This is a genomic window from Nonomuraea sp. NPDC050153, from assembly GCF_044460125.1.
Taxonomy (GTDB): domain Bacteria; phylum Actinomycetota; class Actinomycetes; order Streptosporangiales; family Streptosporangiaceae; genus Nonomuraea.
This window is the reverse complement of record NZ_JBITJQ010000024.1, coordinates 1-114,745: the sequence shown is the minus strand read 5'-3', so window position 1 is coordinate 114,745 and position 114,745 is coordinate 1. Positions and strand designations below refer to the sequence as shown.

The following is a 114,745-nucleotide window of genomic DNA, read 5'->3' as shown; positions in this document are numbered from 1 at the left end:
GCTCAAGTCGGCCGGGATGACCGGCGTGATCCTCACCTGCAAGCACCACGACGGCTTCTGCCTGTGGCCGAGCGACGTCACCACGTACACGGTCGCGTCCTCCCCCTGGCGCGGCGGCCGGGGCGACGTGGTCGCGGAGGTCGCGGCGGCGGCGCGGCGGCACGGCCTGCGGTTCGGGATCTACCTGTCGCCGTGGGATCGCACCGAGGCGTCGTACGGCGCCGGGAGCGCGTACGACGACTTCTACGTCGCCCAGCTCACCGAGCTGCTCACCCGGTACGGCCCGGTGTTCTCGGTGTGGCTGGACGGCGCGAACGGCGAGGGCCCGAACGGCAGGCGCCAGGTCTACGACTGGGAGCGCTACTACGCGGTGGTCCGCGAGCTGCAGCCGGACGCGGTGATCAGCGTGTGCGGGCCCGACGTCCGCTGGTGCGGCAACGAGGCCGGGAGCACGCGCCCCGACGAGTGGAGCGTCGTCCCGCGCGCCCTGCTGGACGCCGAGCGCATCGCGGACCGCTCGCAGCAGGCCGACGACGGCACGTTCGCCCGGCTCGTCCGCAGCGACGACCGCGACCTCGGCAGCCGCGCCGCGCTGGCGGGGCACGAGGACGACCTGGTCTGGTATCCGGCCGAGGTGAACACCTCGATCCGGCCCGGATGGTTCCACCACCCGGCCGAGGACGCCCTTGTCCGCTCGGCGGACGAGCTGTTCCGCATCTACCTGCGTGCCGTCGGCGGCAACTCCTGTTTCCTGCTCAACGTCCCGCCGGCCCGCGACGGGCTGGTGCAGGACGCCGACGTGGCGGTGCTGGCGCGGCTCGGGCGGCGCGTCGAGGACTTCCGGGCGCGGCGCGTGGCGGCGGCCGCGACGGTGTCGTCCGGTACGGCGGGCGACGTCGCCACCGCGTGGCCCGCCCGGGGCCGTACGCCGTGGCGGCCGGACGACGCCGACCCCCAGCCCGGCGTGCGGCTCGTGTTCGCGCGGCCCAGCCCGGTCGAGGCGGTCGTGGTGGGCGAGGACATCACGCACGGGCAGCGCATCGAGCACGTCGTCGTCCGGGGCCGGCGGGACGGCCGGTGGATGACGCTCGCGCAGGCGAACGCGGTGGGTTACCAGCGCATCCTGAGGTTCGCGCCGGCCGAGGTGGACGCCGTGCTGGTCGAGGTGCCGCAGTCCCGGGCCACACCCGTCGTCGCCCACGTGACCGCGATCGGAGCGCCCTCATGAAGGCCGTACTCACGAAGGACACCGCCGAAAAGGGCGCAATCGTGAAGGGCGCCGCCAAGAAGGGCGCCGTCAGAAAGGGCGCCGCAGGGAAGGGCGCCCCTCGCGGACGGTCACCCCGCGCCGCCGTCCTCATCGCCGGCATGGTGGCCGCCCTCGTCGCGCTCACGATCGGCGGCGTGGCGCTCGCCCGGCGCACCGACGCGGTCGCCTCCCTCGACGGGCACACCGTCACCCGCGACGAGTTGCTCTTCCACATGCGTCGCCTCACTCCCCAGGTCGAGAACGAAATACGCAACGACAGCCGCCCCCAGGATGCGAAGGCCGGTGGCAAGAGCGCGATCCAGCGGCTCGCGGCCCGCGCGCTCGACGAGATCCGGCGGGACAAGACCGCCCTCGTGCTCGCGAAGGAGCAGCACCTGATCGGCTCCGTCGACCACGCGGACTTCCTCACCGAACTGGCCGCCGAGAACGAGCGGCGCGCCGACGCCGTCGCCAGGGGCCAGGTGGTCTACGGCCTGGCGGAGTTCGCTCCCGAGGAGTACTACTCGCACCGGCTCACCGAGCTCACGACGAGCCTGAAGCGGCGGCTCAGCGCGGACGCGGACGGCCCGCTCCGGGTCACCGACGCCGACGTCCGCCGGGCGTTCGACGCCGACCGGGACGCCTGGAGCGCCAACGCGACCACGTACACGTACGCGACGCTCGTGGTGCCGGTCCCCGACGGGGCCTCCACGGAGGGCCTCCAGCGGCGGGTGGCCGCCGCCGACCGGCTGGCGGAGCTCGCGGACCGCGAACCGGGCGCCAGGCTCACGACCGCCACGCAGCGCGGCGGCGGCTCGGCCGCCCACGACCAGGAGCTCATGGCCGTGCTGGGCAAGCTCGCGCCCGGCGAGATCTCCGGCCCGGTCCCGGGCACCGGCCAGATCACGTACTACCAGCTCAACGGCAAGACCGTCGACGAGGACGCGGCGTTCGCCGAGTACTCGCGGCGGATCCGGCAGTCGCTCATCGAGGAGAAATTCACCCAGTTCCTCCAGCGCCGGGTGGACAGCAGCGTCTTCAAGGTCGACACGGCGGCGGTGGACGCCATCAACGCAGAGGATGTTCAACAGTGAAACCTGTCGGTACCGCACCCCCCATCGGGCAGGCGCTCCGCATGGGCCTCGCCGTCCTGCTCGCCGCGCTTCTCGCGGGATCGCTCGCGCCCGCCGCGACCGCCGCCGCGACCCCGGACCGCTCCCCCGCCGCCGCCAAGAAGGCCGACTTTCCGGGCAACACGCCCAACCCGACGGGCGGCCAGGACTACTTCATCGACGCCACCAACGGCCGCGACAGCGTGGCCGGCACCACGCAGCAGACCGCCTGGCGCACCCTGGCCAAGGCGAACGCGACGACGTTCAGGCCCGGCGACCGCATCCTGCTCAAGGCCGGCCAGCAGTGGAACAACGAGCAGCTGTGGCCGAAGGGCTCGGGCAGCGCGGGCAGGCCGATCACCATCTCGGCCTACGGCGACCCGCGCGCCCGCCGGCCGTACATCGCCACGAACGGCAGGGTGCCGAGCCCGTTCCGGGCGGACGGCACGAAGAACCCCGACACGGTCGGCCGGACCGGCGCCATCGTGCTGCGCAACCAGCAGTACTTCGAGATCGACAACGTCGAGCTGTCCAACGACGACAACTTCGCCACCGACATCACCACGGGGACCTACGTCCGCGACGGGATCATGGTCTCCATCAACGCCGATCTCCTGGCGGCCGGCGCGGACAGCATCATGGACCACTTCCGCATCTCGAACGTGTACGTCCACGATCTCGACGGCCCGAGCACCTGGCAGAAGATCCACTACGGCGGCGTCAACTTCCAGGTCTTCGGCAGCCGCGGCTACAAGTCGTACGGGACCGGCGGCTACTACTTCAAGGACGTCCGGATCGAGAACAACACGTTCATGAAGGTTGAACTGCACGCCGTGCAGTTCTCGTTCAACTGGTTCGCCGCCGACGGCGCGGACGCCGGCCAGTACGACGAGAGCGGGAAGTTCCACGAGGGCTGGGAACAGCTGTGGGTGCGGACCCGCGACCTCTACAGCCGCGACGTCTACATCGGCCACAACTACGCGGAAAGCGTCGGCCAGGGCGCGTTCCAGTTCGCCAACGCCAAGAACATGACGGTCGAGTACAACGAGGTCAATGGCTTCCTCAAGCGGTACGACGCGGTGTCCTGCGGGCTCTACCTGTGGGCGGGCGCCGACTCGGTCATGCAGTTCAACGAGGTCTACGGCGGCCCGGACAACGAGTACGACGGCACGCCGTGGGACCTGGAGTACACGAACTTCAACGTCACCTACCAGTTCAACTACTCGCACGACAACGCGGCGGGCTGGATGGCGTACATGGGCAACAGCTCCAACTCGGTCGCCCGCTACAACCTGAGCGTCAACGACAACGGCGTGCTCGTGAAGAACATGCTGTCGACGAACTACTCGCCGACCTACTTCACGAACAACACCTTCGTGTACGACGGCGCGGACCTCGACTACGTGCACGACGAGACGTTCCTGAGCACCGTCTACTTCCTGAACAACATCTTCTACAACTCCTCCAGCACGACCCCGACGCCGTGGTACCGCCGCACCGGCGCCCTGCGCCAGGCGGTGTTCTCCAACAACGACTACTACGAGGCCGGCGGCACGCACTCCACCCAGGAGCCGGCGGACCGGGCGGGCCTGCGCGCCGACCCGAAGTTCGTGGGCGACCCGGCGAAGTACGTCACCGGAGCGGGCGTGGCCCAGATCCGGACGGCCGCCGCGCACTTCAAGCTCCGCGACGACTCGCCGCTCATCGACGCGGGCCGCTACAACCCCCACCTGGGCACCGAGGACTTCCTCGGCACCCACATCTACTACGGCGACGCGCCGGACATCGGCATGGCGGAGAGCCCGATCGGCGCGAAGGTCACCGATCCGGTGGACGACGACCCCATCGAGAACGACCCGGGTGACGGCCGGGTCAACCTCGCCCTCGGCAAACCGGTCACCGCGAGCTCGACGCACCCCGGCGCGAACGGCACGCTCGTCGCGAAGAACCTGACCGACGGCAACCCGGCGACCCGCTGGGCGGCGGCCGACGACGCGACCTACCCGATCACGCTCGACATCGACTTCGGCACGGCCACCACCTTCGACGAGGTCTATCTGGACGAGTACACCGACTCGGGCACCAACCCGCGGGTCCAGACGTTCGAGCTGCGGCGGTGGGACGCCGGGACCGGCGCGTGGGTGACGTTCGCCGGCCGTGCCAACGGCATCGGGCACGACCTGTCCGTGACCGGTTTCGGCAACGTCACGACCTCCCGTCTCCGGGTGGCGCTGACCGGGAAGGTGGCGAGCGAGGTCTACACCCCGACGATGACCGAGATCGCCGTGTACGACGCCGCCTGACGAACCGCGGGCGGGTGGTTGCCACGGCATCCGCCCGCCCGTCCGGCTTCACCGCCGGCCCGGCCACGGCTCGGGCGCGGCGAACCGGTCGCAGCGGAAGGCTTCCAGCCCTTCCGGGCGGTGTCCCGTGATGACGTAGCCGGCCATGGCCTCGCCGGTCGCGGGTGCGAGGGTGATGCCGAGCATGCCGTGCCCGGTGGAGACGTACGCGTTGGGGACCGACGGGAGGCGGTCGAGGACGGGCAGGCCGTCCGGCAGCATGGGCCGCCCGCCGACCCAGGGGTCGTGGATCAGCGCCATGAGGTCGTCGGGGCTGTCGTACCAGGGGCCCAGGTAGTCGCGGCTGGCGCGGGCGATGGCCACCACGCGCCGCCAGTCGAGCCGCCGGTTGTTGCCGCTGAGCTCCATCGTCCCGGCGATGCGCGTGGTCCCGCCGATGGGCGAGATCGCGATGTGCTTGTCACCCAGGTAGAGGGGATGGCTCGGCGGCGAGCCGAGGTCGACGGAGAAGCTGTAGCCCTTGCCGGCCTGCAGCGGGAGCCGCAGTCCCAGCGTCCGCAGCAGGTCGGCGGACCAGGCGCCGGCCGCCACGACCGCCGCCGAGCAGTCGATGTCGCCGTCGGCGGTGCGCACCGCGCTCACCCGGCCGCCCCGCACCCGGAAGCCGCGCACGGCCACGTGCTCGGTGATGCTCGCTCCGCCCTTACGCAGGTGGGCGGCGAGGGAGTCGATCAGGGCGGTCGGGTCGAGCACGCCCTCCCCCGGCACGAGGTAGCCCGCCGCGACCTTGCCGCCGAGGACGGGGTCGAGGGCCGCGGCGTCGTCGCCGGTCAGGATCCGCTCGGGGACCTCGTAGCCCGTCCGGGACATGGCGCGCTGCGTGCGGTGGACGCGCCGGGCCTCCTCCAGGGAGGTGTACGCGTGCACCAGGCCGGGCCTGGTCAGGGTGGTGTCGACGCCGTCCGCGGCCAGTTCGCCGAAGCGGTCGAAGGCGGTGCGGGCGAAGCGCGCGACGGCGGCGTACCCGTGCTCGAAAGCCTGCCGCCGGCAGCTGCGCCGGAACATCAGCAGCCAGCGCGCGAACGCGAGGGTGGGCTGGGGACGCAGGTAGAAGGGCGAGTCCGGCCTGCCGATGGAGCGGGCGGCGTGCGCGATGACGCCCGGGGCGGGCACCGGGGCGGAGTGGCTCAGGCAGACCCAGCCCGCGTTGCCCCGGGAGGAGCCGCCGCCGACGGGGCCGCGGTCCACCACGTGCACCGCCACGCCCTGGCGTCGCAGGTAGAAGGCGGTGGACAGGCCGATGGCGCCGGCCCCGACGATGACGACCGGGTTCTCGCCGGACACTGTGGTCACGTGGTCACCTTTGCCCGAAGGAACTGAGGAAGGCCCTGGTGCGCTCCTGCCGCGGGCGGTCGATGACCTCCTGCGGCGGCCCCTGCTCGATGATCCGGCCGCGGTCGAGGAAGACCACCTCGTCGGAGATCTCCCTGGCGAAGGCGACCTCGTGCGTGACGATCATCATGGTCATGCCGTCGTCGGCGAGCGCGCGCATGACGCGGAGCACCTCGCCGGTGGATTCGGGGTCGAGCGCGGAGGTGGGCTCGTCGAACAGCAGCACGGCCGGTTGGAGCGCGAGCGCCCGCGCGATGGCGACCCGCTGCTGCTCGCCGCCGGACATCTGGTCGGGAAAGGCGAGCGCGCGGTGCGCCAGGCCGACGCGGCGCAGCAGCCGTACGGCGGTGGCCACCGCCTCGTCCTCGGCGATGCGGGCGGCCTTCATCTGCGCCAGGACGATGTTCTCCACGGCCGTCAGGTGGGGGAACAGGTGGAAGCGCTGGAAGACCATGCCGACGCGCTGCCGCAGCCCGGCGAGGTCGGTGCGCACCGGCCGGTCGCCGTGGAAGATCGGCTCCCCGGCCAGCTCGATGGTTCCCCGGTCGGGCCGTTCCAGCAGGTTCACGCAGCGCAGCAGCGTGCTCTTGCCGCCGCCGCTCTGGCCGAGGATGCTCACGATCGCGGCGGGGCGTACGTCGAAGCTGACGTCGTCGAGCACCGGGCGGCCGTCGAACGCCTTGCGCAGGCCGCTGATCCGCACGACCGGCGCGGTCTCCAGGGCCGGTTGGGCGAGTTGCGGGTTCATGACGCCTCCAGGGCTTCCAGCAGGGCGCGGGCCTTGCGCAGGCGGCGGCGCCTGCCGGACAGCAGCGGCGTGCCCGCCTGGATGCGCCGCTCCAGCCACAGCAGCGCCTGCGACAGGGGATAGCACAGCGCGAAGTAGATCGCGGCGATGACGAGGTAGACCTCCAGGGCACGGAAGGTGTCGGAGGTGATGAGCTGGGCCTGGGTCATGAGCTCGGCCGCCGAGATGGTCACGAGCAGCGACGTGGACTTGAGCAGGTCCACCAGCATCGTGCTGGTGCCCGGCAGGGCCAGCCGGAGCGCCTGGGGCAGGATCACGTGGGCGAAGGCGCCGGTCGGGCTCATGCCCAGCGCCTGGGCGCTCTCCAACTGGCCGGCCTGCACGCCGGCCAGGGCGGCGCGGAAGATCTCCGACAGGTACGCGCCGTAGAAGATCACCAGGCTCAGCGCGCCCGCCTCGATCGTCCCGAGCCTGATCCCGATGGAGGTCAGGCCGAAGTAGGTGACGAAGATGATGGCCAGCAGGGGGATGTTCTTAAACACTTCGGTGTAGATCGTCGCGGGCAGCCGTACCAGGCGCAGGCGGCTCATGCGCAGCAGCGCGAGGAGCAGCCCCAGGACGACGGCTCCGGCGAAGCCGAGCGCGGCATACTCAAGGGTGCGCAGCAGGCCCTGGAGCAGCGCGCCGGTGTAGTCGGACCACGGCACCTCGAACACGTCGGATCTCCGTTACATGGTGGGGGGCTGCCAGTCGGCCGGCCGGTCGACGCCGCGGCGCTGCCCGGCCATCCACGGGGACGGCTTCAGGAACTGCGCGGAGTCGCCGCCGTACTTCTTCACCAGGGCGGCCATCTCCCCGTTGGCGTACATCTGCCGGATCTCCTTGGAGACGGCCTGCTCCAGCCCGGGCTCCTGCTTGGGGATGTAGAAGCTGGTCATGTACGGCCGCAGGTACTCGTACGACGCGTTCTCCTTGACCTCCGCGTCGGTGGGAGCGGCGAGGTAACGCGTGCTGAACTTCATGTCGGGACGTTTCTGCTGGGTGTAGATGATGAGCAGCGGGTCCAGGAAGCCCACCTTGATGCGGCCGGCCGACAGGTCGTTGAAGACGCCGTTGGCGTCCGGGTAGGCGTGCAGCTTGGCGCCGGGGATGGCCTGGATGGACTTCACCCAGACGTACCCCGTGACCGTGCCGAGCGGGAGCCCGGCGAGGTCCTTGACGGTCGAGTAGCTCTGGTCGCCGTGGACCGCCATCGCCGGCGGGGAGTAGTACGGCGGGTCGGTGAACAGGCCCTGGGCCTGCCGCTCCTTCGACCAGGCGATGCCGCCGATCGAGATGTCCACCCGGCGGGCCTGCACGTTGCCCAGCATGCCGCTGAAGTCGGTGACCTGGGGTTCGAGCCGCAGGCCCAGCTTCTTGGCGACCGTCTGGAGGATCTCGCTGTCGATGCCGACCAGGTCCTCGCCCCTGACCGCCGTGTACGGCATGTACGGCTGGACGGCTACCTTCAGCACCCCGGGTTCGAGGGTGCCGTACGTGTTCGCGACCGTCTGCTCCGCCGCGTCGTCGCCGCACGCCGTGAGCGGGGCGAGCGCGACCAGCGCGAGGGCCGCGCCGAGAACGTTCCTCCGGCGCCTTGTCCACCACATAGTCCCGACCTCCATTCCGGAATCGCCCCCGACCTGGCCTTTCTTCGAATAGGACCACGTTAAAGGGGGTTAACTCCGGCGTCATTGGATGATAAGTACGTAGATGTCGACCTTTGTGGTGTTGAATTCGTACGATTCGCATGAAGGCAGGTCTCATGGCGACGTCCGGTCACGCGTGGCCGCCGATCCTGACGCCCGCGCTCGCGCAGGGCATCGCCGGCGACACCAGCGACATCATCGGCTTCAACGTCCTGATCACCGACCGGCACGGCACGGTCATCGGCAGCGGCGACAGCAGCCGCCTCGGCTCGTTCCACGAGGCGTCCGTCGAGGTCATGCACACGCTGGAGCCGGCCGCCCACTCCGGCGACCAGGCCCGCAGGCTGCGGGGAGTGCGGCCCGGGATCACCCTGCCGATCGTCATCGACGGCCGCGCGGTCGGCACGGTCGGGATCACCGGCTCCCCCGCCCAGGTGAAGCGGTTCGGCCTGGTCGTCAAGCGCCAGACGGAGATCCTGCTGCAGGAGTCGATGCTGCTGCGCTCGCGGATGTTGCGCGAACGGACCATGGAGGACCTGCTCCGCGACATCATGCAGTTCGACCCGGACGTGGCCGACCCCGGCGAGCTCATGGCCAGGGCGCAGGAGCTCGGCTTCAACCTGGGCCAGCCGCACGCGGTCGTGCTCATCGAGATCAGCGAGGCCCCCGGGCACGGGGACGGCACGGACTCCCGGCCGGGCCTGCTGCGCGTCATCCGGGAGGTCTTCTGCGGCCCGCAGGATCTCGTCGCCTCCGTGGCGGGCGGCCGCTACGCCGCGCTACGCCGGACCTCCGCCCCCGCCGATCCGCGCCCGCTCGCCGACCGGCTGGCCGACCGCATCCGGCAGAGCGCCGGGCTGCAGGCCAGGATCGGCCTCGGCGGCAGCGCCTCCTCCGTCCCTGAACTGCACGCCTCCTTCGCCGACGCGGCGGCGGCGCTGCGCCTCGGCCCCCGCGTCCGCCCCGGCTCGCCGGTGCACGCCATCGACGAGCTACGCGTGCACCAGGTGCTGGCCGCCGCCCCCTCGACCGCCCGCCTGCGCCTGGGCGAGGTCTTCACCGCCGAGCTGCGCGAGCGCCCCGAGTGGCCCGCCCTGCGGCAGACGATCATCGCGTTCTGCGAGAACGGGTTCAACCTCGTCAAGGCCGCCTCGGCCCTGAACATCCACCGCAACACGCTGCTCTACCGCCTCGACAAGATCGCCGCGCTGTCCGGCCACAGCGGCGACGACCACGTGGCCCGGCTCGGCATGTACCTGGCCTGCGTCGCCGACCAGGTCGACCACCCGGCATAACCCCACAAACCCCGACACCTTTTCTGACCTGCAACAACATCCCGAACAACCACGGGCAACCAAGCATCAAACCCGGCAGACGACAACACCGGGAGCACCATGAAAACTGGTACGAAAGCCACCCTCGCCGTCCTCACTGGCGCCCTCACCACGACCGCCACGTTCCTCCTCACCGCCGCCCTCAGCCCCATCCCGGCCCCCACCCAGCCGGTCCTCCGCTGCTCGGGCGGCAGCGCCTCGCACCCCGGCGAGCGGATATGCCACCACGCCCCCGTCGACCGGCCTCGCGAGCTCAGCTCAGCCCGGCCATGACCCGCCGCGGGGCGTAGCGCGCGGCCGTCGGGCGAAAGTTTCACACCGGGTTGACTCGGCGAGTCGACAAGCGGAAAGTGTGTCTCGTTCGGTTGTTAATTTGGATGACAACCAAACTAAAGACAGGGCAGAGGCAGAAGGGACCAAGCAATGCGCAGGATCGTGCGTTCAGCCGTACCCGTTTGCGTACTGGCGATGATCATCGGCCTCTTCGCCCCGCCCGCGCTGGCCGCGACCTGGTCCTCCAGCGACCAGTGGGGCACCTGGTCCAACGGCGGCTACACGCTCTACAACAACATCTGGGGCGGCGGCGCCGGCCCGCAGACCATCTGGGCGAACTCCTACAGCAACTGGGGCGTGTGGGCCAACCACCCCAACACCGGCGGGGTGAAGTCGTACCCGAACGCCACCAGGTACGTCGGCAAGCGCATCAGCGCCCTCGCCCGCGCCACCAGCAGCTTCAACGTCACGGTGCCGAACGGCGGTTCGTACGCGACGGCGTACGACATCTGGGACTCGGCGAACGCGTACGAGATCATGCTCTGGATGAACAAGCACGGCGCCGTCGGCCCGCTCGGCTCCCGCCAGACCAGCGCCACGGTGGGCGGGCACAGCTGGGACGTCTACCGGGGCAGCAACGGCGCGAACCAGGTCTTCTCGTTCGTCAGGACCGGCAACACCAACTCCGGCACCGTGGACATCAGGGCGGTGCTCAACTGGCTGCGCACCAACGGCTGGATGGGTGACGTGACGCTGGGCAACGTGCAGTTCGGCTACGAGATCACCTCCTCCGGCGGCGGGATGGACTTCGTCACCAACAGCTTCTCGGTCACCGCGAGCTGAGCGCCCCGGGCTAGGCCGGGTCGTCTCCGCGATAGACGGCCATCAGCAGCGGGCGCGTCAGGGCGGCCATCTCGGCGGGTGTGCGCGGGCAGCCGTGCTGAAGCCAGTCGGTGGCGACGCCGATGAGCGCGCCCGCCGTGAACGCGGCGGGCACGTCATGCGGAGTCCCGGCCGTGTAGTCGGTCAGGACGTCGCCCCCCGTGGCGGCGCGGCGCGCGCCGGTGTAGGCCGCGACGGTGGCGCGGCGGCGCACGTGGTCGATGACGCGCGCGCTCCCCTGGGGCCCGAGCACGCTGCGGTAGAGGCCGGCGTGCTCGTCGAGGTGGGCGAAGAAGGTCAGCAGCGTGTCGGGAGCCGGGTGCGGGACGTCCCCGGCGCCGGGGTCCGGGATGGCCTCGACCAGGTCGTCGATCATGGTGGTGCAGGCCGCCTCGGCCAGTTCGTGCACGTCACGGTAGTGGTCGTAGAACGTGGAACGGCTCACCCCGGCGCGTTCGGCGACGTCGGCGACGCTGATCCGGGACAGGTCGCGGTCCTGCACGAGGTCGATCAGCGTGCGTTGCAGGGCTGACTGGGTGCGGCGCACCCGCGGGTCGCTCAGGTCGCTCTTTCTGTCTCTGGTGAGGGCCACGCCTCAGTGTACTGTGACCTACATCTGTAGGTTAGCCTACAGATGTAGGGAAGTTTGGGAATGGCACGCTGATTGGGGACAACCGTGACCGCTGACTCCGCTGAGACGCTCCAGATCACCCGCACCTGCCCGTACGCCCCGCCCGAGCAGCACCTTCGCCTGCTGCGCGAGCAGCCGGTCTCCAAGGTCATGCTGCCGGGCGGTTCGGCCGCCTGGGTCGCCGCGCGCTATCAGGACATCCGTACGGTCCTGAGCGACCCGCGTTTCAGCGCCGACCGCCGCCATCCCAACGCGCCCAGGCTGAGCGGCGAGATGGCGTCCGCCGACTCGCCGCTGCCCAAGATGATGCTGGAGATGGATCCGCCGGAGCACGGCCAGGCGCGTCGCGCGGTGATCGGGGAGTTCACCGTCAGGCGCATGGCGGCGCTGCGGCCGCGCATCCAGCAGATCGTGGACGAGCACCTGGACGCCATGCTGGACGGCCCGCGCCCGGTCGACCTGGTGTCGGCATTGGCCCTGCCGGTGCCCTCGCTGGTGATCTGCGAGCTGCTCGGCGTGCCGTACGACGAGCACGACTTCTTCCAGACGCACTCCGCGCAGTTGCTCAACCGCGCCATCACGGCGCAGGAGCGGCAGCACGCGGCCTTCGAGCTGGTCGTCTACCTGGACAAGCTGATCAGGGCCAAGGAGGAGGACCCGACCGACGACCTGCTCGGCCGCCAGGTGATCAAGCAGCGCGAGAGCGGCGAGGTGGACCACAGCGCGCTGCTCAGCCTGGCATTCCTGCTGCTGATCGCCGGGCACGAGACCACGGCGAACATGATCTCGCTGGGCACGTACATGATGCTGCGCCACCCCGAGAAGCTCGCCGCGCTGCGCGAGGACCCGGCCAAGACGCCGGGCGCGGTCGAGGAGCTGCTGCGGCACTTCACCATCGCCGAGTTCGCGATCATGCGGGTGGCCACCGAGGACGTGGAGCTCGGCGGCACGGTCATCCCCGCAGGGGAAGGCGTGCTCACGCTGGCCCACGCCGGCAACCGCGACCCGGAGGTGTTCGAGGACGCCGACTCGTTCGACATCGAGCGCGACGCCCGCAGCCACCTGGCGTTCGGCTACGGCCCGCACCAGTGCCTGGGCCAGAGCCTCGCCCGCGTGGAGCTGGAGATCGTCTTCAACACCCTGTTCCGGCGGATCCCCGGCCTGCGGCTGGCCGTGCCCGACGAGCAGCTTTCATTCAAGGACGAGGCCAGCGTCTACGGCATGCACGAGCTGCCCGTCACCTGGTAAGGCCGCGCGGGGCGGCAGCAGATCACCTTCGCGGTTGAACCAAGGTCAGGTATCGGCCCGTACCTCCCAGGAGTAACCACCAACCGACGAACAAGGGCCGATCATGAACAAGCGCACCCTCGCTCTTCCTGGCCTGGCCATGACCACGGCATTGCTCGCCGTCCCCGCGCCCCCAGCCGCCGCGCAATCCAGCACCCCCATCTACCTGGCCGCCAGCCTCGCCGGCAAGAACGAGGTGCCCGCCGACGGCACCAAGGTCGGCGACAACGACGGCGCCGCCCTGGCCGTCTTCCGCATCCACGGGCAACGCGTCGACTACGCGGTCCGCTGGAGCAACGTCAACGCGCCCAGCGGCTTCCACATCCACAAGGGCACCAGCGGCCAGAACGGCGATGTCGTCATCCCCTTCATCACCACCGCCCTGCCGCCCCAGCTCCACGCCATCAAGGGCACCGTCAAGGTCAAGGACACCAACCTCCTCGCCCGCATCCTCAACAATCCGCAGGGCTGGTACGCCAACCTGCACAACACCGAGTTCGGCGGCGGCGCCGTCCGCGCCCAGCTCACCCGCATCCGCCCCGTCGCCCTGGAAAGCATCCTCGCCCACGGCTTCGGCCGCACCCTGACCACCCGCGCCGACGGCAAGCAGGAGGTCCCCGCCCCCGGCACCAAGGTCGGCGACCACAACGGCCGCGCCGCCTGGCTCGTCCAGCCCGAAGGCGACCGCGTCTGGTTCGCCGCCACCTGGAAACACGTCGACACCCCCACCGCCGCCCACGTCCACCGCGCCCCCAAGGGCGCCAACGGCCCCGTCGTCGTGCCCTTCTTCGAAGCCAAGAAGGGCCTGCCCCCCAGCGTCAACGGCCTGGCCGGCAGCTCCACCACCGACGCCGCCACGGCCCGCCGCATCTGGAAGAACCCCAAGAACTGGTACGCCAACCTGCACAACGCCAAATTCCCCGGCGGCGCCGTCCGCGGCCAGCTCTACGCCGGCGACTGGTAGAAGACCCTGAAACGAGGGGGGCCCTGCTCGGGGCTCCCCTCGGGTCCTCTCACGGGGACGGGTACGGGGAGCCCAGGCTCCAGACCCGGACCTTGCCGTCGTTCCCCCCGGAGACCGCCACCGGGCGGCCGTCCAGCTGCCCGATCGCCACCGCTTCGATCAGGCCCCGGTGGTCCTTGAAGGGCTCGCCGATCGGCCTGCCGGTCGCCAGGTCCCACACCCGTACGGTCTGATCGTCGTAGCCGCCGGAGACCACAATCGGGCGGCCGTCGCCCAGCTGCCCGGCGGCCAGGCCGAGCGCCCAGCTCCGGTGGCCCCTGAAGGGCCGGCCGAGCTGCGCGCCCGAGGCCAGATCCCAGACGCGTACCGTGTGATCGCCCTTCCCGCCGCCGGTGACCGCCACCGGATGACCGTCGAGTCGCGCCACCGTCGCCGACTCGACCGGCCCCTGGTGAGCGTCGGCGAGCCTGGAGAGGGGGGTGCCGGTGGCCAGGTCCGCGATCAGGACGGTGCCGTCGACGTCCCCGGAGACCACCGCCGGGCGGCCGTTCACCTCGCCCACCGCCACGGACAGCACCCAGCCGCGGCCGCTGCCGGCAGGTTCGCCGACCGGCTCGCCGGTGGCCAGGTCCCAGACCCGCACCGTGCCGTCGAGACCGCCGGAGACCGCTACCGGGCGACCGTCCAGGTGCCCGACCGCCACCGATTCGACCGAGCCCCGGTGGCCGCGGAAGGGTTCGCCGACCGGCTCGCCGGTGGCCTGGTCCCAGACGCGTACGGTGCCGTCGAGACCGCCGGAGACGACGACCGGGCGGCCGTTCACCTGCCCCGTCGCCACCGACCAGACCGCCTCCCGATGCCCCCTGAACGGCGCGCGGAGGGGTGCGCCGGTGGCGAGATCCGAGATCAGCACCGTGCCGTCGTAGCCTCCCGAGGCCACCACGGGGCGGCCGTCCCGCTGTCCCACCGCCAGCGACAGCACCCACGGCTGCCAGCCGCTGACGGGCTCGCGGACCAAGGCGCCGAACGGCACGCCCGTCGCGGAGGGCTTCGGGGTCGCAGTGGTCCCGGGGAGGATCTTGGTCAGGGCGGGCGTCAGCCACAAGGCCACGGGGACCATGAGGGCGACGGCCGCCGCCGCGAGCACCTTCGCCAGGCGGGCCGGGCGGCGGCGACGCGGGACGTTTCCCGGTGGCGCGGCGTTTCCCAGTGGCGGGGCGTTTCCCAGTGGCGCGGCGTCTCCCGGTGGCGCGCCCGTCTCTTGGAGGGGGGTCTCGTGGGTGAGCGCGGTGAACAGGTCGGTGACGCTCGGCCGGGCCGCGGGATCCTTGGCCAGGCCGGCCGCCAGGAGGGGCCGCAGGCGGTCGGGGACACCCGACAGGTCGGGCTCGCGGGTCATGATCGCGTTGAGGACGCCCGCGGTGACCGTCCCGGCGAAGGCCCGGTGCCCGCTGGCGGCGTACACCATGGTCGCGGCCCAGGCGAACACGTCCGAGGCGGCCCCGGCCGGCTCCCCGTTGAGCTGTTCGGGCGCCAGGTAGGCCGGGGTGCCGATCAGGCCGGATCCCGTGGTGGAGTGGTCCAGCACGCGGGCGATGCCGAAATCGATGACGACGGGCCCCTCCTGGCCCATGATCACGTTGCTGGGCTTGAAGTCCCGGTGCACGATGCCGGCGCGGTGGATCGCGTCCAGCGCGACCAGGGTGGTGATCGCCAACCGGTCCAGCCCGCCGCCGGTGCGCGGCCCCTCCCGGGTCACGAGCTCGTCCAGGGACGGGCCCGGTACGTACTCGCTGACCAGGTAGGGTGCCCGGTCGGCGACTCCGGCGTCGACGACCCGCGCCGTGCAGAACGCCGCCACGGACCGGGCGATCTCGCTCTCGCGCAGGAACCGTTCCAGGGCCTCGGCGTCGGAGGCCGGCTGGGCGTGCAGCGTCTTGACGGCCACCCGTCGTCCCGAGGGGGCCCGTCCCAGATAGACGACCCCCTGCCCGCCGACGCCCAGCACCCCGATCAGTCGATAGTCCCCGATCTGCCGGGGGTCGTTCGCGGCCAACGGGCGCGGACCAGACATGAGGCAATCTTCTCCTGGGCTCAGGGAGGATCTACTCAGCTGCTCAAAAGGTATATGTCCACCCGATGTTTGCCTATCAGGGGCCCTCAGCGCCGCGCGTGGCGGATCTTCAACCGTCCCATCCCCATGGCGCCGGAGATCCGGATCCTCGGCCCGCCGGGGCGGGAGCTCCGCCGGGTCTGGTAGATCGGGTCCCTCCACCCGGTACGCAGACCCTCGACGTCGACGATCGCGTCGCGCGGCACCGTGATCCTGGCCCTGCCGGTGCCGAGCCGCAACTCGATGTCGACCACCGGATGCTCGATGATCGCCCGGGACAGGTCAAGGTGCACCCTTCCGAGCGCGGACTCGACCCTGAGGACCCGGGGGATCCGCCAGGCGCCGCGCCGCACGATCCGCCCGCCGACGGCGGTGATCGTGGCCGTGGTGTCCGCGTCCTCCTCCGGGAGCGGGGCCAGAGCCGTTACGAGCTCGCCGTGCATCCTGGCGGTGAGCACCTGTTGAAGCCGCGCGTCCATCTCCTCGTACGAGATGAGCCCTCCGGCGTACGCCTCCTGAACGCGCCGCACGCCCGTGTCGCGGTCGTCGTCGCTGATCGGCGGCGGCCGGTGGTCCGGCCCGCCGGCCCGGGCCGTCACCGTCCCCTGCGCTGGTAGGCGCGGATCGACAGCGGCACGAACACCAGCAGCAGCGCGGCCGACCAGAGCAGGACGGCGGCCACCGGATGCGCGAGCGGCCAGGACACGTCGCCGGACGGGGCGCCCGGGTTGCCGAACAACTCCCGTGAGGCGGCGGTGAGCGCGCTGACCGGGTTCCAGTCGGCCAGGAAGCGCAGCCAGCCCGGCATCCCGCCGGTCGGGACGAACGCGTTCGACAGCATCGTGAACGGCAGGCCCAGCGGCACCATCGCGTCGGCGGCCTGGTCGTTCTTCACCGCCAGGCCCAGATAGACGCCCACCCAGCTCAACGCGTACCGCAGCACGATCATCAACAGGAACGCCTGGGCCGTGGGGATCAGGCCGCGGTGCGGCTGCCAGCCCACCAGCAGGCCCGCGCCCACCATGATGGCCAGCATCAGCAGGCCGGTCAGCAGGTCGGCGCCGGTCTGCCCGAACGGCACCGCCAAGCGCGCCATCGGCATGGAGCGGAACCGGTCCATCACGCCGCGGGAGGAGTCGGCGGCCATCCGCGTCATGACCCCCAACCACGCGGAGAAGGTCACCATCGCGAACAGGCCGGGCATGAGGTACTCGCGGTAGTCGCCGCCGCCCGGCACCTGGATCGCGCTGCCGAAGACGTACCCGAACAGCACCACCATGACGGCCGGGAAGAGCAGCGCGGCGACGATCTGCCCAGGTTCCTGCCGCAGCCGTCCCAGCTCGCGGCCGACCAGGGTCAGCCCGTCGGTGAACGTCCAGCCCAGGCTGCGCAGCGGTGAGGTGAGGGTGGTCATCGGACGGGCTCCTTGCGGTCGGTGAGGCGCAGGAACACCTCGTCGAGGGTGGGACGGCGCAGCCGCACGTCGGCCGCGGCGACTCCTGCGTGGTCGAGCTCGCGCACGATGTCGGCGAGCCGGAGGCCGCCGGCGGGCAGGACGGCGCTGAGCCCGTCGGCGCCCGTCGGCGTGGGATCGGTGCCGGCGAGGGTGTTCAGGACGGTCATCGCCGCCGGCAGCGCGGCGGGGTCTTCGAGGACGACGTCGAGGCGGTCCCCGATCGTGGCCTTCAGCTCGTCGGGCGTGCCGGCGGCGACCACCTGCCCGTGGTCGATGACGGCGATGTCGTCTGCCAGCTGGTCGGCCTCGTCCAGATACTGCGTGGTGAGCAGCACCGTGGTGCCATCGGCCACCAGCTCGCGGACGCTGTCCCAGATTTCGCCGCGGCTGCGCGGGTCCAGGCCGGTGGTGGGCTCGTCCAGGAAGAGCACCTTGGGGCGCAGGATGAGGCAGGTGATCAGGTCGAGTCGGCGGCGCATGCCGCCGGAGTAGCCGAGAACCGGTCGGTCGGCCGCGTCCATCAGGCCGAAGCGCTCCAGCAGCTCGTCGGCGCGCCGGTGCGCCTGGCGGCGGGGCAGGTGGTAGAGGCGCCCGAACATGCGCAGGTTGCCCCGGCCGGTGAGCTTCTCGTCCACGGCGGCGTACTGGCCCGCGAGCCCGATCTGCTCGCGCACCTTGCCGGCCTCGCGGACGACGTCGTATCCGGCGATGCGGGCGTGCCCGGCATCGGGATCGGACAGGGTCGCCAGGATGCGCACCGCGGTCGTCTTCCCGGCGCCGTTCGGCCCTAATACGCCGCAGACCGTCCCCGCCGGGACGCTCAAGTCCAGGCCGCGCAGTGCATGGGTGTCGCCGAAGGACTTGTGCAGCCCCTCGGCGACCACGATCGGATCCGCCATGTTCCCTCCACTGGGTACGTTGTACGCGGTTTCGGGTCAGGTTAGATTACTGGGTACTATGTACGCAACTGGGGAGGAGGAGACGGTGGCCGACGCCGAGTACGTGAACATCTGGATGCGGCCCGAACGCCCCGCCCGCGGGCCGAGGCCGGTCTACAGCCGCGCCCAGATCACAGAGGCAGCGATCCGGATCGCCGACGCCGAGGGCCTGGAGGCCGCCACCATGCGGCGGATCGCCGCCGAGATCGGCGCCGGCGCGATGTCCCTCTACCGGTACGTCCCGAGCCGCGACAACCTGGTCGAGCTCATGGCCGACCGGCTGATGGGCGAGATCGACGTCACGGGCATGCCCTCGGGCGACTGGCGCGCCGACCTGGCCCGCTACGCCGACGAACTGCGGGCCATGTGGCTGAGGCACCCGTGGATCGCCACCGTGCAGCGGTCACTCCCCAGCTTCGGCCCCAACCAGTTGCTCTTGATCGAACGGCTGATGGGAGTGCTCGACGCCTTCGTCCCCATCGACGAGAACCTCGGCCTGATGACCCTGCTGAACAGCTACATCGAGGGCACCGTCCGCGAGGAGATCAGCTCGGCCGAGGAGTTCCGCCGCAGCGGGCTCAGCGAGTCGGAGTGGATGGCGCGGAGCTACCCGTACATCGACCAGCTGGTGAAAAGCGGGGAGTACCCGATCTTCACCAAGATCGTGATGGAGGCGCGCCAGCCGCACCTGAGCCGCGCCGACCAGTTCCGGTACGGGCTCCAGCGCGTCCTCGGCTGCATCGCCGCAGCCCTCCCACCGGCACCCTGAGCCGATCTCATGCCGGCCTGATCGATAAGGCGTTCGACCATGGGCGTATTGGTCGGCTACTTCACGGCGGGCTCCGACGAGCCGGCCGGCGGCAGCACCGCACTCACCCGTTCGGCGACCCGGTCGAAGATCACGTCAGTCGCCCCTGAGGGTTGCTGGAACCGCTGGTCACGGAGCTCACCGCGGGCGATCCTCGCGCTTCGCCGCTCTTCGCCGGTCGGCTCCAGGGTGAACCGCTCAGCAGGCCGGGCCAACGGCCTGACCCAGCTGGGGCAGGCCGCCGGCACGGGCTGCTGGCGATCATCCTGTTCACCGCGTTCCTGAACTTCCCGTTCGCCATGGTCGAGGTCCTGGCCACGCCGCTGCTGCACAGCCTCACCGACACCCGCGGCCTGGGCGTGGCGCTCTCGATGACCGGCATCGGGCTCCTGCTGGGCAGCCTGATCATGACGGTGACCGGCGGCCTGGCACGGCGCACCAACGGCATCCTCGGCTCCTTCATGGCGCTGGGGGTCGCCTTCGCCGTCATCGGGATCGCGCCCCACCCGGCGCTGCCCGCGATCGGGCTCTTCCTCGTCGGGCTGCTCACCGCGCTCCTGAACGCGCACTGGTTCTCCATCGTGCAGCAGAAGGTCGGGCTCGACCTGCAGGGCCGGGTCATCGCGACCAACCTGATGCTCAGCTGGGCGCTGGTGCCGGTCGGGTTCCTGCTGGCCGGGCCGCTGGTGGAGCAGGTCTTCAACCCCATCGCCGGCTCCGCGCACGGCCGGGGGATCGCCCTGCTCACCATCGTGGCGGGCGCGGTGACCGTGCTGATCGGCCTGGCGGCCTTCCGCTACCGGCCGGTCCGCTATCTGGAGGACGAACTTCCCGACGCGACCCCCGACGCGGTGATCATCGCCGACAAGGACCGGATCCAGCGGGAGGCCGACAAGCAGCTGGTCGCCTGAACCCTTCCCCCCTTCCCCGGTACGGCCGCGTACCGGGGAAGGGGGTCAGATCGGCGCCGGGAGCTCCACCAGGCGCATGAACTCGGGGCTCGGCCGGACCTTGATCTCCCGCCACAGCAGCTCCGTGAACGCCCGCACGGCGCGGACCGCCTCGACCAGGTTGCCCTCGGCCAGGTGGATGCGCACGACCAGGCGCTGGGAGCTCTCGCGCAGCGGCTCGTACTCGACGGCGCCCAGCGCGAGGTCCAGCGCCCGGCCGTAGGCGCCGCGGGCGAGCTGGTGCTCGGCCATGGCCTCCAGGGTGTGCAGCTGGAGTTGGCGGACGCGCTCGCGGACGGTGACCACCCACTCGTCGTACCAGCCGGGCAGCAGCACGCCGCGCGGCGGCACCCAGGCGCCCTCGTCCTCGGCCTGCGCCGGTCGCCGCACGTGCAGCCGCCTGCTCAGCGCCTGCAGCTCGTCGACGTCGACCGAGACCCGCGAGTCGAGCCGCACGGCCGGCCCGCGCGTGACGATCAGCCCCGGGCAGGCCCTGCCGACCCGCCAGAGCGTGGTGCGGAGGTCGGCCTGCGCGTGGGCCTCGGTGGAGTCGGGCCACAGGCTGCCTGCGGCGAAGTCACGCGTCGCGGTGCCGTGCAGGCCGAGAAAGGCGACCAGCCGCCGAGCGCTGTGCGGGAGCTCGCCCCACCGTGCACCGCCCGTATCAGCGCATGCCGACACCTCGAAGGTGCCCAGCAGACGCAGGCTCACCGACCCCTCCGGCCGTGCATCGTACGCCGCGACAGCAGATGCGCTGTCCATCGGGCGCCCCTCCCATGCACGAACAGATCCCCCTGGGTTTTATGTCTTCCGCAGATGATCTGTCAATAGGTTATTACCGAGGGCGGTCACGAAAAGGACGGGGGTCGGTCGGGAATTACCCGATAGGCACTGATCCAGGCATCGGATCGGCCATGAACTGGGCTTTCGAGCCAAACTCCGGCGGCGAATCGGCCCGTTTACCGCCGTTGACGCCAGCTTGATAATGCCGAAATTGCATTTATCCGAGCGACACTCGTAAACGACCGCGGCTCACCCGAATTTGGTCAGTTCCGGGTGGCGGCGCAGCTCCTCATAGGTCTTTCTGTCGGGGGTGTGTTCGTCGGCGCGCGAGCCGTCCTCGCCGCGTTCGCGGTAGACCTCGCGAAGCTGGGCGACCAGCGGATCCCACTGCGTGTAGACCGGCTTGAGCTTGTTGAGCGCCTGGATGACGGAGATGACATCCGGACCCCGGTACCACGGCGGATGTTCGAGCTCCTTGCGCACCTTGTCGAAGATCGCTCTCTCCTGCTCCCGCAGCGTCAGCAGGGCGGGGATCAGGCTCCCGATCCTGGCGTTGCGCTCCTCCATCGCCTCGGCCGCGGCGTCGGGGACGGGGGCGGGGGCGGGGGGAGGTCCGATCGTCTCCTTTTGCGCAGGCGCGGGCGGCAGAGCCGCCTTCAGCTTGCGCAGCTCGGCGCGGATCTCCGTCTGGCGGTCCCCGATCCTGCGCAGCATCTCGGCCACCGCCGCCACGTCGGTGAACTGCTCGGAGGCGGCCGTGATGGCTTTGGCCGCCTTGTCGAGCCGGGCGTTGTCGGTCTTGAGCCCCGACTGGGCCTCCTCGAAGGCTCCGGCGGCGGCGCGGGCCTTGAGCTGGGCGACCCGGTCACCCACCACGATCGTCTCGAACGCCTCCCGCTCCTTGGCCAGCTCGGCCGGCCAGTCGTAGCGGACGCCGCCCTCGGCCTGGCCCTGCGGCCGGACCACCGCCTGCACCGCCTCGGACGCGCGGTCGTTGTCGCTGGCGTACTCGGCGAGCGCGCGGCTCATCGCCTCCCTGTCCCCGCCGCCGGCCGCGATCCTGCGGCCGAGGCGCTGCCAGTCCTGGAAGCTCGCGACCCGGCCGCGGAAGGCGTGGTTCCACCTGCCCGGTTCCCGGGAGATCGACGCGATGGTCGCGAAGTCGTCGTCCGACAACTTCATCCCGATCACCTCGGTGCGGGACTGCAGCAGCTTGCTGCCGCCGGTGGCCAGTTTGAGCGCGCTGGCGATGGGCGTCTGGTCGGCGGCGGAGGCCAGCGCGCGGGCCGAGGCCCCCAGGTCGGTCTCCGAGGTCGTGGTGCTGACGTCGCCCGTGGCCTTGTTGCCGGGGCCGACCGCGGCGGTGACGGCCTGCTCGGTCCGGTACACGAGCTGGGGGCCCGGCGCCGCTGCGGAACCGGCGCCCTGGGGACTCTGCGCCGTCCCGAAACCGGCGCCGCCGCCCGTCGCCCCGGAGAACAGCTTGTGCGTGCCCGTCTCGTCGACGACGGTCTTCTCGGCGTAGGCGTGGGTGGTCGAGATCGACGCCTCCAGCCCCGCGATGCCCACCTTGGGGGTCAGCGTGCTCGACCAGCCGGTGGCGGACTCCGTACCCGCCACTCTGGTGGGGTCGGCCGCGGCCAGGGCGGCCAGCCCGGCCGCGTCGTCGACCGCCAGGACCCGGTCGAACCTGAGCTGGTAGTCCGGGTCGCCCGGGTTGAGGCGGAAGGTGACGGCCCTGCCCTCCGACGTCGTCCTGCCGTAGGTGAGGCCGCCGCTCACGGCTCCCGCCGAGCCGGACGCGCCGACGGACCTCTCGGTCTCCGACACCACCTCGACCGTGACGAGCACGGCCCCGTCCCGGCGCGCCACCGTGCGCTTGAGCGACTTGCTCCTGCTGTAGGAGACCTCGGCGCCGACCGGCGACCTGCCTGCCGCGGTCAGGCCGAGCGAGCCGCCGGCGCCCCGCCTGGCCTCCAGGCTCGCCTGGTCGCCCTCGCCGAGCTTGGCCGCCTCTGCGGCCGACAGCGGGGCGGCCAGGGTGGTGAGCAGCTGCCGCGCGTCGTCGACGCTGCCGCGCGCGACGAGGCCGACGACCTTCAGCTCCTGCTCCGCGCCGCCCGACCCGTCGCGGGCCAGGTCCCCGAGGTAACGCCTGGTCTCCTCCGCGCTGAACCGGTGGACGAACGTACCGGTCACCGACCCCGTGACCGACAGCGACGCGCTCGCCGTGCCTTTCCGTCCCGCCCCGCCGCCCAGCGTGCCGGAGGCGCCGATCGTGACGGTCACCATGAGCTGGTACGCCGGCGGCTCCGTCCCCTCCACCCGGGTGGCCTTCACCACCACCCGGGCGTTGCCCGCGACGGACCTGGTCGTGGTGAAGCCGTTGCCGTACGCGGTGGTCCGCTGCGCGCTCGCCGACCCCAGCCCGCCGAACCCCTCGGGACCGGCGACGATGCCGGCGCTCGCCTGGCGGCCGGTCTGGGTGCCCTGCTGGAGCCTGCCCTCCTCGTCGAAGGTGCCCTGGGCGGTGTCCTTGCTGCGGGTGAGCGTCAGGCTGCCCTCGTTCCGCCGCACCGCCGTCCCTGTCGTGCGTTTGGTCGTGGCCTCCGCCTTGCTCCGGTCCCCCTCGGGGGGAGCCTGGACCCCGGGCACGGGGGCCGCGGTCGCCTTCGGCGCCTTACCAGGCGCGGGGGCGGGCACAGTCGCCGGGGCGGGGGCGGGGGCGGGGGCGGGGGCAGGGGCAGGTGCCGGGGGCTTGGCCAGTCGGGGGGCGGGGGCCTGCTGAGGAGGCTCCGGTTTCGGCTTGGCCTTGGGCGCCTTCGGCTGGGCCTGTGCCTGCTGGAGGATCTCGTCGTCCGCGTCGGCCGGGATCGGGAGGGCCTTGGGGGGCGGCGGCTTCGGGAGCGGGGCCGGCTGGGGCTTGACCGGGGGCGCGGGCGCGCCGGTGGGCGGGGCTCCCGGCGGGCGGCGTTGCTCGACGACCGGTTCGGGCCGCGGCGGCCTGGGCGGGAGCTTCTTGATGGCCTCCAGAGCCGGGGAGATGTTCGCGGGGACGTGCTCGCGCACCGGGTCCTTGCCCCGGGGAGTGCCGATGGCGGCACCGGCCAGCCCGAGCTTGGCCGCGCAGTGCGGGCAGATGTTGGAGCTGGCGCCGACCGCGACCAGCTTGAGCTTGTGCTTGGCCGCGTAGGCGATCAGCCTCGCCTCCGCGTCCTTGAGCGCCTGCTGCGCCGAACGCCTGCGCTGCGGCTCGTCCGACTCCGACGTCTCCCCTTCGGCGGCCCCGCCCTCGTGCTGGTCGGCGAGATGCGGTCCCGGCCGGGACACCGGATCGGTCTTCCGCACCACTCCCGACTGGGGCACCGGTTCGGACTCCGGCGCCGCCTCGGACTCGGGTGCGGGCTCGTGGGCGAGCGCGAGCGCCGACCCGGGCGTGGGCACCGGAGCGGGGCCCGTGGAGGGAGCCGTAGAAGGGGCCGCGGCCGGCGACGGGCCGGGCTTGGCGGCCGGGGCCGGTGCGGCGGGTTCGGCCGGTACGACCTTGAGCGCGGGAGCCTCCGGCTTCTGCTTCTTCTGGCGTACGGCCTTGACCCACGTCTCCCCCTCCCCCAGCTCGACGAGCTTGCGGCGGTTGCCCCTGGAAGTGGTGACGAGCTGGTGCAGGTTGCCTTCCTCGTCCACGCCGTAGCCGACGCCGACGGTGATGTCACCCCGGAAGGAGCCCTCGGCCGCCGCGCGGCGCTCCTCGGGGGTGCGTTCGTCGACCGGCAGCGGCTTGCCCTCTTTCTCCGCCTTGGCGGCCTTCGCCGCCTGGGCGGCGTCCCACCGGGCGAGGCTCTTCTGGACGACACCCTCCATCAGCTCGCTCGCCCGCAGGTCGGCCGCGTCCTGGAACTCCCGCAGCCGGGCGAGCGCCTCGACGTCCTCCGGGCTCGCGGGGCCGCCCGTCTCCTCCGCCATGGCCAGCCCGACCGACGCGCTGCCGCCCACGGACACGGGACCGCTCTCTGGGCCGCTCTCATGGGCCACCGCGTCGGCCGCCGCGTGGGCGGCGGCTTCGAGCCCGGCGTGGCGGGTCGGCCGCGGGCCCGCGCCGCCGCGCTGCTGGATGACGTGGGCCAGCTCGTGGGCGAGCAGGTGCCTGCCGTCGGGGGTGTGCGGCGCGAACCTGCCGGGGCCGAAGACGATCTGCTCGCCCACGGTGTACGCGCGGGCGCCCAGCTGTCGCGCCGACTTCGCGGCCGGGCCGTCGGAGTGCACCCTGACCTGGCTGAGGTCCTGCCCGAACCGCTGCTCCATGCCCGTACGCGTCACCCGGTCCAGCGGCTCCCCCCGGCGCGCCAGTTGCCTGCGCGCGGCGTCCGGGACAGGTGCCGCGGCCCGCGCGGGGTCGGCGCGTCTGTCGTTGGCCGCCATAGTCACAGGCCGTGCGTGAGCGGCAGCGCGAACGACGTCCGCCAGCCGGTGACCCCGTCACCCTCGACGACGGCCAGCGGCGCGTAGTGGTAGGCCACGCCGTGCGGGCCGCGTCCCTGGGGGTGGTGCCAGATGACGTCGCCCAGCGTGCGCCGCGCGGGGAAGACCCAGTAGTCGCCCGTGCGGTAGCGGTGCGGGTGGCCGCGTTCGCCGGCGAGGAAGCGCACCTCGACGCCGCGTTCCAGCGGTATCCACCCGGCGTCCTTCCTGGCCGCCTGCGCCTCGGTCACCGGTACGGCCCCGTCGGGGGACTTGTCGGGCGGCGTGTGGTCCCAGCGCCGCAGGTACGGGTGACGGCGCCGGTCGGTCGCGGGCGGCGGCGCGTCCAAGGTCACGGTCGACAGCTCCACGTCCACGTCGACCACCTGGCGCAGCGGCGCCGCCGGGCGCGGCCAGCCCAGCTCGCGGCGCAGCGAGACCGCGTCGTCCACGGCCTCCACCCACTGGCCGATCTCCAGGGTGGTGTGCCGGTCGCGCCCCAGGCTGCTCACCTGGACCACGGGCCCGTCGCTCGCGAGGATCGGGTAGATCACCGAGCCGTTGTCGCGCGACCAGGCGAAGCTCGCCCCTTCCCGGGCCGTGCCTCCGTCGCGGATCTCCACCCGGTAGAGCTGGTTCTCCCCGGTGTACCCCGCGTCGGACGGCGCGGTGCACGGGTCGTCGTCGGCCTCGTGCGGGCGTGTGGCCCGTACCTGGAGCGCTCCCCGGTGCTCCGTCGACGCGGCGGCGGCGATCCAGTCGGCGACCCAGGTCTCCAGCGACACGTCGCCGGTCGGCACGGGCACGGCGCGCACCTGCCAGACCACCTGCGCCCGGCTGCTGGTGTCGGGGTGGTGCGGGCCGAGCGCGGGCTCGTGCAGCCTGGGGTCCTCCACCTCGGTGACGTGCCGCTCCCAGACCTTGAGGTACACCAGGTACCTGCCCTTGGGCAGCCTGTCGGCCCCCGCGACGTCCAGCACGGCGTGCGGCTGCTTGGCGTAGGTGGTCTCGGCCGGGTTCTCGACGCCGATGCCGGCCACGTAATAGCGGCCCGCCCCGATGGTGAAGTCGGCCGCGGCCGGGTTGCCGACGGCGAAGCCCAGCCTGGGCCCCGCCGGCCCCGCGTGGGGACCCATCAGGTCGGCCAGCGCGCCGCGCAGCTGGTGCAGCAGGATCGCGGTCTGCTCGTTGCGGTTGGCGTCCAGGCCGACCCTGCCTTGCAGGTCGAAGACGGCGGAGTAGCCGCGCTCCGGCGAGAAGGTGAGGTTGGAGAAGTCTCCGTGCACAGCGGGCTCCCTAGGTGGCGTTGATGACGGCGGCTTCGACGCCGAGGGGGACGAACCCGTCCAGGTGGTCGACGAGGTTGGCGAGTCGCCGCGCCTGGAACAGGTCGTGGAAGGCACCCATCTCGGCGCCGTCCTCCGCTCCTTCGCGGATGGCGTCGGCACAGGTGTCATGCAATTGGCAGTAGCCGGGCGTGCCGTACCTGACGCTGGTGAACCGGGGCCGCAGCCGGTTCTCCGAGTCGGGCGGGCACCGGTAGCGCGGCGGGCCGCCGTGGCAGGCGTACGAGAGGTAGGAGTAGCGGACGCAGCCGGTGTCCCGCCTGGCCACGTGCGCGCAGCCGGTGACGATGGTGTCCTCGGCGAGCCCGAGCAGGTAGGCCCGCACCTGGCCGAGCACGGTGCAGCGGCGCAGGGTCAGCTCGGCGTAGGCGTTCCTGGCGTCCACGCCCGTCACGGCGGCCAGCTCGTGGCCGGTCGCGTCGATGATCGAGTCGTCCGCCTCGACGACGAGCGGCTCGCCCGCGGTCTCGTCCTGGTCGACGAGGATCGTGCCGACGATCGACCGCTCGACGCGCAGGCGGGCGGTGGTGCGGCGCAGCTCGATCGACGGTTCCTCGCCGTGGCGGGGCTCGCAGCGATCGTCCAGTTCCCAGCCGGGCACGAGGGTGCAGTGCCTGATGGTCACCTCGCCCACCTGCCCGGTGATGTCGACGCTGCGGCCCGAGATCACGAGCCCGTCGAGGAGCAGGCGCGGGCGGCGGGCGGACGGCGGCGGGCAGTCGGCGGCGGTGCCCGGCGGCGGGGTCTTGGAGCGGGCCCGCACGCTGAGCGCGTCGAACCTGTTGGCCCGCTGGTTGAGCAGCCTGATGACCGGCCGCTGGTACGGCGCCGCCCGCAGCTCCAGCCGGTCGTCCAGGTCCAGCTCGACGCAGAGCGCCTCGGTGTAGTCGGCCGAGTCGACGATCTCCACGAGCACGTCGTGCAGGTCCGGGTCGGCCTCCTTGTCCTCCTGCCACTGCCGGAGCGCGGCGGTGATCGAGCCGAACCCGTCGCCGCCCACGACGTACCGGCGGCGGTCGCCGACGGGGGCGGTCGACCTGGCGTAGGCGCCGCCGCCCATGCGGTCGGCGAAGCCGTAGCACCAGCTCACCCACACCCCCTCCTCCGGCGCCTCGTCCGGCGGGAACGCGATCCTGCCCAGCACCGGGTCCACGACCACCTGTCCCGGCTGGGCCCGGTAGCGCCAGTCGCTCAGGTCGGCGCCGACGATCCGGTCGGCGGGCACGGGGTTGTCCAGGCTGTCGCGCCAGATCCGCAGGGCGCGCCCCGGGCCGTAGTACTCGGTCACGGCCGCGGCGAACTCCTCGCGCCCGATCGGCTGCGGCAGGTCGGCGGGTCCCGACAGGTGGGCGGCCCGCGGCCCCGTGCCCTGCGGGGCGAACAGCTGGGTGTCGATGCCCAGCACGTTGACCAGGTAGCGGCTGTAGCGCTGGTCGACGCAGAACGCCGGGGCCCGGGTGACGGGGAAGGACAGCAGCCGCCACACGTACAGCGCCAGGCTGGGGATGTTGGGCAGCCCTCTGGTCAGCTCGCTGTTGATCCGGCGCACGTCGGGCAGCCTGGGGGCGGTGTCGAAGGGCCCGCCGACGCGCTCGCAGGCGACGAGGTCACGCACGTCGAAGGTGGCCGGCCGGTCGGGCCGGAGGTGCCGCAGGTGCTGGCCGCGCACCAGCGTCCGGTACGTCTCCACGGCCCGCGCGGGCCACCGGGCGACGTCGAAGGCCAGCTGTTCCAGCGCGCCGGCGGTGCCCTTGCGGCGGCGCACGGCCACCGCGTCGGCCACCTCGGCGCGGGAGACGCCCTCCCTGTCGATGCCGACCAGCGCCGCGATGTACGGCACGACCCACTCGTCGCAGGTCTCGACGAACCAGTTCGCGTACCAGGTGTCGAGGTCGTCCTCGATGACGCGTACCTGCTCCTCGATGATGCGCAGCAGCGCCCGCAGCGGGTAGCCCCGTTCCTCGTCCCTGCTGCGGTGGATGGCGGGCAGCAGCGCGGCCAGCTCGTCGCGGGTCATCGGGCCACCTCCACGTGCAGGACGACGAACCCGTCCAGGCCAGGCGTGATCGTGACCAGCTCGGCGGGGTCGATGTGGACGCCGCCGGCCCGGGTCCTGGCCGGTCTGGCGGGTATCCGCGCGGCCACGCCGGTGACCGCAGCGGCGTCCGGGGCGGTCGTGCCGCGGGTGGCGCCCAGCCGTACGACGTCGGCGAACGCGACGCCGGGCACCCTCTGGAGCGCCGCGACGACCTCGGACAGGTGGACGCTGCGGCCGAGGGCACGCGCGTCGAACCCGAACGCCGATTCAAGGGCCGCGCGGGCCTGCGGTTCGACCAGGTCGGGGGCGCGGTCGGCGTCGATCCACACGTTCGCCTCCAGGACGACGTTCCACAGCGTGCGCGGGGCCGCGGCGACCGGCACGCCGGGGTCGCCGTGGCGGCGGCAGGCCGCGAGCAGGCTGCGCAGCAGGTCGGAGTCCGGCTCGATCGGCGCGTCGTCCACGCCCGCGACCGTCAGGTGGACCAGCTCCCTGCCGCCCGCGATCAGGCGGGCCGCCACGGCCTTGCCGACGCCCGCGCGGGCCAGCGTGAAGTCCGCGTAGTCGCGCAGGCCCACCAGCCGGTCCATGGCCAGCGTCGGCAGCGGCGCCCGGTCGCGCAGCGCCGGGTCCGCGTCCTGGTCGGTGCCGCCGCTCGCGCGCAGCGGGTTGGTCACGGCGCTGACGCCCAGCGGCTTGGTCTGCAGCTGGCTGAGCTGCCCGGCCCGCACGTTGCCCGCCCGGCCGATGCCCACGCGGTAGGTGAAGGCCACGTTGCCGGTGCCGGTGGGCAGCCGCGACCCGCGCCGGCCGTCGCCGAACTCGACGGTCGCGCCGCCCGCCGCGTCCACGCTCACCTGGTAGGCCCGCTCGTCCGGCCCCGCCCAGGCCAGCTCGGGGACCTCGTGCCAGGCGATCCCGCCGACCCTGACGGTCAGCTCCGCCTGCGCGCCGTCGGCGTCGGGGGTGGCGACGTACGTCAGCGGCTGCTGGCCGAGCGTGAAGCGCTGGCCGGCCGTGCCGGCGTCGCCGCTGCCCGCCGCGGGTTCGAGCTTGGTCTCGCCGTTCGTGGCGCGTACGACGTTGCCCCAGACGGTGACGGTGGAGCGGCGGTAGCTGCCGCGCAGCGGGGCCGCGAGATCCAGCACGGTGTGGTCCGGCACAGTGCCCGACGACGGGACCCGCCGGGTGCCGACGACCCGCGCGACCTCGCCGCTCGGCGCGGTGAGCGGGCCCGCGTCCTGCGGCATCCCGGACACGAGAATCGTCCGGCCGGTGGGCAGGTCCTGGATCACCACGCCGAGGTCGATCGAGCCGCCCTCGACGGGTTCCGTGATCGGCTCGTCGGCCAGGGCGAGGGGCTCGGCCTGGACGTAGAAGGTGTAGCCGCGCAGCTCGGAGAGGGAGCGGCCGGCGTCGCCGTGCTGCTCGGGGAACCAGGGCGCCGCCAGCACGAGCGCGGTCACCCTGCCGGAGATGCCGTAGCGGGCCAGGCCCAGCGTGCGGACCTCCCTCACGAGGTTGACGTTCACGAGGCCGTCGCCGGAGACCACCACGATCCAGCTGCCGGGGAGGATGCGCGGGTAGTCGGCGTCGAGCGGGAGCAGGGTGCGCGGGCCCGCGTCGGAGTCGTACAGGCTCTCGTCGAGCTCCCAGTCGGGGTCGTCCGCGGCGACCTCGCCGATCACGCCGCCGGACGACGCCGGCGGGAGCGGGGCCGCCGCGCCGAACGTGGCGGCCTTGGCCCGCAGGACCTCCAGCCGGACGAACTGCGCCTCCTCCTCGTCGCCCTCGGCCAGGCCGAGCGGCGGCGACTGCAGCCGGACGGCGGTCACCTGCGCGTCCAGGTCGGTCTCCGCCGACTCCACGATCCTCAGCAGGGGCGACCCGTCGGTGAAGTGGAAGAGCAGGCGGTCGTTGGGCGCGAGCCCGGTCGCGACCCCTTCGACGTGCACCACCCGCAAGGAGGCCGCCCGGCAGCGGGTCAGGCGCGTCGGGCGGCGCAACCGGGGCGCCAGCGCGCCCCACGACGAGCGGGCCACCAGCTCCCCGGCCGTCTCGAAGATCTGCGGCTTGGCGCCGGGGTCGGGCACGCTCTGGACCCTGGCGCCCGCGGGCACCCGCACGGGCGGGTCGGCGGGGTCGGGGTCGAGGGTGTAGGCCAGCCAGGCACTGGCCGCCAGGCCGGGCCGGGGCCGGTAGCCGACGAGCCTGGCCAGCTCCACCAGCGACCGGCGTTCCTTGGCGGTCGTCAGGTAGCCCTCGTCGGCGATGCGTTCCTGGTAGAAGGTCAGGACGTCGCCGACGCACGCCCACGCGTCCAGCAGCGCCAGCGCGGGGTCGTCGGGGGCGCGCGTGGTCAGCCTGGCCAGCTCGGGATGGTCGGCCGAGGCCAGTCGCCCGATCATCCTGGCCAGGAACGCCGCCCGGGTGCCCACGCGGACGCTCAGGCTCGACCGCCCCGGCGGGTTGGCCGTCGGAAGCGGGGTCCCCGCTGTGCACCGCCCGCAGCATCCCGCCGCTTCACCGCAGCTCATACCGGCTCACCGCCCTCCCACGAGATCCAGCGTCAGCGTCCCGGCCGAGGGGATCTCCAGCGGGCCGAACGCGAGCGCGCCGCCCGCGGGCACGGGCGGCCCGGTGGAGACCGTGCGGGCCAGCCGGACGACGCTCGCCGACACCACTCCCGGCACGGCCATGGCCTCGGCCAGGATCCGGCTCACGTACAGGCCGGTGCCGAAGGTGAGGCGGTCGGGATCGAACATGCCGCCCGGGGCGTCGCCGAGCCTGGCCCGCAGCGCGACGGTGGCGGCCGAGCGGGACGCGGTCACCGCCAGGCAGACGCGCAGCCCGAGGTCGACCGCGACCTGCCGGGGCGGGTCGGCCCGCAGGTCGTGCCCGATCCGCCGGACCTGCTCCAGCCTGGTGCGCGCCGCTTCCAGGGAGAACTCCTCGCCGCAGCGGCCCCGCAGGGGGTCGATCGCCACGTCGGCCTCGTACCAGCCGCCGGTCCAGGCCAGGTCGGTGGCCGCGCTCTGGACTCCCGGCTGGGCCGCGGCGATCGTGGCGTAGTCCTCGGCCGTGACCGCCCGCACCAGGCGGTGCCGGTAGGCGGTGGGGCCGAGCAGGCGGGCGTCGGCGACCGGTTCGGGGTCGATGCCGCCCGTGGCGGCCAGCGGGTTGCGCACGCCCGTCACGGGCACCGCGATCGGGCGCGCGGCCACCAGGTGGGCGACCGCCTCGGGGCCGACGTTGCCCGCCGTCCCGTTGCCGATCCGCATCCGCAGGTCGAAGTGCTGGCCGGGGCGGACCCCGCGGCCGTACGTGCCGTCGCCGAAACGCAGGTGCGAGCGCCCCTCGTCGTCCACCTCGACGACGACGTGCGGGTCCTCGGGGCCGCTGCCGATCAGGTCGGCCCGCACCGTCCACGTCACGCCGTCGGAGGTGAGCCACAGCTGGGCCGGCGCAGTGCGCGGGTCCTGGGTGAGCGCGGCCGAGGCGGGACCGGCGGCGACCGGCCCGTCGGGGTCGAGCTCCGCGCCGGCGCCCCAGGTGGCGGCCACCTCGGCCGCGTCGTCGGCGTCCAGCGGCAGGCCGAGGCGGGCCTGGGCGGTGAGCCTGGCCAGCCGGGCGACCTGGCGCGGTCGCGGTGCGGAGCCGGTGGGGATGCCGGCCAGCGTCAGGGCCTGGCCCGCCGCGACGGTCTCGGGAGCGGGGTAGGGCGCCCGGCGGGTGAGGGGCGCGAGCGGCAGCTCGGGCTCGAACCGCACCCGTACGGGGTCGCGCCCGGGACGCCCGAGCCCCTCGCAGCGCACGGGGCCGAGCTCCCCTCCGGGCACGGTCAGCCTGCCCGTCCCGGTGGCGCCGTGGTCGACGAGGACCACGTTCCCCCTGGCCACGCTCACGTCCTCGAACAGGCAGCACTCCTCGCCGCCGATGGAGGCCAGACACAGGTCGAACGTGAGCGCGTCGGCGCACGCCCAGCTCACCCGCAGCAACGGCTGGTCGTACACGGGATCGTCGAGCTCCTCGACCTCGGTCAGCCGTACGGCCTGCCGGTGGGTGACGTCCGCGTCGCCCGGCACCCCGGTCAGCGGGCCGCGCACCTCCTCGAAGATCACCACGTCTCCGGGGCACAGGCCGAGCAGCCGCTCCGACCGCTCCTCGTCGCACCAGCCGTCCACCAGCGTCGCGGTCGTCGCGCCGCGCGGCAGGCAGCACTCCTCGCCGCCCCAGGTCCACAGCCGGATGCGGTTGCGGGCGGGGCTGACGGGCACGTCGTGCTTCAGCACGGGTTCGTACACCTGGTAGCCGCCGCCGGGCGCGCGGCGGCGCAGCTCGCCCTCCGAGACCATCGGGCGGCCGTCGAGCGCCGGGACCGCCGTCACGAACCGGTAGGTGCCCGCGTACAGGACGCCGGGCTCCTCGACCTCCAGGTGCACCCAGGTGCGCGCGTTGCAGCCGTCGTGCAGCCGGTAGTCGACCAGCCGCAGGTGCCGCCGCACCGACGTGCGCAGCCGGGCCGTGTTCAGGTACGCCTCCGTGGCCACCGCGTCCTGGCGGTAGGAGAGCTGGTCGCCGACGTAGGCGAGCAGCTCGACGAGCGTGACGCCCAGGTCGGGGATCTGCCGGTCGGTCCAGGAAGGGGAGGTCAGCGCGAGCCGGTCCAGGATGAGCCGCCGGAAACTCGCGTAGTCCTTGGCCAGGTAGTCGATGACCGCGCGGTCCTCCTCGCCCGGCGGGCAGGAGGCCGTCGCGCCGCAGTCGCTCTCCTCGCCGCAGTCGCCGGTGAAGGTGAAGGCCGCCCGGGCGTACCGGGGGTCGAGCTCGTCGACCCCGGTCAGCGCCACCTCGTACGGCGAGCGGTCCCCGAGCCGGTCGAGGTGGACGACCAGCTCGTCGTAGCGACCGGCCGGGCGCGAGGCGACCACCTCGACGTGGACGGCCCGCACCACGCGTCCAGGCCCGGTGATGGCGACGTCGTCCGCCTCCGGCGCGGGCACGGGCGCCTTGCCGAACAGCAGCAGCCGCAGCGTGCGCGCCTCGTTGTCGACCTGCACGCCCGCGATGCCGCCCCAGCCGCAGGCGCGGTCCCGCTCCCGCCGCTCGCGGGGCGGGCAGCCCTCGTCGGCCGTCATGGCCCGGTCCTCCGTTCGACGGTGACCGAGTTGAGCTCCCCGGTCAGCAGCAGCACGTACGCCACCGACACCAGCAGCGCCCCCTCCTCCGCCCGCACGTCGACGCGCTCGATTCGCAGATCGTCGGGCAGCCACTGCTGCAGGGCGGCCTGAAGGGTGTACTCCACGGCCCCGGCCAGCTCGGGGCTGTTGGGGGCGAAGACCAGCCGCAGGACGCCGGTGCCGAAGTCGGGCCGGTTGACCCGCTCCCCCGGGATCGTGAACAGCAACTGCTCGACCATGTCGCGCACGTGGTCCTCGTCCGTGGTGGCGGCCGACCTGCCGTGGGCGTCGACGTGGAAGGGGAAGTCCAGGTGGGTGCTCATGATCCCGCCGCCCTGAGCTGCGTCGAGGTGATGATCGGCGTGCCCTGGGGGGCCTTGGCCGCCGACTGGCTGACGCCCGCGCCGGGGCCTGACGGCTCCAGCACGACCGGCTTGCCGAGCACGAAGACCCGGCTGGACGCGGCCAGGGCGAAGTCGACGGTGACGCAGGGGCTCGGCGGGGTCGCCCCCGACAGCGAGCAGCCCGCGACCGCGACCAGGTCGGCGACGGTCACCACCGGGGCGCCGCCGGCCAGCACCACGGTCTGGCCGGGGGTGATCGTGGCCTTGCCCTGGTGCATGCAGGTCACCTGCGAGGCGACGGTCAGGAGGAAACCCGGCATCGTCGGCACCCCTCTCAGGCCGGCTTCACGACGAGCGCGCCGTTGTTGATGTTGACGAGCCCGACGAGGTTGATGGCCGGCGCGGTGATGGTCACGCCCGAGGTGTCGACCGTGATGGCCGCCGACTGGGACTGGAGCAGCACGCCGCTGCCCTTCATCGGGGCCACCGGGGTGTCGGACAGGGCGATCTTGCTCTTGCCGATGGTCTCGATCAGGAGCGCGGGCGCCTTGGGGGTCAGCAGCTTGGCGGTCGCGGGCGGCTCGGCCGCGCTGCCCCAGAAGAACCCCACCCAGATGGGGTGATCGGGGTTGCCCTGCTCGAACTCCACCCAGACCCCGGCGCCCGGCGGCGGCACGGCGAAGACGCCCATCTGCAGCCCGGCCAGCGGCACGCACGGCATCGCCCACGACGACGGCAGCAGGCCGAGGACGTCGGGCACGCTGACCAGCAGCCGCCCCTTGCCGAGGGGGTCGTAGTTGTCCAGCACCGCGCCCCGGTACTTGCCGTAGAAGCGTTTGGTGCCCGGCGGCTCGGCGTCCTCGCGCTCGGCGGGGCCGAAGAAGCCGGGGGACTCGACGTACCCGAGCTCGTCCATGTTCATGGCGGGTCCTTAGGACAGGGGGCCTTGTGGCAGGGGCAGGAACGCGTTGCGGGTCAGGGTGAACTGCTGGGTGTATCCGCCGCGCTTGATGTCGTGGGTGACGCTCTTGACGAAGTACGTGCCGTCGTAGCCGAGGCTCGCGCCGCGCACGGTGACGGGACGGCGGGCACGCAGCGGCCGGCCGTAGCGCAGCACGTCGAGCGTGCCCTGCCCGCTGACGACCTCGTAGCCGTCGGCGGCCCTGGCCAGCGCGACCCCCGCGGCCTGCAGGGGGGACAGCTTGGCCAGACCCCTGATCACCGACGCCTTCAGCGGCAGCGGCTTGCGGGCGCCCATCGGCGGGTTCACCGGGGTGACGTCCGGGATCGGGATGGGGATGGGGAACTTGGTGACAGGCTCCTGGATCAGCGCCACGTACTGCGTCGCGGAGAACCCGTCGAACGTGAACGTCAGCGTCTCGACGTTCGTGGTCGCGTCGGCGTTGGCCCACAGGGTGGGCTGCGGCGATCCGGCCTTGACCAGCGGGCCCCAGTACGCGAAGTTGACGCCGGGGACCGGCCCCGGCTCGACGTAGAAGTGGTAGCCGACCTGCGCCGCGAGCGCCTTGACGTAGGCCAGGTCGGTGCCCTGCTGGGCGGGAACGGACTCCAGCGGGTTCGGGGTGATCAGCTTGACGCTCGGCACGATCTTCGGGACGAGCCCGTACATCGGATATTTGGCGCAGATCAGCGCGACCCGCGCCTCCGGCGGCAGGCCCACGTACGGCACGCCGGTGAAGTCGATCACGTCCATCATCCGGGAGACGTCCTCGCCGGTGAGCGTGAGCCGCGCCTGGCCGGGTTCGGCGGACGGCGTCACCTCGTGCCGGGTGACGACGCCGTCCATCAGCACGGTGGCCTGGCCCCTGATCGTCACGACGATCTGCGCCCTGGCCGGCGGGTCGAGCGCCCCCGAGGGCAGCAGCTCGCGGTAGAGCAGCGACCGCTTGCCCATGCCGAACGACAGCCGGAACCCGCCCGGCTGCCCCACGCCCTCGCTCACCTGCACCGACAGCAGCGCATCCGCGACCTCGCGCGGCACCTGCTCGGCCAGCACCGCGCCGAGCCTGAGCGACACCAGCATCTCAGAAGCCATGCGGGCTCCCGGTGGTCGCGGTGGGCAGCGCGACCTCCAGCCGCCGTCCCGGGCGGGCGGTGAGGTCGGCGGGGTCGAGCACCGGGTTGGCGTCCGCGATCTGCCAGAAGCGCTCGGGGTCGTCGAGGTGCAGCGCGGCGATCCGGTCCAGCCGGTCGCCGTCGCGCACCACGTGCACGGCGATCACCGTGAGCGTGCGCCGGTCCGGCAGGAACCTGCGGCGGACGTACGGGATCGGCTCCCCGTCCTCCGGCCGGTGGATCGCGATCTCGATCCCGTGGTAGCGGCTGGTCGCGGTGAACATCAGGTGCCTCCTGGCGGGCCGTCGAGTCCGAGGGCGCGCAGCTGGTCGGACGGGTGCAGCGCGGCGAGCTGCTCGCGGCGCCGCTGGTGGCCGATGAACAGGCCGCTCCCCCGGTGGGTGAACCCCAGGTCGTCGACGGTGAGGATGCGCAGCGACAGCGACACCTTGGCCCTGATCGGGTTGAGGTTGGAGTCGAAGGCCTCCTCCGTGACGGTGAACTCGGTGAGCCTGACCGGCACCACCCGGTCGCGGCTCCACACGAAGACCGTCAGCGGCGACTCGGCGGGGACGATCTCGAACGCGCCGCCCCGGGCCGCCTCGTCCTGCGCGAGCAGGGCGCCGGCCGTCGGGTTCACCAGCAGGTCCAGCGTGGCGAGGACGGGCAGCAGGCCGTGCGCGGCGACGGCGTCGTTGCCCGGTGCGAAGGGGTCTTCGAGCTGCATCGTCGCGTCGAGTTCCGCTTCGAGCCTGATGGTCTCGTGCGCGGGCCCGCGCAGCCGCAGCGCCTCGCTGCGATCACCGGGCTCGGCGCCCACGCCCTGGGGCTGGAGCGTGCGGGTGATGGTGTCCGGGTTGTACTGCAGGGTGATGACCCTGAGCACCGTGCCGTCGGCGGGATCGAGCAGGACGAGCCCGCCCCTCGGCACCACGGGCGTCCCCGGTGCGAACTGCGCGCTCACCGCTGACCGCCTTCCGCCGTTCCGTGGATCCCGGCGACGACGGCCCGCGCCAGCCCGGGAGTGGAGCCGTCGGCGGCGTCCACGCTCATGCGCCGCCGCCGCGCCGGCTTCGGGGCGGGCTGCGCGGGTCCGCCGGCCAGGTCCCGCCGTACGGCCTCGGCCAGGGCGTCGATGAGCTCCTGCCGGGAGGGTCCCGCCGAGTCCAGCACGACTCTGTCGATGTGCAGCACGACGCGCGTCACCGGCCCACCCGCTCGGGGTGCGGGACCGTCAGCGGCAGGCCCAGTTTGCGGAACTCCGTGCGCGCCGCGGTGAGCACCGCCGCGGTGTCGACGGGCGCGCCGGCGTCCGCGGCGAGGAACGCGGCGCCGAGCGCGATCGCCTGTACGGCGGCGCCCGTGACCGGCAGGTCCACGAGCGCGTCGAGATCGAGGTCGCCGAGCGGCACGCCCGTGGGGAAGGCGGCCGACCACAGCCGCCTGCGCTCCTCCAGCGCCGGCAGCGGGAAGTCGACGACGAACCGCAGCCGCCGCAGGAAGGCCGGGTCCAGCGCGGCGCGCAGGTTGGTGGCCAGCACCGCCACCCCCTCGTAGGCCTCCATCCGCTGGAGCAGGTAGCTGACCTCGATGTTGGCGTAGCGGTCGTGGCTGTCACGCACCTCGCTGCGCCGCCCGAACAGCGCGTCGGCCTCGTCGAACAGCAGCAGCGCGCCGCCGTCCTCCGCCGCGTCGAAGACCCGGCGCAGGTTCTTCTCGGTCTCGCCGATGTACTTGTTGACCACGGCCGACAGGTCGACGCGGTAGAGGTCCTGGCCGAGTTCGTGGGCGAGCACCTCGGCGGCGAAGGTCTTGCCCGTCCCGCTGGGGCCGCTGAACAGCGCGGTGACCCCGTTGCCGCGGGCCCTGCGCTCCCCGTACCCCCAGGCGGACATGACCGTGGCGCGGTGGCGCACCTGCGCGACGAGCCCGCGCAGCTGATCCGTCTGCTCCGCGGGCAGCACCAGGTCGTCCCACCTGGCCTGCGGCACGGTCCGCCGGGCCAGGGCCTCCAGCCTCGGCCTGGCCGAGGCGCGGCAGGCCGCCCACAGGCGCGCCCGCCCGTCGGGGGCGTCGAGCACGGGCCGCAGGGCGGTGGCGATGCGGTGGACGGCGGGCACGCTCAGCCGGAACTGGCCGGCCAGCGCGCGCGGCGCGCCCTCCAGGGGCAGCCCGGTCGCGGCCGCCCACAGCTCGGCCTGCTCGGCGAGGGTCGGCCGGGTGACGTCGACCACGGAGGTGGCCCGGTCGGTGACCGGCCACACCTCGCGCGTGGCCAGCAGCACGAGCCCGCCGACCTGGGACAGGAAGCGCCGCAGCGCGGCGGCCGTGGCGGGGTCGCCCAGGTCGGCGTCCACGGCGTCGAGCAGCAGGGCCATCGGCAGCAGCAGGCTCTCGCGCTGCCAGAGCCTGGCCACCAGGTCCTGGTCCGCCCCCGCCGCCACGAGCGCGCCGACCGGCAGGTGGTACAGCTCGCGGTTGAGCAGCGCCATGGCCCGTACGGCGACCAGTTCGCAGCTCGGTTCGTCGCCGCCGAGCAGCTGGATCACCGGGAGCCGCCCGTCGGGCGTGCCGGTCAACGCCGCGCCGACCAGGGCATCCGCCGCGGCCTGCGACGAGACGGGCAGGCCGAGGCCCGGCGCCGGGTCGGGGCGGTGCTCGACCAGCCCCGTCAGCCGTTCGTCGAGCCGGTTGAGCCCTCTGATCAGGTCGACGATCCGGTCGTCGGCCCGGAGCGGCACTGCGGCCAGCGGCCGGGCTCCCGCGCCCACGGGCTCCACCAGCCGCCAGAACCGCAGGCCGCGTTCGGGCGAGAGCACGTCCCAGCGGGCGTCGTCGAACAGGCGCAGGGCCAGGGCGAAGGTGGGCTCGGGGTCTCCCTGGGCAGCGGCGATCAGCGCGCTGGTGCCGGGGTCGATCGCGGGCGCGGCGCACAGCAGGAGCACGTCCCGTTCGAAGTCGCTCAGGCCCAGGCGCTCCGCGATCTGCACCAAGGCGGGCGCCCCGAGGTCCGCCATCGCTCGCGCCGCGGCCTCCCGAGCCGCCGCCGACGCCTCCCGCACCGCCGCCTGCGCCGCGCCCCTTCGCGCGTCCGTCGTCGCCTGCGCCGCGCTCTTCCACGCGTCCGGCGCCGCGGCGTCTCTCGCCGCCGGGCCGCCGGTGGGAGGTGCTTCGGCGGCGCGGTCGCGGGATCTGCGCCACCCCCTCCTCGATCCGGACGACTTCGCCCCGGACGACTCCGCGGCAGGGGTGGGCGGAGGGCTCGGGGGCTGGAGGGCGGTGAGGCGGGCGGCCAGCCAGGCCAGGGACGCCTTCAGGTACGCGCCGTTGGCCTGCTCCCAGGCGAGGGCGTCGGTCACGGGATCACCACCTCCGCCGTGGGGCCGGTCTTGAAGGCGCCGGTGGTGCGGTCCACGATGTCGGTGTCGACGCCGTCCACGCGGACGCGGACCTTGTGGGTGCCCGGCGGGATCGCGGCGGTGACCGCAAGCGTGCCGGTGCCGGCGCTCAGCAGGGGCACCGGCAGGTGCAGGCCGCCCACGAGGACGGCCGCCTGCTGGCCGACCAGCACCGGATGGGCGACGGTGGCGGTCACCGTGGTCCTGAGCGGGTTGCCGCCTGCCGGGGCGGCGGCGAGGGCCACGATCTCGGGGGCGACCGCCAGGGGGACCTCGTTGGTGGGCGCCCCACCGGACGCGGGCGTCAGGGAGATCGCCCACGGCCCCGCGGGCAGCCCCGCGGCGGGCAGCGCGACCGCGACCTCGGCGGCGCCCGGAGCGGGGATCCGGACCTCGGCCGTGGCCGGCACCCGCAGGTGACGCAGGTGGGCCACGACGGCGCCCGCGGGGAGGTTGCGGACGGTCAGCGTGACGGTCTCGCCGGGCAGCGCCCCCGGGCTGCCCGGCACGCCGTAGCGGATGCCGGTGATCGCGGGGAAGGGCGAGGCGGCGTCCGGCTGGGCGACCGGGGACCGGCCGTCGAGGCCGCGCTTCAGCACGGGCAGCGGCGCGGCGCCGGGCGCGGGGTTGTCGATGAGCACCGTCGAGACCTGGTACGACGCCGAGACCCGGTACGGCGTGGCGAACGCGGTCCACATCTTGGCGATGTCGTCCTGGCTCAGCGACTCGAAGCTGACCTTCACGCGTTCGAGCTGCAGGTGCAGGTCGCTGCCGGCCAGCGGGATCGCCGTGGCGGCCCGGATCTCCTCGCCCGGCAGGATCGGGCTGTCGTGCAGCGCCAGCATCGCGGCGCCCAGCAACTGGTGGGCGGTGCCCTCGTCGTTGCTGTAGGCGGCCAGCAGGTAGTGCAGCACCAGCGGGAGCAGCGGCCCGGGCGACTCCCCGGGCGGTGTGCCCGGCGGGTCGGCGTTGCGGAAGGAGGGGTGCATGTCGGTGCGGTACAGGAACAGGTTCACGTGGTCGCCGTTGACCTCGTCCGGCGCGCGGTCCGGCGGCACGATCGTCACCTGCGGCCCGCCGAGCCGGTTGAAGATCCTGGCGCGCAGCGCGGCGGTCACGGCGGCGATGGCAAGGGAATTGCTCACGCGCCCTCCTTCGTCGGCCGCATGAGCAACAGTTGGCTGTGTTCGATTGGTCGCTCGCTTCGCTCGCTCATGCCAGCTCTCCCCTGCTCCGCCTGCGCAGGTACGCCTGGAGCACCGAGGTGTGGTCCTTGCGCGGCGGCTTGGCCTGCGGGGCGGCCGGGGTCTGCGGGGCGCGTACTTCGAGCCGCCCGATCGAGATCTCGACCACCGGGGGCGCGGGGGCGTCCTGCGCGGCCTGGCCACGCGGAGTCCGCGCAGGCGCGGCGAGCACGGGAGCCGCCGGGACCCGCAGCAGCGGTGTGCCCGCGACGGCGCGCCCGGCCTCGGCGACGGCGGGGAGCGGGAGGTCGGGCTTGCTCGCGAGGACCTGCGGCGGGGCGGCGGCGCGGCGCTCGGCGGGCGAGGTCCGGACCGCCGCGACGGCGGGATGCCCCGGCGCGCCGGCCCGGGTCACGGGCGGCGGCTCGGCCGGTGGAACGCTGTCGGCCGCTCCGGGGGCGCGCGGGGAGCGTTCCCTCTCGATCCCAGGCTCCTCGTACACCGCAGTCTCCTCCGCCACCGGCCGCCGGAGCGCCTGCTGCCTGGTCACGGGGAGTCCGGGCGGCCGGGCGGCAGCGGGGTGGTCCGGCGCGTCGAAGAAGGCGGGCGGCTCGGCCTGGGCGCGGCTCGCCGGCGCGTGGTCCTCGAACAGCGCGGCCGGGCGGGGGCGGATGCCGGTCACCGGTTCGCGGCTGCGGGTGATCAGCCGCTGGACCAGGCCGCTCATGATCTCACCAGCCCCAGGTAGCACTGCCGCCGCCAGGCGCTCAGCGCGAGAACCTGCGGTTCGGTCCAGCCGTAGGCGGCGGCCAGGTCGTGCACCTCCAGCAGGGTCCTGCGGCACCAGCCGTCCAGCTCCGTCCACAGGTAGCTGACGATGTCGAAGGACTCCGCCCACTCCCGGCCGCAGTCGGGGCACGACAGGCACAGCTCGACGTCCAGCAACGGGTCGGCGGCGGCCCAGGTCGCGGCCGTCTCCTCGGGGTCCGCTCCGGAGCAGCGGCCGACGAGGGCTTCGCACGGGTCCCGATCGGACAGCGCGGCGGCGACGTCGGCGCTGGTGGGCAGCCGGCACGGCGCCGAGGACGGCGGGTCGAGCAGTTGCTCCTGGTCGAAGGAGACCTCCACGTCCGTGCCGCACTCCGGGCACGTGGACACGCCGTCCAGGCTGGAGCCGAACAGCGCGGCGCGCAGCTCGAACAGGGCCCGGTCGCGCTGCCCGATGGTCAGGCGGGCCAGCTCGCCCGGGGAGCGGCCCGTACCGGCCGCGAGCAGGGCGAGGCCCCGCTCCAGCGGCGTGCGGTCCCAGCCCGCCTCCCACGCGTCGAGCAGCTCAGCAGCACCGGCCACCACTGTCACCGGACCGCTCCTCAGGAGTCCTGCTCGGTGGGCTCGGTGACGCTCAGGTCGCGCACCCATCCCTCGTTCTCCAGCTTCAGGTGCTGGATCGCGATGGCGTTGGCGTTGGCGTCGAGGTCGGGCAGCGCCTGGAACTCCGACACCCAGCAGCGGAAGACCTGGTACGCCAGCACCTTCTGGCCCGCCTCGTTGTAGACCTCGATGACGAGGTCCTTCCTGAAGGAGGCCAGCGCCACCTCGCGGTCCCGCTGGTCGGGGCCCGCCTGGGCGTTGGCGTAGTTCCACACCTTGTTGGCCCACAGCTCGAACTCGGGGTCGTGGGTGACGCCGCGCTCCAGCGTGATCGGCTCGTACTTGGTGCGGCCCGGCGACTTGCGCGAGCTGGAGTGGTCGCCGCCGTCGCGGTGCTCGACCACCTCCGTGGTCCGGCGCAGGGCGCTGACCTTGCTGATCCCGGCGACGTACTTGTTGTCCCACTTCACCCGGAACTTGAAGTTCTTGTACGGGTCCAGGCGAGTGGTGTTGACGGAGAACTGAACCATGTCGCTCCTAGGGACTGGCCGATCGTCAGGCGTCGGGACGCTTCTGCTGGATCCGGATGCGCACGAACTCGGCGGGTTTCAGCGGCTGGAAGCCGACGTCCACGTTGACGACGCCGACGTCGATGTCGGCCTGCGGGTTGTTCTCCCTGTCGCACTTGACGAAGTACGCCTCCCGGGCGGTCCTGCCCTGGAAGGCGCCCTGACGGAACAGGCCGTCCATGAAGGCGCCGACGTTCAGCCGGATGGAGGCCCACAGCGGCTCGTCGTTGGGCTCGAACACCACCCACTTGGTGGCGCGGAACAGCGTCTCCTCGATGAACAGGGCGAGCCGGCGGACCGGGACGTACTTCCACGGGTCGCCCACCTCGTCGTTGCCCCGGCAGGTCCGCGTCCCCCACAGCACGTGCGAGTAGACGGGGAACGTGCGCAGGCAGTTGACGCCCAGCGGGTTGAGGCCGCCGTTCTCGGCGTCGGTGAGCGTCACGGTCGCCGAACGCACGCCCGCCAGCGCCGCGTCCACCCCCGCCGGCGCCTTCCACACCCCGCGCAGCGTGTCGGTACGGGCGAACACCCCGGCCACGGTGCCGATGGGCCCCACGGTCAGGTCGGGGCCGCCCTCCGGGTCGGAGATCGTGAGACGAGGGAAGAAGACGGCCGCGTTGCGCCCGGCGACGCCGGTCACCGGCAGCCCCGCGCCCGCGCCCGACGTCGCGGCGGCGACGCTGGTCCAGGCGAAGGGCGGGTCGAGCAGCAACATCGCCCTGCGGTCCACGCACAGCCTGGCCGCCGCGTCGATCACCGGCGCCCATCGGGCGTCCCGGTCGTCGGGGGACCCGGAGGCGGGGGCCGCGAGCTGCGGCGGGATCACCAGCAGGTTGAAGATCGGCACGTCGAGCAGGGCCTGCATGCCGGTGCGCCGGACCGGGTCACCGATCACGTCGGTGGTGTTGAGCGTCACGTCGGCCGCCGCGGTGACGGCCTTGTCCCCTTCGGGCGGCCGCCTGTCGACCGGGCTGCCGGCGGCCGGCCCGACCAGCCTGGAGGTCTCCAGCGCCCGGTCCAGCCACCTGCCGCGCAGGGCCGGGTCGATGGAGATCTCGTACGTCTCGGTCGCCTTGCCGGAGACCTTGATCGTCAGGGTGTAGCGCTTGTTGTCGGCGGGGTCGTGCTTGACGGTCGCCGTCAGCGTGTTGCCTGCCGTGCCCGTGGCCCTGGCCTGCAGCTTGATGTTGTCGCCGAGGTCGATGGTGGCGTACTGGACGTCGGCGCCGACCCGTACGACGATCGCCTTGGCGCCGCCGTTGAGGAAGAACTGGTAGACCGCGTAACTCAGCTCGCTGCCGGTCCACAGCCCGCCGAAGGTGCTGTCGTAGTCGGACCAGCTGTTGACCGTCGTCGGGGTGCGCGGTCCCTCCAGCGCCAGGCCGACGAACGCCGCCACGGACGTGTCGACGCCGACGATCGGCCGGACCGCGCTCTCGATCTCCTCAAGGTAGACACCGGGATAGGTGAATCTCGTCGCCATCGGCCTTCCTCGTCCCGTAGCCGCAGAGCCTCTGCCGGTAGTGTCGGGCCCGGCCATAACCCGGCCGTCACCCCGCCATCACTGCGCCGTCACCCCGGCCTTGGAGACGCGTTTCCCCCGGGCCTGAGGTGCACGAGCAGGACCGGCGGACTCCGCCTTTCCGCGCGGCCGGTCGCGGCGACGTCGGGGAGGGCGTCACCTCGCCGGGCTCAGGTGCGGAGGGTGCCGGCGTCCTCGCCCGCCTTGTACGTCTTCGACGCCAGGTGAAGCCGGTTCTCCTGCTCCCGGAGCGCGGCCGCGAGCAGTTCGAGCCCCCGGCCGATGCTCTCCAACCGCTGGCCGTGGGCCTGCCAGTACGCGCGGCCGTAGTCGTCGTCGCCGAGGGAGGCGCGGGCCTCGCTCGACGCCGCCTCGGACCGGGTGTGGACGTCGGACACGTCACCGGCCATGCCGTCCGCCACGCTCGCCAGCCGGTGCAGCTGGCTCTTGCTGTAGACGACGCCGTCGAACCCCACGGCTGGCGAGCCTAGCGGGCACGCGGGGACATTGGCACTTCATGTCGATATTTACGAAAAATCGGGCGAGAATGGTGCTGCTGTGATCTTTGATGCTTGTGTGGCCGGATGTGAGGGACACAGATGACGATGGACGAGCCCTGGCGGCTGTTGGAGCAGCTCGTCCAGGAGGTCAACCAGCAGACCGAACAGCTCAAGCAGATGCAGGAGAAGGTGCGGGAGCTGGCGGCGACGGCCAGGTCCAAGGACGGCATGGTGACCGTGACCGTCGGCCCCCGTGGCGAGGTGCGGACCATCGAGTTCGACCCGCGGGTCTACCGCAAGCTGTCCCCGTCGGAGCTGTCCGCCTCGATCGTCGAGCAGATCGGGCGGGCGACCAGACAGGTGTCCGCCGAGATGAAGGAGCTGATGGAGCCCTTCGGCGTGCCGGATCTTCCGTTCGAGGACCTCTTCGGCGAGGGCACGGACTTCGAGTCGTTCCTGCCGAAGCCCGGCACGCCAGAGTCGCGGTGATCAGCCCCCGCCGGTCACGACCTTCGGCCATGAAAGCTGACACCGCCTGATGGGGCTCGATCTCAACCTGGTGCCCGAGGTTGTGAAGCCGCTGGCGCTGCCGCTGACGGGCGGCGCGTTCCCCGAGACCGACATCGACGGGGCCATCGCCTCGGCGCAGACGCTGGAGGACCTGGCGGACCTCCTGGCCAAGATCAAGTCGGACGACGCCGCCGCGGTCGTGCGGTTGCTGCGCGGCTACGCCTGGCAGGGGGCCGCCAAGGAGACCTTCGAGCAGGTGTTCAAGGTGCTCGGCGGACAGCCGGAGGCCGACGGCTCCCCTTCGGACGAGACGCTGATCGACCTCCTGGAGAAGGCGCTCCGGAAGGAGGCGGCGGCCCTGCGCGAGCACGGCGTGCGGATGCAGCACACCGAGTGGATGATCTACGCCTCGCTCGCGCTGCTCGGCGCGATGATCGTCAAGCTGCTGGTGTGGATCTACGTCAACGGCCCGGCCGTACTCAAGCTGATCCAGTACAACACGCTGCTGACCCAGGTGAACATCCAGACGCTGAAGCGGCTCGTGCTGGTCAACATGCTGAAGTTCGCCGGGATCATGGGTGGCCTGGACCTCGGCGTGCAGGTGGCGCAGCAGATCTGGGGGGATCGCGAGGCGGGGGACTTCGACCTCGCGTCGCTGGCGATGTCGTTCGGCAGCGGCGCGCTGACCGGCGCCCTGTTCGCCGGCGCGAACGCGGCTCTGTCACGGCTGCTGAGCCGGCGCATGGTGTACGTCGCGTCCGAGGCCGAGCTGGCGGTACGCGACAAGATCGCGGCAATCGCGCAGAGCATGTACGGCCAGGCGCTGCTTGGCGGCACGGCCGGCACCGCCGGGGCCCTCCCGGGACTGGCGCTCAGCGGGCAGCTCGACGGCAAGCACCTGGCGTACACCTTCATCTCCGGCGTCGCGGGCGGCCTCGACGTCCCCGCCTCGGCGCGGACGAGCTACTTCCCGATGCGGGCGGTCGCGGAGCTCGGCGACGCACCGACCGGCTCGCCCCCTCGCGGCGACTCCGACCTGCTGCCCGTCTCGGCTCCTCGCGCCGGCACCGACCCGCCCCCTTTCACAGCTCCACGCTATGACGCCGACCCGCCACCTTTGGCGGCTCCACGCGGTGATTCCGACCCGCCGCCCCCATCCGGTGGTATGCCCGCGTCTCCACCCTCGCCCCGGCTCGTGCCGCACGACGCCACCGCCCTGGCGCAGTACCACCCTCGGCCGGAGCACGCCGACGTCGGCGCCCTGATCAACCGGCAGCCCCCCGAACCGGGCGCCAACCTGCCCCAGCAGCACTCGGGCCAGGTGATCGTGGGTGAGGTCACCCGGCGCCACGACGTGCTCCTGCACAGCCCGGCCGGAGACAGAGCCGAACCAGGCGGCTCGCTCGCCCGGCCCCAGCAGCACCTCCCGGCCGCGCGAGCCCCGCTCGGCGACGCCGCTCCCGCCGTCCCGCGAGCCGAGCCCGCGGCTTCGGGCGGCCTGCTGCGCACGTCATTGCTCCCTGCCACCGTCCCGGCGCTCATCACCCCGACCCCCGACGACGCCGGCGCCGTTGACCAGGACAACCGCCAGGGCCAGGAGAGCACGGCTCCCGGAACCGCCGAAACGGCACCGACCACCCACGAACGACCGCGGCACCCGAGCCCGGACGACGCCGCACTTCCGCCTCACACGGACGAATCCACGTCCCGGGCTCGCGCGGACGACTCCGTACCCCCGACTCGCACGGACGACGCCGTACCCCCGGCTCGCACGGACGACGCCGTACCCCCGGCTCGCACGGACGACGCCGCGCGCGGGGACGGCACACCGCCGCCCGCCGATCCGCAGGTGACTCCGGGGACGCCCCAGGACCGGACGGTCCCGGCCCCCGACTCCCCGCAGCACGCGCGCACGGACCTCGAGGCCGTGCCCGTCACCAGGGCCGCCCCGCTGCCGGACAACCCGCGCCGGTTCGAGCCGGTGGCACGGCGGGTGGCGGACCTGCTCAGCCGGGACGGCGCGTACGACCCGATCAGCGGTCCCGCCTGGGAGGCCGCCCACACCGCCACGGTCGAGCGGCTGATGGACTCGATGCGGTCCTCGACGAAGGACCTGCTGGGCGTCGGGCGCAAACGACATCTGCGGGCGGCGCTCGGCGACCCCGCCGTCGACCTCGTCCAGAGCGAGGTCCGCGTCCTGGGAACAACCAGCAGGAGCTGGACGGCGGTCGACCGGAGCGCCTTCCGGTCCTTCGTGGACAACCCCGGCCCGGAGGCCGAGGGCCCACGGCGGATCATCAGCCGGATGCCGTTCGACTCGCCCGAGGCACAGCAGACGGCGAGACGGCTGGCCGTCGAGGATCTCATGAAGATCTGGGCACAAGGCGGCAGGACGATGCGGTCGGACCTGCTGGCCCTGCACCTGGCCGCGCTCGACGAGTTCGGGCCGACCCAGGCCGTCGACCTGACGAGGTACGACACCAAGGCCGCCGGGAAGGTCCAGGCCCGCGCCGGGGACACCCTGCGCGACTTCCTCCGGCAGCAGTACGAGGAGACGCAGCGCGAGCTGGAACTCCGCGGCATCGAGGAGCTGGTGCTCTACCGGGGGATCACGTTCGACCCGTACACCAATCCGGTTCCGAGCTTGGCGGAGGCCGCGAACGGCGACGTCGTGCCGGCTCCGCCGGCACTGCCGTTGCAGTCCTGGACCGCCATGCCCGGGGTCGCCAAGCGGTACACCGGGCTGGCGGACGGGGCGGTCATGGCGGGGGTCTTCCCGGCCTCCCAAGTGCTGTCCACCCCGTGGACGGGAATGGGCCAGCTGCCCCTCAACGAGTTCGTCCTGCTCGCCACGCCCGGCGAGGTCACCGTGCTGCGGCCACCGCACGTCGACGCCTCCGCGGCGTATCCCGACATTCCAGTCGGCTGGCAGCTCTCGAAACCCGGCGACGGATGGGTCCGGTGCGAGCAGGGGCACCGGCACTGGGGAACGAAGGGCGGGGCAGGTCTACTGCTCTTCCACCGCGCTCCCGGCGGTGAGGTCCAGGTCCTCATGCAGCTCCGTTCCCTGGAGACGCAGCACGGAGGGACCCTGGGGCTGCCGGGTGGCGCTCTCCGCCCCGGCGAAGACCCGGTCGACGGTGGCTTCCGTGAGGTCGGCGAGGAGAACAGGCTGGACCGTGGCGAGGTGGAGGTGCGGGGAGTCCACCACGACGATCACGGTGGCTGGGCGTACAGCACCGTCATCGGCGAGATCTCCCACCTGGCCGACGTCTGGCCCGCCTCCCACGAGTCCCTCGACAACGTGTGGGTGCCGCTGGACGAGGTGCCGCAGCTCAACCTGCACCCCGACCTCGCCCGGGCCTGGCCCGAGGTACGCACGGAGCTCGACCGCGTTCTCACGCCTCCCGCCCCGGGGCGACCGCACCCGGCGGAGACCCACCAGGTGCCCAGCTTCCCGGAGACCGGCGAATTCGCTCCGATTGCGGACCCGCGACCGCGGAACTTCGCCGAAGCCGCGGCGATCGTCCATCGCTGGACGCCGGACAACGGCCGCCCCGGCCACGACGGCCCGCGCAACGACAGCCCGCGCCAGGACGCCCCGCGCGACAACGGTCCGAGTCAGGACGCCCCGGGTCAGGACGGCCCGCGCCAGGACCCCCCGCCGAACCGGATCGAACAGCTGCTCAGCAACCCGCAGGACCGCACCGACCCGCCGCCCCCGGCCGTGCCGGACGGGGAACTCCTGGCGGAGGGCCGGCGCCTGATGGAAGAGCTGCCCGTCATCGACGAGAGCGACACGACGGCAATCGCCCTGGCATCGATGGGCCGGGCCCTCGGCGAGGCGAACCCCCGAAGGACCCTCCACGACGTTGCGCGCGAACTCGGCCTGAACGCCGATCTCGACGCCCTGGTCGCGGTTTTCGACGACGCCCGGCAGTACGGCCTGAACCCGGGCGGCGCGGCCGGCCGTACAGCTCTGACCGGCGTTCTCCGGCAAGCCATGGCGGCGGACTCCTATCGCTGGACGGGGTACCGGCACCAGTCGCTGTTCTCCATCCGCGACGCGACCGCCGCCGAAGCACGCGCGATCGGTCTCCTGCTGGGGATGATGGGGGACCCCGTCACCTCGACCAAGGTCCGGAACTTCGTCAAACCCGTGCTCGACGGGCACGGCCTGCGCGACGCCAGGCAGGTGCTCCCGGCCGTCCGGGCGGCCCACGAGAAGGGCTACCTCCCGGCCGGAACGACCGGAGACGCGGCATTCCACGAGGCCATGCGGCGGTTCTGGCAAGACGACCCGTACCTGTGGGACGGGCTGCTGCTCGCCGAAAGGTATTCCCTGACCGATCTCCTCGACCCGACGGCGCGTCTGGCCGCGCGCATGGAGGAGATCATCGCGCGCCCCGGTGACACCCGCCCACTGGAGCGGCTGGCCGGCGACGTCGGGCAAGGATCCGTCGAGCAGCTCGTCCACCTGGCCAAGGACGCGCAGGCGCAAGGAGCCGACCTGGCTCGGGCGGCCGACCGCCAGGACCTCGTCGACCGCATCACCGAATATCGGGCGCGCGACCCGCACCTTTGGGACGGGCTGCGGATCGCGGACGAGTACGGCATCACGCGGCCGAGCGACGACGCGGCGCGCGTCCTTTCCCGCCTCGCCGAGGTCACCGGCTCCGAGCGGCCGTCCCGGATGTGGGCGCTCGATCCGCTGCGCCGGCTGGCGCGGGACGCGGGCTTCGACCATTCCGTCGAGCAGCTGCTGCGGCAGGCGGTCACCGACCTGCCGCAGACCCACGACCTCTCCGGGCCGCTCGACCGGCAGCAGGTGCTCGACGCCGTGACCCGGGACACCGGCAGGCGGCCGGGCCCGCTGCACGTCCCGCCGGGGCTGCACGACCTGTCGCCCTCGGCCGTCCGGGACGCCCGGCAGGCCGCGGTCCACGAACACGCGCGGGCGCGGCAGGCTTTCCAGCAGGCCCACCCCGCCCTGAGCCGTACCCTGTCGCGCCTGACCGGCACCACCGACCCGCTGGTCATGGCCCAGCAGGAACGAGTCGCCTCGCTGGAGGCCCGCACACAGGCGTGGCAGCGCTGGCCGGAGCTCCCAGAGGTGTCTTTCACGCGGGATTTCGCGGCCTACCGGCGCGCGTACGAGCAGGCGGTGGAACGCGCCGTCAGAGGAGAGGCGATGATCCCCTACATGACGGAGAACGCCACCGCGTCCCTGGGGGCCCGTGACGGCGGGCGCGGGTTCGGGCTGGAGATCGAGTTCGACCTGCCGAAGCACCTCGCCCGCCAGGCCCGGCAGGCCATCGCTCACGCCCTGCGCAAGGCCGGTCTGACCGGCGACGCCCAGGTGCACGCCTACCACTCCATGCAGGACCAGGGCTACCGTTCGGGCAAGAACGGCGGGCGCGGTCTGTGGAGGCTGGAGCTGGACGGCACGGTCGAGGGCGAGCTGGTCTCGCCCATCCTGTACGACGAGCCGGCGACCTGGGAGAACCTCCACATCGCCATCGGGATCATCCGCGCGCACGGCGGCACGACCAGCTCCTCGACCGGCGGGCACATCCACGTGAGCACGCACGACTACGACCACATCGTGGAGAACTACACCAGCGTGCTGAACTACACGGGCCATCACACCGACACGTTGTACAGGCTCGGGCACAATCCGGAGCAGGCGGGCCACCGGGGCCTGAAGCACTGCCACCCCAACCCGCTGCCCACGGCGGGCTACACGACGATAGCCCCGGTGCGGAATTTCAACAGCAGCCACAATTTCGGGGTGAACATGGCGAGCATGAAGGGGTCCGCGAAGGACCACGTCGAGTTCCGGATGTACGACGGTTCGCTCGACGCCGCCGTGATCCAGTCTCACGTGAAGGTGTCGCTCGCGGTGGTCGAGGCGGCGTTCCGCAACGCGACGACGGGCGAGCTCCCCAACCTGGGCCGGCACGACCGGCTGGGCACCCACGCCGACCTCTTCAGGCGGGCCGCCGCGCCGGACCTCTCCGAGCAGGGCAGCCTCTCCTTCCGGATCCTGATGGACGAGCTGTTCTGGCGGGCCGCCGACAAGGAGCAGCTCGCCGCTCTCTTCGCCGCCACCCGCTGGGCGCCCGCGGCATGAGCGACCTCACCACGGAACGGGATGCCGGCCGGTGACCGTGATCATCCGTAACACCTCGGCGATGGAGCCGCCCCCGGCCGCTCCGGTCAACGGCGACGGCCGGCCGTACCGCCATGAAATGATCTACGCGGGCGGGACCTACCGCGGCTACGCCGACGATGCCGCCGAGCTGGTCGGCATGCTCATCCCCGGCTACGCCGCGCTCGCCACCGACGGCGAGCGCGCCACGGCGCGGGTCCGGCTCGCCCTGGACCTGCAGGTCAGGGTGCAGGCCGAGCTCGCGGCCGGGCCGCGGCTCGACGCCTGCGGCGAGGCGGAGCGCGCCGTCGTGCTCGGCGCGCGGCACGAGCCACCGGCGCCCGCCCGGTGGGAGGCGCCGGTCCCCCTGGTCCTCGTCTCGACCTTCTACGAGCCCGCCGGCGCGCTGCCGAGGCCGTCGGGGCCCGCCGAACTCCAGGTCTGGCTCGACCCGGCCGACGACTGGACCCTGCTGACCAGCCTGCACACGGCCGGTGCGATCTTCGTGGGAACACGGGCCGGCACCTGAGCGGCGCCCGAAGTGATCGCCGAGCACGATCCGCGCCTCACCTCGCAACGGTTCGCGCGCCTGCTGCTCAAGGACCATGGCGCGCACGCGAACGCGTCAGGACGGCCGGCTACGCCGGGGGCGCGAGCTGTCCGGCGACCCGCGTTACTTCGTGAAGAACGGCCGGTGACGAGTACGACCTCCTGGGAGATAACCGGTACGCGATCCACCCGATTTCTTCTATGTTTGTCGGTGGCCGTGACCATGTGCCCCCCAAGGAGATGTTCCACGTGAAGAGACCTCTTGAAGGAACCGCCCTGCGTGCCGGTGTCGTCGCCGTCGCGCTGACCGGCGGCCTGCTGACCTCTTCCCCGGCCGGCGCCACCGCCGTGACCGGCACGGAGTCCGTCGCCCTGGCGTCGCAGCAGGCCGCCGCACGCCCGAGCAACGGCCGAATCCTCTACGACCGCTACAGCGGCGGCCGCGGCACCCTCAAGATCAAGAACGGCACCCCGAGGGACGGCGTCGTCACCCTCGTCAAGGGCAGGACCAAGGCGATCAGCATCTACGTCCGCGCGAAGTCGTCGGCCAGCATCAAGGACGTCCGGGACGGCACGTACCGGATCTACTTCACCACCGGCTCCCGCTTCAGCGTCAGCAAGCGGAGGTTCGCCGTGGGCGCCAGCTACCAGCGGTTCAAGGACCGGTTGAAGTTCGTCACGACCGCCACCTCGTACAGCATCTGGACCCTGACCCTCCACCAGGTCAGGGGCGGCAACGCGCAGACCACGCAGATCAACCCCAAGGACTACCCGGCCTGACGGCTCGCGGCGGGACGCTTCGCGCGGCGAAGCGTCCCGCCCTCAGCCGTGGGGTTGTTCCACCGGAGCGGTGCTCTCGCGGTCCGTGAGGGTGGTGGCCGGCTCCAGGCCCGCCCGCGGCGTCGGCGTCGCGGTGCGCAGCGGGGCGGCGATTCTTGCGCGTGAGGTCGTGGCGGGTATGTCCGCGGCCCTCGCCCTGCGGTCGGGTGAGGGCCGGTGGCGGGCGGCGGATGACGCCGGTCTCGATCAGGCCGTTGCCGGTCGTGCCGTGAGGTCCTTCACGATGGTGCCTGCTTTCATCACGATCTCGATGTGCGCGGGATCGGCCAGGGCGTGGATGTCCCGCAGCGGGTCGGCGTCGGTGATCACGAGGTCGGCGAGCTTGCCCGCCTCCAGCGTGCCCACCTCGTGGGAGGTGCCCAGCAGCTCGGACGCGGTCCGGGTCCCGGCGACGATGGCGTCCATGGGGGACATGCCGAGCTCGACGAGATGCCCGAGCTCCCGCAGGTTCTGCCCGTGCGGGCAGACTCCGGCGTCCGTGCCCAGCGCGATCTTGGCTCCGCGCGCTATCGCGTGGCCGATGTTCGTCTTGGTGATCTCGGACCACTTCACCTTCTTGGCGTAGTGGTACGGCTGCATCGTCTTCTTGTCGATCGCGAACACGGTCGACAGCGTCGGGACGAGGAAGGCGCCGCGTTCCTCCAGGAGGTCGAGGCCCTCGTCGTCGATGCCGTACCCGTGCTCGACGCTGGTCACCCCGCCCCGGAGGGCGGTCAGGATCCCCTTGCGGCCCTGCGCGTGCGCGGCGATGGGCCGGCCGCCGTGCCGGTCGAGCTCGTCGGCGATGGCCCGCACCTCGTCCAGGCGCAGGCCCTCGTCGTCGGGGTGGTCGTGCCTGCTGCCCATGCCGCCGGTCGTGCAGATCTTGATGAGGTCGGCTCCCTGGCGGAGCACCCGGCGGGTGGCCTTGCGGACCTCGTCGACGGTGTCGGCGATCTCGATCAGCTCGGGCGCGGTGGGCGTGATCGTTCCGCCGGGCAGGTGCATGTCCCCGTGCCCGGCGGTGTGGCTGATCGGGCTCACCGCCAGCTTCAGCCGCGGACCCGGGATCAGCCTGCGGTCGATCGCCTCGCGGAAGCCCGAGGACAGCCCGCCGAGGTCGCGCGCGCTGGTGACGCCGGCCTCGAGCGTCGCCCGGAGCCGCGCGGCGGACTCGAGGACGGTCAGGGCCGGATCGTTCTGGAGGGCGTGGAACGGGCCGTTCGTCAGGGCGAAACCCGTATGCACGTGGCAGTCGATGAATCCGGGCAGGATCGTCCTGCCGCGCAGGTCGCGTACGTCCGCGCCCTGGACGTCCGGGGCCTCGGCCGCCGGTCCGGCGAACCCGATGGCGCCGTCCGGGGTCACGTCGAGGACACCGTCCTCGACGGGCGGCGCCCCGGTGCCGTTGACGATCCTGACGTTGGTGAGCCGGAGGTTTCGATGGCTGGTCAAGCGGAGTCCTTCTGACGGGGTTCGATGTCGAAGCCTGGGGCGCCCGGGACCGAGTCGAGCAGGGTCCTGGTGTACTCGTGCCGCGGGCGCCGGTAGAGGTCCGCGGCCGGGGCGTGCTCGACGACGTCGCCGTGGTAGAGCACCACGACCTCGTCGCTCACGTGCCGGACGACGGCGAGGTTGTGCGAGATGAAGACCATGGTCAGGTTGAGTTCGCGGCGCAGCCTGGCCAGGAGGTTGAGGATCTCCGCCTGCACCGAGACGTCGAGCGCGGAGGTGATCTCGTCGGCGATCACCACCTCGGGCCGGATCATCAGGCCGCGGGCGATCGCGACCCGCTGCCGCTGCCCGCCGGAGCACTCGTGGGGAAAGCGGTCGATGGTGTCGGCCGGCATCCTGACGGCGTCGAGCCACTGGACGATCTCGTCCCGGTGCCGCCGCACGTCCGCCCGGCGCGGGTCCACGGCCTCGGCGAGCGCCTCGCCGATCGTGCGACGGGGGTCGAGCGACGAGTACGGGTCCTGGGGGATCATCTGGACCTTGCGCCGCAGCGCCCGGCGACCCGCGCCCCGCGCGGAGGAGATGGGGACGCCGCCGATCCTGACGCTCCCGGAGGTCGGCCGGACGAGCCCGACCAGCGCCTTGGCCAGCGTCGACTTGCCCGATCCGGACTCCCCGACGATGCCGACCGTACGGCCCCGGGCGACGTCCATGGTGATGCCGTGCAGGATGCGCGTCGCGTTCTTGCCCCACCCGTAGCCCACTTCGAGGTCGCGGACCTCGACGGCCATCGCGTCATCCATGCGAGTGCTCCTTCGTGCGCGGCGGGGTCCACGACTCGTCGATGGTCGGGGTGGCCTCCAGGAGGGACCGCGTGTACGGGTGGCGGACCGTCTCCACGGCGAGGTCCCCGGCGGCGATTTCCTCGACGATCTCGCCGCGGTACATCACGACGACGCGGTCGCACAGCGCGCGGACCACCCCGATGTCGTGCGAGATGAACATGATCGAGGCACCGAACTCGCTGTTGACGCGCTTGAGCTCGCGCAGGATCTCCGCCTGGACGGTGACGTCCAGGGCCGTGGTCGGCTCGTCCGCGATGATCAGGCGCGGCTCGACGGCCAGCGCGGCGGCGATCATCGCCCGTTGCCGCATGCCGCCCGAGAGCTCGTGCGGATGTTGCCTCATGCACTGCTCGGGCCTGGTCAGGTGGACCGTCCGGAGGGCGTCGAGGATGCGCTGTCCGGCCTCTCGCCCGCTGAGGCGCTTGTGGGTGCGCAGCACCTCCGTGAGCTGGGTGCCCATGCGGAGCGCGGGGTTGAACGTCGAGCCCGGGTCCTGGTAGATCAGGCTGACGGTCTCCGCCATGAGAGCCGGTGGGACGGGCCGGCGCAGGTCCAGGTCGCCGACCGCCATGCGGGTCGCCGTCGAGGTCAGGCCGTCCGGCAGCAGTCGCGCGAGCGACATCGCGGTGAGGGTCTTGCCCGAGCCGCTCTCGCCCACGATGCCGACGATCTCGCCCCGTCCGATGCCGAAGGAGATGCCCTTGACCAGCGGCGTGTCACCGGCGTGGATCCACAGGTCGCGGACGTCGGCCAGCTGCTCGCTCGCCGCCTCCGCCGCGGCCGGAGGTGTTCCGCTCCGCCCCGGCGCCGTGTGTCCCCGCGGGTTCGCCGCCGCCGCGAGGCCGTCGCCGACCAGGACCGCCCCCAGCCCGGTCAGGACGATGAGGAACGCCGGGCCCGCCATCTGGAAGGGCCGGTCCGCCAGGAGCGAGGGCAGGGCCTCGTTCAGGAGCTTGCCCCAGTCGTAGGCGGGCGACTGGACGCCGAGGCCCACGAACGACAGCGCGGAGATGGCCGTCAGCGTGGCCGCGAACGTCGACGCCGACAACACGAGCAGCGGCTCGGCCATGTTCGGCAGCATGTGCCTGGTCGCGACGCGGGCGCGGCTCACGCCCAGGAGGCCCGCGGTGGACACGTACTCCTGCTGTGACACCTTCGCGGCGAGATTCGCGGTGAGTCGCGCGAAGTAGGGGATGCCGGACAGGCCGATGGCGATCACCGCCGAGGAGCCGCCCGCGCCGAGGACGGCCGCCACGACGAGCGCGAGGAGGAGCCCGGGGAAGGCCACCATCGCGTCGATGACGCGCAGGCAGACCTCCCTGACGCGGGGCCGTACGAGCCAGACGCCGGTGCCCAGGACGACGCCGAAGACGACCGACATGGCCGTCGCGCCCGCGGTCATCAGCAGGGTGAGGCGGGTGGCGACCAGGCTGCGCAGCAGGACGTCGTGGCCGGCCGCGTCGGTGCCGAGCCAGTGTCCGGACGAGGGCGGGGCGAAGCGCGGGCCCAGCACGGCCGCCCGGTCCGTGAACAGGATCGGGGCCAGCACGGCGATCAGCACGATGCCGCCCAGCACGGCCAGGCCGAGCACGAGCCCGGGGTTGCGGCGGCGGGAGCGACTACGCGGAGACATGCGATCCCCCGAGGGTCCGCTGGTCGATCAGCCCGAGCAGGACGTCGACGAGGAGGTTGACGAGCGCCGCGATCATGCCGATGACGAGAACCATGCCCTGGATGACCGGATAGTCGCGGTCGAGGATGGCCTTGATGATGCCGCTGCCCAGGCCGGGCAGCGCGAACACCGACTCGATGATGATCGCGCCGCCGATCATGCCGGTCAGGATCAGTCCGCTCAGGGTGAGCGTGGTGGTGAGCAGGTTCGGCAACGCCCACCGGACGTGGCGCCGGAAGGCGGGCAGCCGCCAGCCGCGGGCCGTACGCATGTAGTCGGTGTCCAGCACGACCGCCGTCTCGCGGCGGACGACCCGGGAGATGGTGCAGATCGGGCCGATCACGATCGCCGCGACCGGCAGGACGAACGACGCGGCCCCGAACCGGGGCGCGTAGGCCGGCGGGAAGAGCGGCACCAGCCCGATGCCGAGGGCGAACATCACGACCAGGAACGAGGCCATGATGTAGCCGGGGATCGAGTCGAGGAAGCCGGTGACCACCCCGAAGGCGACGTCCAGCCACCTGCGCCGGCCGCCGCGCGTGAGCACGCCGATGACCATGCCGAGCGGGACGGCGACCAGCAGGACGACGACGATTCCCGTCACCGCGATGGTGGCGGTGAAGGGGAGACGGTTCATGATGATCGTCTCCACCGGCTGCCGGTACATGAACGACGTGCCGAGGTCCCCGGAGAAGACGCCGCCCGTGTAGACGAGGAACCGTTCCCAGATCGGGCGGTCGAGCCCCAGCTCGGCGCGGACGCGCTGGACGTCGGCGAGATCCGCGTTGGCCCCGGCGACGCCGACCGCCGGGTCACCGGGAATGAGCTGGACGATGAGGAACGACACGACCAGCAGCGCGATGAAGATCACGACCAGGCTGGTGAGCCGTCGTACGGCGAAACCGGGCCAGGCGGAGGAGCTCCGCGACCGGGCGGCCGGACCAGGCGTGGAAAGAGAAGTCATGGCGGCTACTTGAGGATGCGGAGGGTGGCGGGGTCGAGGTAGTCGTCGAAGGTGCGGATGGCGAATCCGCCGGCGACGACGGTGGTGGAGGGCAGGGTCGACAGCGGGATCGCGTCGACCCGCTGGAGGAACGACTTCTGCGCGGACTGGAGGGCGGCACAGCGCCCGCCGTTGTCGATCGCGCTCATGGCCTGGGTGACGAAGCCGTACCCCTGGTCGTTGACCGATCCCGTCTTGTTGCGGCCGCCCTTCTCGGTCACCGGGCCCATCACCCGCAGCAGGGAGGAGGTGAGGGTGCCCAGCTGGTTGTTGTCGCCCTGGACGTTGATGTCCCAGTCCGAGCCGCCGGCCGTGGTCAGCGTGGCCCAGTTGGCGTTGTCGAGGGAGTTGACGGTGACGGTCGCGCCGGCGTTGCGCAGCGCCTCGCCGATGTAGTCGTTGCCGCCCTGCAGCAGGGTCGTGCCGACGAGGCGGATGCGGACCCCGGCCAGCTTCTTCGCGGCGGCGGCGGAGTCCTGGGGGGTCAGCAGCGACCGGTCGGTGTTGACGCAGGGGAGCTTGGCCGATCCGACGGACAGGGTCGTGCTGCCCCGCTTGCCGCTGATGATGTCGCTGAACGTCTGCTGATCGACGGCCTGGGCCACCGCGGTACGCAGGTCGGCCCGGTCGGCGAACGCCGTTCCCGGACGCTCGTTGAACAGCAGGTATGTGGTGGTGTTGGAGGCGCTCGACGTGGAGAAGCGGGTGTTGCCGTCGAACCGGGCCACGTTCTCGTCGGCGACCACGCCGACGTCCAGGCTGCCGGCCAGCAGCTGGGTGGCGATCGTGGCGTAGTCGGTGATCGGGGTGAGGTTCAGCTGCTTGGCGGGCACGCCCTCCAGGGGCTTGGCGAACGCCGGCCAGGCCGCGTAGCCGTCGCGCAGCGTCAGCTGGTAGGACACCGCCGGCTGGGACGAGGTCAGCGTGTAGGGGCCGGAGAACGCTCCCGCGGCCTTCCCCGCGGCGAGTCCCTTGAGGTCGCTCAGGCCCGCCGGGCACACGATCCCGGCCTGCGGCAGGGTCAGTCCGGTGAGGAAGTCGGACCACGGGACGGACAGGGCGGCCTGCACCGTGCCCGCCTTGTCGTCGGCGGTGAACGTCGCGGTGCCCGACCCCAGCGCCAGCGTACGGCCCGAGGAGCCCGTCTCCTTCGCCGCGAACCGCGTCAGCGAGGCGGCCACCGCCGACGCCGTCATCGGCGTGCCGTCCGAACAGGTCAGTCCCCCGCGGATGGTGAACGTGTAGTGCGCCGCGTCCTGCGCGCGCCACGCGGACGCGATGCCGCCCACGAGGGCGTTGCCCGAGTCCTTGCGCACCAGCGTGTCGAACAGCAGCCGGGCCACGGTGAAATCGTCGCCGCCCTTGGCCAGCGCCGGGTCGAAGGTCGCCGGATCGGTGTTCAGCGACATGTTGATGGTGTCGGTTGCCCCCTCGGCGACGCCGCATCCGGCCAGGCCCGCCACGAGCACCATCGCGAGAATGGAATTGCGAAACACTGATCCTCCAGCGCACTCGCGAGAATGAATGGCGCCGAGCCTAGGTGTCGCCTGCCGATCTCAGGTCTTTCGAGACGCAGAGCGCACGGAATTGCGCGATATCGCGGCCCGGGCGCACGATCCTTCCCGCGGGCTTCGCCGGCGGTTTCCTTCGCGTTACGGCCGCCTGCACGCGAGCGTGCCCCATCCCGGCCGCCGAACCGATCTTACGCGGCGGTCCGGCAGGCGGTACACGATTATGGGCGGATCGGGCCTTTGCCCGCAGGATGAGCGCATGGTCGACGGGCTGGACTTTCAGATCATCAACGCGCTCCAGATCCACCCCCGGGTCCCGTGGGTCCAGCTCGGCAGGATTCTCCGGGTCGACCCTTCGACGATCTCGCGCCGCTGGTCGGCCCTCACCCGGCAGCGGCAGGTGTGGACGAGCTGCTTCGAGTGCGTGCCCCGCACCGGCCAGCAGGAGATCTCGGCTCTGGTCGAGATCCGATGCGCGCCCGGCCTGCGGGGCGACGTGATCGCCGAGCTCAGCCGGCAGGGCCCCGTCATCAGCGTGCACTGCACGTCGGGCGCCCGCGACCTCTATGTCATGATCTCGATGCGCACCCTACTCGCCATGGACCGCTACATCGACGAGCACATCGCCGGCGTCCCCGGCATCGTCGGCACCCGTACCCACTACCTGCGCAGGATCTTCCTGGAAGGGTCGGGCTGGCGGCTCAACGTGCTCTCGGACGAGCAGGCCCGCGCGCTGCACCTGCTCCGGCCGTCCGAGCCGCCCGACCACCGCAAGCCCGCCCACCTCGACGTCATCACGGCCCTCAGCACGGACGTGCGCCGCACCGCCGCCGACATGCAGCGGGAGCTGGGCCGTTCGATCTCGGTCATCTCCCGGGACATCGACGCGCTGCTCGCGGCGGACTGGGTCAGATGGCGCGTGGACTTCGCGCACACCCTCCTGGGCTGGTCGGCGGCGGCGGTGCTGTGGCTCGACGTCAAACACCCCGACCTGGAACGCCTCATCGCCTCGCTCCGGCTGCTCTGCCACGTGCGGATGTGCGCCTCGGTGACCGGTGAGGCCAACCTCGCGGTCTTCCTGTGGCTGCGCAACCTGCAGGAGCTGGACGAGATCGAGGGCCGGCTGTCGTCGTTGTTCCCGAAGCTGCTGGTCAAGGACAGGTGGATCGTGCCGAGGATCGCCAAGCGCACGGGTTACATTCTCGATCTCGACAGCCGACGCCTGCGCTACGTGCCCGTCGGCGGCCAGCCGGTGTTCGATGACCAGCTTCGTGCGGGCTCCGCCCGAAAAACCGATGTTTCATGCGGGATCAACGCCGATCGACGCCCATTCGCGGCGTCTTTCCTAGCCTGAGCGGAACGACCGCCCGGCCGTTGATCATCGCGCAGAGAAAGAGGTCGTGTGGACATCGAGGAGCTCAGGGCATTCCGGCGAGAACTGCATCGCAATCCGGAACCCGCGTTCGTGGAGATCGGGACGGCGGCCCGGATAGCGCGGGCCGTCGAAGACCTGCCGGTGACCGTCCTGACCGGAAAAGACGCCCACGACCTCTCCCCCGTCGTGAACTATCCCTCGCCGCGCACGCTCGACGAATGGGCGGCCCGCGCCGTCGATTCCGGCATCCCACCGGAAAAGGCCAGGTATTTCAGGGAGAACGGCACCGCGCTGGTCGTCGACCTGGCCGGCGTCCGGCCGGGGCCGCGCTGGGGCCTGCGCGCCGACATCGACGCGCTGCCGGTCCGGGAGTCCGCCGATCCGGCCCATTTCCCGGCCGCGAACGGCTTCGCGGCGGTGAACGGCGCGATGCACGCGTGCGGCCACGACGCGAACGCCACCATCGGCGTGGGCCTGCTGCACCGCCTGGCCGACCGCGACTTCGCGGGCTCGCTGAGGGTGCTGTTCCAGCCCGCCGAAGAGGGGGTGCGCGGAGCGCAGACGATGATCGACGCCGGCGTGGCCGACGGCATCGACATCATGCTCGCCGCGCACATGGCCGGCGACCTGGACGTCGGCCACGTGGTGGGCAGCTTCACCGGTGGCATGGCCACCCGCAAGCTGAAGGCCGACTTCACGGGCCGGGCCTCCCATGCCGCCGGCGCGCCCGAGTCGGGGCGCAACGCGCTGCTCGCCGCCGCCATGGCCGCCCTGGCGATCATGGCCATCCCGCGCTACCGGTCCGCGGACACCAGGCTCAACGTCGGCACGCTCGTCGCCGGTGAGGGCGTGAACATCGTCCCGTCCTCGGCGGTGATGACCTGCGAGGCACGCGCCACCGACGACGAGATCGTGGACGAGCTGGTCGACCGGATCCGGTCCATCGTGGAGGGCGCCGCCCGCACGCAGGACGTCGAGGCGGCGCTGGCGGTGACGGGCCGATCCGCCACCGTGGCGCCCGACGACGACCTGGTCGACCGCATCGTGGAGGTGGCCGGGGCGCACCCCGGCGTCGTGGAGGTGACCAGGACCAAGGCGTTCGCCGGCAGCGACGACGCCAACCTGCTCATCCGGCACGTCCAGCGGCGCGCCGGCAAGGGCGCGTACCTGATGATCGGAGCCGGCAGCCCGGGACCCCACCACAGCGCGGACTTCGACGTGGCGGAGGAGGCCATCCCGATCGGGATCGACCTCCTCGAATCGCTGATCCGCCAGGGGTGAGGGCCGCCGATCACCGGAAGGCGGGGACGGTGGGCGGCAGGCCCATGAGGACGGCACCGGCGGCGTCGTACATCGCCGGGCTGAGGAAGGCGTGCTCCTGCGGCACCAGAGCGTCGCCGAGCAGGGCGGGCAGCGGGTGGTCCTGGTAGATCGCGGCGGTGCCGGAGAGCGAGACGACCTTGTGGACCACCTCCGACGAGGCCCGCGCGAGGTGGGCGGCGGACAGCCGCAGGTGCGCGTTCTGCTCGTCGCTGACCACGCCGCCGGCGACGAGCGCCTGCCAGGCCTCGTCGGCGACCTCGTAGAAGTAGGCTCGGGCGGAGCGCAGCGCGGCCTCGGCCTCGGCGATGCCGGCGCGGTAGTAGGCGCGGTCGGCGAGCTTGGGGGCGCCGGTGATGCTGCCCCGGCCGCTGCCGACCTCCTCGGCGAAGTCGAGGGCGGCGCGGGCGACGCCGGCGGAGACCACGGAAAGCGACTGGGCCGCGTAGGTGATCGCGGGGTAGCGGTAGAGCGGCTCGTCGACCACCGGCTCCCCGCCGCGGATGAAGGTCCACTCCCGGTCGACCTCGACGTCTTCGGCGATCAGGTCGAAGGAGCCGGTGCCCCGCATGCCGACGACGTCCCAGTCCCGCACGATCTCCAGGCGTTCCGGGCGCACCAGCGCCCCGCGCGGCTTGCCGGCGGTCAGGTCGTCGCCGGGGATGCCGACGCAGATGATGTCGGCGGCCATGCAGCCGCTGGCGAACTTCCACCGGCCGTTGACGAGGAAGCCGCGCTCCGTCGGGGTGGCCCGCTGGATGGGGAACAGCGCCCCGGCGAAGACGACGTCGGGGCCGCCGGCGTACAGCTTGGCCTGGGTCTCCAGCGGCAGCGAGCCCAGATAGACCAGCTGGGAGCCGAAACTCGCGACCCAGCCGGTGGAGCCGTCGACGGCCGAGATCCGCTCGATCTTCTTCAGGAACTCGGCGGGCGGCATCGTCTCGCCGCCGAACTGCTCCGGCGTCGCGGCCCGGTAGAGGCCGAGCCGCTTGAGCCGGTCGACGAAGTCTCTGGGGACGTAGCGCTGCTCGCGGAACTCCTGTCGACGCTCGGCCAGCTCGGCGAGCATCGCGTCGAACGCGGCGGGATCGTCCTGCGCCATCCTTGCTCCTCATGGGTCTCGCGGTGTGATCTGAGGTTAGGAAGAACCCTCTCGCCCGTCAGTCGTCATTTCCTCACCTAGACGTAGGGGATATCTTCATCGTCCACCCCTCCGCCGGGTGACCTACCCTGTGTCGGTGCGAGTAGATCCGCGAGCTCCCGAGCTCGTCGCCGCGGACTTCGTGGCCATGATGAACGCCTCCCGGATGTGCGTCCTCATCCACGACGCGGCGACCAAGAACATCCTGTGGGCCAACCCGGCCGCCTGCGAGCTGCTGGAGTTCACCCTGAGTGAGATCCGGCCGCTCAAGGCCGATCACATGAGCAGCTCGGCGCAGCAGTACGACCGGGTCATCGGCCGGGCCTGGCTGCAGGACGCCGTCGAGAAGGGCGCCAGCCGGATCGAGTGGCACTACCGCGCCAAGTCCGGCCGGGTGATCCCGACGGACGCGCTCGCGGTGCGGGTCGAGCTCGCGCAGGGACCGGCGGTGATGGTGCAGTTCCGCGACATCGAGCGGGAGCAGCGGGTGGAGCGCGAGCTGCGGCTCACCACGTCGTACGTCGACGCGCTGGCCCACTACACCTCCACCCTCGCCCTGATGCTGGACGAGACGGGCAAGATCAGGTTCGCCACGGACACCGCGCTCACCGCGATCGGCGCCCCCATGATCGCGCAGGTGGAAGGGCCGATGCGGCCCCTGACGGCATTCGCCCGGCTACGGCTCGACGGGCGCGACGCGAGCTGGGCGGACGTCCTCGCCCGCGCCACCCCGGTCACGCCGGTCCAGCTGGAGGCGAGCCGCCCCGACGGTGGGCGGGTATGGCTGGAGGGCTCGCTGGAGCGGCTGCGGGAGGCGGACACCACCGCGCTGCTGATGATCCTGCACGACGTCTCCGACCGGGTTCAGGACCAGGTCCGCCGGGCCCGGGAGCTGCACCGGGAGAACTACCTGGCCCGCTACAACGCCATGGGCGACATGGCGATGGCGATCGCCCACGAGCTCGGGCAGCCGCTGGCCGCGGCCGCCAACTTCCTGGCCGGCGTGCACAACCGCGCCGCCCGGCTGCCGGAGGCCGGCGCGCTGACCCAGGGCGTGGCCAGCGCGGTCAGCCAGATCGAACGCGCCTCGGCGATCGTGAGCTCGGTGCGGGCCTTCGTCGGCCATCTGGAGCAGGTGGAGCAGGTGGCCGACCTCAACGACGTCGTCGAGGAGTGCCTCTACTTCGTGCGGCTGCGGGCGGCGCCGCTCGGGGTCGAGGTCCGGGTACGGCTCTCCCCCGAGCCGGTCCTGGTGCGCTGCGAACGGGTGCTGACCGGCCAGGTGGTGCTCAACCTCTGCTTCAACGCCGTCGACGAGATGGGGCAGTCGCCGTCGGCCCCGAAGCGGATCGACGTGGCCACCGCCCCCGACGGCACCTTCACCGTCGACGACCGGGGCCGGGGGCTGCCGCGCGACCCGTTCGCGGAGTCGTTCACGTCCAAGGAGCACGGCAGCGGGATCGGCCTGGCGCTCAGCCACCGGATCATCACCCGCCAGCACGGCACGATTCGGGCGGTGAAACGGGAGGAGGGCGGGTCGCGGTTCGGGTTCACGCTGCCGCTCGCCGAGCCGGAGCAGCCTGCCGGCGAGTAGGGGAAATCCTCAGCCGGCGCGGATAAAGTCTCGATTTCGGCGCCGGCGGGCGCGGCCTAGGTTCGGAGTCAGCCGATCACCGTCAGGAGGCAGCCGTGGCCACCACGCAGGACCTGACCGAGACCCAGCGCGGCTTCCGTGCCGCGATGGCGAACCTGTCCGCCGCCGTCAACGTCGTCACCACCGATGGCCGTCACGGCCGGGCCGGGGTGACCGTGAGCGCGGCGTGCTCGGTCACCGACTCCCCGCCGACCATGCTGGTCTGCGTCAACCGCTCCAGCAGCTCGCACGACATCGTCATGGCCAACGGGCGGGTCTGCGTCAACGTGCTCGGCACCGACCAGGAGGAGCTGGCGATGCACTTCGCCGGCGCGACGAACGTGCCGACCTCCGAGCGGTTCGGCGCGGGCTCCTGGGACTTCGGCACCTACGGCGTGCCGGTGCTGCGCGACGCGCTCGCGTCGGTCGTCGGGCGGATCGTCGGCAAACGCAGGCAGGGCTCGCACACGGTGGCCTTCGTCGAGATCGACGCGGTCACCTCACGCCTGGGCAGCGGTGCCCTGGTCTACTTCCAGCGCCGCTTCCACAGCCTCACCGCCTGAGCCGCCTGAGCCGCCCGAAGCCGCCCGAAGCCGGATCGTCAGGGCTCGATCCGGCACTGGAGGACGTCACGGACCAGCGCGCCCAGGCTTTCCGCGCCGGTCTTGGCCTTGATCCGGGCCCGGTGCACGTCGACGGTCTTGACGCTGGTGCCGAGCCGGCGGGCGATGAGCTGGCTGGGCAGGCCGTCCACGACCAGCCGGAGCACCTCGCGCTCGCGCGTGGTGAGCGACTCGACCCGGTCGCCGACGACCCGCCGGTGGGCGTGCTCGCGGAAGCGTCGCCCGGCCTCCCGCAGCTGTTCCTGGACGACTTCGAGCATCTGCTGCGGTTTGTAGGGCTTTTCGAGGAAGTTGACCGCGCCCCGTCGCAGGGCCCGTACCGACATCGCGATGTCACCATGGGCGGAGCAGAAGATGATCGGGGCGGGATAGTCGAGCCCGAGCAGCCGTTCCTGCAGCTCGAACCCGCTCAAGCCGGGCATCCGCACGTCGACGATCAGCACGGCGGGCTCGGCGGCGTCATACTCGGCCAGGAACGTCGCGGCGTCGGGATAGGTGAGCGCCTGGACCCCGACGCTCTCGAAGAGGAAGACGAGCGACTGTCTCAGGTCGTGGTCGTCGTCGACGATGTGCACCACCGGGCTGGGCACGGCCGATTCGGTACCGCTCATCCCCGCACTATGCGCGGCCCGCGGGAGCGGATCAATCCCGCCGGTTCGGCCAGCGAAACACGAGGATCGGGTCCGCTGATCGGACTGGCCGGCTTGAGGGCGGAGCGCGGGCGGACGTTCACTTCCACCGGTCCCGTACGCAATCGAAAGGATGGAGAACACGTGCACCACCGCATCGGCATCCTCGGCACCGGCAACATCTTCGGCCGGTACGTCACCGGCATGGCCCGCTACCCGGAGCTGGAGATCGTCCGCGTCGGCGACATCGACGTCGACCGCGCAGAGCGGGCCGCCGCGGAGCACGGCATCCCCGCCTGGGGAGACGGTGACGAGCTCTACGCCGACGACTCGATCGACATCCTGGTGAACCTGACGCCGCCGGCCCACCACGCGAGCACCGTCATCCGGGCGCTCGAGTCCGGCAAGCACGTCTATGTCGAGAAGCCGCTGGCCGCGACCGTCGCCGAGGCGCGGAAGGTGCTGGCGGCCGCCGAGGCCGGCGGCCGCGTGCTGGGCTCCGCGCCGGACACGTTCCTGGGCAGCGCCTCCCAGACCGCGCGCAAGGCGCTCGACGACGGGCTGATCGGCGAGCCCGTCGGCGCGTCGGCGTTCATCCGGCACAGCAAGGCCGAGACCTGGCATCCGGACCCGCGTTTCCTCTTCCAGCCCGGCGGTGGGCCCGTCCTGGACATGGGGCCGTACTATCTGGCCATACTGGTGAACCTGCTGGGCCCGGTCAGGTCCGTGGCGGGGGCCGCCCGCGTCGGCGCGCCGGTGCGCGCGGTGACCGCGCCGGACCGCGTCGTGGACCGGATCGACGTCGAGGTGGCGACGCATGCCTCCGCCGTCCTCGTCTTCGATTCGGGGGTCATCGGCACCACGCTGATGAGCTTCGACGTCTGGGACAGCGATCTGCCCGCCATCGAGGTCTACGGCACCGAAGGGACGCTCACCTTGGCCAACCCCAACCACTTCGACTGCGACGTACGGGTGCGGCGGCACGGGGACTCGGACTGGTCGGTCCTGCCGCCCGTCGTCGAGCTGTTCGGCGCGGTCGGCACCAAGGAACAGACCCGCCGCGGCCTCGGCGTCCGGGATCTGGCCGACGCGATCGAGGGCGGCCCGCACCGCGCCAACGCCTCCTTCGCCTTCCACGTGCTGGAGGCCCTTTCGGCGATCGACGGGCCGGGCCAGGTCGTCCACCTGGAGAGCACGTGCGAGCGCCCGGCCCCCCGCTTCGCGGAGTGACCCCGAGGCAGGCCGCGACGCTGAGCGCGGTCGTCGACACGATCGTCCCCGCCGACGAGCACCCGAGCGGCACCGAGGCGGGCGTCCTGGACTACCTGGCGGGGCAGTTCGACCGTGACCTGGCCGGGCTGCGCCCGTACTACGCCGCCGGGCTCGACGCCGTGGAGGCCGAGGCGCGCGAGCGGGACGGCGCCGCCTTCCCCGAGCTTCCGCCCGCGCGGCGCGAGGCGCTGCTGCAGGCGTTGGAGGCCGGCGAGACCCGCGTGCCGTGGCCGTTCGACGCGGCGGTGTTCGTGGACACGGTGGTCGGGCACGTCATGGAGGGCTTCTACGGCGACCCGGGCAACGGCGGCAACCGCGACGCCGTCTCCTGGCGGATGATCGGATTCGAGGCAGAACGCTGATGCGCGGGCGGACGCGGCCGTGACCGGATTCGAGGCGAGGCTGATGCGGGCGGACGCGGCAGTGGCTGGATTCGAGGTGCGGGGCTGATGCGGGTGGACGCGGTCGTGATCGGGTCGGGGGCCGGGGGCGGGGTCGCCGCCGCGGTCCTCGCCGAGGCGGGCAAGCACGTGCTCGTGCTGGAGCGCGGCCGCGACCTCACCTTCGAGGAGATCGGCCGCGACCATCTGCGTAACCACCGGCTCACCCGCTACCCGCACCGGTCCGGGCCCGACTACGAGGGCGGCCCGCGCGTCGTCGTCGACCCGACGGGCCGCGAGCAGGTGGTGCGGCCGCACGAGCCGGGCTTCCACGGCAACGCCACGCTGGTCGGCGGCGGCACGCGGCTCTACGGGGCCCAGGCGTGGCGGTTCCTGCCCGCCGACTTCACCATGGCGAGCACGTACGGCGTGCCCGCCGTCAGCAGCCTCGCCGACTGGCCCATCGGCTACGACGACCTGGAGCCCCACTACGAGCGCGCCGAGTGGGAGATCGGCGTCTGCGGCGACCACGCGGCGGCCGGCCGCCACTGGCGGCGTGCCAGGCCGTACCCCATGTCCCCGCTTCCGGCGGGCCCGCAGGCCCGCGCCCTGCGCAGGGGGGCCGCCGCCCTCGGCTGGGACGTGCTGCCGGTGCCGTTGCTGATCAACTCGGCGCCGTACGGCGGGCGGGCCGCCTGCACCCGCTCCCGGCACTGCGTCGGCTTCGCCTGCCCGGCGGACGCCAAGAACGGCTCGCACAACACCGTGCTGAGCCGCGCGCTCGCCACGGGCCGAGCCCGGCTGCTGCCGGAGGCCGTCGCCGAACGGATCGAATGCGACCCGTCGGGCCGCGTCACCGGCGTGCGCTGGGTGGACCGCTCGGGGGCGCGCCACGTCGTCGAGGCCGAGGTCGTGGTCTGCGCGGCCGGCGCGATCGAGACGGCTCGGCTGCTGCAGAACTCGCCGACCCGGCGCGAGCCGTACGGGCTGGGCAACAACCACGATCAGGTGGGGCGGCACCTGCAGGGCCACGCCTACGCGTGGGCGCTGGGCGAGATGGACGAGCCCGTGTACGACGGTCTGGGCCCCGGCGTCTCGCTCGCGACGCTCGAGTTCGTCCACCACAACGACGGCCTCGTCGGCGGGGCGATGCTGGCGGACGAGTTCGTCGTGCTGCCCCTGGCCTTCTGGGCCCGGAACCTGCCGCCGGACCTGCCCCGCTGGGGCGCGCGCAACAAGCGGTACATGCGGGAGAACTACCGCCGCGTCATGCGGGTGGGCGGCCCGGTCCAGGAGATCCCCAGCCCGGAGGCGAGGACGCGGCTCGACCCTCACGTGCGCGACCGGTGGGGCATCCCCGTCGCCCGCCTGTCCGGCACCACCCATCCGGAGAGCGTGCGCACCGGGGATTTCATCGCCGAGCGGGCCCGCGAATGGCTGCTCGCCTCGGGGGCGCGCCGGGCGTGGTCGGCGCCGATGTCCCTGACCCTGCACGCCGGGCAGCACCAGTCGGGCACGTGCCGGATGGGCGACGACGAGCGGACGTCGGTCGTGGACCGGTGGGGCAGGGTGCACGGCCACGACAACCTCTACGTCGCCGACGCCTCCGTGCACGTCACCAACGGCGGGGTCAACCCCGTACTGACGATCATGGCGCTGGCGTTCAGAACGGCCGGGCAACTGTGCGCCGAGTGGTGACAGGTCCCCATAACCGCGCGCCCGGCTATGGGGCGGGGTCGGGGAGGCCCGCGAGTTCGTTCACCAAGGCAGCGACGGTCTCGGGGTGCTCGTCGGTGACGAGGTGTCCGGCGTCGGGGATGACCCGCAGCCCGGTGTTCAGCAGGGCTTCGGCCGCCGGGGAGAGGCGGCGTGGAGGCAGGAAGGTGTCGTGTTCGCCGGTGGCGACGAGGGCGGGGACCAGCCGGCGGCGGGCCAGCAGCGGTGCGGGCAGGGCCGGCGGGGCGAGGGTGGTGCGGCAGTGGCGGGCGATGAGGGTGTACCACTCCGCCAGGTCGGGCGGCGGGGTGTGGCCGGGGGCCAGAAAACGGCGTACGAGCGCGGCGCTGGTCCTGGGGGTGGGCCGGGCCATCCAGGCCAGGGTGGCGGCGAGGGTGGCGACGCCGAGCCGGAGCCGGGTCAGGCCGCCGGGGGCGATCAGCACTCGGCCGGCGATGCGCGGGGAGTCGCAGGCCAGGGCGATGGCTCCGCCCAGGGAGTGACCGAGCACGATCGCCCGGTCGATGCCGGTTGCCTCGAGGACCTCGCTCAGCCAGTGCCCGTACCAGGTCAGCCGGTCGGCGCGAGGGCGTTCGGGGGCGCTGAGCCCGGGTTGCCCGGGAAGATCGGCGATGACCGTGGGCAGGTGGGCTGCCAACGCTTCGGCCAGGGGTAGGTAGGTGGCGGCGTTGGCGCTGGTGCCGGGGATCATGACGACCGTACGAGGGCCTGTGGCCGGTCCTGCGGTGAGCAGGTGGGTGTGGCCGTGGGTGGTGTGCAGGTCGCGGCGCCGGTGTGACACCGGCCACCGGTCCAGACGGCGGGTGCACCAGTCACGGACGATCTGCTGTCCGCGTGGGGTGCGGTAGGCCGATTCGGTGTCAGCGGACATCGGGCAGGTCCTCTCCGGTGGCGCTGGCCACGATGGCCAGGGCGCGGGTCATCAGGTCGTCGAGGTCGGGACCGCCGTCCTGCTCGGCCCAGCGCACGAGTGCGGCGCTCGCGGCCGACAGGCAGACGCCGACGCTGACCCAGAGCCGGAATTCCTGCTCGGCGTCCTGCTGGTGGCCGCGCAGGGCTTCGACGATGGCCTTGTGGGTGGCGTACTGGTGGTCCCATTGGCGGGCGCGCAGCGCGGGCGTCGCCAGCGTGAGCCGCAGCCGGTCCAGCAGCATGCGGTGGTCAGCGGGAGAGAGCCCGGCGACGCCGAGCAGCAGGCCTTCGCACAGCCGCCGCATGAGGGGCTGGCCGGCGGGGCGGGAGGCGATGCGGTCGGCGATCAGCGGGTCGTACTCGTCGGCGAGCACGAGGTCCTCTTTGGTGGGGAAGTAGCGGAACACGGTCATCGAGGAGACCTCGGCGGCCTGCGCCACGTCGCTGACGGTGGTGGCGTCGTAGCCGCGTTCGAGGAACAGCCGCATCGCGTGCTCCTGTATGGCGCGCCGGGTGCGGGCGCGCCGGCGCTCACGTAGTCCTGTGGCCTCGTCGCTCATATGTTAGAGACTAACAGATGTTACTTGCTAACACGTTGCCGCGCGGCGAAGGCCCCGTGCGCGAGATTCGGATGTGACCATGAGGCCGATGGCTTCGTCTGTGATGGTGTGAAGACAAAATCCCGTTCGCGGAGGACGCCATCGGCAGCGATATCGAGCAGCTCTATCGCGAGCACTGGCAGCTGGTCTGCGGATATCTCATGCGCCGCACCCGTGACCCGCATCTCGCCGAAGATCTCGCTCAGGAGACGTTCGTCAAGGCCACCCGTGCGATGCTCGGCTGGCGCGGCGAGTCCCCGGCCGCGTGGCTGCTCGCCATCGCCCGCAACGTCCTGCTCGACCATGCGCGACGCAGCCGGACCTCCCTCCCGCTGCCCTCTCCCGACGCCCTGGGCGTACCCGAGCTCATCCCGGACGCCGTCGAGGTCCGCGACGTGCTGGACCGTATGCCGGAGCGGCAGCGACAGCTGCTCACGCTTGTCTACTTCGACGGGTTCTCCCTGGGGGAGGTGGCCGCGATGACCGGCCGCTCCGTCTCGTCGGTCAAAACCGCCCTGTGGCGCGCCCGCTCGGCCTTCGCCGAAAGCTATGGAGGACACCGATGACCGAGCAGGAAGACATCCCCCCGATCCCGGGCTTCGATCCCGGCAGGACGAAGCGGGCCGTACGACGGGGTGTGCTGCGCACCGCCCTCACCGCCACCGTGATACTGATCGTCGGTGTGCTGCTGCTCAACCTGGGAGCCCAGTGGATCCAGCGGCGCGGCGACCGCGACGACCGCATGCTGGACGTGCTCGGCACGGCCTTTCGGGTCGCCAACCCCGGCTACCGCACCGATGTCATGAGATGCTGCGACACCACCGCGTTCTCGCTCTCCTTCACCTTGCGGATCACCCCGCTCCGGGCCGGGGGGTACTCCTCGCCGGACCAGTTCTCCGGCGGCGCCGTCTTCACCGTCAGCCAGAACCAGTTCGGGCGGGTCGACTGGCCCCCTCCGGGTTTCATCAAGGAGACGCCCCTGTTCACGGCGCTCGACTCCGTCGGCACGGACGCTCCTCCGAGCAAGGCGGACACCAAGAGGATCCTGGACCGGCTGCCCGAGTCGATGTACGCCCTGGCGGTGGTCGATTTCGCCAAGCCGTTGAAGGAAGGCGAGTTCTCCGCATTCGTCCAGCGGCACACAGCCGTTCCCCCGGAGACGGCGATCTACGACGGGCGGATCGGCGGGACCCCGATCAGCTGGCGCATGGACACCCAGCTGCCCGAGGCGCCGCAAGGCGACGCCCCGGAGCTCGCCCCCGCCGAACTGCCCCGGAACGGGCTGGCCGGGTTCCGTCACTGGGTCAGCGGCCTGCGCGACCATGACGCGGTCAACCTGGACAAGTTCGGACTCGGTCTGAAGCTGCTGCGCGAGTCGGCCACCGACGGCCTGGCGTACGCCTACGTCACCCAGCACACCCGCATCCGCGACCTTCGCACCCTGATCGACGACCCCCAGGTCCGCACGATCAGAGTGGCCGACGTCGCCTACGATCTCAGTGGTCTGGGCTGATCACGGGCGTCCTGGACCCGCGGCCGGCTTTCTCCCGGTGAGAAAGGACGAGACCGTTCAGGACGGCCGGGTGGTGACGTCGAGCACCACCTTGCCGGTGACGTGGCCGTCCTCCACGAGCGCGAGCGCGTCGGCGGCCGCGGCGAACGGGAACACCCGGCGCACGCACGGGTCCAGCTTCCCCGCGACCACGAGCTCGGCCAGGGCCGACAGCGTGCCCTGGCCCCCGACCCGCGAGAGCGGGCGCGCGCCGAAGCGCGCGGCGGTCTCCTCGCCGGCCACGGTGAGCACGCGCGTCCCGGCGGTGAGGACCCCGGCGACACCGTGGAGGGCGTCACCGCCGACCAGGTCCAGAACGGTGTCGGCGCCCTCGGGAAGGAGCTCCCGCAGCCGGTCCGCGACGCCGTCCTGATCGTAGGCGACCGCCGTGGCGCCCAGGGATTCGACGAACGCGCGCTTGGCCCCGCTCGCCGCGCCCACGACCCGGACCCCGTCCGTGGCCGCGAGCTGGGCCGCGACCGTGCCGACTCCCCCGCCCGCGCCCAAAATCAGCAGCGTCCGCCCGGCTGCCGGGGCCAGGGCGGCGAGCCCCTCGTAGGCGGTCCCCGCCGCGATCGGCAGCGCCGCCGCGTCGGTGAAGCTCAGCCCGTCCGGCATGCGGGCGGCCCGATCCGCCGGCAGCACCGCCAGCTCGGCGTACCCGCCGCTCCCGCCGACCGTGCTGCCGAAGACCGCGTCCCCGGCGGCGAGCCCGGCGACTCCCGGCCCGGTCCTGACCACGGTCCCGGCCACCTCGCGCCCGAGGATCGCGGGCAGGCTCAGCGGCAGGAAGGCGCGATGCATGCCGGCGCGGACCTTCCAGTCCACCGGGTTGACGCCGGCCGCGCGCACCTCGACGAGCACTTCGCCCTGGCGCGGCTCGGGCGCGGGAACGTCGAGGAACCGCTGGACGTCCGGACCGCCGTAGTCGATGAACCCGTAAGCGAGAGGCATGGTCAGGGACGCTACTTGCCGGGCCCCGACCGAGGTGAAGGGCTGTTCCGGTCAGCGAACCGGCGCGGGAGCCGCCCGAATTTTCCGGCTCTAGGGTGTGAGGCCACCACCTGAAGAACGGTGACTCCCGCGTCCGGCAACAATTCGGGCAATCAGTGCGATGCCCGACACCTCGTTACACCGCACGCCCCCAGAATGTCTCGAGGAGTACCAATGTCACTGACGAAGTCAGTCTGGCGCCGTCATCTCGCCGCAGGCGCGGCCGGCGCGGCGATGCTCGCCTCCGCCGCGTGCAGCGCCGCCAACCAGGGCGCCATCGGGAACTCCGCGAGCGCGAGCGCGGGCCCGGTGCGCGCCGGCGGCACCCTCATCGTCGCCCAGACGAGCGACGCCGACCCGGGCTCGTTCCTCAAGACCTCCTTCGGCAACATCGTGGCCGAGTACGCGGTCTTCGAGACGCTGACCCTCATTGACGGCAAGACCGGCCAGCCCAAGGGCGTCCTGGCCGAGTCGTGGACCCTGGCCCCCGACGGCAAGAGCCTGGACGTCAAGCTCCGCGACGACGTGACCTTCCACAGCGGCCGCAAGCTGACCGCGGACGACGTGATCTTCGCCATCCAGAAGGCCCAGGACCCGGCCACCGGCGCGGCCAACCAGTCGATCGCCGCCCAGATCTCCGACATGAAGACCAAGGGCGAGCACGAGCTGACGCTGACGTTCAAGCAGCCGCTGCCCAACATCTTCGACCTCTTCGAGACGATGCCGATCCTCAACAAGGACTCCTACGCCGACTACGCGTCGGGCACGAAGGTCGACGGCACCGGGCGCTTCACGTGGAAGTCGTGGACCCCCGGCGGCAAGCTCGTGCTCGGCAAGTACGCGGGCTACCGCGACGCGGCGGGCACCCAGCTCGACACGATCGAGATCAACCTGATCAAGGACCCGACGGCCATGGTCGCGGCCATCCGCAGCGGGCGCGTCCAGTACGGCGTCGGCATGGCGGCCCTGGACGCCAGGACCCTGAGCCAGCAGCCCGGCTTCTCCCTCGTGACGTCGGGCGGCGCGGCGATCCCGCTGGCGTTCGACGTGACCAAGCCGCCGTTCGACAACAAGGCCGTGCGCCAGGCGGTCCACTACGCGATCGACCGCGACCGCATCGTCCAGCAGGTCATGGGCGGCCAGGCCGACCCGACCAACGTGCCCTGGCGGACCTCCACGGTCGGCTACGACGCCGCCCAGGCCAAGCAGTACGCCTACCAGCCGGACAAGGCCAAGCAACTGCTGGCCGAGGCGGGGGTGAAGAACGTCTCGTTCGACGTGCTCACGCTGAACTCGCCCGAGGCCACCGGCGTCTTCCAGATCGTCAAGAACAACCTGGCGGCCGTGGGGCTGAACGCCAACCCGGTGGTCGTGCCCGTGGCCGACTACGACGCGCGGATCGCCAAGAAGGACATGGGCGCCCCTGCCTTCCTGATGCAGAACAGCAACGGCCTGTCCCCCGCGACCGCCGTCGTCAGCCGGCCGGAGCTGCTGGCGGACGGCAACGTCTCGCAGTTCAAGAGCCCCGAGTACACCAAGCTGGTCAAGTCGGTCACCAGCGCCAGCACCACGGAGGACCAGCAGAAGGCCCTGCGCGACTATGACGCCTACTTCATCGACCAGGCGTTCGTGCTCCCGCTGGTCACCCGCCCCACCCTCACCCTGCGCGCGAACTCCGTGAACGGCATCAAGTCCACCCAGATGGGCTTCCTCGACCTCAGCCAGGCCTGGCTGTCCAAGTAACCGGAGGCAGGACGAATGGTCCGGTTCCTGATACGCAAGCTCCCCTCGCTGGTGTTCGTGCTGCTCGCCAGCTCGATCGTCGCCTTCGCCCTGCCTCGGCTGGCGCCGGGCGACGTGGCGGTCACGCTCGCCGGGGCGGATCCGACCGCGGCCAACATCGCCGCGATCCGCCGGCAGCTCGGCCTCGACCGGCCTCTGGTGATCCAGTACGCGGACTGGCTGGCCGGGCTGCTCCAGGGCGACCTCGGACAGTCGTACCTGCTGCGCCGCAGCGTCGCGAGCCTTATCGGCGACCGGCTGGAGAGCACGGTCGAGCTGGCCGCCCTGGCCACGTTGCTGGTCATCGCGATCGGCACGGCCCTGGGCGTCGTGGTCGGCTCGGTCCGCAGCCGCTGGGCGCGGGCCGGCCTCGACCTGGTCAACAGCTTCTTCGTGGCCGTCCCGTCGTTCGTCACGGGGCTGGCGCTGATCCTCGTCTTCGGCGTGCTGAACCGCTGGCTGCCCGTCAGCGGCGAGGTCGCCTTCCTGGACGATCCGGTGATCGGCTTCCAGTTCCTGATCCTGCCGGCCATCGCGCTCGCGCTGCCGCCCGCGGCGGTCGTGGCCCGCCTGCTGCAGGCGGAGATGCTGGTCGCCAGGAACGAGGACTACGTGGACCTCGCGCTCAGCAAGGGAGCCTCGGGCACCCGGATCACGATCCGGCACGTGCTGCGCAACAGCGTGGGCACGGCCGTCGTCGCGGTGGGCCTGCAGGTCGGGAACCTGCTCGCCGGCGCGGTCATCATCGAGGCGATCTTCAACCGCAACGGCCTCGGCCAGCTCGCCGTCTCCAGCGTGCAGTCCCGCGACTTCACCGTGCTGCAGGTGCTGATCCTGGCCGTCGTCTTCGTGGCGGTGATCTGCCAGATCCTCACCGAGGTGATCCTGGCAGCACTCGACCCCCGGATCACGTTGGGAGCGTAGGCATGGCAGACATTCCACTCGAAGGGGGAATCCCGCGGGCGCACCGGCTGAACCCGACGCTGGCCCGCTACCTGTCGGCGTTGCGCACGCCGAAGGGCCTCATCGGGCTGTCGATCCTGGCCGTCATGAGCCTGGCCGCCCTGCTCGCCCCCGTGATCTTCCCCGGCGGGTACGACGAGCAGGGCCGGGACGCCCTGACCGGGATCTCGGCCGGGCACGTCTTCGGCGTGGACGAGTTCGGCCGCGACATCCTGGTCCGCAGCGTCTACGGCCTGCGCGTCGACCTCAGCCTGATCTTCACCGCGGTGCCGCTCAGCATGGCGATCGGGACCCTGCTCGGGCTGGCCGGCGCGCTGTCGGAGCACGTGGGCTCGGCGGTGCAGCGGCTGCTCGACGTGATCATCGGCTTCCCCGGCCTGATCCTGGGGATCTGCCTGGTGGCCATCCTGGGGCCGGGCTGGCCGGCGCTGTTCCTGACCATCCTGATCAGCGGGCTGCCCACCGCCGGGCGGCTGGCCCGCGGCGCCTGGCTGGCCCAGCAGAGCAGGGAGTACGTCCTCGCCGCCCGGGTGCTCGGCGTCTCCCGCGCGCAGCTCCTGGTCCGGCACGTCCTGCCGAACGCCATGGACTCGGCCGTCGTCAACGCGGCCGTGTGGATGGTCGTCGGCGTCTACATCGAGGCCGGGCTGAGCATCGTCGGCCTCGGCGTGCAGCCGCCGACGCCCTCGCTCGGCGTGCTCCTGAACAACGGGCTGCGGTTCGTCACGCAGTCCCCCACCTACATCGTCGGCCCCGCCCTCCTGCTGCTTCTGCTGGCGGTGGGCTTCAGCCTGGTGTCCGACGCGCTCAACGAGGCGGTGAACCGTCGGTGACCTCCACCGAATCCCTGGCCCCCGTGACGGCCAAGGACGTGCCGCTGCTGCGGGTCGAAGGCCTGCGCACCGAGTTCCGTCTGAGGAACGGCGGCGTCAAGGCCGTCAACGACGTCAGCTTCGACATCTACCCGGGCGACGTGCTCGGCATCGTCGGCGAGTCCGGCTCGGGCAAGTCGGTGACGGCGCGCTCCATCATGCGCATGCTGCGCCCGCCGGGCGAGGTCGTGGCCGGCTCCGTACGGCTCGGCGGGGAGGACCTGCTCGCCCTGCCCGAACGCGAGATGCGGCGCCGCCGCGGCAGCAAGGTCGCGATGGTCTTCCAGGACCCGCAGGCCGCGCTCAACCCCGTCATGAAGGTGGGCGACCAGATCGCCGAGGCCATGACTCTGCACGGCGCCGACCGGCAGACCGCGCGCAGGCGCGCGGCCGAACTGCTCGACCAGGTCGGCATCCCCGACGTGCAGACGAAGATCGACCATTACCCGCACCAGTTCTCCGGAGGCATGCGCCAGCGGGTCGTCATCGCGATCGCGCTGGCCAACGACCCCGCGCTGCTGATCGCGGACGAGCCCACGACCGCTCTCGACGTGACCATCCAGGCGCAGATCCTGCGCCTGCTCGCCCGGCTGCGCACCGAGCTCGGCATCGCCATCGCGATCATCACCCACGACATGGGGGTCGTGGCCGAGCTCTGCACCGACGTCGTCGTCATGTACGGGGGCCGCACGGTCGAGAAGGGCACCGTCGAGCAGGTGTTCGAGCATCCGCGGCACCCGTACACCGCGGCGCTGCTGGCGGCGATGCCCCGGCTCGACGACGACCGGATCGGCCGGCCGCTGCCCGCGATCCCGGGAGCGCCGCCCGACCCGGCCGCGCCGCCCCCCGGCTGCCCCTTCGCCCCCCGGTGCCGTTTCACCGAGGACGCCTGCGAGCACGAGCCGCCGGAGCTGCTCCAGATCGGCTCCGACGGGCAGGCGGCGGCCTGCTTCGTCGCGCAGCGCGCGACCACGGACCTCTCGGTCCACGACCCCGGCCCCGAGCCGCCCACCGCCGACGTCCCCGAGCCCCAGACTGCCCCGGACGCCACGACGCCCGTCCTCGAAGTGCGTGACCTGCGGATCGACGTCGGGTCCCGGCGGCGCGGGCTGTTCCACCGCGAGCCGCCCGTGTACGCGGTCGACTCGGTGAGCCTGTCGGTGCACGCCGGGCGTACGCTCGGGCTGGTGGGCGAGAGCGGCTGCGGAAAGTCGACGCTGTCGCGGAGCATCGTCGGGATCAACCGGGTCGCGGGCGGGTCGGTGCTCGTCGACGGCGCCGACGTGAGCACGATGGGCCAGGCGGATCTGGGACGGGTCCGGTCCTCGGTGCAGTACCTGTTCCAGGACCCGTACGCGTCGCTGAACCCGCGCCGCACCATCAGGCAGTCGCTGGCCGAGGCGCTCGCGTTCAGAGGCATCGCCGGGCGGGAGCGCGAGGAGGCGGCGCGGTCCCTGATGACGCAGGTCGGGCTGCGCGCGGAGCACCTCGACCGCTACCCCCACGCGTTCTCGGGCGGCCAGCGCCAGCGGATCGGCATCGCCCGCGCGCTGGCCAGGCAGCCGCGCGCGCTCATCCTGGACGAACCCGTCTCCGCCCTGGACATGTCGATCCAGGCGCAGATCATCAACCTGCTGGAGAAGCTGCAGCAGGAGCTCGGGCTCGGCTACCTGTTCATCGCCCACGACCTGTCGGTCGTGCGCCACCTCAGCGACACCGTCGCGGTGATGTATCTCGGCCGGATCGTGGAGCACGGCGAGGCCGCCGACGTCTACGCCAACCCGCAGCACCCCTACACCGCCGCCCTGCTGTCGTCCTCACCCGTCCCGTCGGTCTCAGCGCGCACGCGCGAGCGCATCGTCCTCCCGGGCGATCTGCCCAGCCCCGCGAACCCGCCGTCAGGCTGCCGGTTCCGCACCAGGTGCCCGATCGGGCCGCTGGTCAACCCGGACCGGACGATCTGCACGGAGATCGACCCCCAGCTCGCCCCCACGGCCACCGGCCAGCGGGCCGCCTGCCACTTCGCCGGCGAGCTCGCCCAGAAATAGCCGGAAAAGAGAGGAATCTGAATGACCGCGAAGATCGCGCTCAACCCGATCCAGTGGATGGCCAGCGCCGACGGCTGGCTGGACCCGTCGCTGGCCCCCGCTCCGAAGGAGCTGCTGACCCGGATCAAGGAGGCCGGCTTCGACCACGTGATGTCCGACCTGCCCGCCGGCTTCGGCGTCGAGGAGTACCGGGCGCTGCTGGACGAGGTCGGCCTGTCGCTCGCGCCCGGCTACTTCCCCTGCCGCTCGGACGGCAGGGACGGCAACGAGGCCACGGTCGTGGCCGCCGCCGCCGAGGTCGCCCGCACGCAGGCCCAGCTCGGTCTGACCGAGATCGGCCTGGGCATGGGCATGGGCAAGGAGGCGCCGCGCGTCCTGAACCCCGCGCGGGCACACGACGCCGACCCCTCGCGCGTCGAGGCGGTGACCGAGCTGATCGGGAAGATCTGCGACGCCATGGTCGCCGAGGGCGTCCGGCCGTGCCTGCACCCGCACGTCGGCACGTGGGTCGAGTCCGAGGAGGAGGGCCGGGCGGTGCTCGAAGCCCTGCCGGCGGCCCGGCTCGGCTTCCTGCCCGACACGGGGCACCTGGCCTGGGCGGGCGCCGACGTCGCCCGGCTCGTCGCGGACTACGCGGACCGGATCCCGTTCGTGCACGTGAAGGACTGCCGGCTCAGCGTCGCCGCGGAAGGCCGCGAGAAGGGGTGGGACTACCGGCAGACCGTGCTCGCGGGGCTCTGGGTCGAGCCCGGCCGCGGCGAGCTCGACCTGACCGGCATCATCGGCAACCTGCCCGACGCGTTCGACGGATGGCTGATGGTGGAGGTCGACCGGCCCGACATCGCCGACCCGTACGAGAGCGCGCAGGCGTCGGCCCGCTGGATGCGCGGCGCGTTCTGACCCTGGATTGATCGTCAGCGCTCCCGTTCGACGGCGCGGGAGATGCCGTCGGCCGCCGCGAGCAGTCCGGGCACCAGCCGCCTGGCCCCCAGGCGGGACAGCGGTGCGGCGGCCGACACCGACGCGAGGACCGTTCCATCGGCCCCCATGACGGGCACGGCGATGCTGCCGAACCCCAGCAGGACCTCCTGCCGCTCGACGGCGTGACCCCGTTCCCTGACGACCGCGAGCTGGTGCCGCAGCTCCTCCACGGACGCGACCGAGCGCGGCGTCAGGCGCGGCAGGCCGGTCCGCGCGAGGCGGCGGAGCCGTTCTTCGAGGTCGGGGAGGTTCGCGAGCAGGGCCTTGCCCGTCGCCGTGCACGACGCGGGCAGGCGCCCGCCCACCCGGGAGTGCGTGTTCACGTTCGCCTCCCCGGCGACCTTCTCCACGTACAGCACGTGGCCGCCGTCGAGGACCGCCAGGTGGATGGTCGCCCTGGTGGCGGCGAACAGGTCGGTGAGGAGGGGACGGGCCACGCGGCGCAGCACGGCGGAGATCGGCACCCGCTGGCCCAGCTCGAACATGCGCACGCCGAGCTGGTAGGAGTCCCCCTTGCGCTCCAGTAACCCCCATTGCACCAGCTCCTGCGCGAGCCGGTACGCCGACGCCTTCGGCACCCCCGACCGCCGGCTGAGCTCGGTGAGCCGGAGCTGGACCGCCCCCGACTCGAACGCCCCGAAGATCAACTGGGCCTTGCCGAGGACCGAATTGGGGTATTCCTCATCGTCGTCGGGGGCGGCCGGCGCCGCCACGAACCCCTGTGAGGACATCGGAACTCCCCTCGCGACCACTTTCCATTTGTCCCATGAATAGTGCAGAAAGTCTGAAATGTATAGGTTTCGCCGGGCGGGCCGATGTAAAGATCAGGTGACGAACCGGCATGAGGGAGGACCTCGTGGACATGCGCTTCGGGTACGCCGACTCGCCTTTCGGCCAGATCCACTACGCCGAGCAGGGCACGGGCGAGCCCCTGCTGCTCCTGCATCAGACCCCCAGGTCGTGGGACGAGTTCCGCGAGCTGATCCCGCTGCTGGCGCCGCACCGGCGCGTGCTGGCCATGGACATGATCGGCTTCGGGGCCAGCGCGAAGCCTCCGGCGCCCCACACGATCGAGCTGTTCGCGGCCGGCGCCCTGGCGCTGATGGACGGCCTCGGCATCGAGCGCGCCGACGTGCTCGGCCACCACACCGGCGGAGCGGTGGCCGTCGAGCTGGCGGCGTCCGCGCCGGAGCGGGTGGGCCTGCTGGTCCTGTCGTCGGCGCCGTGGACCGACGCCCGCTACCGCGCGTCCCACGCCGGCGGCCCGGGGGTGGACGAGGCGGAGGCGTCCCCGGAGGGGGACCATCTGGTCAAGCTGTGGCGGCTGCGGCAGCCGTACTATCCCGAACCGGTCTCCGGGCTGCTCGACCGGTTCGTCCGCGACGCCCTCGCGCCGGGCGTCGATCCGGCGGAAGGCCACCGGGCGTGCGCGCGCTACGTCATGGAGGACAGGATCGGCCTGGTGACGGCGCCCGTGCTGCTGCTGGCCGGCACCGCGGACCCGTTCGCGCTGCCGAACCTGGCCCCGCTCCGGGAGCGTCTCACCGGGGCGGCGAGCGTGACGTCGGCGGTCATCGAGGGCGGCACGATCCCGCTCATGGAGCACAAACCCGCCGAGGTCGCCGCGGCCGTGGCGGCGTTCCTGACGGCCTGATCAGGTCCGGCCGCCGTCGGCGGCCATGATCGACTTCGTGATGCGCCTGCTCACCATGCTGAGCAGGCCCACGTACTTGTTGACGTCGGCGCGGAAGGTCGGGGCCGTCACCGACAGCGCCGCGACCATGGTCCCGGTGGCCCCGGTGAGCGGGATGGCCACGCTGAGGTAGCCGACCCGGGTCTGCTCCCGCTCGACGGCGTACCCGGCCTTCCTGGCCTGCTGGATCTCCTGGGCGAGCAGTCTCGGCGCGGTGACCGTGCGCGGCGTCACGCGGGCCAGCGGGGTGGCCACGACGTCGCCGAAGAGGGCCGCCGGGCCGAACGCCAGCAGGGCCTTGCCGGTCGCCGTGCAGTGCAGCGGCATGCGCCCGGCGATGCGGGACGGCCGGGACACCTGGCCGTGGCCGGAGACCTTCTCCAGGTAGATGACCTCCAGCCCGTCCAGCACCGCCAGGTGGATGGTCTCCCCCGTCGCCTGGTAGAGGTCCTCCATGAACGGCCGGGCCGCCTCCCGCAGGATCCGCTGGCGCGGCACGCGCTGCCCGATCTCGAACAGGCGCATGCCCAGCCAGTATTCGGACCCGCGCCGCTCCAGCAGGCCCCACTGCAGCAGCTCCTGGGCCAGCCGGTGGACCGACGCCTTGGCGACGCCGGTGCGGCGGACGATCTCGGACAGGCCCAGGCTCTCGTCGTCCGGGCCGAAGGCCTCCAGGATCAGCCGCACCTTGCCCAGTACGCTGTTCGCCGCCGCGTCGTGCTCAGGTGAAGGGACGATGGCCAGGGGCTGGACGTCATGTGGCGTCGGGGAGTGCATAAGAGCCATTGGCCGATAATCGGGCCCATGCCCGTTCCGGACAACGGCACCGTCTCACTGAGCGGAACAGGCCCGGCGGCTACCCGAACGTGACGACCGCCCGCCCGCGCACCCTGCCGGCGCGCAGCGACTCCAGGGCCTCGGCGATCTCGGACAGGTCGAACCGCTCGACCTCCACGCCGAGCTCCCCTGAGGCCAGGCGGCCGACCAGCGACGGGGCCACCTCGCGCGCCCGGCGCTCGTGCCGGACCATGTTCACGGGCAGCAGCGCCACGTCGTCGAGCAGCCACGACGGCAGATCCACCGTCACCGACGCGCCCAGCACGTAACCGATGACGACGGCCCGGCCGCCGGGGCGGACCCAGCGCGTCCGCTCGACCAGGCCGGCGCCTCCGAGCGTGTCGACCAGCAGGGACGCCGAGCGCGCCGAGGCCAGCTCCGCGACCGCCGCGGCGTCGTCGGCCGCCACCGCGCGCACCCCCTCGGGCACCCGATCGAGCTGATCGGACCGCCCGACCAGCCCGGTCACGGTGGCCCCGGCCAGCCGCGCCTGCTGGGCGACCATCGCGCCGACCGCGCCGGCGGCTCCCGCCACGACGACCTCCTCCCCCGGTTCCAGGCGGGCGATGTCGTGCAGGGCGACGTACGCCGTCGTGGCCGGGACGAAGAAGGACGCGGCGACCTCATGGGGCAGCGGCGCGGCCAGCGGGCTGACGGCCTTGGGGCTGACGCTGACCCGTTCGGTCCAGCAGCCGTCGCGCAGCAGCCCCAGCCCGCCCCCGCGAAGGAGCACCTGCGTGCCGGGGGCCAAGCCGCCGGCGGCGTCGTCGGCGGCGTCGTCGGCGGCCAGGACCACCCCGCTGGCCTCGACCCCGCCCACGTACGGGAGGGCGGGCTTCATCGCGAAGGACCCGGTGGCGACGGTCAGGTCCAGATGGTTCAGCGCCGCCGCCTTGACCTCGACCAGCACCCTTCCCGGCTCGTACGCGGGCTCGGGGACGTCCTCCACGACAGGGGACGCGCCCCAGTCGTGGAACCGCGCCGCGCGCGTCACCGGCCCGACACCCGGCCGACGAATCGGCCCGAGAAGCCCGCCGCCGAGCTCTTGGCCAGGAAGGACAGGCTGAGCGGGTTGTAGCGGTCGGCCTGCTCGTGCTGGGGCCAGTGGCCGCACTCCTCGAACAGCTCCAGCTGCGAGCCCGCGATGGCCTCGTGCATGGCGGTCGCCTCCGGAACGTCGCCGAACGGGTTCTTGCGCCCCCAGACGATCAGCGTCGGCTGGGAGATCCGGGCCAGGTCGCCGGGGCGCAGGATGTTGCGCTGCCGGGTCTCCATGTCCTGCAGGCAGAGCAGGTTGTCGACGCCCGCCACGAACGCGGGCTCGTGGTAGATGGCGTGGCGCACCTCCACCAGCTCCTCGGTGGCGTCGGCCGGGTCGGCCATCAGCAGCCTCAGCCGCTTGCGGGTGAGCTCCACGTCGTCGCTGAGCACGGCCTCGCGCGTGCTCGTCCTGATGCGCTCCATGACCTGCGGGTTGGCGACGGTTCCGCCCGCGCAGAGCAGTTGCAGGCTCGCCACGCGGTCGGGGTGGTCGATCGCGGCGCGCCCGCCGACCCAGCCGCCCAGCGACTCCCCCACGATGTGCGCGCGCTCGATGCCCACCGCGTCGAAGTACGCCAGCAGGTGCTCGACATAGCGCGGGATCTCATACGGATAGTCCGGCTTGCCGGTGTAGCCGTGGCCCAGCATGTCGATGGCGTGGCACTCGTACCCCTCCGCGTGGGCGGCCAGGTTGCGGGTGAACGCCTCAAGGTGCCCGCTGGTCCCGTGCAGGAACACCACGGGCTCGCCCGATCCGGCCCGCAGGCTGCGCGTCGGCACTCCCCCGGCGTCCACGTACGAGACGCTCAGGCTCAACGGGCTCAACTCGGTCCATATGGTCATCGTCACGTCACCTTCAGCGATCGAGAGAGGGTTTGTCCTGGTTGATGCGGTGCACCTGGGTGTTGCTCCGGGCCGCGAGCAGGCGGGCCAGGAGCACGGCCAGCACGACGGCGGGCACGGCGATCAGCAGTTTCCTCATCCGCCTACCCCCGTCAGGAACCCGGTGACCACCGCGTGGTACGCCTCGGGGCGCTCCTCCTGGAGGTGGTGTCCCGCGTGGTCCATGACGTACAGGTTGCCCCGGGGCACCATGCGCGCGAGCATGAGCGGATAGTCGGGCGTCAGGAAGGCGTCCTGCATGCCCCACATGAACAGCGCCGGCGCCTGGATCTCGGCCAGCTCCGCGGTGAGGTCCTGCCATTCGCCGCGCGGCGAGTCGGACATCGCGGCCAGCGCCCGCTCCTCGGGGTCCAGGCTCTGCTCGTAGCGCAGATCCAGCGTGGACTCGGGCAGGCGGTCGCCGTCGTACCACTCCAGCCGGGTGATGAGGTCGCGCATCTTCTCCCGCGTGGGCCCCTCGCCGCCGTAGTAGACGTCCCGCGCGTTGCGGCCGCGGCGGGCGCCCTCGGGCAGGGGCGCGAGCGGGCCGTAGAAGACCGGCATGCTGCCGGTGATCACCAGCGAGCGCACCCGGTCGGGGTGGCGCGCGGCCAGGCACAGCGCGATGGTGCCGCCCCAGGAGTTGCAGACGAAGTCGGCCCGGTCCACGCCCAGCGCGTCCATGAGCGCGACGGTCCTGGCCGCGTGGAAGTCCCACATCGGGCCGGTGATGACGCACTTCTCGGACTTGCCGTACTGCAGGATGTCGACGATCAGGCAGCGGCGGTCGGCGGCGAACAGCGGCGCCACCGGGCCGAAGTCGCTCCATCCGGTGCAGCCGGGGCCGCCGCCGTGCAGGAAGATCGTGTCCGGTCCCGACCCCAGGTCGAGGTAGTGGTACTTGACGCCGTCGGCGTCGGCGTACGAACCGTTGGGCGGTTCCATGTCGCCTCCTCAGTCGTTGGTCTCGTCGATCTCGGCGCGCGGGCGCGTGACGGTGTCGGCCGCCACCCGCAGGAGCACCTCGCACAGGCGGCGCATGGCTCTGACGTCGACGGTGTTCATGCCGAGGGCGAAGTCGACGTCGACGCCTTCCGGCGCGACCTTCGGCATGCCCACGCGGGCGGTCGGGATGCCGCGCGCCCGCAGGATGTTGGCGTCGGTGGCGCCGCTGTTGCCGTCGACGGGCTCGTGCGGGCGCCCGTTCACGCGCTCCCAGGCGCGGATCGCGCTGCGCACCACCCAGCTGTCCGGCGGCGTGCGCGTGCCGGGGATGGCCAGCGCCATCTCGACCGTGAGCTCCGTGCCCAGCTCCGCCGACACCTGCCGGACGTACGCCGCCAGCTCGCGCTTGGCCTCCAGCGGGGTCGTGCCGGGCGCGATGCGCAGGTCGAGCCGGATGCGGCAGGCCGCGGGCGTGACCGCGAGCATGCGCTCCCAGCCGCCCGCGATCGACCCGACGATCCCCTGGGGGGCGGCCGTCGCGGTGCGGTGCCGCTCGGGATAGTCCGCCAGCCACCGCTCCAGCCGCATCACCACCTCGGCCGCCGTCACGATCGGGTTCCGGTACGGCAGGCGGTGCCGGCTCCCCGCGTACGTGTGGGTCCCCGGGACGACGATCTCGAACCAGCACAGGCCGACCTCGTCGTGCGCGACGAAGTCCCCCGGCTTGGCGATCACCGCGTGGTCGGGGTGCCAGCCGCGTTCGAGCAGGAACGAGCAGCCGACGCCGTGCCCCGTGTTCGCCCGGCCCCTGCCGTCGGTGGCGCCGTCGATCGCGTTGGTGGGCATGCCGCCCGCCCCGAAGGCCACCAGCAGGTCGCCGGCCGGCCGCGGGCGCAGGGCGGCCAGGGCCTCGCCCACGACCAGGACGCACGCGGCGTGGCCCTTGGGGTTGCTCGCGCCGAGGCCGCTGACGTAGGGCCCCTCGCACCGGGCCTCGGCCCGCATGTCGGGGCGCAGCCCGGGGCCGATCCAGGGCACGTCCAGGTCCGGGTCGCCGGTGGTCAGGGTGTCGATCGGGGCGTACAGCATGAGGTCGGCGCCGGTGCCGTCGCCCTTCAGCCGGCCGACCGCGTTGGCCTGGCCGTCGTCGATGCGCTGCGCCCGCGCCTCCAGGCCGGCGGCGGCGAGCCGGTCGGCCAGCCACCGGGCCAGCGGCGCCTCGCCGCCCGTGGGGCTGGCGATGGAGGTGACGTCCACCACCGCCGCGCGCAGCCGGTCCTCGGTGATCGAGGCGAGGGCCTTGCTTACCAGCTCGTCGCCGTTCACGATGACGGCTCGATGACGGCGACTCCCATGCCGGTCAGCCACTCGGGCATCGGCTCGTAGGCCAGCGTCCGTCCGGGAGCGAAGCCCAGCGCCGCCGCCATGGTCAGCCACGACCGCAGCTCCTGGCCGCCGTTGCCGGCCGCCTCCTCGATCTCCGCGGTGGACAGGCCGGCGTAGCGCTCCAGTTCGCCCCGCTCCAGCGCGGCCAGGAACTCCCCGTCGAACTCGGGGAAGATGGTCGGCCGCGCGGCGGTGATGATCTGCCGCCGGCGCGCGTCGTAGCGCTCCCAGTCGCCCCGGCCCTCCCGCCAGGCCTCCACCAGGAACTCCTCGTCGGCCCCCTGGGGGTCCTGCCAGCGGCTCGGCCACGGCAACCGGTGCGAGAGCCCGCCCGAGGCGATGACCGCCACCCGCAGCCCGTCCGGCAGCGCCGCCACCGCCGCGGCGAGGTTGCGCCCCAGCTCGACGCAGCGCCGCATCAGCGGCAGCGGCGTGGCGAACACGTTCACCACCAGCGGGATCACGGGCACGTCGAGGTCGCGCAGCAGGTACTGGATGGCGTGGCTCTGGCCGTGGTCGATCTGCAGCTTCGCCGAGATCGCCACCTCGGTGCCCGCCGCCACGAGGGATTCCGCGACGGCCTGGGCGACGGCGGGGCTGGTGCGCTGGGGGCCCGACGGCGTGCCGGACTCGCCGGACGCGACGACCTCGTCCACGCCGAGGGTGAAGGCGGGGATCAGGTCCAGCCAGAAGCCGCGGAAGTGGTTGGACCCGATGACGACCGCCACGTCGGGGCGGGCCGCGGCGAGGGCGTCGCGGGCCGCGCCCAGCGCGTCGCGGAAGCGTTCCGCGCGGTCCTTGTGCTCGACCTGGTCCCAGTGGGTGTTCATGAGCGTCGAGTGGGACGCGCCCACGCCCAGGACGATCCGGCCCATCAGTCGAGGTCCCTGGTGATCTTGAGGCGTTCGACGCGTTCCTCCGTGACCTCCTCGGCCAGCTTGCGCCACTGCAGGAGCGAGTCGTCGGGGCGGTAGAGCCGCTCCGGCGGCGCGTCGGTCACCTCGACCATCCACTTGTCCTGGCCGGAGAACTGGCCGTGGAAGAGCCAGCGGACGGCGCCGAGGTATTTGGCGTAGAAGGGCAGCGTCCTGATGCCCTTCTCGAAGTTGGCCATCACCCCGACATAGAGATGGTTGTCCGCGTCGACCGGGACGTAGAACTCGTAGTGGATGAAGGTCGGGTAGACGATGCGCAGCACGCCCGGCATGCTGACCGAGGCGAACCCGGGGAACTCCTCGGCTGCGATGGCCGGGTTCACCTTGCGGTGGCTGCCCGTGTTGCCGATGTTGGCGACCTGCTTGGGCGGCTTGAGCTTGTACCACGCCTGGTTGCTCCACGGGCCGAGGCCGGGGAAGTCGGCGTCCCAGTGCTGGGCGTCCTGCACCCGGTAGATCCACCGACCGCGGCGCACGATCCGGGTCTCGTTCCAGACCGGCATGGCCTTGAACAGCCGCCACAGCGCGGTGCGGTGCAGGTATTTCGCGTGCCCCTCGTCGTAGCCGTTCTCGCAGGCGAAGCGCCAGTTGCCCTCGCGGGCCTGGATGCGCGCGCCGATCACGGCGGGGTTGTCGCGCAGCTCCTCGGGGAGCTGGTCGTCGATGGGCGGGGCGTCCTCGCCGTCGCCCACGAAGATCCACACCATGCCGAGGCGCTCCTCGGCCTCGTACGTCGGCTGCGTCACCTTGCCGCAGATCGGCGACTGCGGCCCGTCGGTGATCACCGCCTTGAGCGCGCCGGTCTCCAGGTCGAACGTCCAGCCGTGGTACGGGCAGGAGATCGTCCCGGGGAACTGCTGGTTGCCGTAGCTCAGCGGCACGCCGCGATGCGGGCAGCGGTCCTTGAGCGCGTAGACCTTCCCTTTGTTGCGGACTCGGCAACGTCCAGAGTCGTCCCTGATGACGGCGATGCGCTCCCCGAGCAGGGTGATCGCCTTCGGCTTCCCGGTGATGTGCGAGGAGAACGCCACCGGATACCAGTAGCCGCGGAACCCGCTGGCCGCCGCCTGGTAATGGGGCCAGCTCGACCAGTCCTGCCGTCCCGGCAGCCGGCCCCGACGCGACGGCCGGCGCCTGGCGTCACCCCCGGTCGCAGCCGGCGTACCCGCCTCCGCACTCATTCTCGCCTCCGCTTCCATGGCTTGTCGGCGGCTCCTGATGCGCCGCGACAGGCAGTTCACCATCCGCGGGGCCGACCGGCCCAGTGCGGCATCCCGCCCAGCGGACCGTGTCCCGCTGAGCGAGCCGTGTTCCGGTCAGCGGGCCGCGACCCGTGGGAAGCCGCCCAGACGCTGTGTAGCTTCCGTGGCCGGAAAGGAGACCGACGTGGAGATCGAAACCGATATCGCGATCATCGGAGCGGGGCCGACCGGGCTCTACGGCGCGTACTGCGCGGGCTTCCGCGGCCTGCGCACCGTGCTCGTCGACGCGCTGCCCCAGGTCGGCGGGCAGATCTCGGCACTGTACCCGGAGAAGGAGATCCGGGACGTGGCCGGCGTCCCCGGCGTACTCGGGCGTTCGCTGGTGGCGGCGCTCGCGGCCCAGGCGGCCGCGTACGACCCGGTGCACCTGCTCGGGCGGCAGGCGGTCGAGCTGCGCCGCGACGAGGACCCGCGGCCGGTCGTGGTGCTGTCCGACGGCACGGCGGTCCGCGCCGGGGCCGTCGTGCTCACCTCGGGCATCGGGACGTTCACCCCGCGGCCGCTGCCGGCCGGTGAGGAGTGGCTGGGCCGGGGGCTGACGTACTTCGTGCCGGACCCGTCCGCGCACGCCGGCCATCATGTCCTGGTCGTGGGCGGCGGGGACAGCGCGGTCGACTGGTCGCTGGCCCTGGCGCCGCTGGCCAGGTCGGTCACGCTGGTGCACCGCCGGGCGGCGTTCCGCGCGCACGCCGGCGGCGTCGCGGCCGCCCGCGCCGCGGGGGTCCGCATCGTCGTGGACAGCCAGGTGGTCGGCCTGTCCGGCGAGGAGCGGGTCGAGCGGGCGCACCTGCGCACGCGCGGCCAGGGCGACAGCACCGTGCCCGCCGACTCCGTCGTCGCCGCGCTCGGGTTCATCAGCGAACTCGGCCCGCTGGCCGGCTGGGGACTGTCGCTGCGCGGCAGGTCCGTCCTGGTCGACCAGCGCATGCGTACGGGCCTGCCCCGCGTGTACGCGGCCGGCGACCTCGCCGAGTACGACGGCAAGGTCCGCCTGATGTCGGTGGGCTTCGGCGAGGTGGCCACCGCGGTGAACAACGCCGCCGTCGAACTCGACCCCGAGCTGTCCCTCTTCCCCGGGCACTCCACGGAAAGCGTCTGACAGGAGACCTTCATGAGCTACGTCATCGGCCCCGCCTGCGTCGACGTCAACGACCGCGCGTGCGTGGACGTGTGTCCCGTCGACTGCATCTACGTCGGCGACCGCAAGAGCTACATCAACCCCGCCGAGTGCATCGACTGCGGGGCGTGCGAGCCGGAGTGCCCGGTGGACGCGATCTTCGTCGACCGCGCCGCCCGGGGCGACGAGACGCGCACGCTCTTCCTCGACGACTCCAGGGCCTTCTTCACCGAGGTGCTGCCCGGCCGCGACGAACCCCTCGGCAGCCCGGGCGGCGCCCGCAAGGTCGGCGACCTCGGCGCCGACACCGCGATGGTGACCGGCTACGGCACCTGATCAGCGGCCGGTGAACCGCGGGGGGCGCTTGTCCAGGAACGCCTGGAGCCCCTCGGCGGTGTCCCGGGTGCGGATCAGCTCCAGGACCGCCTGCCACTCCAGTTCGAGCGCCTGGTCGAGGGGCAGGTCGTACCCGGCGTCCACGACGCGCTTGAGCAGGCCGATCGTGGCGGTCGGCCGGGCCGCCAGGTCCTCGGCGTGCCCGGCCACCACGCGGTCGAAGTCGTCGTCGTCGGCCACCACGTCCACCAGCCCCAGGTCCAGCGCCTCGGCCGCCGACAGGCGGGCGCCGTCGATCATCAGGCGCTTGGCGCGATGCGGGCCGAGCAGGCGCGGCAGCCGCTGGCTGCCGCCCGCCCCGGGGAAGAGGCCCAGCTTCATCTCGGGGAAGCCGATGGTCGCCGAGGCCGCCAGGACGCGCAGGTCGCACGCGAGCGACAGCTCGGCGCCGCCGCCCAGGGCGTGCCCGTTCATCGCCGCGATCACCGGCTTGGGCGCGCGTTCGAGCAGGCGCTGCACCTCGACCCAGCGGCGCATCTTGACGTGGTTGGCCACGGAGAGGTCGCGCATCACGGCGATGTCGGCCCCCGCCACGAAGAAGCGGCCGGTCCCGCGGATGACGAGGCAGCGGACCGACGGGGCCTCCGCCAGCGGCGGGATCACCTCCAGGAACTCCTCGATCAGCGCCGGGTCGACGGCGTTGGCGGGCGGCCGGTCGATGACGACGGTGGCCGTCCCCCCGTCACGCCGCACATCCAGATATTTCGTCATCCGCGCTCCTATTCCAGGACGCCGGCGTCACGCAGCCGGGCAAGCTCTTCGTCATCCATGGCGAGCAGGTCCTTCAGCACCCGGTCGGTGTGCTCGCCCAGCAAGGGGGCCGATGCCGTCAGCGCTCCCGGGGTGGCGGACATGCGTACCACGATGCCCTCGTGCCGCACCGGGCCGATCAGCGGGTGCTCCAGCACCGGGTAGAAGCCGCGTGCGGCCAGGTGCTCGTCGGCCTCCACCAGGTCCTGGCCGGTGGCGACGACGGCGGCGGCGACGCCGAGCCCCTGCAACTCGGCGGCCAGCTCCGCGCCGTCGCGCTCCGCGCACCAGGCCGACAGCGCGGCGTCGATCTCGTCCTCGCGGCGGCGCCGCTCCTCCAGGCTCGCGGACGCGAGTCGCGGCAGTCCGGCGTGCCCGGCCAGCCGCCGCCATTCCTCGTCACCCTGGACGGCCAGCGCGATCCAGCGGTCCTCACCCCTGACCGGGTAGACGCCGTGCGGGACCATGCGCGGGTGCCGGTCCCCGGGTGGTGGGCCGGTGCGGCCTTCGCCGAGCTCCGCCTCCAGGACGGCCGGCCCCATCGACGCGGCCATCGCCTCCAGCTGGGAGAGGTCCACGTGCCCCCCGCGTCCCGCCGCGACCAGGTCCAGGACGGCGAGAACGGCCGAGTTCGCGGCCACCATGTCGCCCAGCCCGAAGGTCAGCCCCTGCGGCGCCTCGCCGGGATCGGCGGTCTCGCTGGTGAGGCCGGACATGGCGGCGAGCGTGTCGGCGAAGGTCACCGCGTTGCGCCAGGGGCCGCTCTGCCCGACCCCGGCCATCGACACCAGGATGACGCCGGGCCGCAGCTGCGCCAGCCGGTCGTAGGACAGCCCCCACCTGGCCAGGACCCCGGGGCTGAAGTTCTCGACGACCACGTCGCACTCGGCGGCCAGGCGCCGCAGCACGTCGAGGCCGGGCTCGGTGCGCAGGTTGAGGGCGACGCCGCGCTTGCCCCGGTTGAAGTTGACGAAGTAGCCGCCGTCGTCGATCCCGGCATCGGGCCGCAGCCGCATCGACGGGGCGAAGCGCGTGGGGTCGCGCCGGTGCCGGGATTCGATCTTGATGATGTCCGCGCCGTGCTCGGCCAGCGTCCTGGTGGCGTACGGGCCGGCCAGCACCCAGGTCAGGTCCAGGACGCGGATCCCGTCGAGCGGGCGCGCGGCGGGTCCGCGACCCGCGTCGCGGCGGTCACGGGGGCGCTCGCTCCGCCAGGGCGTCCCGGCGGGGGCGGGTCGCGGCTCGGTGAGGCGCACCGGACGGGGAAGGGCCGCGAACGGGAACCCGACGTCGACGACGCCGTCCTCGGGCAGGCCCTCACCCAGGACGCGGGTGAAGAACCCACGATCGGCGAGTTGCGGGTTGGCGGGCAGGCTCGTGGCGGTGGCGACCTCCGCCCACGGCAGCGCGCGGGCCCGCCCCTGCTCCCCGAGGGAGGCGGCGGAGCGCCTGGCGACGAACCTGGCCACGACCTCGTCCACGTGCTCGCGCCCCCGCCAGCGGAAGACGGGCTCGGACCACTTCTCCTCGGTCAGGTCCTCCGCCTCGCCCGATTCCGCCATCCAGGCGAGCAGATCGGTCCACATCCGGTCGCTGCCGGAGTATCCGCCCGCGACGTGCCCGTCGGCGGCGCGGAAGATCCGGTGGGCCACGTGTTCGTACACGCCGCCGGTGCGGGACGGGTACCGCCCCGCGTGGATCCAGGCGATGGCGCCCGTCTCAAGGGTGGCGGCCACCGCCTCCTGCGCGGAGACGTCGATGAGCTGCCCCTGTCCCGTGCGGTCGCGGGCGATGACGCCGAGCAGCGCGGCGATGGCGGCGTGCGCCCCAGCGAGCTGCGTGGCCTGCTCGCGGGGCGGGGGCTTGGGCGGCCCGCCGGGCTTGCCGCCCAGCCAGGCCATGCCGCCGGCCGCCGCGACCACGAGATCGTCGGCGCGCCAGCCGCTGCGGGGGCCGGTCGTGCCGAACGGCGTGACCACGACGTGGACGGCGTGCGGCCAGCGCGAGGCGACCGCGCCGGAGTCCGTCCGCACGCCGCGCAGCTCCGCGAGCGGGCCGCTCTCCACGACCACGTCCGCCTGCCCGGCCAGCCGGTCGAGCGCGCCGGGGCTCACCGGCGCGCTCACGACCCGCTTGCCCGCGTGCCAGTGCAGGGCCTCGGCCCGCGACAGCGCCGGGAGCCGCGGGCGTTCCACGCGTACGACGTCGGCGCCGAGGCCGACCAGCAGCCGCGCCCCGTTGAAGGCCAGATCGTCGGTGAGGTCGAGAACCCGCAACGTCGTCTCCTCCCGTATGTGCCGGAGGCTCGACGCTAGAGCCCGGAATTCACCGGGCGCGACCGTACCGGTCTGTCCAGCGGTCCACGCGATCACGTCGGCGTGGCACAGGCGTCCCATGCGTCGGACGGCACCCCCTGGTCGCGCAGGTCGCCCTTGACCACCTTCGTCGAGGCGTTGCGCGGCAGGGCGTCGAGCACGCGCACGTACCGGGGGACGGCGTGGCGCGGGAGCCGGTCCAGGCACCAGGCGTGCACCTGCGGCGGGCTCAGCACGGCTCCGGGGGCCGCGGTCACCGCCACCAGCACCTCCTCCTCGGTCAGCTCCGACGGCACGCCCACCGCGGCCGCCTCCAGGACGCCCGGCATCGCGGCCACCGCCTGCTCCACGTCCCAGGTCGCGATGTTCTCGCCGCGCCGCCTGATCACGTCGGCGCGACGGCCGGCGAAGTGGAGGAAGCCGTCGTCGTCGAGCCGGCCGCGGTCGCCCGTCATGAACCAGCCGTCGCGCAGGACCTTGCCGGTGGCGGCGGGGTCGCCCGCGTACCCGCTGAAGATCATCCGGTCGGCTCTGGGCCTGACGGTGATCTGCCCGATCCGGCCCGCCGGGACCGGCAGGCCGTCCTCGTCCCTGATCACCACCTCGTACTCCGGGACGGGCCGTCCGGCTGCGCCGGGCCGCCGGGCGCCGGGCGAGCTCGCCGCCACGTCGCCGAGTTCGGTGCACGCGTACGCCTCCAGCAGCAGCACGCCGAACCGCTCCTGGAACCGCCTCGTCAGGTCCGCCGGCGCCGGGCCCCCGTAGGCGCGGCGCACCTGGTGCCGGGTGTCGGAGCCGGTGGCGGGCGCGCGTTCCAGGATGGCCGCGACCGCGCCCATGAAGTTGAACGCGGTGACCCCCTCCCGCCGGCAGATCTCCCAGAACCGGGAGGCGGAGAAGCGCGGGTGGGCCACCAGCGTGGCGCCGGAGATCAGGGCGGGCAGCAGGCCCGCGTGCCGGACGTTGATGTGGTTCCAGGGGAAGACGTTGAACAGCACGTCCCCCGCCTCGTAGCCCATGGTGCGGGTCACCCGCCGGGCGTGCCGCACCCCGGCGAAGTGCGGCAGCAGCGCGCCCTTGGCGCGGCCGGTGGTCCCCGAGGTGGCCATGACGACGGCGGGGTCCGCCGGTCCGGGCCGCCACGCCGGAAGGCGGCGCGGGGCGGCGAGCAGGTCGTCGAGCCCGGTCGCGCCCGGCAGCTCGGCCGCCTCCCGCCCGGTCACGAGCACCACGTGCTCCGTCCCCTCGGCCAGCGCGATCAGCTCGGGGTTGGCGCGCAGGACGTCCGTCCCGGCGATGAGCAGGCGCGCCCCGGTGGCCTCGGCCAGCCGCCGGGCCGCGTCCAGCCGCACGTCCAGGGCCAGCGGCACCTCCACGGCGCCCAGCCTGGCCAGGGCGAACATCACCTCGACCAGCCTCGGCCCCGGTGGCAGGCACGTGAGGACCCGGTCCCCGCCTGTCACCAGGCCCGCGAGCCCGGCCGCGACGGCGGTCGCCCGCTCCAGGCACTCCCCGACCCGCAGCGAGGCGCCGTCGTCGAACCGCACGAGCTCCGCCTCCGGCACGGCGGCGGCCCGGCGCTCCAGCAGGTCGAGCATCGTCTCCGGCGAGGCCGCGACATCGTCCATGTTCTCCCTCACGATCAGGACATCCCACCCATCGGACGTGGATGACAGGATGTCCCATCCCTCGGCGGAGGGCCCACGGGGGGTGCCCGGCCGCGTCACCGCGATCGTCACCCGGAACGGCAACGCCCGCACCGACGCCACGCCGGACCACCGGGCTAGTCCGGGGCTAGTCCACCTCCACCGCGGCCTGGGCGAACTGGGCCGAGTACAGCCGGGCGTAGGCGCCGCCCTCGGCCAGCAGCGACTCGTGCGTGCCCTGCTCGACGATCCGCCCGTTCTCCATGACCAGGATCAGGCTGGCGTCGCGGATCGTGGACAGCCGGTGGGCGATCACGAAGCTGGTGCGCCCCTCGCGCAGCGAGCTCATCGCCCGCTGGATGAGCACCTCGGTGCGGGTGTCGACCGAGCTGGTGGCCTCGTCCAGGATCAGGATCGCCGGCTCGGACAGGAACGCCCGGGCGATCGTGATCAGCTGCTTCTCGCCCGCGCTGACCGTCGCGCCCTCCTCGTCGATCACCGTGTCGTAGCCGTCGGGCAGCGTGTGCGCGATGCGGTCCACGTGGGCGGCCTCCGCGGCGGCCTCGATCCGCTCGCGGGTGGCGCCTTCCGCCCCGTAGCCGATGTTCTCCGCGATCGTGCCGCCGAACAGCCAGGTGTCCTGCAGCACCATGCCGATGTTGGCGCGCAGCTCCTCCCTGGACATCTCGGCGATGTCGACGCCGTCGAGCGTGATGCGGCCGCCGGTCACCTCGTAGAAGCGCATGATGAGGTTGACCAGCGTCGTCTTGCCCGCTCCCGTGGGGCCGACGATGGCCACGGTCTGGCCGGGCTCCACGGTCAGCGACAGGTTCTCGATCAGCGGCCGGTCCGGCGCGTACCGGAAGGACACGTCCTCGAACGCCACCCGGCCCCTGAGCTGCGCGGGCCTGGCGGGCTCGGCGGGCTCCCCGGACTGCTCGGGAGCCTCCAGCAGCTCGAAGACCCGCTCGGCCGAGGCGACGCCCGACTGCACCAGGTTCGCCATGCCGGCCACCTGGGTCAGCGGCTGGCTGAACTGCCGCGAGTACTGGATGAACGCCTGCACGTCGCCCAGCGAGATCGAGCCCGAGGCCACCTTGAGCCCGCCCACCACGGCGACCAGCACGTAGTTGAGGTTGCCGATGAACATCATCGCCGGCTGGATGAGCCCGGAGATGAACTGGGCGCGGAAGCTGGAGGTGAACAGGGCGTCGTTGTGCCGGTCGAAGGTCTCGGCGGCCTCCTTCTGCCTGCCGAACACCTTGACCAGCGTGTGCCCGCCGTACATCTCCTCGATGTGGCCGTTGAGCTTGCCCGTCGAGGACCACTGCTTGATGAACTGCGGCTGCGACCGCTTGCCGACGACGGCGGTGACGTAGACCGACACAGGTACGCTGACCAGCGCGATGAGCGCCAGGACCGGCGAGATCCAGAACATCACCGCCAGCACCGCCACGACCGTCAGCACCGACGAGATGAGCTGGCTCATCGTCTGCTGCAGCGACTGGGCGATGTTGTCGGTGTCGTTGGTGGCGCGGCTGAGGATCTCGCCGCGCGGCTGGCCGTCGAAGTAGCTCAGCGGCAGCCGCGTCAGCTTGGCCTCGATCCGCTCGCGCAGCCGGAACGCCGCCCGCTGCACGACGGTCGTGGTCAGCCGGAACTGCACGATCCCGAGCAGCGCCGCCAGCAGGTAGACCGCCAGCGCCCAGGCCAGCACCTGGGCCAGCGCGGTGAAGTCGATGCCGTGGCCGGGCACCACGTTCATCGACGACACCATGTCGGCGAACGTGCCCTGGCCCCTGGCGCGCAGGTCGGCCACGGCCTGCTCCTTGGTGCCCCCGGCGGGCAGCTGGGCCCCGATGATGCCGGAGAAGATCAGGTCCGTGGCGTGGCCGAGGATCTTGGGGCCCGTCACGGTCAGCGCGACGCTGGCAGCGCCGAGAGCCAGGACGAGCGCCAGCAGCGGGCGCTCGGGGCTCAGCAACCGCAGCAGGCTGCGGAGCGTGCCGCCGAAGTCGAGGGCCTTCTCGGCGGGCCCGGACATCATCCGGCCCGGACCGAAGGCGGGCTGGGGCCGGCGCGCCGGCGCTTGAGTCGTCATGCCGCGGCCTCCTGTTCGGTGAGCTGGGACAGCACGATCTCCCGGTAGGTCGGGCAGGTCGTCATGAGCTCGGCGTGGGTGCCGCTGCCGACCACGCGGCCGTCGTCGAGCACGAGGATGCGGTCGGCGTCGCGGATGGTGTTCACCCGCTGGGCCACGATGACGATCGTGGCGTCGGCGATCTCCTCGGCCAGCGCCGCGCGCAGCCGGGCGTCGGTGGCGTAGTCGAGGGCGGAGAAGGAGTCGTCGAACAGGAAGATCTCGGGACGGTGCACGAGCGTCCTGGCGATGGCCAGGCGCTGGCGCTGGCCGCCGGAGACGTTGGTGCCGCCCTGGGAGATCGGCTCGTCCAGGCCGCCGGGCATCGCCTCGACGAACTCCCGGGCCTGGGCCACCTCCAGGGCCTTCCACAGCTCCTCGTCGGTCGCGTCCGGCTTGCCGTACCTCAGGTTGGAGGCGACGGTGCCGGAGAAGAGGTAGGGCGACTGCGGCACCAGGCCGACCGCGCGGGCGAGCACGGCCGGGTCGAGGTCACGCACGTCGACGCCGTCGACCAGCACCTCGCCGGCGGTCGCGTCGAACAGGCGCGGGACGAGATTGAGCAGCGTCGTCTTGCCGCTGCCCGTGCTGCCGATGATCGCGGTGGTACGGCCGGGCCGCGCCGAGAAGCTCACGCCGCACAGCACCGGCTCCTCGGCGCCCGGATACCGGAAGTCCACGGACCGCAGCTCCAGCTCGCCGAGGTGGCGTTCGGGGGCGATCGGCCTGGCCGGCGGGTGGACGGTCGGCTCGGTGCCGAGCACCTCGTCGAGGCGCTCGGCGCAGACCTCGGCCCGCGGGATCATCATGAACATGAACATCGCCATCATCACCGACATGAGGATCTGCATCAGGTAGGAGATGACCGCCGTGAGCGCGCCCACCTGCATGGACCCGTCGGCGATGCGGTGTGCGCCGAACCACACCACGGCGACGCTGGACAGGTTCACCACCAGCATCACCGAGGGGAACATCAGCGCCATCAGCCGCCCGACCCGCAGCGACACGTCGGTCAACCGGTCGTTGGCCACGCCGAAGCGATCGCCCTCGTGCTTGTCGCGGACGAAGGCGCGGATGACCCGGATGCCGGTGATCTGCTCGCGCAGCACCTGGTTGATCCGGTCGATGCGCTCCTGCATCGTGCGGAAGAGCGGGCGCATGAGCATCACGATCACGCCCACGATGACGATCATCACGGGCAGCACGACGAGCAGCAGCGACGACAGCGCCGCGTCCTGGCGCAGCGCCAGCACGATGCCGCCGACGCACATGATCGGCGCCGCCACCATCATCGTGAACGTCATGAGCACGAGCAGCTGGATCTGCTGCACGTCGTTGGTGGTCCGGGTGATCAGGGACGGCGCGCCGAACCTGTTGACCTCCTGGGCGGAGAAGTCCTGCACCCGGTGGAAGATCGCGGCCCGCAGGTCCCGGCCCAGGGCCATCGAGGTCCTGGCGCCGTAGTAGACGGCCACGATCGAGCAGACGATCTGGATGAGGGTCACACCGAGCATCACCAGCCCGATGCGCATGATGGCGCCGGTGTCGCCCTTGACGACGCCGTCGTCGATGATGTCGGCGTTGAGGGTGGGAAGGTAGAGCGTGGCCAGTGTCTGCACGAACTGGAAGAGGACCACGAGTGTGATCTCTTTCCCGTACGGTCTGAGCTGGACCCGCAGAAGACGGAGCAGCATCAAGAGGCGCTTTCTGTCGATGGGGTGGTTGGGGGCCGCACGAGCAGCCCGTCGAGCAGAACAGAGACGATCTCCTCGTCGTCCATGTCTCCGAACTCGCCGATCTGGCCGAAGCCGCGGTGCACGGTCGTCGCGATCAGCACGACCAGCAGCTCCGCCGCGGCCTTGGGAGAGCGGCGCAGCCGGTCGCGGTCGGGCTCGATCAGGGCGGCGAGCCCGTCCACGATCACGCGCCGGCCGTCCATGATCTGCTTGAAGAACTCGGCGTCGTCCTTCATCAGCTCCTTGGGCACGGCCATGAGGTTGGCGTTGGCCCTCATCCCCGTCCGCAGCATCGCGACCGCCTCGCGCAGCCGCTCGCGCAGCCCGGCCCGCGCGCCGATGGCCGCCAGCGCGTCCGCCGCGGGCCGCGGGTCGAACGCGGCCATCAGCGTCGCCCGCAGCAGCGAGGCCTTGTCGGGGAAGACGCCGAAGATCGTGCCCTCGGCCACGCCCGCGGCCTCGGCGATCTGACGGGTGCTCACCGCGGTTCCGTACTCGCGCAGCAAGGGGAGCGTGGCGGCAATGAGCGCGGCACGGCGGTCTTCCGGGGCCATGGCCGGCACCCTTCGCCTCCTGTTCATAGCGAGCCATCCTAATGAGCGAGTACTCACTCGTTCAAATGGTTATATGTCGGACCGACCGCTACGCTCCATCCGTGCTCAAACCTTGGTTGCCCGGTTTCCTGCTGCTCGCCGCCATCTGGGGCAACAGCTTCTTCTTCATCAAGGTCGCGGTGGACGTCCTGCACCCGCTCCAGGTCTCCTTCGGCCGGATGGTCATCGGCGCGCTGGTGCTCCTGGTGGCCGTGCTGCTCGGCGGCAGGCCGCTGCCGCGCGACCCGCGCCTGTGGGGCCACTTCCAGATCGCCTCGATCGTGCTCACCACGCTGCCGTTCACCCTTTTCGCGTACGGCGAGCAGTACGTCTCCTCCGTGGTCGCGGCCATCTGGAACGCCACCACCCCGCTCTGCACGCTGGCCTTCACCCTGCTGCTGCGCACCGAGAAGGCGACCACCGGCCGGGTGGCAGGCCTGGGCCTGGGCTTCGCGGGCGTCATGGTGGTGCTCGGGATCTGGCAGCCGATGGCCGGCGGGCAGCTCGCCGGCAGCCTGGCCTGCTTCGCCGCCGCGGCCTGCTACGGGATCGGCGGCGCCTACATGGGCCGCTTCATCACCGGCCGGCGTCCCGAGCCGCCGGTCGTCCTGGCCGCCGGGCAGTTGCTCAGCGGCGCGGCCCAGCTGGCCGTGATCACGCTGCTGGCCGGGGTGCCGCTGGTGGACCCGCACGCGCCCGCCGCCGTCTGGTGGAGCCTGGCCGGGCTCGGCGGGCTCGGCACGGGGCTGGCGTACCTGCTGCTCTACTGGGTGCAGGTCCGGGCCGGGGTCACCACGACCTCCACGGTCACCTACCTGCTGCCGGTCTTCGCCGCGGTCTCCGGGGTGGTCGTCCTGGGCGAGGGAATCAGCTGGAACCAGCCGGTCGGCGCCCTCGTCATCCTCGCCGCCATCGCCCTCACCCAGCGCGCCGCCCCTCGCCCCGCCCCCTCCCACCCAGATCAACCGGGGGTCACCGAGAACGGGACGGAGCCTGCGCCCCGGCCGTGAACGGGGGATGAATTCTGCCGTACGGTCGCCTTTCCGCACGCGCGGGCCCGGCAATCGCCATCCCATAATTCCTGTCATGGGGGTTGTTTCAAGAAACAGGATGCGATGAAGCGCTGGATCGGTGTCATTCTGGCGGTGGTTCTGGCCGGGGTGGCGGTCGCGGCCTTCCTCTTGGGGAACCGGGCGGACGAGGCCCCGGAGGCGCTCGTGGTGCGGGGGGTCATCGGATCGGAGAAGAAGCCGTTCTTCGACGATCCCCGGGTGAAGGCGGCCTTCGCCAAGCACGGGCTGCGGGTGGAGGTGGACACCGCCGGGTCGCGGCAGATCGTCACCGATGTGGACCTCGGCCGCTACGCTTTCGCCTTTCCCTCCAGCGTTCCCGCCGCCGAGCGGATCAAGCGCGACCGCAAGGCGGTCACGACGTACTCGCCGTTCTACTCGCCGATGGCGGTGGCCACGTTCGAGCCGATCGCGAAGCTGCTGGTGAAGGCGGGCGTGGTCCGCGATTCCGGCAAAGGCTACCAACTCTTAGATATCCGGAAATATCTCGATTTAATAGCTAAAGGCACTCGCTGGGATCAGCTTCCCGGTAATTCGGATTACCCGGCTCGCAAGCGGATCCTCCTCACCACCACCGACATCCGTACGTCCAACAGCGCCGCCATGTACCTGTCGGCCATCGGCTACGTCGCCAACGGCGAGGATGTGCCCACCTCCGCCGCCCAGATCGCCAAGATCGCCCCGATGGTCGGCCCCGCCGTTCTCGACCAGGGCTTCTCCGAGTCCACCAGCGAGGCGTCGTTCGACGACTACCTGGCGCTGGGCGCGGGCAAGACGCCGATGCTGGTCGTCTACGAGGCGCAGTACCTGGCGCACGTCTTCGCCGGCGACGGCGCGATCAAGCCCGAGATGCGGCTGGTGTACCCGTCGCCGACCGTGCTCAGCAAGCACACGCTGGTCCCGCTGACCGAGCCGGGCGACCGGGTGGGGCGGCTGCTCACGAAGGACGCGGAGCTGCAGTCGCTGGCGGCCGCGTACGGCTTCCGCACCACCGACCCGCAGGCGTTCGCCGGCCTGGTCGCCAAGACCGGGGCGCCGGCGGCGGCCGACCTGGTGGACGTCGTCGAGCCGCCCACGTACGAGCGGCTGGACCAGCTCATCACCACCATCGACTCCGCCCGTCCCTAGCAAGGAGATCCCGCACGTGTCCGATCTGGTGCTCACGCCGCCCGAGCCGGTCGCCCCGGTCCCGGCCGAGACGGCGGCCACCATGCTGCCGATCGCCGACGAGCGCGCCGCCGAGCTGGCCGCCAGGGCCCGCGACTTCGCCGGCGAGCTGAGCGGGCTCGACCACCGCTCCCCCGAGTTCTCCCGCAAGGTGCACGACATCGCCTCGATGGGCGGCACCGAGATCAAGTCAGCCTCCCAGGTGGCCAACCGCATGCTCAAGCGGCCGGTCGCCGCCCTGGACGCGGCCAGGGGCGAGGGCGCCGACGCCCAGTCCCGGGTGGCCAAGGAGCTGGTGGCGCTGCGCCGCACCGTCGTGGACCTGGACCCGAAGCAGGCGGCGAGCGGGACGCGCAAGCTGCTGGGCCTCATCCCGTTCGGCGACCGGCTGCGCGACTACTTCGCCAGGTACCAGTCCGCGCAGAAGCACCTCGACGACATCATCCGGGCGCTGAAGTCCGGCCAGGACGAGCTGCTGCGCGACAACGCCGCCATCGAGGGCGAGAAGGCGAACCTGTGGGAGACGATGACCCGCCTGCAGGAGTACGCGGTCATGGCCCAGGCCATGGACGCCGCCCTTGAGGAGCGCATCACGCTGGCCGACGAGGAGCGGGCCACGGCGCTGCGGTCGGACGCCCTGTTCACGGTGCGCCAGCGCCACCAGGACCTGCTCACCCAGCTCGCCGTGTCGGCCCAGGGCTATCTGGCGCTCGACCTCGTACGCAAGAACAACCTGGAGCTGAGCAAGGGCGTGGACCGCGCCACCACGACCACGGTCGCGGCGCTGCGCACGGCGGTCACGGTCGCGCAGGCGCTGGCGAACCAGAAGCTGGTGCTCGACCAGATCACCGCGCTCAACGCCACGACCGGCGACCTCATCCTGGCCACCAGCGAGATGCTGCGCACCCAGGCGGGCGCGATCCAGAACCAGGCGGCCTCCACGACCGTGGACCTGGACACGCTGCGGCAGGCGTTCGACAACGTCTACGCCACGATGGACACGATCGACGCGTTCCGGGCGAAGGCCGTGGACAACATGGCGGCCACCGTCGACAGCCTGTCCGCCGAGCTGGGGCACGCCAAGGCGTACCTCGAACGCGCCCGGGAGAACGATCGATGAGACGAGCCCTGCCCCTCATCCTGCTCGCCGCCCTGCTGGCGGGCTGCGGCGGGGGCGAGGAGCCCGCCGACGCGCCCGACGTGCTGCGGGTGCTGGCCGGCAGCGAGATCAAGGACCTCGAACCGCTGCTCCAGCGGGCCGGGAAGGAGGCCGGCGTCAAGGTGCGGCTCACCTACACCGGCACGCTCGACGGAGCCGAGCAGGTCGCGAGCGGCCGCGCCGACGGCCGGCTGGACGCGGTCTGGTTCTCCTCCAACCGCTACCTGTCCCTGATCGACGGCGCCCAGGCCCGGCTGTCCACCCAGACCAAGATCATGGTCTCGCCCGTCGTGCTGGGGCTGAAGCCCGCCAAGGCCCGCGAGCTCGGCTGGGACGCCAGGCAGGTCACCTGGGCCGACATCGCGCGGGCGGCCAAGGAGGGCAGGTTCGGCTTCGCCATGACGAACCCCGCCTCCTCCAACTCCGGCTTCTCCGCCCTGGTCGGGGTGGCCGCGGCGCTGTCGGACGCGGACGGCGCGCTGAGCGCCGAGCAGGTCGCGTCGGTGACGCCGCGGCTGAAGGAGTTCTTCTCGGCGCAGCGCCTGACGGCGGGCTCGTCGGGGTGGCTGGCCGACGCCTACGCCCGCGACCCGCGCGTGGACGGCATGGTCAACTACGAGTCGGTCCTGCTGGGGATGCGCGACCCGCTCACGCTCGTCTACCCGTCCGACGGCGTGATCACCGCCGACTACCCGCTCACGCTGCTCGCCTCCGCCCCCGAGCCCAAGAAGGCCCTGTACGGCAAGCTCACCACCTGGTTGCGCAGCCCCGCCGTGCAGAAGGACATCATGACCGGCACCCACCGCCGGCCGATCGTGCCGGGTGTGGCCCCCGACCCGCGCTTCGGCGGGAGGCAGCTGATCGAGCTGCCGTTCCCCAACCGGCGCAGCACCGCCGACGAGCTGATCACCACCTACCTCAACCAGGTGCGGGTCCCGGCGGAGGCGCGGTTCGTGCTGGACACCTCCGGCTCGATGGCGGGCGAGCGGATCGAGGCGCTGCGCCAGGCGCTGGTCGCCCTGACCGGCGCCGACACCTCGGCCTCGGGCGCGTTCTCGCGTTTCAGCAACCGCGAGGCCGTCACCATGATCCCGTTCAGCGGCGCGCCGCTGAAGCCGGTGCCGTTCACCGTGCCCGAACGCGACCCGGAGCCGGTGCTCGCCAAGATCAAGGCGTTCGCGGAAGGGCTCTCCGCGGGCGGCGGCACCGCGATCTACGACAGCCTCACCGCCGCCTACGAGCAGCCGGTGACGCCCGGCCACTACACCTCGATCGTGCTCATGACCGACGGCGACAACACCGACGGCTCCGACTACGCCGCCTTCGAGGCCCGTTACCGGGCGCTGCCGGCGGATCGGCGGGCGCCGGCGTTCGTGGTGCTGTTCGGCGAGAGCGACGTCGAAGAGATGCGCAAGGTCGCCGAGCTGACCGGCGGCGCCGTGTTCGACGCCCGTAAGACGTCGTTGAGCAGCGCGTTCAAGGAGATCCGTGGCTATCAGTGAGCGCGTCCTGCGGTACCTGGGCTCGAACAGGAACATCGCCGGCTCCTGCCTGGCGCTGCTCGGCCTGGTGGCCCACTTCCTGGGCCTCGCGGGCGCGTTCTGGCCGGTGATCGTGGTCGCGCTGTACGGGGTGGGCGCGCTGCTCGCCCCGCCCGAACGGGTCCGGCTGACCATCTCGCACGCCGAGGTGGAGACGCGGGCGCTGCGGGCCGACCTGGACACGCTGCTGCGGCGCGTCGCCGGGCGCTTCCCCGGCGACGTGCACGCGGCGGTGGACGCGCTGGCCGAGGTCCTGAGGGGCGTGCTGGACCGCGCCGAGCAGCTCACCGCCTCCCCCGACCAGCTGCACGTGGTGTCGCAGACGATCCGCCAATACCTGCCCGCCAGCCTGGAGGCGTACGCGAACCTGCCGCGCGGCTACGCCCTCACCCGCCGCGGCGGGCGGGAGCGCAGCGCGCACGAGGAACTGCTCGCCCAGCTCGGCCTGCTCGACGCCCAGCTGCGCAAGGTGGCCGAGGCCATCCACCGGGGGGACGAGCAGGCGCTGCGCGATCAGGGCCGGTTCCTGCGGGACAAGTTCGGCGGCTCCGAGCTGGACCTCGGCTGAGCCCGTCGGCGATCAGCCCGCGGCCCGGTCGGAGAGCAGGCGGCGCCGGCGGCTGGTGTCCGTCAGCGCCGGGCGGCGCCAGGCGCCGTCGGGCTGGTAGAGGTTGGCGCCCGGCGGGATGATCTCGTCGATGCGGTCGAGGGCCGCGTCGTCGAGGGTGAGCATGGCGCCCTTGAGCGTCGCCTCCAGCTGCTCCATGGTGCGCGGGCCGATGATCACCGAGGTGACGGCCGGGTGCGCGGCGGGGAAGGCGACCGCGAGCTCGGGCAGCGAGCAGCCGAGGTCCGTCGCCAGCTCGATCAGCTGCTCCACCACCTCCAGCTTGGCGGCGTTCTCGGGGATGGCGGGGTCGAAGCGGCTCGGCACGAGCGACGCGCGGCCGGTGGTCAGGTCGATGGGCTGCCCCTTCCTGAACCGGCCGGTCAGGAAGCCGGAGGCGAGCGGGCTCCAGGTCAGCACGCCCATCCCGTACCGGTGGCACACCGGCAGCACGTCGGCCTCCACGCCGCGGGCGAGGAGCGAGTACGGAGGCTGCTCGGTCCTGAAGCGCCGCAGGCCGCGGCGCTCGGCGACGTGGTGCGCCTCGACGATGTCCTCGGCGGGGAACGTCGAGCAGCCGAAGGCCCGGATCTTCCCCTGACCGACGAGGTCGCCCAGCACGTCGAGCGTCTCCTCTATGTCGGTGGCGTGGTCGGGCCGGTGCACCTGGTAGAGGTCGATCCAGTCGGTCTGGAGCCGCTTGAGGCTCTCCTCGACCTCCTTGAGGATCCAGCGCCGCGAGTTGCCGTGCCGGTTCGGCCCCTCCCCCATCGGGAAGTGCACCTTCGTGGCGAGCACGACGTCGTCACGGCGGCCCCGCAGCGCCTTCCCCACGATCACCTCGGACTCGCCGGCCGAGTACATGTCGGCGGTGTCGATGAAGTTGACGCCCTGGTCGAGGGCGTGGTGGATGACGCGGGCGCAGTCGTCGTGGTCGGGATTGCCGACCGCGCCGAACATCATGGCGCCGAGACAGTGGACGCTCACCTCGATGCCCGTGCCGCCGAGGACGCGGTAACGCATGATCAGGCTCCTAGCGATGCCGTTGAGGGTGCTGGACGTGCGTCGGAGCCTACGATCTAGAGCCGACTCTAGATCAAGCCGGCTTTTCCGGGGGCCGGCGGCGGGCTACGCGGCGTTCGGGAGGCGCAGGTGGACGGGGAGGGCCGTCAGGCCGTTCATGATCTGTGACGGCGTCCTGGTCATGCTCTCTGCGGGCACCGCCAGGCACAGGTCGGGGAAGCGGTCCAGCAGCGCGCCGAACGCGATGCGGGCCTCGACCCGGGCGAGCGGCGCGCCGACGCAGTAGTGGATGCCGTGCCCGAAGGCGACATGCGTCGGGGCTTCCCGGGTGATGTCCAGCGAGGCGCCCCGCAGGAACGTCCGCGGGTCGCGGTTGGCGGCCATCAGGGAGAAGTACACCACCGAGCCCGCCGGGAGCATCACCCCGCCGGTCTCGACGGGCTGCGCGGTGCGGTACGACAGGGTGCTCTGCACGGGCCCGTCGTGGCGCAGCAGCTCCTCGATCGCGGGTTCGAGCAGTTCGGGGCGCCTGCGGAGCAGGGCGAGCTGATCGGGGTGGGTGAGCAGGGCGCGCATGCCGTTCCCGATGAGGTTCACCGTCGTCTCGTGGCCGGCGATCACCAGCAGGAAGATCATCGAAGTCAGCTCGTCCTGGGTGAGCCCCTCCCCGCCGTCGCGCGCCGCGATCAGGTCCGAGAGCAGGTCGTCCTGCGGGTCGCGCCGCTTCTTCCCGATCAGTTCGCGGCTGTAGCCGAGCAGCGAGGCGACGGCCGCGTGGAACTCCTCGTAGCTGTAGATGCCGGGGGACACGGCCGGCAGCGTCCACTCGCGGAAATCGGCCCGCTCCGCCTCGGGGATGCCGATCAGCTCGCAGATCACGCCGATCGCCAGCGGGTACGCCAGCTCGGCGATGAGGTCGACGGTCCCCCGGCCGTCGGCCACGGCGAGCAGATCGTCGGTGATCTGCCGGATCCGCGGGATGAGCCTCTCGACCCGGCGGCGGGTGAAGGCCGACGTCACCATCCTGCGCAGGCGGGGGTGGTCCGGCGGGTCGCTGTTGAGCATGGTCGTGTGGATGCCGCGCGCCACGTCCTCGGGCAGTTGCCGCGCGTACGCCCCCGACGTCCAGCCGCCCTTGACCAGCCGCGGATCGGACAGCAGCGCCCTCGTCTCGGCATGGCCGGTCACCAGCCACGCCGGCATGCCGCTCGGCGTCGTGATCGGGTGAATGGGCCCGTTGGCGGCGAGGCCGGCGTAGACATCGTGCCGCTCGTCGCCGTGAACGGCGGTGAACGGCGTCGGCCCGGATTCTCTGGGCGCGGAATCAGACAAGACAATCCCCCATTGCTTTGGTCATTGATTTACCGGCGAAAAACGTAACTCGTGGGGGTATGCAGGCCGTTGACGGAAAGTAGACGCCCATTTGAATGAAGGCCCCGGGGCGGGCCGAGGACTACGTACGTACGCAGGACGGACTAGGTAGTCATACAGGTGTCTTTCCCGTGCCGTTCGCGCGGCCGCCGAACGCACGATGGATGCATCGACAGCACCGTCGAGGAATCGAAGGAATCGTCAACCATGTGCAAGCACCGGCCTCGGTGCCCATCCGCGTACGCCAGCGACCACGACGCCGCCCATCTGGTGGCCTTCCACCCCGAGCAGGGATGGGGCCTGCTCTGCAACGGCGTGGTGGTCTTCGAGGACACGGGCGCGCTGCTGCCCGACGGGAGCAGCGTCCCCTCCGATCGACTCGCATGTGGGAGTGCGGCATGAACCACTACGTCTTGATGGATCAGAACACCGGGCAGCATCTCGACCTGGGCGCCCTGGGCCGGGCCTGGGACTGGATCAGGGCCAGGGCCCAGGGCGCCGACGAGAGCCGGGGCCCGGGCGAGCGGATCGACTCCTGGACGCTCTCCTCGGACGCGCGGACGCGGCGTCGCATCCGTGCCCGGCTGTCCTCATGGGGGCTCGGCGAACTGGCGGACTCCGCCACGCTGCTGGTCGGCGAGCTGATCGCGGACCACGCGCGCGGGCCGTACCAGGTGACCGTCTGGGCCACCGACGGCGTGCTGCGCTGCGAGGTCGAGGCGGAGGGCGCGGACGACGCGCCGGTGCCGGCCGACCTGAGCGCGTTCCGGCGGCTGGCGTGCTGCTGGGGCACCGCGGGCACGGCCTTCTGGTTCGAGATCCCCGTGAACGATCAGGGCGAGTGCCGCAACTCGGGGCGGGCCTCCTGAGGCCGGACCGCGTAGGTGACGGCGCGGTCGACGCCGAGCTTGGTCCCATGGCGGAACGCGGAGGTGAACGCCGGTTTCCCGAGGGCGTGGCGGGCCTGCCGCGCACACTGCTCGTGCCAGGTGGCGTGGTAGCACAGCCGTTCGGGCGCGGCGCCCGCCGCCTGCCACAGCGAGTGCGCCGCTCCCAGCAGCTCGGCGGCCCTCTCGTGCTCGTCCCGGGCGCCGGCGATCCAGGCCAGCACCTCCAGGCACTGGGTGAGGCACCAGCGGTCGTTGATCTCGCCGGTGAACCGCGCGGCCGCCGTCAGGAGCGCCTCGGCCTGCGTGTAGTCGCCCAGGTTCCACCGCGCCACGCCGAGCGCGAACTGGGCGTACGCGCGTGACACCAGTGCGTGATGGGTCTCGCTCAGGGCCAGCAGCTCTTCGCCGAACTCCGCGGCCAGGCCGGGGTCCTCGGTCGATCCGTACGCGGCCGCGAAGTAGAGGTTGAACATGAGCCCGTCCATGTCGTTCAGGGCCCGGTGGAGGGCGAGCGACTCGCACAGCAGCGCGAGGCCGTGCCGGGTGTCGCCGGCGGTGCAGGCGGCCACGCCCTCGGTCCGGACGGCGTACGGCACGAGGTCCTCGTATCCCAGACTGCCGGTGAGCTCTCGGCACTCCTCCAGCCGCGGAATCGCCCCGTCGAGATCCCCCTGGCGCAGGGCGAGCATGCTGTCCACCCAGAGCGCCGTCGCCCGGGTCCGGCCCGGCTCCGGCACCAGCCCCAGGCCGTGTTCGATCCAGTAGCGGCCCTCGGTGAGCGCGCCGGCGAGCACCCAGAAGCACCACATCGCGGACGCGGTGCCCAGCCCCAGGGGCGCCAGCGCCGGCTCGTTCAGGCAGGTCTGGAGCGCGACGCGGATGTTGGGCAGCTCCCGGCGCAGGGCCAGGTAGCGCTCCAGCTGGTCGGACACCAACTGGTCGGTCCGGTGCGTCTCCGTGAGTTCGCGGTAGTGGCCGATGAAGCGCCTGCGCAGCCAGTGCCGCTCGGCGGGCGCCAGCTGCTCGCCGCCGTACGCGCGCAGGCTCTCCAGCATGCGGAAGCCGGGCCCGTCCCGGAACAGCACCGACTTGTCCACCAGCCCGGTCAGGAGGTCGAGCACGTCGAGCGAGTCGATGCCCTCGCCCGAGCACACCGTCTCCGCGGTCTCCAGGTCGACCCCTCCGGCGAACATCGACAGCCTGGCCCACAGCCGCTGCTCCTCGGGCGAGCACAGCCGGTAGCTCCATTCGATGGTCGCCCGCAGTGTCTGGTGCCGCGGCAACGCCATGGGGCCGCCGGCGGCCAGCACGTCGAAGCGCCGGTCCAGTTCGTACGCGAGCTCGTCCAGGGACAGGTTACGCAGCCGCGCCGCGGCCAGCTCGATCGCCAGCGGGATCCCCTCCAGCCGCCGCACCAGCCGCACCACGCAGGCGAGGTTGCCCGCCTTCAGGGAGAAGCCCGGCACGACGTGCGCCGCGCGCTCCACGAACAGGCGCACCGAGTCGTGCCTGGCCACCTCCCTCACGGTGCGGCCGGGCGTCATCGGGCCGGGCCGCGCCACCTCGTGGAGCGCGCGACCGGCCAGGACCTCCTCGTGGGGCGCGCGGCCGGGCCCGGGCACGGACAGCGGCGGGACCGGGAGCACCTGCTCGCCGTGCACGCCCAGCGAGTGCCTGCTGGTCACCAGGATCCGCAGGCGGGGCGTGGCGTGCAGCAGCCGCTCCACGAAGTGCGCGCAGAGCAGGCCCAGGTGCTCGCAGTTGTCCAGGACCAGCAGCATCCGCCTGCCCCACAGGTGCTCCACCAGCAGCCCCATGGGGTCGGGGTGGGAGTCGCGCAGCCCCAGCGCCGCCGCCACCGCCGGTTCCAGCAGCTCGCCGGTCTCCAGGGTGGCCAGCTCGATCACCTCGACGCCGTCCCGGTATCTCTTCCGCAGGCTCTCCGCGAGCTTGAGCGCCAGCCGGGTCTTGCCGACGCCGCCGGGGCCGGTCAGGGTGAGCAGCCGCGTCCTGGACAGCGCGTCCCGCGCTGCCGACAATTCACGCCTTCGCCCAACGAAGGGGGATTTATCCAACAAAAGCGTCATGAGGGGTCCCGCCGCTCCCGTGAGGCACCGAACGGCACGGCCCCCGCTCGTAGCCCGCGCGAAGGCGAAGCATTCTGTGCGGCCATCGTCATGTGCATCCAACCGTCAGGCGCCGGCCCACGATGCCGTCGGCGCCAAGCCTCCACCCCCAGGTTATTCCGGCCTGTTTTCCCATGCGGCCGGCCGGAGCCGCCGGAGACGGGTGTTCTCATTTCCCGCCAACAGGCGTTCCCCACTTCTTTTGCCAAGGTGCGCGCAGAATTTTGCCGGAGGCGATTCCGGTGAAGCGGCTTTTGGCCGTCGCGCGTCATCCGGCTGAACGTGACCACGGCGACCGGCCTCCGAGGCGCGACTCTGTATGATTATCTGGACACGCAAAGTGCGTGCCACAGAAGGGCCCCCGCCGTGAGCCTCACCCCGGAGCCGGTCGTCGTCCGGCACCCCTACCGCTGGGTCGTGCTGGCGCTGGCATGGGCCGCGTTCACGATGACCGCTGTGGACCGTTCCACCTGGGGCCCCGCCTCGGTGGCGGTGGGCGAGCACCTCGGCGTGTCCCTGGCCGGGCTCGGCGCGTTCGCCACGGGCTATTACGTGGGTTACGTCCTCTCCAACGCCGCGGGCGGGGTGCTGACCGACTGGCTCGGCCCCCGGGTGGTCGTCGGCTGCTCGCTCTTCCTCGCCGGCGGGTTCATGATCCTGTTCGGCGAGACGGACTCCGTGGCGACGGGCATCGCGTTCCAGGCCGGGGTCGGGGTGTTCGCCGGGTGCGACTACTCGGCCGGGGTCAAGCTCATCTCCCAGTGGTTCCCGCCCGCGCACCGGGGGTTCGCCATGGGCGTGTTCATGACCGCGACCTCGCTGGGCACGGTGATCGCGAACGCGGTGGTGCCGAGCCTCATCGCCGCGTCCGGATGGCGTGCGTCCTACCACGTGTTCGGCGCCGTCTCGATGGCCGTCGCGGTCGTGTGCCTCGTGCTGCTGCGCGGGGCCGGCGGCGCCCACGTCGCGAGCGCGCCCCGGAAGGTGCCGGACCTGCGCCCGCTGGCCCGCAACCGGGACCTGTGGCTGCTCGGCCTGGCCGGGTTCGGCGCGCTGTGGGGCACCTACGGCTTCATCACCTGGTCCAACGCGCTGATGATCAAGGGCGGTCACCTCACTCCCGTGCAGGCCGGGGCCGTGGTCGCGATCTTCGGCGTCACGGCCGTCGCGGCGAAGCCGTTCATGGGCGTGGTGTCCGATCTGTTCGGCGGGCGGCGGAAGGTCCCGGCCGTGATCGTGCTTGCCGCCTTCGTCGTGACGTTGCTGGTGTTCGGCACCCGCGACAGCCTGAGCGGGTTCCTGTGGGTGGCGCCGTTCCTCGGAGTCGCGGCGTACGTGTACAGCCCGCTGATGATCGCGCTGATCCCGGAGCTCGCGGGGGTCCGGCTGGCCGGGTCCGCGGCCGGTGCGACGAACGCGTTCTGGCAGCTCGGCAGCACGGTCGTGCCGGTGGTGCTGGGCGCGGTGTTCCAGGCGACCCAGTCGTTCTTCTGGGCCTTCGCCACGCTCGCCGCAGGGCCGCTGCTCGGCATGATCCTTCTGCTGGGGGTCCGGGAGCACAGAGCCGGCGACAGGGTCCCCGCCGTGACGGCCATCGCGGGATAGGGGCAACGCGCAGCGGCTCCTGCGCCTGCGCCTGCGCCTGCGCCTGTGACCATCGTCGTCGGGTCGGGCGCGGATCAACAGGGCAGTGGATTACGATCTCCGTACATATGCGGACAAATCGTTGACCGTTCCAATTTCCCGGTGGTTAATCGAAAGGGAGTGCGCCGCTTTCAACGGGGGAAGCGGCCGTTCACGGCCATGGGGGAAACATGACCAGGAGTCTTGCCGGCATGCTCTTAGCCGCCACCGTCGCGACCGGGGTCATCGCGGTGACGCCGGCGGCGGCCTCGGCGTCCGAGCTGGGACAGAACGCCCAGACGTCGGGCACGGCGGCTCGTCCGCATCTGCTCGACTACAAGATCTACTTCGGCAAGTGCGAGGACACCTGCCGCATCAAGGTGCGGATCAAGAGCGTCACCCGCCTGAGGCTCTACGACGTCAGCCTGAACGCCCGCCTCTGGGTCAACGGCAAGAAGGTCGGGACCTGCTACGACTACGTCGGCAGCATCCGTCCCAAGGGCGTGCGCTGGGCCGGATGCACCGTACGGTCGTCGAAGCTCTCCACCATGTGGAACCGCTACCTCGACGGCGAGATCGACTTCAACACCGAGACCAAGACCAACGTCCACTACGAGTGGTACTCGTGACCGGCGGGCCAGAGGCCCTTCGACCTGCTTCAACGTAGAAGGTAGGCCGTTTGGCGACATGATCGTTCCATCCGGATTCCGGAGCAGGGCGTTTGGTGGATCACGATTCCCCCAGCGCTTTCTCGATGCGTTGGCCGGCCACCTCGCGCCGGCCGTCGATGCATGTGGCGTAGATCTTCAGGAGCACGTCCACGGTGTGCGCGGCCCGCCCGGCGACCTCGGGGGCGTGCACGCCGGCGTTGAGCCACAGCGACACCGCCGCGTGCCTCAGGTCACAGGGTCGCCGTGCCAGCGGAGAGGCGGCTTGCTCGGGCGCGAGCCCGAGCAAGCGGGTCGCCTGCACCACATTGTGGTGTAGGCGGAGCCGGAGAAGGTGCCGTTCATGGGTGACCAGGCCCACCCGGCGGAGTGCTTCGGTCGGGTTGTCGTGCATGGCTCTCTCCACGGGGCGGGCGATCAGGGAGCGGGTTCGCGCAGGTCGTCGATGTGCCAGGGGCCGATGCGCAGGCGGGATGGAGCGGGTCCGCCCACGATGACCTCTCGCGTGGCGGGCTCGCCGGGCAGGGCGCCCCACGGGTCGGCGCCGGGCGGGGCTTCGGGGACGTAGTGGGGGAAGTCGCTGCTCATGACGTCGAGTGCCAGGCGGTGGCCCGCGCGCAGCCGGTAGGCGATGCTCTGCAGGTCGATGATGACGTGCCCGCCTCGCGCTTCCACGTCGAGATGGGCCTGACCGTAGGCGATGAGGTACGCGCCTCCGTCGGGGGTCACATCCAGCAGGCGCGTGTGAACGTTCGCTCCCGCGGGGGCCGTGAGGCTCAGCAGCAGGTTCGCGGTGCCGACCAGGTCGGTGTCGTGGTCGCAGGCGGGTGCTGGTAGTTCAGCGACTCTTGGGTTGTCTGTCCGGAAGATCGTGGGCACCTCAAGTCAGGGAAGATCATGTAGGGTCCGGTGCCATGCGTCCGATGTCCTTGATTGTGCCATTACTCGCAGGTGTGCTCGCGAGCTCCGCATTGAGCGGAACGGCCAGCGCCGGGCCGGTTCCGACCGGCGCTGCCGCGCTCACCAAGAATCCGCTGTACAAGACGGAGAAATTCGCGGTGGACGGTTGCGAGGAGCCGTTCGCCGGGAGCGCCGATGTCGAGGTCTTTCGGCGTTACGTCAAGGACATGGACGTCTGTCTCGACAAGGCGTGGCGGCTGCTGCTGCGCAAAGCCGGGCTGCCTTACGGCAAGCCCAAGGTGCGATTCTCGTACGGCGACAGGGTCAAGACCTCCTGCGGCACCTTCACGGTCAACAACTCCGACAGCGTTTACTGCCTGCGCACCAAGACCATTCACATGATGGTCAACGACTATGGGCTGCGCGGTGAGATCGACAAGCCGAAACTGCTCGAAAGCCTGTCCATCGGGTACGCCTTCCACGTACAGAAGCTCGCGGGCATCCTGGACGCTCAGGTGAACCTGTCGAAGAAGGCGTCCAAGCGCGACGCGACCGCCCTCGGCAACAAGGCCGGGCTGCAAGCGCTCTGTTTGTCCGGAGCCCTGACCCTGCTGGTTAACTCGTCTCAGGCCGCGAGAGCGAGTTCTGCCAGTTCGAGGCGGGCAAGGTGGCTGGTGCGGGTCCGGTCGAGCGGGTTCC

100 protein-coding genes (1 of these 100 cut by a window edge) are annotated in these 114,745 nt (G+C 72.2%); 41 read left to right on the top strand and 59 right to left on the bottom strand.

The features are described 5' to 3' along the window. The 3 genes in view from ACIBQ1_RS41515 to ACIBQ1_RS41505 are tightly spaced (each overlapping or abutting the next) and all read left to right on the top strand, a layout consistent with a single transcriptional unit that may run on beyond the window. A protein-coding gene (locus ACIBQ1_RS41515; protein ID WP_397285851.1) for an alpha-L-fucosidase crosses the window boundary here: on the top strand, window positions 1–1,228 show its 3' portion. Its footprint begins 197 nt before the window's first position; only the last 1,228 of its 1,425 coding nucleotides appear in the window; the start codon falls outside the window, past its left edge; its stop codon occupies window positions 1,226–1,228. Beyond that, window positions 1,225–2,343 carry a hypothetical protein gene (locus ACIBQ1_RS41510; RefSeq protein ID WP_397285848.1) on the top strand — a complete coding sequence of 373 codons (1,119 nt, stop codon included), beginning with the start codon at window positions 1,225–1,227 and terminating at the stop codon, window positions 2,341–2,343. The genes ACIBQ1_RS41515 and ACIBQ1_RS41510 overlap by 4 nt, the downstream gene beginning before the upstream one ends. After that, on the top strand, window positions 2,340–4,664 hold the full coding sequence (locus tag ACIBQ1_RS41505) for a discoidin domain-containing protein (RefSeq protein WP_397285846.1): 2,325 nt from the start codon (window positions 2,340–2,342) through the stop codon (window positions 4,662–4,664). Before ACIBQ1_RS41510 ends, ACIBQ1_RS41505 begins: the two co-directional genes overlap by 4 nt. 48 nt (window positions 4,665–4,712) lie before the next feature. Here the strand turns inward: ACIBQ1_RS41505 and ACIBQ1_RS41500 are convergent, their stop codons facing one another. From ACIBQ1_RS41500 to ACIBQ1_RS41485, 4 genes are read right to left on the bottom strand one after another with little or no spacing between them, the layout of a single operon-like run. Further along, window positions 4,713–6,017 carry an NAD(P)/FAD-dependent oxidoreductase gene (locus ACIBQ1_RS41500; protein WP_397285844.1) on the bottom strand — a complete coding sequence of 435 codons (1,305 nt, stop codon included), beginning with the start codon at window positions 6,015–6,017 and terminating at the stop codon, window positions 4,713–4,715. Window positions 6,018–6,021: 4 nt separating this feature from the next. Next, window positions 6,022–6,804, bottom strand: a complete 783-nt coding sequence (locus tag ACIBQ1_RS41495) for an amino acid ABC transporter ATP-binding protein (RefSeq protein ID WP_397285842.1) — start codon at window positions 6,802–6,804, stop codon at window positions 6,022–6,024. Further along, window positions 6,801–7,520, bottom strand: a complete 720-nt coding sequence (locus tag ACIBQ1_RS41490) for an amino acid ABC transporter permease (RefSeq protein WP_397285840.1) — start codon at window positions 7,518–7,520, stop codon at window positions 6,801–6,803. The genes ACIBQ1_RS41495 and ACIBQ1_RS41490 overlap by 4 nt, the downstream gene beginning before the upstream one ends. 12 nt (window positions 7,521–7,532) lie before the next feature. Beyond that, a complete protein-coding gene (locus tag ACIBQ1_RS41485) occupies window positions 7,533–8,453 on the bottom strand; it encodes a substrate-binding periplasmic protein (RefSeq protein ID WP_397285838.1) in 921 nt (306 codons plus the stop codon). Window positions 8,454–8,608: 155 nt separating this feature from the next. Here ACIBQ1_RS41485 and ACIBQ1_RS41480 point away from each other — a divergent pair, with 155 nt between their 5' ends. From ACIBQ1_RS41480 to ACIBQ1_RS41470, 3 genes are all read left to right on the top strand, one after another. Next, window positions 8,609–9,787 (top strand): CdaR family transcriptional regulator, encoded by a 1,179-nt coding sequence (locus ACIBQ1_RS41480; protein ID WP_397285836.1) that lies wholly within the window; start codon window positions 8,609–8,611, stop codon window positions 9,785–9,787. Window positions 9,788–9,886: 99 nt separating this feature from the next. Further along, window positions 9,887–10,099 carry a hypothetical protein gene (locus tag ACIBQ1_RS41475; RefSeq protein ID WP_397285834.1) on the top strand — a complete coding sequence of 71 codons (213 nt, stop codon included), beginning with the start codon at window positions 9,887–9,889 and terminating at the stop codon, window positions 10,097–10,099. Between the two features lie 150 nt (window positions 10,100–10,249). Then, the gene (locus tag ACIBQ1_RS41470; protein WP_397285832.1) at window positions 10,250–10,942 is read left to right on the top strand and encodes a hypothetical protein; all 693 of its coding nucleotides are present in this window, start codon (window positions 10,250–10,252) and stop codon (window positions 10,940–10,942) included. Between the two features lie 10 nt (window positions 10,943–10,952). On the opposite strand, the gene ACIBQ1_RS41465 is transcribed toward ACIBQ1_RS41470, so the two are convergent. After that, complete coding sequence (locus ACIBQ1_RS41465) at window positions 10,953–11,573, bottom strand: TetR/AcrR family transcriptional regulator (protein WP_397285830.1); 621 nt, start codon at window positions 11,571–11,573, stop codon at window positions 10,953–10,955. Window positions 11,574–11,657: 84 nt separating this feature from the next. On the opposite strand from ACIBQ1_RS41465, the gene ACIBQ1_RS41460 reads away from it, so the two are divergent. Together ACIBQ1_RS41460 and ACIBQ1_RS41455 are read left to right on the top strand one after the other, a co-directional pair. After that, complete coding sequence (locus tag ACIBQ1_RS41460; protein ID WP_397285828.1) at window positions 11,658–12,860, top strand: cytochrome P450; 1,203 nt, start codon at window positions 11,658–11,660, stop codon at window positions 12,858–12,860. A 103-nt stretch (window positions 12,861–12,963) separates the two neighbouring features. Further along, window positions 12,964–13,863, top strand: a complete 900-nt coding sequence (locus ACIBQ1_RS41455) for a CHRD domain-containing protein (protein WP_397285826.1) — start codon at window positions 12,964–12,966, stop codon at window positions 13,861–13,863. Window positions 13,864–13,912: 49 nt separating this feature from the next. Here the strand turns inward: ACIBQ1_RS41455 and ACIBQ1_RS41450 are convergent, their stop codons facing one another. The 4 genes from ACIBQ1_RS41450 to ACIBQ1_RS41435 form a co-directional block, all read right to left on the bottom strand. Continuing rightward, on the bottom strand, window positions 13,913–15,937 hold the full coding sequence (locus ACIBQ1_RS41450; RefSeq protein ID WP_397285823.1) for a serine/threonine-protein kinase: 2,025 nt from the start codon (window positions 15,935–15,937) through the stop codon (window positions 13,913–13,915). 86 nt (window positions 15,938–16,023) lie between these two features. Further along, window positions 16,024–16,575 (bottom strand): DUF1707 domain-containing protein, encoded by a 552-nt coding sequence (locus tag ACIBQ1_RS41445; RefSeq protein ID WP_397285821.1) that lies wholly within the window; start codon window positions 16,573–16,575, stop codon window positions 16,024–16,026. Continuing rightward, window positions 16,572–17,390 (bottom strand): ABC transporter permease, encoded by an 819-nt coding sequence (locus tag ACIBQ1_RS41440; protein ID WP_397285818.1) that lies wholly within the window; start codon window positions 17,388–17,390, stop codon window positions 16,572–16,574. The genes ACIBQ1_RS41445 and ACIBQ1_RS41440 overlap by 4 nt, the downstream gene beginning before the upstream one ends. Next, entirely contained in the window at window positions 17,387–18,331 is a 945-nt protein-coding gene (locus ACIBQ1_RS41435) for an ATP-binding cassette domain-containing protein (protein ID WP_397285816.1), read from the bottom strand. Before ACIBQ1_RS41435 ends, ACIBQ1_RS41440 begins: the two co-directional genes overlap by 4 nt. 58 nt (window positions 18,332–18,389) lie before the next feature. On the opposite strand from ACIBQ1_RS41435, the gene ACIBQ1_RS41430 reads away from it, so the two are divergent. Continuing rightward, complete coding sequence (locus ACIBQ1_RS41430; RefSeq protein ID WP_397285814.1) at window positions 18,390–19,139, top strand: TetR/AcrR family transcriptional regulator; 750 nt, start codon at window positions 18,390–18,392, stop codon at window positions 19,137–19,139. A gap of 152 nt (window positions 19,140–19,291) precedes the next feature. Continuing rightward, window positions 19,292–20,089: a hypothetical protein gene (locus ACIBQ1_RS41425; RefSeq protein ID WP_397285812.1), complete on the top strand. Its 798-nt coding sequence runs from the start codon at window positions 19,292–19,294 to the stop codon at window positions 20,087–20,089. A 45-nt stretch (window positions 20,090–20,134) separates the two neighbouring features. On the opposite strand, the gene ACIBQ1_RS41420 is transcribed toward ACIBQ1_RS41425, so the two are convergent. The 20 genes from ACIBQ1_RS41420 to ACIBQ1_RS41325 all read right to left on the bottom strand — a co-directional run bounded on the left by ACIBQ1_RS41420 (window position 20,135) and on the right by ACIBQ1_RS41325 (window position 44,876). Further along, window positions 20,135–20,839 carry a BTAD domain-containing putative transcriptional regulator gene (locus tag ACIBQ1_RS41420; protein ID WP_397285810.1) on the bottom strand — a complete coding sequence of 235 codons (705 nt, stop codon included), beginning with the start codon at window positions 20,837–20,839 and terminating at the stop codon, window positions 20,135–20,137. A 321-nt stretch (window positions 20,840–21,160) separates the two neighbouring features. Then, window positions 21,161–25,330, bottom strand: a complete 4,170-nt coding sequence (locus ACIBQ1_RS41415; RefSeq protein WP_397285808.1) for a DUF4157 domain-containing protein — start codon at window positions 25,328–25,330, stop codon at window positions 21,161–21,163. 2 nt (window positions 25,331–25,332) lie between these two features. Beyond that, complete coding sequence (locus tag ACIBQ1_RS41410) at window positions 25,333–26,655, bottom strand: DUF6519 domain-containing protein (protein WP_397285806.1); 1,323 nt, start codon at window positions 26,653–26,655, stop codon at window positions 25,333–25,335. Window positions 26,656–26,665: 10 nt separating this feature from the next. Then, the gene (locus tag ACIBQ1_RS41405; RefSeq protein ID WP_397285804.1) at window positions 26,666–28,732 is read right to left on the bottom strand and encodes a phage tail protein; all 2,067 of its coding nucleotides are present in this window, start codon (window positions 28,730–28,732) and stop codon (window positions 26,666–26,668) included. After that, window positions 28,729–31,191, bottom strand: coding sequence for a putative baseplate assembly protein (locus tag ACIBQ1_RS41400; RefSeq protein WP_397285803.1), 2,463 nt, complete (start codon window positions 31,189–31,191; stop codon window positions 28,729–28,731). The genes ACIBQ1_RS41405 and ACIBQ1_RS41400 overlap by 4 nt, the downstream gene beginning before the upstream one ends. Before the next feature lie 105 nt (window positions 31,192–31,296). Further along, entirely contained in the window at window positions 31,297–33,891 is a 2,595-nt protein-coding gene (locus tag ACIBQ1_RS41395) for a putative baseplate assembly protein (protein ID WP_397285801.1), read from the bottom strand. After that, window positions 33,888–34,256 carry a GPW/gp25 family protein gene (locus ACIBQ1_RS41390; RefSeq protein WP_397285799.1) on the bottom strand — a complete coding sequence of 123 codons (369 nt, stop codon included), beginning with the start codon at window positions 34,254–34,256 and terminating at the stop codon, window positions 33,888–33,890. The genes ACIBQ1_RS41395 and ACIBQ1_RS41390 overlap by 4 nt, the downstream gene beginning before the upstream one ends. Further along, complete coding sequence (locus ACIBQ1_RS41385) at window positions 34,253–34,597, bottom strand: hypothetical protein (RefSeq protein WP_397285797.1); 345 nt, start codon at window positions 34,595–34,597, stop codon at window positions 34,253–34,255. Before ACIBQ1_RS41385 ends, ACIBQ1_RS41390 begins: the two co-directional genes overlap by 4 nt. Before the next feature lie 14 nt (window positions 34,598–34,611). Beyond that, window positions 34,612–35,199: a phage baseplate assembly protein V gene (locus ACIBQ1_RS41380; protein ID WP_397285795.1), complete on the bottom strand. Its 588-nt coding sequence runs from the start codon at window positions 35,197–35,199 to the stop codon at window positions 34,612–34,614. 9 nt (window positions 35,200–35,208) lie between these two features. Next, window positions 35,209–36,333, bottom strand: a complete 1,125-nt coding sequence (locus ACIBQ1_RS41375; RefSeq protein WP_397285793.1) for a hypothetical protein — start codon at window positions 36,331–36,333, stop codon at window positions 35,209–35,211. Then, the gene (locus ACIBQ1_RS41370; RefSeq protein ID WP_397285791.1) at window positions 36,323–36,637 is read right to left on the bottom strand and encodes a LysM domain-containing protein; all 315 of its coding nucleotides are present in this window, start codon (window positions 36,635–36,637) and stop codon (window positions 36,323–36,325) included. Before ACIBQ1_RS41370 ends, ACIBQ1_RS41375 begins: the two co-directional genes overlap by 11 nt. Then, window positions 36,637–37,317, bottom strand: coding sequence for a hypothetical protein (locus ACIBQ1_RS41365; protein WP_397285789.1), 681 nt, complete (start codon window positions 37,315–37,317; stop codon window positions 36,637–36,639). Before ACIBQ1_RS41365 ends, ACIBQ1_RS41370 begins: the two co-directional genes overlap by 1 nt. Next, a complete protein-coding gene (locus ACIBQ1_RS41360; protein ID WP_397285788.1) occupies window positions 37,314–37,559 on the bottom strand; it encodes a hypothetical protein in 246 nt (81 codons plus the stop codon). The genes ACIBQ1_RS41365 and ACIBQ1_RS41360 overlap by 4 nt, the downstream gene beginning before the upstream one ends. Beyond that, window positions 37,556–39,712, bottom strand: a complete 2,157-nt coding sequence (locus tag ACIBQ1_RS41355; RefSeq protein ID WP_397285787.1) for an ATP-binding protein — start codon at window positions 39,710–39,712, stop codon at window positions 37,556–37,558. Before ACIBQ1_RS41355 ends, ACIBQ1_RS41360 begins: the two co-directional genes overlap by 4 nt. After that, on the bottom strand, window positions 39,709–40,896 hold the full coding sequence (locus ACIBQ1_RS41350) for a DUF4255 domain-containing protein (RefSeq protein ID WP_397285785.1): 1,188 nt from the start codon (window positions 40,894–40,896) through the stop codon (window positions 39,709–39,711). The genes ACIBQ1_RS41355 and ACIBQ1_RS41350 overlap by 4 nt, the downstream gene beginning before the upstream one ends. Window positions 40,897–40,963: 67 nt before the next feature. Further along, a complete protein-coding gene (locus tag ACIBQ1_RS41345) occupies window positions 40,964–41,662 on the bottom strand; it encodes a hypothetical protein (protein ID WP_397285783.1) in 699 nt (232 codons plus the stop codon). Then, window positions 41,659–42,294, bottom strand: a complete 636-nt coding sequence (locus ACIBQ1_RS41340) for a hypothetical protein (RefSeq protein ID WP_397285781.1) — start codon at window positions 42,292–42,294, stop codon at window positions 41,659–41,661. Before ACIBQ1_RS41340 ends, ACIBQ1_RS41345 begins: the two co-directional genes overlap by 4 nt. Before the next feature lie 11 nt (window positions 42,295–42,305). After that, window positions 42,306–42,836 (bottom strand): phage tail protein, encoded by a 531-nt coding sequence (locus ACIBQ1_RS41335; RefSeq protein WP_397285780.1) that lies wholly within the window; start codon window positions 42,834–42,836, stop codon window positions 42,306–42,308. Window positions 42,837–42,861: 25 nt separating this feature from the next. Continuing rightward, entirely contained in the window at window positions 42,862–44,361 is a 1,500-nt protein-coding gene (locus tag ACIBQ1_RS41330) for a phage tail sheath family protein (RefSeq protein WP_397285779.1), read from the bottom strand. A 209-nt stretch (window positions 44,362–44,570) separates the two neighbouring features. Then, window positions 44,571–44,876, bottom strand: a complete 306-nt coding sequence (locus ACIBQ1_RS41325) for a hypothetical protein (protein WP_397285777.1) — start codon at window positions 44,874–44,876, stop codon at window positions 44,571–44,573. 123 nt (window positions 44,877–44,999) lie between these two features. Here ACIBQ1_RS41325 and ACIBQ1_RS41320 point away from each other — a divergent pair, with 123 nt between their 5' ends. The 4 genes from ACIBQ1_RS41320 to ACIBQ1_RS41305 all read left to right on the top strand — a co-directional run bounded on the left by ACIBQ1_RS41320 (window position 45,000) and on the right by ACIBQ1_RS41305 (window position 52,890). Further along, the gene (locus ACIBQ1_RS41320) at window positions 45,000–45,389 is read left to right on the top strand and encodes a YbaB/EbfC family nucleoid-associated protein (protein WP_397285775.1); all 390 of its coding nucleotides are present in this window, start codon (window positions 45,000–45,002) and stop codon (window positions 45,387–45,389) included. Between the two features lie 49 nt (window positions 45,390–45,438). Beyond that, a complete protein-coding gene (locus tag ACIBQ1_RS41315; RefSeq protein ID WP_397285773.1) occupies window positions 45,439–51,543 on the top strand; it encodes an NUDIX domain-containing protein in 6,105 nt (2,034 codons plus the stop codon). 31 nt (window positions 51,544–51,574) lie between these two features. After that, window positions 51,575–52,090, top strand: coding sequence for a hypothetical protein (locus ACIBQ1_RS41310; protein WP_397285771.1), 516 nt, complete (start codon window positions 51,575–51,577; stop codon window positions 52,088–52,090). Between the two features lie 269 nt (window positions 52,091–52,359). After that, on the top strand, window positions 52,360–52,890 hold the full coding sequence (locus ACIBQ1_RS41305; protein ID WP_397285770.1) for a hypothetical protein: 531 nt from the start codon (window positions 52,360–52,362) through the stop codon (window positions 52,888–52,890). A 246-nt stretch (window positions 52,891–53,136) separates the two neighbouring features. Here the strand turns inward: ACIBQ1_RS41305 and ACIBQ1_RS41300 are convergent, their stop codons facing one another. The 5 genes from ACIBQ1_RS41300 to ACIBQ1_RS41280 are packed head-to-tail and all read right to left on the bottom strand — an operon-like array spanning window position 53,137 to window position 59,400. Beyond that, window positions 53,137–54,384, bottom strand: coding sequence for an amidohydrolase family protein (locus tag ACIBQ1_RS41300; RefSeq protein WP_397285769.1), 1,248 nt, complete (start codon window positions 54,382–54,384; stop codon window positions 53,137–53,139). Further along, on the bottom strand, window positions 54,381–55,187 hold the full coding sequence (locus ACIBQ1_RS41295) for an ABC transporter ATP-binding protein (protein ID WP_397285767.1): 807 nt from the start codon (window positions 55,185–55,187) through the stop codon (window positions 54,381–54,383). The genes ACIBQ1_RS41300 and ACIBQ1_RS41295 overlap by 4 nt, the downstream gene beginning before the upstream one ends. Next, complete coding sequence (locus ACIBQ1_RS41290; protein ID WP_397285765.1) at window positions 55,180–56,862, bottom strand: dipeptide/oligopeptide/nickel ABC transporter permease/ATP-binding protein; 1,683 nt, start codon at window positions 56,860–56,862, stop codon at window positions 55,180–55,182. Before ACIBQ1_RS41290 ends, ACIBQ1_RS41295 begins: the two co-directional genes overlap by 8 nt. Continuing rightward, window positions 56,849–57,865, bottom strand: coding sequence for an ABC transporter permease (locus ACIBQ1_RS41285; protein ID WP_397285763.1), 1,017 nt, complete (start codon window positions 57,863–57,865; stop codon window positions 56,849–56,851). The genes ACIBQ1_RS41290 and ACIBQ1_RS41285 overlap by 14 nt, the downstream gene beginning before the upstream one ends. A gap of 5 nt (window positions 57,866–57,870) precedes the next feature. Then, on the bottom strand, window positions 57,871–59,400 hold the full coding sequence (locus ACIBQ1_RS41280; RefSeq protein WP_397285761.1) for an ABC transporter substrate-binding protein: 1,530 nt from the start codon (window positions 59,398–59,400) through the stop codon (window positions 57,871–57,873). A gap of 274 nt (window positions 59,401–59,674) precedes the next feature. Here ACIBQ1_RS41280 and ACIBQ1_RS41275 point away from each other — a divergent pair, with 274 nt between their 5' ends. Together ACIBQ1_RS41275 and ACIBQ1_RS41270 are read left to right on the top strand one after the other, a co-directional pair. After that, on the top strand, window positions 59,675–60,769 hold the full coding sequence (locus ACIBQ1_RS41275; protein WP_397285759.1) for an Lrp/AsnC ligand binding domain-containing protein: 1,095 nt from the start codon (window positions 59,675–59,677) through the stop codon (window positions 60,767–60,769). A 48-nt stretch (window positions 60,770–60,817) separates the two neighbouring features. Further along, the gene (locus ACIBQ1_RS41270; RefSeq protein WP_397285757.1) at window positions 60,818–62,071 is read left to right on the top strand and encodes an amidohydrolase; all 1,254 of its coding nucleotides are present in this window, start codon (window positions 60,818–60,820) and stop codon (window positions 62,069–62,071) included. A gap of 10 nt (window positions 62,072–62,081) precedes the next feature. Here ACIBQ1_RS41270 and ACIBQ1_RS41265 read toward each other — a convergent pair whose 3' ends face one another. After that, entirely contained in the window at window positions 62,082–63,212 is a 1,131-nt protein-coding gene (locus tag ACIBQ1_RS41265) for an acyl-CoA dehydrogenase family protein (RefSeq protein ID WP_397285755.1), read from the bottom strand. Between the two features lie 136 nt (window positions 63,213–63,348). Here ACIBQ1_RS41265 and ACIBQ1_RS41260 point away from each other — a divergent pair, with 136 nt between their 5' ends. Then, a complete protein-coding gene (locus ACIBQ1_RS41260) occupies window positions 63,349–64,845 on the top strand; it encodes an ATP-binding protein (RefSeq protein WP_397285753.1) in 1,497 nt (498 codons plus the stop codon). A gap of 95 nt (window positions 64,846–64,940) precedes the next feature. Continuing rightward, the gene (locus tag ACIBQ1_RS41255) at window positions 64,941–65,447 is read left to right on the top strand and encodes a flavin reductase (RefSeq protein ID WP_397285751.1); all 507 of its coding nucleotides are present in this window, start codon (window positions 64,941–64,943) and stop codon (window positions 65,445–65,447) included. Window positions 65,448–65,485: 38 nt separating this feature from the next. Here the strand turns inward: ACIBQ1_RS41255 and ACIBQ1_RS41250 are convergent, their stop codons facing one another. Continuing rightward, a complete protein-coding gene (locus ACIBQ1_RS41250; protein WP_397285749.1) occupies window positions 65,486–66,118 on the bottom strand; it encodes a response regulator transcription factor in 633 nt (210 codons plus the stop codon). Between the two features lie 162 nt (window positions 66,119–66,280). Here ACIBQ1_RS41250 and ACIBQ1_RS41245 point away from each other — a divergent pair, with 162 nt between their 5' ends. The 3 genes from ACIBQ1_RS41245 to ACIBQ1_RS41235 all read left to right on the top strand — a co-directional run bounded on the left by ACIBQ1_RS41245 (window position 66,281) and on the right by ACIBQ1_RS41235 (window position 69,486). Then, on the top strand, window positions 66,281–67,366 hold the full coding sequence (locus ACIBQ1_RS41245; protein ID WP_397285747.1) for a Gfo/Idh/MocA family protein: 1,086 nt from the start codon (window positions 66,281–66,283) through the stop codon (window positions 67,364–67,366). Beyond that, a complete protein-coding gene (locus ACIBQ1_RS41240; protein ID WP_397285745.1) occupies window positions 67,363–67,770 on the top strand; it encodes a gluconate 2-dehydrogenase subunit 3 family protein in 408 nt (135 codons plus the stop codon). Before ACIBQ1_RS41245 ends, ACIBQ1_RS41240 begins: the two co-directional genes overlap by 4 nt. A gap of 87 nt (window positions 67,771–67,857) precedes the next feature. Continuing rightward, complete coding sequence (locus tag ACIBQ1_RS41235; RefSeq protein WP_397285744.1) at window positions 67,858–69,486, top strand: GMC oxidoreductase; 1,629 nt, start codon at window positions 67,858–67,860, stop codon at window positions 69,484–69,486. A gap of 25 nt (window positions 69,487–69,511) precedes the next feature. On the opposite strand, the gene ACIBQ1_RS41230 is transcribed toward ACIBQ1_RS41235, so the two are convergent. Beyond that, window positions 69,512–70,396 (bottom strand): alpha/beta fold hydrolase, encoded by an 885-nt coding sequence (locus ACIBQ1_RS41230; protein ID WP_397285742.1) that lies wholly within the window; start codon window positions 70,394–70,396, stop codon window positions 69,512–69,514. Further along, window positions 70,386–70,997: a TetR/AcrR family transcriptional regulator gene (locus ACIBQ1_RS41225; protein ID WP_397285740.1), complete on the bottom strand. Its 612-nt coding sequence runs from the start codon at window positions 70,995–70,997 to the stop codon at window positions 70,386–70,388. Before ACIBQ1_RS41225 ends, ACIBQ1_RS41230 begins: the two co-directional genes overlap by 11 nt. Window positions 70,998–71,116: 119 nt before the next feature. Here ACIBQ1_RS41225 and ACIBQ1_RS41220 point away from each other — a divergent pair, with 119 nt between their 5' ends. Both ACIBQ1_RS41220 and ACIBQ1_RS41215 read left to right on the top strand, forming a co-directional pair. Next, window positions 71,117–71,602, top strand: a complete 486-nt coding sequence (locus ACIBQ1_RS41220; RefSeq protein ID WP_397285970.1) for an RNA polymerase sigma factor — start codon at window positions 71,117–71,119, stop codon at window positions 71,600–71,602. Then, window positions 71,599–72,549, top strand: coding sequence for a hypothetical protein (locus tag ACIBQ1_RS41215; RefSeq protein WP_397285738.1), 951 nt, complete (start codon window positions 71,599–71,601; stop codon window positions 72,547–72,549). The genes ACIBQ1_RS41220 and ACIBQ1_RS41215 overlap by 4 nt, the downstream gene beginning before the upstream one ends. Before the next feature lie 57 nt (window positions 72,550–72,606). Here ACIBQ1_RS41215 and ACIBQ1_RS41210 read toward each other — a convergent pair whose 3' ends face one another. After that, window positions 72,607–73,542: an NADP-dependent oxidoreductase gene (locus ACIBQ1_RS41210; RefSeq protein WP_397285736.1), complete on the bottom strand. Its 936-nt coding sequence runs from the start codon at window positions 73,540–73,542 to the stop codon at window positions 72,607–72,609. A gap of 213 nt (window positions 73,543–73,755) precedes the next feature. Between ACIBQ1_RS41210 and ACIBQ1_RS41205 the strand changes: the two genes are divergently transcribed. From ACIBQ1_RS41205 to ACIBQ1_RS41185, 5 genes are read left to right on the top strand one after another with little or no spacing between them, the layout of a single operon-like run. After that, complete coding sequence (locus tag ACIBQ1_RS41205) at window positions 73,756–75,324, top strand: ABC transporter substrate-binding protein (RefSeq protein WP_397285734.1); 1,569 nt, start codon at window positions 73,756–73,758, stop codon at window positions 75,322–75,324. Between the two features lie 15 nt (window positions 75,325–75,339). Continuing rightward, window positions 75,340–76,287 (top strand): ABC transporter permease, encoded by a 948-nt coding sequence (locus tag ACIBQ1_RS41200; protein WP_397285732.1) that lies wholly within the window; start codon window positions 75,340–75,342, stop codon window positions 76,285–76,287. Window positions 76,288–76,289: 2 nt separating this feature from the next. Continuing rightward, window positions 76,290–77,159 (top strand): ABC transporter permease, encoded by an 870-nt coding sequence (locus ACIBQ1_RS41195; protein ID WP_397285730.1) that lies wholly within the window; start codon window positions 76,290–76,292, stop codon window positions 77,157–77,159. Continuing rightward, on the top strand, window positions 77,156–79,246 hold the full coding sequence (locus ACIBQ1_RS41190; RefSeq protein WP_397285728.1) for a dipeptide ABC transporter ATP-binding protein: 2,091 nt from the start codon (window positions 77,156–77,158) through the stop codon (window positions 79,244–79,246). Before ACIBQ1_RS41195 ends, ACIBQ1_RS41190 begins: the two co-directional genes overlap by 4 nt. Before the next feature lie 21 nt (window positions 79,247–79,267). Next, window positions 79,268–80,146, top strand: a complete 879-nt coding sequence (locus ACIBQ1_RS41185; RefSeq protein WP_397285726.1) for a sugar phosphate isomerase/epimerase family protein — start codon at window positions 79,268–79,270, stop codon at window positions 80,144–80,146. Between the two features lie 14 nt (window positions 80,147–80,160). On the opposite strand, the gene ACIBQ1_RS41180 is transcribed toward ACIBQ1_RS41185, so the two are convergent. Continuing rightward, complete coding sequence (locus ACIBQ1_RS41180; protein WP_397285724.1) at window positions 80,161–80,958, bottom strand: IclR family transcriptional regulator; 798 nt, start codon at window positions 80,956–80,958, stop codon at window positions 80,161–80,163. Window positions 80,959–81,068: 110 nt separating this feature from the next. On the opposite strand from ACIBQ1_RS41180, the gene ACIBQ1_RS41175 reads away from it, so the two are divergent. Then, complete coding sequence (locus ACIBQ1_RS41175; RefSeq protein WP_397285722.1) at window positions 81,069–81,881, top strand: alpha/beta fold hydrolase; 813 nt, start codon at window positions 81,069–81,071, stop codon at window positions 81,879–81,881. Here the strand turns inward: ACIBQ1_RS41175 and ACIBQ1_RS41170 are convergent, their stop codons facing one another. The 8 genes from ACIBQ1_RS41170 to ACIBQ1_RS41135 all read right to left on the bottom strand — a co-directional run bounded on the left by ACIBQ1_RS41170 (window position 81,882) and on the right by ACIBQ1_RS41135 (window position 89,127). Next, a complete protein-coding gene (locus tag ACIBQ1_RS41170; RefSeq protein WP_397285720.1) occupies window positions 81,882–82,706 on the bottom strand; it encodes an IclR family transcriptional regulator in 825 nt (274 codons plus the stop codon). A 70-nt stretch (window positions 82,707–82,776) separates the two neighbouring features. Further along, a complete protein-coding gene (locus ACIBQ1_RS41165; protein ID WP_397285718.1) occupies window positions 82,777–83,751 on the bottom strand; it encodes an alcohol dehydrogenase catalytic domain-containing protein in 975 nt (324 codons plus the stop codon). After that, the gene (locus ACIBQ1_RS41160) at window positions 83,748–84,641 is read right to left on the bottom strand and encodes an alpha/beta fold hydrolase (protein WP_397285716.1); all 894 of its coding nucleotides are present in this window, start codon (window positions 84,639–84,641) and stop codon (window positions 83,748–83,750) included. The genes ACIBQ1_RS41165 and ACIBQ1_RS41160 overlap by 4 nt, the downstream gene beginning before the upstream one ends. Window positions 84,642–84,654: 13 nt before the next feature. Beyond that, window positions 84,655–84,780, bottom strand: a complete 126-nt coding sequence (locus ACIBQ1_RS41155; protein WP_355375430.1) for a hypothetical protein — start codon at window positions 84,778–84,780, stop codon at window positions 84,655–84,657. Further along, entirely contained in the window at window positions 84,777–85,625 is an 849-nt protein-coding gene (locus ACIBQ1_RS41150) for an alpha/beta fold hydrolase (RefSeq protein WP_397285714.1), read from the bottom strand. Before ACIBQ1_RS41150 ends, ACIBQ1_RS41155 begins: the two co-directional genes overlap by 4 nt. A gap of 9 nt (window positions 85,626–85,634) precedes the next feature. Beyond that, the gene (locus ACIBQ1_RS41145; protein WP_397285712.1) at window positions 85,635–86,951 is read right to left on the bottom strand and encodes a M20 family metallopeptidase; all 1,317 of its coding nucleotides are present in this window, start codon (window positions 86,949–86,951) and stop codon (window positions 85,635–85,637) included. Beyond that, window positions 86,948–87,886 carry a hypothetical protein gene (locus ACIBQ1_RS41140; RefSeq protein ID WP_397285711.1) on the bottom strand — a complete coding sequence of 313 codons (939 nt, stop codon included), beginning with the start codon at window positions 87,884–87,886 and terminating at the stop codon, window positions 86,948–86,950. The genes ACIBQ1_RS41145 and ACIBQ1_RS41140 overlap by 4 nt, the downstream gene beginning before the upstream one ends. Further along, a complete protein-coding gene (locus tag ACIBQ1_RS41135; RefSeq protein ID WP_397285709.1) occupies window positions 87,886–89,127 on the bottom strand; it encodes a Rieske 2Fe-2S domain-containing protein in 1,242 nt (413 codons plus the stop codon). Before ACIBQ1_RS41135 ends, ACIBQ1_RS41140 begins: the two co-directional genes overlap by 1 nt. A gap of 205 nt (window positions 89,128–89,332) precedes the next feature. On the opposite strand from ACIBQ1_RS41135, the gene ACIBQ1_RS41130 reads away from it, so the two are divergent. Both ACIBQ1_RS41130 and fdxA read left to right on the top strand, forming a co-directional pair. Beyond that, entirely contained in the window at window positions 89,333–90,307 is a 975-nt protein-coding gene (locus ACIBQ1_RS41130) for an NAD(P)/FAD-dependent oxidoreductase (protein WP_397285707.1), read from the top strand. A 12-nt stretch (window positions 90,308–90,319) separates the two neighbouring features. After that, window positions 90,320–90,661, top strand: a complete 342-nt coding sequence (gene fdxA, locus ACIBQ1_RS41125) for a ferredoxin (RefSeq protein WP_397285705.1) — start codon at window positions 90,320–90,322, stop codon at window positions 90,659–90,661. Here fdxA and ACIBQ1_RS41120 read toward each other — a convergent pair whose 3' ends face one another. The 6 genes from ACIBQ1_RS41120 to ACIBQ1_RS41095 all read right to left on the bottom strand — a co-directional run bounded on the left by ACIBQ1_RS41120 (window position 90,662) and on the right by ACIBQ1_RS41095 (window position 99,862). Further along, entirely contained in the window at window positions 90,662–91,432 is a 771-nt protein-coding gene (locus ACIBQ1_RS41120) for an enoyl-CoA hydratase/isomerase family protein (RefSeq protein ID WP_397285703.1), read from the bottom strand. Between the two features lie 8 nt (window positions 91,433–91,440). Then, entirely contained in the window at window positions 91,441–93,747 is a 2,307-nt protein-coding gene (locus ACIBQ1_RS41115) for a CoA transferase (RefSeq protein WP_397285701.1), read from the bottom strand. A 92-nt stretch (window positions 93,748–93,839) separates the two neighbouring features. After that, window positions 93,840–95,414: an AMP-binding protein gene (locus ACIBQ1_RS41110; RefSeq protein ID WP_397285700.1), complete on the bottom strand. Its 1,575-nt coding sequence runs from the start codon at window positions 95,412–95,414 to the stop codon at window positions 93,840–93,842. 166 nt (window positions 95,415–95,580) lie between these two features. Then, on the bottom strand, window positions 95,581–97,533 hold the full coding sequence (locus ACIBQ1_RS41105; RefSeq protein ID WP_397285698.1) for an ABC transporter ATP-binding protein: 1,953 nt from the start codon (window positions 97,531–97,533) through the stop codon (window positions 95,581–95,583). Further along, the gene (locus ACIBQ1_RS41100; protein WP_397285696.1) at window positions 97,530–99,266 is read right to left on the bottom strand and encodes an ABC transporter ATP-binding protein; all 1,737 of its coding nucleotides are present in this window, start codon (window positions 99,264–99,266) and stop codon (window positions 97,530–97,532) included. The genes ACIBQ1_RS41105 and ACIBQ1_RS41100 overlap by 4 nt, the downstream gene beginning before the upstream one ends. Next, on the bottom strand, window positions 99,266–99,862 hold the full coding sequence (locus tag ACIBQ1_RS41095) for a TetR/AcrR family transcriptional regulator (protein WP_397285694.1): 597 nt from the start codon (window positions 99,860–99,862) through the stop codon (window positions 99,266–99,268). Before ACIBQ1_RS41095 ends, ACIBQ1_RS41100 begins: the two co-directional genes overlap by 1 nt. A gap of 101 nt (window positions 99,863–99,963) precedes the next feature. Between ACIBQ1_RS41095 and ACIBQ1_RS41090 the strand changes: the two genes are divergently transcribed. The 5 genes from ACIBQ1_RS41090 (at window position 99,964) to ACIBQ1_RS41070 (ending at window position 105,406) form a co-directional block, all read left to right on the top strand. Beyond that, entirely contained in the window at window positions 99,964–100,911 is a 948-nt protein-coding gene (locus tag ACIBQ1_RS41090; protein WP_397285692.1) for a DMT family transporter, read from the top strand. 105 nt (window positions 100,912–101,016) lie between these two features. Next, window positions 101,017–102,099 (top strand): hypothetical protein, encoded by a 1,083-nt coding sequence (locus ACIBQ1_RS41085; protein ID WP_397285690.1) that lies wholly within the window; start codon window positions 101,017–101,019, stop codon window positions 102,097–102,099. Window positions 102,100–102,115: 16 nt separating this feature from the next. After that, a complete protein-coding gene (locus tag ACIBQ1_RS41080) occupies window positions 102,116–103,258 on the top strand; it encodes a toxic anion resistance protein (RefSeq protein WP_397285688.1) in 1,143 nt (380 codons plus the stop codon). Then, entirely contained in the window at window positions 103,255–104,799 is a 1,545-nt protein-coding gene (locus tag ACIBQ1_RS41075) for a substrate-binding domain-containing protein (RefSeq protein ID WP_397285686.1), read from the top strand. Before ACIBQ1_RS41080 ends, ACIBQ1_RS41075 begins: the two co-directional genes overlap by 4 nt. Then, the gene (locus ACIBQ1_RS41070) at window positions 104,786–105,406 is read left to right on the top strand and encodes a hypothetical protein (RefSeq protein ID WP_397285684.1); all 621 of its coding nucleotides are present in this window, start codon (window positions 104,786–104,788) and stop codon (window positions 105,404–105,406) included. The genes ACIBQ1_RS41075 and ACIBQ1_RS41070 overlap by 14 nt, the downstream gene beginning before the upstream one ends. 12 nt (window positions 105,407–105,418) lie before the next feature. Here the strand turns inward: ACIBQ1_RS41070 and ACIBQ1_RS41065 are convergent, their stop codons facing one another. Continuing rightward, window positions 105,419–106,468, bottom strand: a complete 1,050-nt coding sequence (locus ACIBQ1_RS41065) for an aldo/keto reductase (protein ID WP_397285682.1) — start codon at window positions 106,466–106,468, stop codon at window positions 105,419–105,421. A gap of 105 nt (window positions 106,469–106,573) precedes the next feature. Further along, complete coding sequence (locus ACIBQ1_RS41060; RefSeq protein ID WP_397285680.1) at window positions 106,574–107,800, bottom strand: cytochrome P450; 1,227 nt, start codon at window positions 107,798–107,800, stop codon at window positions 106,574–106,576. 246 nt (window positions 107,801–108,046) lie between these two features. Here ACIBQ1_RS41060 and ACIBQ1_RS41055 point away from each other — a divergent pair, with 246 nt between their 5' ends. Both ACIBQ1_RS41055 and ACIBQ1_RS41050 read left to right on the top strand, forming a co-directional pair. After that, window positions 108,047–108,241, top strand: coding sequence for a DUF5999 family protein (locus tag ACIBQ1_RS41055; protein ID WP_397285678.1), 195 nt, complete (start codon window positions 108,047–108,049; stop codon window positions 108,239–108,241). Beyond that, entirely contained in the window at window positions 108,238–108,708 is a 471-nt protein-coding gene (locus ACIBQ1_RS41050; RefSeq protein ID WP_397285676.1) for a hypothetical protein, read from the top strand. Before ACIBQ1_RS41055 ends, ACIBQ1_RS41050 begins: the two co-directional genes overlap by 4 nt. On the opposite strand, the gene ACIBQ1_RS41045 is transcribed toward ACIBQ1_RS41050, so the two are convergent. Continuing rightward, window positions 108,672–110,768 (bottom strand): ATP-binding protein, encoded by a 2,097-nt coding sequence (locus tag ACIBQ1_RS41045; protein ID WP_397285674.1) that lies wholly within the window; start codon window positions 110,766–110,768, stop codon window positions 108,672–108,674. The two genes, ACIBQ1_RS41050 and ACIBQ1_RS41045, sit on opposite strands and share 37 nt — an antisense overlap. A gap of 453 nt (window positions 110,769–111,221) precedes the next feature. On the opposite strand from ACIBQ1_RS41045, the gene ACIBQ1_RS41040 reads away from it, so the two are divergent. Both ACIBQ1_RS41040 and ACIBQ1_RS41035 read left to right on the top strand, forming a co-directional pair. Then, window positions 111,222–112,460: a nitrate/nitrite transporter gene (locus ACIBQ1_RS41040; RefSeq protein WP_397285672.1), complete on the top strand. Its 1,239-nt coding sequence runs from the start codon at window positions 111,222–111,224 to the stop codon at window positions 112,458–112,460. A gap of 209 nt (window positions 112,461–112,669) precedes the next feature. Next, a complete protein-coding gene (locus ACIBQ1_RS41035; protein ID WP_397285670.1) occupies window positions 112,670–113,107 on the top strand; it encodes a hypothetical protein in 438 nt (145 codons plus the stop codon). Window positions 113,108–113,207: 100 nt separating this feature from the next. Here the strand turns inward: ACIBQ1_RS41035 and ACIBQ1_RS41030 are convergent, their stop codons facing one another. Both ACIBQ1_RS41030 and ACIBQ1_RS41025 read right to left on the bottom strand, forming a co-directional pair. Then, a complete protein-coding gene (locus tag ACIBQ1_RS41030) occupies window positions 113,208–113,540 on the bottom strand; it encodes a hypothetical protein (RefSeq protein WP_397285668.1) in 333 nt (110 codons plus the stop codon). A gap of 23 nt (window positions 113,541–113,563) precedes the next feature. Continuing rightward, complete coding sequence (locus ACIBQ1_RS41025; RefSeq protein ID WP_397285666.1) at window positions 113,564–114,025, bottom strand: CocE/NonD family hydrolase C-terminal non-catalytic domain-containing protein; 462 nt, start codon at window positions 114,023–114,025, stop codon at window positions 113,564–113,566. Between the two features lie 35 nt (window positions 114,026–114,060). On the opposite strand from ACIBQ1_RS41025, the gene ACIBQ1_RS41020 reads away from it, so the two are divergent. Next, window positions 114,061–114,745: hypothetical protein (locus ACIBQ1_RS41020; protein WP_397285664.1), on the top strand; the 685-nt coding region annotated here is incomplete at its 3' end.

Coding starts and splice junctions, on each gene's coding strand:
- ACIBQ1_RS41175 (WP_397285722.1), top strand. CDS start 81,069: ATGAGGGAGGACCTCGTGGACATGCGCTTCGGGTACGCCGACTCGCCT.
- ACIBQ1_RS41370 (WP_397285791.1), bottom strand. CDS start 36,637: ATGTTCACCGCGACCAGCCGCTACCACGGGATCGAGATCGCGATCCAC.
- ACIBQ1_RS41085 (WP_397285690.1), top strand. CDS start 101,017: ATGAAGCGCTGGATCGGTGTCATTCTGGCGGTGGTTCTGGCCGGGGTG.
- ACIBQ1_RS41120 (WP_397285703.1), bottom strand. CDS start 91,432: ATGACGAAATATCTGGATGTGCGGCGTGACGGGGGGACGGCCACCGTC.
- fdxA (WP_397285705.1), top strand. CDS start 90,320: ATGAGCTACGTCATCGGCCCCGCCTGCGTCGACGTCAACGACCGCGCG.
- ACIBQ1_RS41320 (WP_397285775.1), top strand. CDS start 45,000: ATGACGATGGACGAGCCCTGGCGGCTGTTGGAGCAGCTCGTCCAGGAG.
- ACIBQ1_RS41170 (WP_397285720.1), bottom strand. CDS start 82,706: ATGGCTCTTATGCACTCCCCGACGCCACATGACGTCCAGCCCCTGGCC.
- ACIBQ1_RS41485 (WP_397285838.1), bottom strand. CDS start 8,453: ATGTGGTGGACAAGGCGCCGGAGGAACGTTCTCGGCGCGGCCCTCGCG.
- ACIBQ1_RS41105 (WP_397285698.1), bottom strand. CDS start 97,533: ATGACGACTCAAGCGCCGGCGCGCCGGCCCCAGCCCGCCTTCGGTCCG.
- ACIBQ1_RS41155 (WP_355375430.1), bottom strand. CDS start 84,780: ATGAGGAAACTGCTGATCGCCGTGCCCGCCGTCGTGCTGGCCGTGCTC.
- ACIBQ1_RS41330 (WP_397285779.1), bottom strand. CDS start 44,361: ATGGCGACGAGATTCACCTATCCCGGTGTCTACCTTGAGGAGATCGAG.
- ACIBQ1_RS41035 (WP_397285670.1), top strand. CDS start 112,670: ATGACCAGGAGTCTTGCCGGCATGCTCTTAGCCGCCACCGTCGCGACC.
- ACIBQ1_RS41495 (WP_397285842.1), bottom strand. CDS start 6,804: ATGAACCCGCAACTCGCCCAACCGGCCCTGGAGACCGCGCCGGTCGTG.
- ACIBQ1_RS41160 (WP_397285716.1), bottom strand. CDS start 84,641: ATGACCATATGGACCGAGTTGAGCCCGTTGAGCCTGAGCGTCTCGTAC.
- ACIBQ1_RS41250 (WP_397285749.1), bottom strand. CDS start 66,118: ATGAGCGGTACCGAATCGGCCGTGCCCAGCCCGGTGGTGCACATCGTC.
- ACIBQ1_RS41285 (WP_397285763.1), bottom strand. CDS start 57,865: ATGACTTCTCTTTCCACGCCTGGTCCGGCCGCCCGGTCGCGGAGCTCC.
- ACIBQ1_RS41050 (WP_397285676.1), top strand. CDS start 108,238: ATGAACCACTACGTCTTGATGGATCAGAACACCGGGCAGCATCTCGAC.
- ACIBQ1_RS41150 (WP_397285714.1), bottom strand. CDS start 85,625: ATGGAACCGCCCAACGGTTCGTACGCCGACGCCGACGGCGTCAAGTAC.
- ACIBQ1_RS41055 (WP_397285678.1), top strand. CDS start 108,047: ATGTGCAAGCACCGGCCTCGGTGCCCATCCGCGTACGCCAGCGACCAC.
- ACIBQ1_RS41480 (WP_397285836.1), top strand. CDS start 8,609: ATGGCGACGTCCGGTCACGCGTGGCCGCCGATCCTGACGCCCGCGCTC.
- ACIBQ1_RS41390 (WP_397285799.1), bottom strand. CDS start 34,256: ATGAGCACCCACCTGGACTTCCCCTTCCACGTCGACGCCCACGGCAGG.
- ACIBQ1_RS41335 (WP_397285780.1), bottom strand. CDS start 42,836: ATGGTTCAGTTCTCCGTCAACACCACTCGCCTGGACCCGTACAAGAAC.
- ACIBQ1_RS41210 (WP_397285736.1), bottom strand. CDS start 73,542: ATGCCTCTCGCTTACGGGTTCATCGACTACGGCGGTCCGGACGTCCAG.
- ACIBQ1_RS41455 (WP_397285826.1), top strand. CDS start 12,964: ATGAACAAGCGCACCCTCGCTCTTCCTGGCCTGGCCATGACCACGGCA.
- ACIBQ1_RS41095 (WP_397285694.1), bottom strand. CDS start 99,862: ATGGCCCCGGAAGACCGCCGTGCCGCGCTCATTGCCGCCACGCTCCCC.
- ACIBQ1_RS41440 (WP_397285818.1), bottom strand. CDS start 17,390: ATGACCACCCTCACCTCACCGCTGCGCAGCCTGGGCTGGACGTTCACC.
- ACIBQ1_RS41450 (WP_397285823.1), bottom strand. CDS start 15,937: ATGTCTGGTCCGCGCCCGTTGGCCGCGAACGACCCCCGGCAGATCGGG.
- ACIBQ1_RS41375 (WP_397285793.1), bottom strand. CDS start 36,333: ATGGCTTCTGAGATGCTGGTGTCGCTCAGGCTCGGCGCGGTGCTGGCC.
- ACIBQ1_RS41225 (WP_397285740.1), bottom strand. CDS start 70,997: ATGAGCGACGAGGCCACAGGACTACGTGAGCGCCGGCGCGCCCGCACC.
- ACIBQ1_RS41315 (WP_397285773.1), top strand. CDS start 45,439: ATGGGGCTCGATCTCAACCTGGTGCCCGAGGTTGTGAAGCCGCTGGCG.
- ACIBQ1_RS41065 (WP_397285682.1), bottom strand. CDS start 106,468: ATGCGTTACCGCGTCCTCGGCGGCACGGGCATCGAGGTGAGCGTCCAC.
- ACIBQ1_RS41215 (WP_397285738.1), top strand. CDS start 71,599: ATGACCGAGCAGGAAGACATCCCCCCGATCCCGGGCTTCGATCCCGGC.
- ACIBQ1_RS41275 (WP_397285759.1), top strand. CDS start 59,675: ATGGTCGACGGGCTGGACTTTCAGATCATCAACGCGCTCCAGATCCAC.
- ACIBQ1_RS41295 (WP_397285767.1), bottom strand. CDS start 55,187: ATGGATGACGCGATGGCCGTCGAGGTCCGCGACCTCGAAGTGGGCTAC.
- ACIBQ1_RS41380 (WP_397285795.1), bottom strand. CDS start 35,199: ATGAACATGGACGAGCTCGGGTACGTCGAGTCCCCCGGCTTCTTCGGC.
- ACIBQ1_RS41205 (WP_397285734.1), top strand. CDS start 73,756: ATGTCACTGACGAAGTCAGTCTGGCGCCGTCATCTCGCCGCAGGCGCG.
- ACIBQ1_RS41235 (WP_397285744.1), top strand. CDS start 67,858: ATGCGGGTGGACGCGGTCGTGATCGGGTCGGGGGCCGGGGGCGGGGTC.
- ACIBQ1_RS41265 (WP_397285755.1), bottom strand. CDS start 63,212: ATGGCGCAGGACGATCCCGCCGCGTTCGACGCGATGCTCGCCGAGCTG.
- ACIBQ1_RS41345 (WP_397285783.1), bottom strand. CDS start 41,662: ATGAGCGGCCTGGTCCAGCGGCTGATCACCCGCAGCCGCGAACCGGTG.
- ACIBQ1_RS41100 (WP_397285696.1), bottom strand. CDS start 99,266: ATGCTGCTCCGTCTTCTGCGGGTCCAGCTCAGACCGTACGGGAAAGAG.
- ACIBQ1_RS41475 (WP_397285834.1), top strand. CDS start 9,887: ATGAAAACTGGTACGAAAGCCACCCTCGCCGTCCTCACTGGCGCCCTC.
- ACIBQ1_RS41200 (WP_397285732.1), top strand. CDS start 75,340: ATGGTCCGGTTCCTGATACGCAAGCTCCCCTCGCTGGTGTTCGTGCTG.
- ACIBQ1_RS41195 (WP_397285730.1), top strand. CDS start 76,290: ATGGCAGACATTCCACTCGAAGGGGGAATCCCGCGGGCGCACCGGCTG.
- ACIBQ1_RS41385 (WP_397285797.1), bottom strand. CDS start 34,597: ATGCCGGGTTTCCTCCTGACCGTCGCCTCGCAGGTGACCTGCATGCAC.
- ACIBQ1_RS41135 (WP_397285709.1), bottom strand. CDS start 89,127: ATGAGTGCGGAGGCGGGTACGCCGGCTGCGACCGGGGGTGACGCCAGG.
- ACIBQ1_RS41110 (WP_397285700.1), bottom strand. CDS start 95,414: ATGGACGATGTCGCGGCCTCGCCGGAGACGATGCTCGACCTGCTGGAG.
- ACIBQ1_RS41185 (WP_397285726.1), top strand. CDS start 79,268: ATGACCGCGAAGATCGCGCTCAACCCGATCCAGTGGATGGCCAGCGCC.
- ACIBQ1_RS41075 (WP_397285686.1), top strand. CDS start 103,255: ATGAGACGAGCCCTGCCCCTCATCCTGCTCGCCGCCCTGCTGGCGGGC.
- ACIBQ1_RS41470 (WP_397285832.1), top strand. CDS start 10,250: ATGCGCAGGATCGTGCGTTCAGCCGTACCCGTTTGCGTACTGGCGATG.
- ACIBQ1_RS41395 (WP_397285801.1), bottom strand. CDS start 33,891: ATGACGGCCGACGAGGGCTGCCCGCCCCGCGAGCGGCGGGAGCGGGAC.
- ACIBQ1_RS41290 (WP_397285765.1), bottom strand. CDS start 56,862: ATGTCTCCGCGTAGTCGCTCCCGCCGCCGCAACCCCGGGCTCGTGCTC.
- ACIBQ1_RS41230 (WP_397285742.1), bottom strand. CDS start 70,396: ATGTCCGCTGACACCGAATCGGCCTACCGCACCCCACGCGGACAGCAG.
- ACIBQ1_RS41415 (WP_397285808.1), bottom strand. CDS start 25,330: ATGGCGGCCAACGACAGACGCGCCGACCCCGCGCGGGCCGCGGCACCT.
- ACIBQ1_RS41405 (WP_397285804.1), bottom strand. CDS start 28,732: ATGACCCGCGACGAGCTGGCCGCGCTGCTGCCCGCCATCCACCGCAGC.
- ACIBQ1_RS41435 (WP_397285816.1), bottom strand. CDS start 18,331: ATGGCGGATCCGATCGTGGTCGCCGAGGGGCTGCACAAGTCCTTCGGC.
- ACIBQ1_RS41510 (WP_397285848.1), top strand. CDS start 1,225: ATGAAGGCCGTACTCACGAAGGACACCGCCGAAAAGGGCGCAATCGTG.
- ACIBQ1_RS41140 (WP_397285711.1), bottom strand. CDS start 87,886: ATGGGCCGGATCGTCCTGGGCGTGGGCGCGTCCCACTCGACGCTCATG.
- ACIBQ1_RS41180 (WP_397285724.1), bottom strand. CDS start 80,958: ATGTCCTCACAGGGGTTCGTGGCGGCGCCGGCCGCCCCCGACGACGAT.
- ACIBQ1_RS41030 (WP_397285668.1), bottom strand. CDS start 113,540: ATGCACGACAACCCGACCGAAGCACTCCGCCGGGTGGGCCTGGTCACC.
- ACIBQ1_RS41430 (WP_397285814.1), top strand. CDS start 18,390: ATGTACGCAACTGGGGAGGAGGAGACGGTGGCCGACGCCGAGTACGTG.